Origin of the sequence: Catellatospora aurea (genome assembly GCF_042663325.1) — a bacterium.
Taxonomy (GTDB): domain Bacteria; phylum Actinomycetota; class Actinomycetes; order Mycobacteriales; family Micromonosporaceae; genus Catellatospora; species Catellatospora aurea.
Genome location: NZ_JBHTAC010000018.1, coordinates 54735 through 140856 on the forward strand (window position 1 = coordinate 54735; position 86122 = coordinate 140856).

General features: G+C 72.0%; 81 protein-coding genes (1 of these 81 running past the window's edge). 40 read left to right on the forward strand and 41 right to left on the reverse strand.

All coding sequences use genetic code 11. From position 1 onward, the window contains the following. The 3 genes from hydA to ACFQO7_RS19225 form a co-directional block, all read left to right on the forward strand. Positions 1-85 carry the final stretch of a dihydropyrimidinase gene (gene hydA, locus ACFQO7_RS19215; protein ID WP_376807634.1) on the forward strand. Its footprint begins 1322 nt before the window's first position, so only the last 85 of its 1407 coding nucleotides appear in the window; the start codon falls outside the window, past its left edge; its stop codon occupies positions 83-85. A 103-nt stretch (positions 86-188) separates the two neighbouring features. Continuing rightward, entirely contained in the window at positions 189-1193 is a 1005-nt protein-coding gene (locus ACFQO7_RS19220; protein WP_376807635.1) for a TIGR03842 family LLM class F420-dependent oxidoreductase, read from the forward strand. A 798-nt stretch (positions 1194-1991) separates the two neighbouring features. Beyond that, on the forward strand, positions 1992-2189 hold the full coding sequence (locus tag ACFQO7_RS19225) for a winged helix-turn-helix domain-containing protein (protein ID WP_376807636.1): 198 nt from the start codon (positions 1992-1994) through the stop codon (positions 2187-2189). Here ACFQO7_RS19225 and ACFQO7_RS19230 read toward each other — a convergent pair. The 3 genes from ACFQO7_RS19230 to ACFQO7_RS19240 form a co-directional block, all read right to left on the reverse strand. After that, positions 2186-2944: a tRNA(His) guanylyltransferase Thg1 family protein gene (locus ACFQO7_RS19230; protein WP_376807637.1), complete on the reverse strand. Its 759-nt coding sequence runs from the start codon at positions 2942-2944 to the stop codon at positions 2186-2188. The genes ACFQO7_RS19225 and ACFQO7_RS19230 overlap by 4 nt on opposite strands. Next, positions 2941-3408, reverse strand: a complete 468-nt coding sequence (locus ACFQO7_RS19235; RefSeq protein ID WP_376807638.1) for an AAA family ATPase — start codon at positions 3406-3408, stop codon at positions 2941-2943. Before ACFQO7_RS19235 ends, ACFQO7_RS19230 begins: the two co-directional genes overlap by 4 nt. 562 nt (positions 3409-3970) lie before the next feature. Further along, entirely contained in the window at positions 3971-5125 is a 1155-nt protein-coding gene (locus tag ACFQO7_RS19240; RefSeq protein ID WP_376807639.1) for an alkane 1-monooxygenase, read from the reverse strand. 85 nt (positions 5126-5210) lie between these two features. On the opposite strand from ACFQO7_RS19240, the gene ACFQO7_RS19245 reads away from it, so the two are divergent. The 7 genes from ACFQO7_RS19245 to ACFQO7_RS19275 all read left to right on the forward strand — a co-directional run bounded on the left by ACFQO7_RS19245 (position 5211) and on the right by ACFQO7_RS19275 (position 11832). Beyond that, entirely contained in the window at positions 5211-5819 is a 609-nt protein-coding gene (locus ACFQO7_RS19245; protein ID WP_376807640.1) for a TetR family transcriptional regulator, read from the forward strand. A 133-nt stretch (positions 5820-5952) separates the two neighbouring features. Beyond that, positions 5953-7101 (forward strand): serine hydrolase domain-containing protein, encoded by a 1149-nt coding sequence (locus tag ACFQO7_RS19250; RefSeq protein WP_376807641.1) that lies wholly within the window; start codon positions 5953-5955, stop codon positions 7099-7101. Between the two features lie 4 nt (positions 7102-7105). Beyond that, positions 7106-8218 (forward strand): NAD(P)-dependent oxidoreductase, encoded by a 1113-nt coding sequence (locus tag ACFQO7_RS19255; protein ID WP_376807642.1) that lies wholly within the window; start codon positions 7106-7108, stop codon positions 8216-8218. Between the two features lie 163 nt (positions 8219-8381). Continuing rightward, positions 8382-9662, forward strand: a complete 1281-nt coding sequence (gene aroA / locus ACFQO7_RS19260) for a 3-phosphoshikimate 1-carboxyvinyltransferase (RefSeq protein ID WP_376807643.1) — start codon at positions 8382-8384, stop codon at positions 9660-9662. Between the two features lie 13 nt (positions 9663-9675). Further along, positions 9676-10653: an aldo/keto reductase gene (locus ACFQO7_RS19265; RefSeq protein ID WP_376807644.1), complete on the forward strand. Its 978-nt coding sequence runs from the start codon at positions 9676-9678 to the stop codon at positions 10651-10653. 92 nt (positions 10654-10745) lie between these two features. Beyond that, complete coding sequence (locus ACFQO7_RS19270) at positions 10746-11420, forward strand: FKBP-type peptidyl-prolyl cis-trans isomerase (protein WP_376807645.1); 675 nt, start codon at positions 10746-10748, stop codon at positions 11418-11420. A 166-nt stretch (positions 11421-11586) separates the two neighbouring features. After that, the gene (locus ACFQO7_RS19275; RefSeq protein WP_360536741.1) at positions 11587-11832 is read left to right on the forward strand and encodes a hypothetical protein; all 246 of its coding nucleotides are present in this window, start codon (positions 11587-11589) and stop codon (positions 11830-11832) included. A gap of 1 nt (position 11833) precedes the next feature. Here ACFQO7_RS19275 and ACFQO7_RS19280 read toward each other — a convergent pair whose 3' ends face one another. The 4 genes from ACFQO7_RS19280 to ACFQO7_RS19295 form a co-directional block, all read right to left on the reverse strand. Next, entirely contained in the window at positions 11834-12625 is a 792-nt protein-coding gene (locus ACFQO7_RS19280; RefSeq protein ID WP_376807646.1) for a DUF1684 domain-containing protein, read from the reverse strand. Between the two features lie 118 nt (positions 12626-12743). Beyond that, positions 12744-13157: a rhodanese-like domain-containing protein gene (locus tag ACFQO7_RS19285; RefSeq protein ID WP_376807647.1), complete on the reverse strand. Its 414-nt coding sequence runs from the start codon at positions 13155-13157 to the stop codon at positions 12744-12746. After that, positions 13154-13627 carry a cysteine dioxygenase gene (locus ACFQO7_RS19290; protein WP_376807648.1) on the reverse strand — a complete coding sequence of 158 codons (474 nt, stop codon included), beginning with the start codon at positions 13625-13627 and terminating at the stop codon, positions 13154-13156. The genes ACFQO7_RS19285 and ACFQO7_RS19290 overlap by 4 nt, the downstream gene beginning before the upstream one ends. Before the next feature lie 129 nt (positions 13628-13756). Further along, positions 13757-14905: an acyl-CoA dehydrogenase family protein gene (locus ACFQO7_RS19295; protein WP_376807649.1), complete on the reverse strand. Its 1149-nt coding sequence runs from the start codon at positions 14903-14905 to the stop codon at positions 13757-13759. Between the two features lie 201 nt (positions 14906-15106). Here ACFQO7_RS19295 and ACFQO7_RS19300 point away from each other — a divergent pair, with 201 nt between their 5' ends. Then, the gene (locus ACFQO7_RS19300) at positions 15107-16003 is read left to right on the forward strand and encodes a universal stress protein (protein WP_376807650.1); all 897 of its coding nucleotides are present in this window, start codon (positions 15107-15109) and stop codon (positions 16001-16003) included. Between the two features lie 111 nt (positions 16004-16114). Here ACFQO7_RS19300 and ACFQO7_RS19305 read toward each other — a convergent pair whose 3' ends face one another. The 4 genes from ACFQO7_RS19305 to ACFQO7_RS19320 all read right to left on the reverse strand — a co-directional run bounded on the left by ACFQO7_RS19305 (position 16115) and on the right by ACFQO7_RS19320 (position 21393). Beyond that, the gene (locus tag ACFQO7_RS19305) at positions 16115-16606 is read right to left on the reverse strand and encodes a DUF6328 family protein (protein WP_361049936.1); all 492 of its coding nucleotides are present in this window, start codon (positions 16604-16606) and stop codon (positions 16115-16117) included. Positions 16607-16669: 63 nt separating this feature from the next. Further along, positions 16670-17587 carry a 5'-3' exonuclease gene (locus ACFQO7_RS19310; protein ID WP_376807651.1) on the reverse strand — a complete coding sequence of 306 codons (918 nt, stop codon included), beginning with the start codon at positions 17585-17587 and terminating at the stop codon, positions 16670-16672. Positions 17588-17682: 95 nt separating this feature from the next. Continuing rightward, the gene (locus tag ACFQO7_RS19315) at positions 17683-18531 is read right to left on the reverse strand and encodes an MHYT domain-containing protein (RefSeq protein ID WP_376807652.1); all 849 of its coding nucleotides are present in this window, start codon (positions 18529-18531) and stop codon (positions 17683-17685) included. An 84-nt stretch (positions 18532-18615) separates the two neighbouring features. Next, entirely contained in the window at positions 18616-21393 is a 2778-nt protein-coding gene (locus ACFQO7_RS19320; RefSeq protein WP_376807653.1) for a DEAD/DEAH box helicase, read from the reverse strand. A 54-nt stretch (positions 21394-21447) separates the two neighbouring features. On the opposite strand from ACFQO7_RS19320, the gene ACFQO7_RS19325 reads away from it, so the two are divergent. The 3 genes from ACFQO7_RS19325 to ACFQO7_RS19335 all read left to right on the forward strand — a co-directional run bounded on the left by ACFQO7_RS19325 (position 21448) and on the right by ACFQO7_RS19335 (position 25288). After that, the gene (locus ACFQO7_RS19325) at positions 21448-22200 is read left to right on the forward strand and encodes an HAD family hydrolase (RefSeq protein ID WP_376807654.1); all 753 of its coding nucleotides are present in this window, start codon (positions 21448-21450) and stop codon (positions 22198-22200) included. 176 nt (positions 22201-22376) lie between these two features. Next, a complete protein-coding gene (locus ACFQO7_RS19330) occupies positions 22377-23987 on the forward strand; it encodes an FAD-dependent oxidoreductase (RefSeq protein ID WP_376807655.1) in 1611 nt (536 codons plus the stop codon). Positions 23988-24058: 71 nt separating this feature from the next. Beyond that, positions 24059-25288, forward strand: coding sequence for a cytochrome P450 (locus tag ACFQO7_RS19335; RefSeq protein ID WP_376807656.1), 1230 nt, complete (start codon positions 24059-24061; stop codon positions 25286-25288). A gap of 86 nt (positions 25289-25374) precedes the next feature. Here the strand turns inward: ACFQO7_RS19335 and ACFQO7_RS19340 are convergent, their stop codons facing one another. From ACFQO7_RS19340 to ACFQO7_RS19365, 6 genes are all read right to left on the reverse strand, one after another. Continuing rightward, on the reverse strand, positions 25375-26286 hold the full coding sequence (locus tag ACFQO7_RS19340; protein WP_376807657.1) for a YegS/Rv2252/BmrU family lipid kinase: 912 nt from the start codon (positions 26284-26286) through the stop codon (positions 25375-25377). Between the two features lie 35 nt (positions 26287-26321). After that, on the reverse strand, positions 26322-27194 hold the full coding sequence (gene tatC, locus ACFQO7_RS19345; protein ID WP_376807658.1) for a twin-arginine translocase subunit TatC: 873 nt from the start codon (positions 27192-27194) through the stop codon (positions 26322-26324). A gap of 82 nt (positions 27195-27276) precedes the next feature. After that, the gene (gene tatA, locus ACFQO7_RS19350) at positions 27277-27546 is read right to left on the reverse strand and encodes a Sec-independent protein translocase subunit TatA (protein ID WP_203697203.1); all 270 of its coding nucleotides are present in this window, start codon (positions 27544-27546) and stop codon (positions 27277-27279) included. Between the two features lie 188 nt (positions 27547-27734). Next, the gene (locus ACFQO7_RS19355) at positions 27735-28001 is read right to left on the reverse strand and encodes a hypothetical protein (protein WP_360536712.1); all 267 of its coding nucleotides are present in this window, start codon (positions 27999-28001) and stop codon (positions 27735-27737) included. A 136-nt stretch (positions 28002-28137) separates the two neighbouring features. Beyond that, complete coding sequence (locus ACFQO7_RS19360; RefSeq protein ID WP_360536710.1) at positions 28138-29085, reverse strand: helix-turn-helix transcriptional regulator; 948 nt, start codon at positions 29083-29085, stop codon at positions 28138-28140. A 91-nt stretch (positions 29086-29176) separates the two neighbouring features. Then, on the reverse strand, positions 29177-30172 hold the full coding sequence (locus tag ACFQO7_RS19365) for a helix-turn-helix transcriptional regulator (RefSeq protein WP_376807659.1): 996 nt from the start codon (positions 30170-30172) through the stop codon (positions 29177-29179). A 182-nt stretch (positions 30173-30354) separates the two neighbouring features. Here ACFQO7_RS19365 and ACFQO7_RS19370 point away from each other — a divergent pair, with 182 nt between their 5' ends. Next, positions 30355-31431 carry a DUF3866 family protein gene (locus ACFQO7_RS19370; protein ID WP_376807660.1) on the forward strand — a complete coding sequence of 359 codons (1077 nt, stop codon included), beginning with the start codon at positions 30355-30357 and terminating at the stop codon, positions 31429-31431. A 210-nt stretch (positions 31432-31641) separates the two neighbouring features. Here ACFQO7_RS19370 and ACFQO7_RS19375 read toward each other — a convergent pair whose 3' ends face one another. Both ACFQO7_RS19375 and pafA read right to left on the reverse strand, forming a co-directional pair. Continuing rightward, positions 31642-31848, reverse strand: a complete 207-nt coding sequence (locus ACFQO7_RS19375; RefSeq protein ID WP_376807661.1) for a hypothetical protein — start codon at positions 31846-31848, stop codon at positions 31642-31644. Positions 31849-32145: 297 nt separating this feature from the next. Then, entirely contained in the window at positions 32146-33504 is a 1359-nt protein-coding gene (gene pafA, locus ACFQO7_RS19380) for a Pup--protein ligase (protein WP_360540880.1), read from the reverse strand. 144 nt (positions 33505-33648) lie between these two features. Between pafA and rfbB the strand changes: the two genes are divergently transcribed. After that, on the forward strand, positions 33649-34623 hold the full coding sequence (gene rfbB, locus ACFQO7_RS19385; RefSeq protein WP_376807662.1) for a dTDP-glucose 4,6-dehydratase: 975 nt from the start codon (positions 33649-33651) through the stop codon (positions 34621-34623). 138 nt (positions 34624-34761) lie between these two features. On the opposite strand, the gene prcA is transcribed toward rfbB, so the two are convergent. The 5 genes from prcA to dop form a co-directional block, all read right to left on the reverse strand. Further along, the gene (prcA, locus tag ACFQO7_RS19390; protein ID WP_360540884.1) at positions 34762-35544 is read right to left on the reverse strand and encodes a proteasome subunit alpha; all 783 of its coding nucleotides are present in this window, start codon (positions 35542-35544) and stop codon (positions 34762-34764) included. Between the two features lie 42 nt (positions 35545-35586). Beyond that, the gene (gene prcB, locus ACFQO7_RS19395; RefSeq protein ID WP_360540886.1) at positions 35587-36429 is read right to left on the reverse strand and encodes a proteasome subunit beta; all 843 of its coding nucleotides are present in this window, start codon (positions 36427-36429) and stop codon (positions 35587-35589) included. After that, positions 36348-36833, reverse strand: a complete 486-nt coding sequence (locus tag ACFQO7_RS19400; RefSeq protein ID WP_376807663.1) for an endonuclease VII domain-containing protein — start codon at positions 36831-36833, stop codon at positions 36348-36350. The genes prcB and ACFQO7_RS19400 overlap by 82 nt, the downstream gene beginning before the upstream one ends. 193 nt (positions 36834-37026) lie before the next feature. After that, positions 37027-37239, reverse strand: coding sequence for a ubiquitin-like protein Pup (locus ACFQO7_RS19405; protein WP_144127478.1), 213 nt, complete (start codon positions 37237-37239; stop codon positions 37027-37029). 61 nt (positions 37240-37300) lie between these two features. Next, the gene (gene dop, locus ACFQO7_RS19410; RefSeq protein WP_376807664.1) at positions 37301-38818 is read right to left on the reverse strand and encodes a depupylase/deamidase Dop; all 1518 of its coding nucleotides are present in this window, start codon (positions 38816-38818) and stop codon (positions 37301-37303) included. Positions 38819-38997: 179 nt separating this feature from the next. Here dop and ACFQO7_RS19415 point away from each other — a divergent pair, with 179 nt between their 5' ends. After that, on the forward strand, positions 38998-39960 hold the full coding sequence (locus tag ACFQO7_RS19415) for a glycosyltransferase family 2 protein (protein WP_376807665.1): 963 nt from the start codon (positions 38998-39000) through the stop codon (positions 39958-39960). A 52-nt stretch (positions 39961-40012) separates the two neighbouring features. Here the strand turns inward: ACFQO7_RS19415 and arc are convergent, their stop codons facing one another. Continuing rightward, positions 40013-41779 (reverse strand): proteasome ATPase, encoded by a 1767-nt coding sequence (arc, locus tag ACFQO7_RS19420; protein ID WP_360540894.1) that lies wholly within the window; start codon positions 41777-41779, stop codon positions 40013-40015. 194 nt (positions 41780-41973) lie between these two features. On the opposite strand from arc, the gene ACFQO7_RS19425 reads away from it, so the two are divergent. Next, complete coding sequence (locus tag ACFQO7_RS19425; protein ID WP_376807666.1) at positions 41974-42258, forward strand: ferredoxin; 285 nt, start codon at positions 41974-41976, stop codon at positions 42256-42258. A gap of 42 nt (positions 42259-42300) precedes the next feature. Here ACFQO7_RS19425 and ACFQO7_RS19430 read toward each other — a convergent pair whose 3' ends face one another. Genes ACFQO7_RS19430 through ACFQO7_RS19440 form a run of 3 tightly spaced genes read right to left on the reverse strand, consistent with a single transcriptional unit; the run spans position 42301 to position 45016 of the window. After that, a complete protein-coding gene (locus tag ACFQO7_RS19430; RefSeq protein ID WP_360540938.1) occupies positions 42301-42855 on the reverse strand; it encodes a hypothetical protein in 555 nt (184 codons plus the stop codon). A gap of 17 nt (positions 42856-42872) precedes the next feature. Then, positions 42873-43832 carry a tRNA (adenine-N1)-methyltransferase gene (locus ACFQO7_RS19435; protein ID WP_376807667.1) on the reverse strand — a complete coding sequence of 320 codons (960 nt, stop codon included), beginning with the start codon at positions 43830-43832 and terminating at the stop codon, positions 42873-42875. 23 nt (positions 43833-43855) lie between these two features. Next, positions 43856-45016: a M50 family metallopeptidase gene (locus ACFQO7_RS19440; protein WP_376807668.1), complete on the reverse strand. Its 1161-nt coding sequence runs from the start codon at positions 45014-45016 to the stop codon at positions 43856-43858. Between the two features lie 79 nt (positions 45017-45095). Between ACFQO7_RS19440 and ACFQO7_RS19445 the strand changes: the two genes are divergently transcribed. The 10 genes from ACFQO7_RS19445 to ACFQO7_RS19490 all read left to right on the forward strand — a co-directional run bounded on the left by ACFQO7_RS19445 (position 45096) and on the right by ACFQO7_RS19490 (position 58731). Beyond that, the gene (locus ACFQO7_RS19445) at positions 45096-45980 is read left to right on the forward strand and encodes a RecB family exonuclease (RefSeq protein WP_376807669.1); all 885 of its coding nucleotides are present in this window, start codon (positions 45096-45098) and stop codon (positions 45978-45980) included. Positions 45981-46002: 22 nt separating this feature from the next. Then, complete coding sequence (locus ACFQO7_RS19450) at positions 46003-47304, forward strand: sensor histidine kinase (protein WP_376807670.1); 1302 nt, start codon at positions 46003-46005, stop codon at positions 47302-47304. A gap of 13 nt (positions 47305-47317) precedes the next feature. Beyond that, positions 47318-47989 (forward strand): response regulator, encoded by a 672-nt coding sequence (locus ACFQO7_RS19455; RefSeq protein ID WP_275412091.1) that lies wholly within the window; start codon positions 47318-47320, stop codon positions 47987-47989. Positions 47990-48063: 74 nt separating this feature from the next. After that, positions 48064-48846 carry an ABC transporter ATP-binding protein gene (locus ACFQO7_RS19460; RefSeq protein ID WP_376807671.1) on the forward strand — a complete coding sequence of 261 codons (783 nt, stop codon included), beginning with the start codon at positions 48064-48066 and terminating at the stop codon, positions 48844-48846. Continuing rightward, on the forward strand, positions 48843-51395 hold the full coding sequence (locus tag ACFQO7_RS19465; protein ID WP_376807672.1) for an ABC transporter permease: 2553 nt from the start codon (positions 48843-48845) through the stop codon (positions 51393-51395). The genes ACFQO7_RS19460 and ACFQO7_RS19465 overlap by 4 nt, the downstream gene beginning before the upstream one ends. 196 nt (positions 51396-51591) lie before the next feature. After that, complete coding sequence (locus tag ACFQO7_RS19470; RefSeq protein WP_376807673.1) at positions 51592-52380, forward strand: ABC transporter ATP-binding protein; 789 nt, start codon at positions 51592-51594, stop codon at positions 52378-52380. After that, positions 52380-54923, forward strand: a complete 2544-nt coding sequence (locus tag ACFQO7_RS19475; RefSeq protein ID WP_376807674.1) for an ABC transporter permease — start codon at positions 52380-52382, stop codon at positions 54921-54923. The genes ACFQO7_RS19470 and ACFQO7_RS19475 overlap by 1 nt, the downstream gene beginning before the upstream one ends. Positions 54924-55109: 186 nt before the next feature. Beyond that, entirely contained in the window at positions 55110-55721 is a 612-nt protein-coding gene (locus ACFQO7_RS19480) for a helix-turn-helix domain-containing protein (protein WP_376807675.1), read from the forward strand. Then, on the forward strand, positions 55718-57022 hold the full coding sequence (locus ACFQO7_RS19485; protein WP_376807676.1) for an MFS transporter: 1305 nt from the start codon (positions 55718-55720) through the stop codon (positions 57020-57022). Before ACFQO7_RS19480 ends, ACFQO7_RS19485 begins: the two co-directional genes overlap by 4 nt. Before the next feature lie 116 nt (positions 57023-57138). After that, on the forward strand, positions 57139-58731 hold the full coding sequence (locus tag ACFQO7_RS19490; protein ID WP_376807677.1) for an FAD-dependent monooxygenase: 1593 nt from the start codon (positions 57139-57141) through the stop codon (positions 58729-58731). Between the two features lie 143 nt (positions 58732-58874). Here the strand turns inward: ACFQO7_RS19490 and ACFQO7_RS19495 are convergent, their stop codons facing one another. Beyond that, positions 58875-59849 carry an ABC transporter ATP-binding protein gene (locus tag ACFQO7_RS19495; protein ID WP_376807678.1) on the reverse strand — a complete coding sequence of 325 codons (975 nt, stop codon included), beginning with the start codon at positions 59847-59849 and terminating at the stop codon, positions 58875-58877. 2 nt (positions 59850-59851) lie between these two features. Here ACFQO7_RS19495 and ACFQO7_RS19500 point away from each other — a divergent pair, with 2 nt between their 5' ends. From ACFQO7_RS19500 to ACFQO7_RS19510, 3 genes are all read left to right on the forward strand, one after another. Further along, positions 59852-60565, forward strand: coding sequence for an ABC transporter permease (locus ACFQO7_RS19500; RefSeq protein WP_360540922.1), 714 nt, complete (start codon positions 59852-59854; stop codon positions 60563-60565). A 40-nt stretch (positions 60566-60605) separates the two neighbouring features. Beyond that, positions 60606-61331, forward strand: coding sequence for an ABC transporter permease (locus tag ACFQO7_RS19505; protein WP_376807679.1), 726 nt, complete (start codon positions 60606-60608; stop codon positions 61329-61331). A 202-nt stretch (positions 61332-61533) separates the two neighbouring features. Beyond that, the gene (locus ACFQO7_RS19510) at positions 61534-62538 is read left to right on the forward strand and encodes a glycine betaine ABC transporter substrate-binding protein (protein ID WP_376807680.1); all 1005 of its coding nucleotides are present in this window, start codon (positions 61534-61536) and stop codon (positions 62536-62538) included. Positions 62539-62694: 156 nt separating this feature from the next. Here the strand turns inward: ACFQO7_RS19510 and ACFQO7_RS19515 are convergent, their stop codons facing one another. Next, entirely contained in the window at positions 62695-63327 is a 633-nt protein-coding gene (locus ACFQO7_RS19515) for a class I SAM-dependent methyltransferase (RefSeq protein WP_376807681.1), read from the reverse strand. A 96-nt stretch (positions 63328-63423) separates the two neighbouring features. Between ACFQO7_RS19515 and ACFQO7_RS19520 the strand changes: the two genes are divergently transcribed. Next, the gene (locus tag ACFQO7_RS19520; protein WP_376807682.1) at positions 63424-64167 is read left to right on the forward strand and encodes a GNAT family N-acetyltransferase; all 744 of its coding nucleotides are present in this window, start codon (positions 63424-63426) and stop codon (positions 64165-64167) included. 16 nt (positions 64168-64183) lie between these two features. Here ACFQO7_RS19520 and ACFQO7_RS19525 read toward each other — a convergent pair whose 3' ends face one another. Both ACFQO7_RS19525 and ACFQO7_RS19530 read right to left on the reverse strand, forming a co-directional pair. Further along, complete coding sequence (locus tag ACFQO7_RS19525) at positions 64184-64828, reverse strand: HAD family hydrolase (RefSeq protein ID WP_376807700.1); 645 nt, start codon at positions 64826-64828, stop codon at positions 64184-64186. A gap of 114 nt (positions 64829-64942) precedes the next feature. Beyond that, on the reverse strand, positions 64943-65833 hold the full coding sequence (locus ACFQO7_RS19530) for a septum formation family protein (protein WP_376807683.1): 891 nt from the start codon (positions 65831-65833) through the stop codon (positions 64943-64945). Between the two features lie 144 nt (positions 65834-65977). Here ACFQO7_RS19530 and ACFQO7_RS19535 point away from each other — a divergent pair, with 144 nt between their 5' ends. Both ACFQO7_RS19535 and ACFQO7_RS19540 read left to right on the forward strand, forming a co-directional pair. After that, positions 65978-67402, forward strand: a complete 1425-nt coding sequence (locus ACFQO7_RS19535) for a WGR domain-containing protein (protein WP_376807684.1) — start codon at positions 65978-65980, stop codon at positions 67400-67402. Between the two features lie 188 nt (positions 67403-67590). Continuing rightward, positions 67591-67992, forward strand: a complete 402-nt coding sequence (locus tag ACFQO7_RS19540; protein ID WP_376807685.1) for a ribosomal maturation YjgA family protein — start codon at positions 67591-67593, stop codon at positions 67990-67992. Positions 67993-68139: 147 nt separating this feature from the next. Here the strand turns inward: ACFQO7_RS19540 and ACFQO7_RS19545 are convergent, their stop codons facing one another. Together ACFQO7_RS19545 and ACFQO7_RS19550 are read right to left on the reverse strand one after the other, a co-directional pair. After that, positions 68140-69321 (reverse strand): GNAT family N-acetyltransferase, encoded by a 1182-nt coding sequence (locus ACFQO7_RS19545; RefSeq protein ID WP_376807686.1) that lies wholly within the window; start codon positions 69319-69321, stop codon positions 68140-68142. A gap of 85 nt (positions 69322-69406) precedes the next feature. Next, positions 69407-70849 (reverse strand): RICIN domain-containing protein, encoded by a 1443-nt coding sequence (locus tag ACFQO7_RS19550; protein ID WP_376807687.1) that lies wholly within the window; start codon positions 70847-70849, stop codon positions 69407-69409. A 239-nt stretch (positions 70850-71088) separates the two neighbouring features. On the opposite strand from ACFQO7_RS19550, the gene ACFQO7_RS19555 reads away from it, so the two are divergent. Next, positions 71089-71367 carry a hypothetical protein gene (locus tag ACFQO7_RS19555; protein ID WP_376807688.1) on the forward strand — a complete coding sequence of 93 codons (279 nt, stop codon included), beginning with the start codon at positions 71089-71091 and terminating at the stop codon, positions 71365-71367. A gap of 13 nt (positions 71368-71380) precedes the next feature. Here ACFQO7_RS19555 and ACFQO7_RS19560 read toward each other — a convergent pair whose 3' ends face one another. Next, the gene (locus tag ACFQO7_RS19560; RefSeq protein WP_376807689.1) at positions 71381-71923 is read right to left on the reverse strand and encodes a GNAT family N-acetyltransferase; all 543 of its coding nucleotides are present in this window, start codon (positions 71921-71923) and stop codon (positions 71381-71383) included. A gap of 135 nt (positions 71924-72058) precedes the next feature. Here ACFQO7_RS19560 and ACFQO7_RS19565 point away from each other — a divergent pair, with 135 nt between their 5' ends. After that, complete coding sequence (locus tag ACFQO7_RS19565; protein WP_376807701.1) at positions 72059-73144, forward strand: S-(hydroxymethyl)mycothiol dehydrogenase; 1086 nt, start codon at positions 72059-72061, stop codon at positions 73142-73144. Next, positions 73141-73776, forward strand: coding sequence for an MBL fold metallo-hydrolase (locus ACFQO7_RS19570; RefSeq protein ID WP_376807690.1), 636 nt, complete (start codon positions 73141-73143; stop codon positions 73774-73776). Before ACFQO7_RS19565 ends, ACFQO7_RS19570 begins: the two co-directional genes overlap by 4 nt. A gap of 266 nt (positions 73777-74042) precedes the next feature. Here ACFQO7_RS19570 and ACFQO7_RS19575 read toward each other — a convergent pair whose 3' ends face one another. The 3 genes from ACFQO7_RS19575 to ACFQO7_RS19585 form a co-directional block, all read right to left on the reverse strand. Further along, complete coding sequence (locus ACFQO7_RS19575; RefSeq protein WP_376807691.1) at positions 74043-75680, reverse strand: ABC-F family ATP-binding cassette domain-containing protein; 1638 nt, start codon at positions 75678-75680, stop codon at positions 74043-74045. A gap of 123 nt (positions 75681-75803) precedes the next feature. After that, positions 75804-76055 carry a UBP-type zinc finger domain-containing protein gene (locus ACFQO7_RS19580; RefSeq protein WP_360541365.1) on the reverse strand — a complete coding sequence of 84 codons (252 nt, stop codon included), beginning with the start codon at positions 76053-76055 and terminating at the stop codon, positions 75804-75806. A 13-nt stretch (positions 76056-76068) separates the two neighbouring features. Beyond that, positions 76069-77643 carry a Na+/H+ antiporter gene (locus ACFQO7_RS19585; RefSeq protein WP_376807692.1) on the reverse strand — a complete coding sequence of 525 codons (1575 nt, stop codon included), beginning with the start codon at positions 77641-77643 and terminating at the stop codon, positions 76069-76071. 421 nt (positions 77644-78064) lie between these two features. Between ACFQO7_RS19585 and ACFQO7_RS19590 the strand changes: the two genes are divergently transcribed. The 3 genes from ACFQO7_RS19590 to ACFQO7_RS19600 all read left to right on the forward strand — a co-directional run bounded on the left by ACFQO7_RS19590 (position 78065) and on the right by ACFQO7_RS19600 (position 80610). Beyond that, the gene (locus ACFQO7_RS19590) at positions 78065-78412 is read left to right on the forward strand and encodes a hypothetical protein (RefSeq protein WP_376807693.1); all 348 of its coding nucleotides are present in this window, start codon (positions 78065-78067) and stop codon (positions 78410-78412) included. Between the two features lie 82 nt (positions 78413-78494). After that, positions 78495-79874, forward strand: coding sequence for a serine hydrolase domain-containing protein (locus tag ACFQO7_RS19595; protein ID WP_376807694.1), 1380 nt, complete (start codon positions 78495-78497; stop codon positions 79872-79874). Positions 79875-79884: 10 nt separating this feature from the next. Continuing rightward, the gene (locus tag ACFQO7_RS19600; RefSeq protein WP_376807695.1) at positions 79885-80610 is read left to right on the forward strand and encodes a PIG-L deacetylase family protein; all 726 of its coding nucleotides are present in this window, start codon (positions 79885-79887) and stop codon (positions 80608-80610) included. A 96-nt stretch (positions 80611-80706) separates the two neighbouring features. Here the strand turns inward: ACFQO7_RS19600 and ACFQO7_RS19605 are convergent, their stop codons facing one another. From ACFQO7_RS19605 to ACFQO7_RS19615, 3 genes are all read right to left on the reverse strand, one after another. Further along, positions 80707-83499, reverse strand: a complete 2793-nt coding sequence (locus ACFQO7_RS19605) for an ATP-binding protein (RefSeq protein ID WP_376807696.1) — start codon at positions 83497-83499, stop codon at positions 80707-80709. A gap of 158 nt (positions 83500-83657) precedes the next feature. Next, positions 83658-84461 carry a hypothetical protein gene (locus ACFQO7_RS19610; RefSeq protein WP_376807697.1) on the reverse strand — a complete coding sequence of 268 codons (804 nt, stop codon included), beginning with the start codon at positions 84459-84461 and terminating at the stop codon, positions 83658-83660. 181 nt (positions 84462-84642) lie between these two features. Further along, positions 84643-86040, reverse strand: a complete 1398-nt coding sequence (locus ACFQO7_RS19615) for a GH1 family beta-glucosidase (RefSeq protein WP_376807698.1) — start codon at positions 86038-86040, stop codon at positions 84643-84645. Positions 86041-86122: the final 82 nt, after the last annotated feature.

The following is an 86122-nucleotide window of genomic DNA, read 5'->3' on the forward strand; positions in this document are numbered from 1 at the left end:
CGTCCTCGTCGCGAACAACACCTTCCACGGCCACAAAGGCCACGGCCGCTACCTCCCCCGCGGCCTCTCCACCTACCTGCTCTGAGAAAGGAAGGGCACCTTCTTATCGCTCCGCGTATAAGAAGGTGCCCTTCCAAACCCACCACCCCCGGCCAGCAGCCAAGACGTCAGCTCGAAGGGAACGCACAGTGGACATCGGGGTCGTGTTCCAGCTGGACCCGCCCGCACGGCGGGTCGTGGAGCTGTCGCAGCGTGCCGAGGCCGCCGGGTTCAGCCACGTATGGTCGTTCGACTCACACCTGCTCTGGCAGGAGCCCTACGTCATCCACAGCGCGATCCTCGCCGCCACCGAGAAGGTCGTCGTCGGGCCGATGGTCACCAACCCGGGCACCCGCGACGTCACCGTCACCGCCAGCACCTTCGCCACCCTCAACGAGATGTACGGCAACCGCACCGTCTGCGGCATCGGCCGCGGCGACTCCGCCCGGCGCACCCTCGGCCTGCCCCCGGTCGACATCGCGCACCTGCGCGAAGCCGTCGGCGTGATCCGCGCCCTGGCCAACGGGCGCGAGGCGACGCACCGCGGCATCGAGATGCGGCTGCCGTGGGTCAAGGAGTCGGCGCTGGAGGTGTGGGTCGCCGCGTACGGCCCCAAGGCCATCAAGGTGACCGGCGAGGTCGGCGACGGCTTCATCCTGCAGCTGGCCGACCTCGACATCACCGAGTGGATGATCAAGCACGTGCGCCGGGCCGCCGAGCAGGCCGGGCGCGACCCGTCCACGGTCAAGATCTGCGTCGCCGCGCCCGCGTACGTCGGCGACGACCTGGTCCACCAGCGCGACCAGGTGCGCTGGTTCGGCGGCATGGTCGGCAACCACATCGCCGACATCGTCGCCCGGTACGGCGACCACGGCGCGGTCCCGCACGCGCTCGCCGAGTACATCAAGGGCCGGCAGGGCTACGACTACGCCGAGCACGGCCGCGCCGACAACGCGCACACCGCGTTCGTCACCGACGACATCGTGGACCGGTTCTGCGTGCTCGGCCCCGCGCAGGCCCACATCGACAAGCTCACCCGGCTCAAGGAGCTGGGCGTGGACCAGTTCGCCGTCTACCTCCAGCACGACGACATGGACCACACCCTGGCCGCGTACGGCGAAACCGTCATCCCGGCGATCAGGGCTCTCGGCTGAGTCGCGTCGAAAGCGTGGGGGTCAGACCTGGCCGGTAGCGTCGCCTGGTGCAACGACCGGTCCGCCAGGGATACCTCAACATGATCAAGTTGCAGCTTGGTCCGCTGCTGCGTGCGCATGGGTTCGCCCGCTCGTCGGGCACGTTCCGCAGGTTCGACGCCGAGGGCGACGCGACGCTGCTGGACATTCAGGGATCAACCATGGACTTTCCCCGAAACTGCATACGCGTCGGAGGCCGCGAAGCAGATCGCCACGAGGGGTTGTTGTCGGTGGCGAGCGCGACCTTCCGCGGTTGCGAGCCATGGGCGACGCGCTCGCCACCCCACCTGCCGCGACGGACAGGAGCTATGGGAGGTATATGGGGACCCGAGAACGACGTCCCTTACTCGTACCGACCTGCCATACGTAGTTCCGCCCGAGCCTGCCGCGCACCGAGGCAGTTCGGTTGCCGACAGATACGGCACAGCCCGGAACGATCCGCGTCGCGATGGCGGTGGAGTTCACGACGGAGAAACTCCGCACGCTCGTCGCTGATCGGTTCGATGTAGGACCACACGGAGTCCTCCTCGTTCGTCGATGGCCATTCAGCCAACCTCCTGGTCAGAAGTGTGCTCAAGGTGGGCGGGCCAGGGTGCGAGCCGACCCGCCCACGCACGTCCAAGTGCCAACCCGGACGCATGGCAAAGCCTACTCCACCTAATGGAGTAGGTCCATCATCTGGTGGTGGTGGAGTAGGTGATCGTGATCCAATCGGGGTGCCAACCCGGGAGTGTCGCCATGCCGTTGCCCATGAGCTATATGAAGATCGCGGAAGACCTCGCTGCTCGCATCAAGTCCGGCGAGTACCAGCCAGGCCAGCAACTGCCGTCCTACAACGAACTGGCGACGCTGTACTCAGTCCACTTCTCCACCATCACGCGCGCCATCGGCGTGCTCCGGCTGCAGGGGCTGGTCATCGGAGTGCCGGGCCGGGGTGTGTTCGTGCCCGAGGACTAGGAGGCGTCGGCCACCCGCAGGATCAGGGCACGGTACGCGTCCTTCATGGGCAGCTCGCGCTCCACGTGGACCCGGCGGCGGGTGGCGGTGACGTCGACGCCGCGGACGGGGTCGTGCCCGGCCAGCTCGAACGCCTCCCACCACAGCCCGATCCCCCGGCGCTGCCAGGCGGGCAGCTCGTTGAAGTTGATCCCGTGCTGGTACAGCAGCTCGTTCTTGCCCGAGGTCGTCGCGCCGTCGAGGGCGCGTGTGGCCTGCGAGCGGCTCAGCCCGGTCTTGCGCAGCGTCCAGTAGCACCAGCCGTTGAGCGCGCACCGGGCCGCGTCGGACTGCCGCCACGAGAAGTAGTCGGCCACATCGGCGACCGAGACGCCGAGCCAGACCCGCGAGTCGAAATGCGCCGGCACGCCCGCGGCGTGCGTGAACGTCGCGCTGGCGATACCCGCCGAGATCGAGACGAGCTTCTCCACGCCGCGCCCGAACAGGTCGAAGCCGGGTGGCAGCAGCAGGGAGATCTCGTCGCTCTCGGTGTACGCGTACCGCGCCCCCAGCTCGTTCAGCAGCGCCGTCGCCGTGGTCACCATGTGCTCGCCGAAGCGCTCGTCGAACGGCTTGTCGAAGTGCTGCTCGGTGAACCGCGAGAAACCCCGGCCGTCCAGCCGCAGCACCGTCCACGCGCCGGGCAGCAGGGTCAGCCCGTGGAAGTACTCCCGCGCCCGCTGCCCGGCCTCGAACTCGTCCGCGTCCACGGTCACCGCTCCTCTTCCAGCACCTCGACACGGAACCCGCCCGCCCCGTCGAAACTCACCGCATACAGCCGGTCGAACCCGTCCGCCCGGCTCGGCCGCCGCAGCTCACGGAGCACGGCCCGCAACCCGGCAGCCGGCACCCGGGTGCGGTCGTCGCGGACGGCGTTGCGCGCCGCCGACCCCGCCGGGTCCGGCGGGAACCAGTAGCCGACGACGCTCGCGCCGTGCTCCCGGGCGGCCTCGATCAGCGGTTGCCACTGCTCCGGGGACGGATTCGTGTTGTCGACGACGACGCTGCGCCCGGCGGCCAGCGCCTCGCCGACCAGCCGCAGCTGACGTCGCTGCCGGTTGCGGGCGTTGCGGAAGTCGTCCTTGCTCACCACCGCACGCCCGTCGGCGAGCACCGTCCGGCAGAACGTGCTCTTGCCCGACGCCTGCAACCCGATCAACACCGCCAGCTCGACCGGCATCTCAGCGCTCCGCATCCGGCTCGGGCCGGACACGCCGGCGCACATCCGCGTAAGCCCAGGCAGGGGTGGCGTTCACCCGCGAGAGTGTGCCCGATCGCCCACCAACCCCGCCACCTGGGTATCGACGTCCCCGCCGGCCTGTGCTCAGCGGGCGTCGGCGGCGTTGCGGTTGCGGGGTCGCCGCGCGGCGCGGGCCGTTCGCGCCCGACGCCGGGGCGTACGCCCGGCAGGACCCCGGCCCGGCACGCACGCGGCCCTGGCCGCACGGGGCGGCGGCGGCGCCGGCCGTCGCCGCCTGCGACACCTGGCCAGGACGGCCGAGGACAGCCCGGCGAGCACCCCGGCCAGCAGCGCACCGCAGGGCATATCCGTTCCTCCTCGGCCGTCCGGGATGTCAGACCCTGGCCGGCTCAGGCTCGGGTGAGGGAGCCGGCAGGTCGACGCTGGACCGCAGGGTGATCTTCGGCAGGGCGAGCGCGGCCAGCACGCCGACCACCCCGATCGCCGCCGACACCAGGAAGATGTGGCCGGTGGCGTCGCCGTACGCCTCGCGGACGAGCGGTCACCCCGCCGGCGGCGCGACCAGCGGATACCGGGCGCGCAGCCGGGCCAGCGCCGGCGGGTGCACGTTCGCGGCGCTCAGATCCTGGTCGTAGTGGGCGAGCACGCGCCGGTCCATGACGTGCCGCCACAGCGGCGGCAGCAGCGCCGCCACGATCATCGTCGCGTACCCGGCGGGCAGCTGCGGTGAGCTGTCGAAGGTGCGCAGCACCTGGTAGCGGCGCAGCGGGTTGGCGTGGTGGTCGCTGTGCCGCTGCAACTGGAACAGGAAGACGTTGGTGACGATGCGGTCGCTGTTCCAGCTGTGCCGCGGATCGACCTTGTCGTAGCGGCCGGTGGCGAGCTGCTGCCGGGCCAGCCCGTAGTGCTCCAGGTAGTTCACCACCTCCAGCAGCGCGAACCCGACCACCGCCTGCGCGGCCAGCAGCGGCAGCACGACCGGCCCGAACCAGGCGGTCAGCGCGGCGAACAGCGCCACCGTCATGACCCACGCGTTGAGCACGTCGTTGCGCCAGGTCCACGGGGAACGCCCGCGCAGCCGGAAGCGCGCGGTCTCCAGCCGCCAGGCCGAACGCAGGCTGCCCAGCACCGTACGCGGCAGGAAGGCCCAGAAGCCCTCCCCCAGCCGGGCGCTGGCCGGGTCCTGCGGGGTGGCCACCCGCACGTGGTGGCCCCGGTTGTGCTCGACGTAGAAGTGCCCGTACCCGGTCGGCGCCAGCGCGATCTTCGACAGCCACCGTTCCAGGCGCTCGCGCTTGTGGCCGAGCTCGTGCGCGGTGTTGATGGCGATGCCGTTCACGATCCCGATGCTGAGCACCACCCCGACCGCGGCGAACGGGCTCAGCCCGCCGCGCGCCCACACCGCGCAGCAGGCGACCAGCGCCGCGTACTGCAGGGGCAGGTAGAGGTAGGTGAGCACGCGGTAGTAGCGCGAGCGCTGCAGCGCGGCCGTGGCCTCCTCGGGCGGGTTCGCGCGATCGTCGCCGACGAGCAGGTCGACCAGCGGGATCAGTCCGAACACGACGGCGGGGGTGAGCCACCAGCCCCAGGCGTGGCCGCCGCTCGCGAGGGCCAGGCCCTGGAAGGGCAGTGTGGGCACGAGCAGGGCCGCCGGCCACAGCAGGCGGCGGGGGTCGCGCCAGGTCGGATCGCTCATGGTCGCCTCCGCGATGAGGGGTGTACGCCGAGAGTCCCATGCTCATCGACCGTCGACAATCACGAGTATTTTGTAAAGTCATGGGATGATGCTCCCGATCGTGCGGCCCGACCGTGCCGCCACCCGGGCCGCGATCGTCGCCGCCGCCCGCGAGCTGACCATCACCCGCGGCTGGGCCGAGGTGCGCATGGCGGGCGTCGCCGAGCGGGCCGGGGTGAGCAGGCAGACCGTCTACAACGAGTACGGCGGCCGGGCCGGGCTCGCCGACGCCATGGCCGACGCCGAGATCGAGCAGTTCATCGCCGGCGTGCGCGCGATCCTGTTCTCCCACGGGTCGCACGTGCGGGCCGGGGTCGCCGCGGCGGTGCGCTTCGCACTCGACGAGGCCGCGGCGAACCCGCTGGTCCGCGTCATCCTGACCAGCTCCCGCGGCGGCGCGGACCCGTTGCTGCCATACCTGACGACACGGTCCGACGTGGTCCTGGCGGCCGCGGCGGTGCCGCTGCTGGAGTGGGCCGCGGCGTTCGCGCCCGACGTCGAGCCCGAGGAGCTCGCGTTCGCCGCCGAGACCGTGATCCGCCTCGTGGTGAGCCACATCGTGCTGCCGCTGCGCCCGGCCGCGCACACCGCGGACGCGCTGGCCGGGCTCGTCGTGCTGCTGCTCGACGCGACGCGGCGCGGTGCCGAGCGCTGACCAGCACCCCTCGGCGGCCGAGTCGGGTACACGCCTTGGCGTTTTGTCCATGTTAGGGATACGTCGCCGGTAAACTGAGCCCGACAGCTGTGCCCCGGACGGGCTACGCCCCGAACAGGACGGGGGAACGGGTGTGAAGACCTGGCACATGGTGGCGGCGTTGGCCGTCGCGGCCGTGCTGACCCTGACCATCGGGCTGTTCCCGGCCCGCGCGGCGGCCCCGGACGGCTGCCCGCAGGCGGCCTTCGGCTTCTCCGGCGACGAACGCGAGCGGATGCACGCCGCCGTCGCCAAGACCCTCGCCGAGGCGCAGGCGCCCGGGATCACCGCCGGGGTGTTCGTGCCCGGCCGCGGCACCTGGATCTGCGTGGTCGGCGTGTCCGATCAGGAGACCGGCCGGGTGATGAACGCCGCCGACCGGTTCCGGATCGGCAGCATCACCAAGACGTTCACCGGCACCGCCGTGCTGCGCCTGGTCGACCAGGGACTGATCGGCCTGGACGAGCCGCTGAGCCGGTACGTCGACTGGCCCGACGGCAACGCGATCACGATCCGCCAGCTGCTGAACATGACCTCGGGCGTGTACGACTACACCGAGGACCCGGAGTTCGAGAAGCGCTATCAGGCTGATCCGGCCGGCTCCTTCGGCCCGCGCGACGCCCTCGACATCGCCCGCAACCACGAGCCGTACTTCCCACCGGGACAGGGCTTCCACTACTCCAACACCAACTACATCCTGCTGGAGACCGTCGTCGAGCGGGTCACCGGACGGGCGGTCGGCGACCTGATCACCGAGGAGATCATCGACAAGCTCGGGCTGGACTCGACGAGCTACCCGGCCACGTCCGCCCTGGAACCGCCGTACGCGCGCGGCTACGACGAGACGCCCGACCCGGGCGACGGCGCGGCGACGCGCGACGTCACCGAGTCCAACCCCGGCTACGCGGGGGCCGCCGGTGCGATGGTGTCCAACCTGCACGACCTGCGGATCTGGGCCGCCGAACTGGCCAACGGCGCACTGATCAGCGAACGCCTGCAGCGCGAGCGGCTGCAGACGGTGCCGCTGACCCAGGGCGCTCAGGTGTCGTACGGGCTGGGCATCGCCGACTGGGGCGGCTGGCTCGGCCACAACGGCACGATCATCGGCTACAACACCGCGATGTTCTACCTGCCCGGCACCGGAGCGGTCATCGTGGTCGAGGTGAACCGGTCGTCCCTGGACACCGACCACGCGACCCCGCTGTTCGGCGAGCTCGCGAAGATCCTCTACCCGGACCGGTGACCCGGTGTCCCCGGCGCCCACCGCGTGGCAGGCGATCGCGCTCGACGAGCGCATCGCCTGGGCCCGCCGCAACATGACGCTGACCGCGCGCGTCGCGGCGCAGCTGCCGCCGATGCACGGGGTGCGGCTGGCCTGCACCGCGCATCTGGATCTGAAGATGCTGCTGGCGATCGAGGCGTTCGCCCGCGCGGGGGCGCAGGTGGCGGTCGTGCCGGCCAACCCGCACACCACGCAGTGGGACGTCGTCGGCTGGCTGCATGCCGAAGGCGTGGAGACGGCGTTCACCCGGTTCGCGGACGAGGCGCAGGCGGCCGCGGCGTGCGTGGAGTGGGCTCCGACGCACGCGCTGGAGATGGGCGCGGTGGTGATGACCGCGGCCGCCCGGGCCGGCTATCCCGGGCTGCGGGCCGGCGTCGAGGTCACCCGCACCGGCATCGACCGGCTGTTCCGGGTCGAGGTGCGCCATCCGGTGTTCGACCTGGACGCGGTGCCGCTCAAGACGCTCCTGCACAACCGCTTCGCCGTCGGCACCAGCACCTGGGCCACCCTGACCGCCCGCACCAACCTCACCCTGCACGCCAAGTCGGTCCTGGTGGTCGGCTACGGCGAGGTCGGCGCGGGCCTGGCCCGTGCGGCCCGCGCCTACGGCGCCCAGCTCCTCGTCGCCGAACCCGACCCCTCCCGCCGCGCCGTGGCCTCCTACGAGGGCTACCGCGTCGGCACGGCCGAAGAACTGATCGCCGCCGCCGACGTCGTCGTCACCGCCACCGGCCGCCCCGACTCGATCCCCGCCCAGCTCCTCGGCCAGGCCAAGGACGGCTGCATCCTGCTCAACGCGGGCCACACCGACAACGAGATCGACGTCACCGCCCTGGGCCCCGGCCGCCCCGTCATCCCCCACCTCACCGCCCACCGCTACGGGGACCGCGAACTCTTCCTCTTCGCGGGCGGCCGCATCGCCAACCTCGTCGCCGGCGACGGCGACAGCCTCAACGTCTTCGACACCACCGCGGCCCTGATGATCGCCTCCCTCGGCTGGACCACCGACGAAGGCTCCACCTACCCACCCGGCCTGCACCCCCTCCCCACCACCGCCTGGCGCCCCGCCACCCCCTGACCACTCCCAAGCCGCGGCGATCTTGCGTGGACTGCGGGGATGACACACTCGAAAGCGGCATACGGGCAACAGTTCGCGCAAGATCGTCGCGATCTCGGCGGGGTGATCTCAGAGCGTGGTCATGGGGCGTTGTGGGGGTGATCGGCGGCGCATACTGGCGGCCGTGTCTGAGAACTCGCTGCCGTCCGTGATCGCGCTGTCGCCGGTGGAGCAGCCGCCGGACACCACCGTGCAGCTGCCGGGATCCAAGAGCATCACCAACCGGGCGCTGCTGTGCGCGGCGCTCGCCGAGGGGACGAGCACGCTGACGGGGGTGCTGTTCGCCGATGACACGCGGGCCATGCTCGGGGCGATCACCGCGCTGGGCGCGCAGGTGACGGTCGACGAGGCCGCCGCCACGGTCACGGTGCGCGGCACCGACCCGCGCGCGGCGGCCGGGCCGGTGTCGGTGTTCGCCAACCAGTCCGGCACCACCGCCCGGTTCCTGCTGCCCGCGCTGGCGCTGCGGCCGGCCCGCGGGGTGCTCGACGGCGACGCCCAGCTGCGCGCCCGCCCGTTCGGCCCGCAGGTCGAGGCGCTGCGCACGCTCGGCGCGCGGGTCGAGGAGCCCGCCGAGGCGGGCCGCCTGCCGCTGGCCGTGACCGGCCCGGTGCACGGCGGCCGGGTCTCGCTGCCGGGGCACCTGTCCAGCCAGTTCCTGTCCGGGCTGCTGATGGCCGGGCCGCTGATGCGCGACGGGCTGACCGTGGAGCTGACCTCGGCGCTGGTCTCGGTGCCGTACGTGACGATGACCGCCGCGGTGATGGCCGCGTTCGGCGTGCCGGCCGACGGGCTCGGCGTCGCCCCGGGCCGCTACCGCGCGACCGAGTACGCGATCGAGCCCGACGCGAGCGCGGCGTCGTACTTCCTGGCCGCGGCGGCGATCACCGGCGGGCGCATCACCGTGGCCGGGTTGGGCACGGGCAGCCTGCAGGGCGACGTGCGCTTCGCCGACGTGCTGGAGCGCATGGGCGCGCGGGTGTCGCGCGGCGCCGACGGCATCACCGTGACCGGCGGCGGCCCGCTGCGCGGCGTCGACGTCGACATGGCCGACATCTCCGACACGGCGCAGACCCTGGCCGCGGTCGCGGTGCACGCCGACGGCCCGACCCGGGTGCGCGGCATCGGCTTCATCCGCCGGAAGGAGACCGACCGGCTGGCCGCGGTCGTCACCGAGCTGCGCCGGGCGGGCATCGACGCCGAGGAGCACGAGGACGGCTTCACGGTCCGGCCGGGGCGGCCCGCACCGACGCGTTTCGACACGTACGGCGACCACCGCATGGCGATGAGCCTGTCGCTGCTCAGCCTGCGCTCGCCCGGCATCGAGATCGACAACCCGCGGTGCGTCGCGAAGACCTACCCGGATTTCTTCGCCGACCTGTCGCGGGCCACCGCCCGAGCGTGAAGGATCAAGCCCTATGGAGTACGTGAAACTGGGCCGCACCGGCCTCGACGTGTCGCGGCTGAGCCTGGGCTGCATGAGCTACGGCGAGCCGAGCCTGGGCAGCCACACCTGGACGCTGCCCGAGGACGAGTCCCGGCCCTTCATCAAGCGGGCGCTGGAACTCGGGGTCAACTTCTTCGACACCGCCAACGTGTACTCGCTGGGCAGCAGCGAGGAGATCGTCGGCCGGGCGCTGCGCGACTTCGCCGACCGCGACGAAGTCGTCATCGCCACGAAGGTGTGGGGCGTGATGCGCGAGGGCCCCAACGGCCGCGGCCTGTCCCGCAAGGCGATCATGACCGAGATCGACAACAGCCTGCGGCGGCTCGGCACCGACTACGTCGACCTGTACCAGATCCACCGGTTCGACCCGCACACGCCGCTGGAGGAGACCCTGGAGGCGCTGCACGACGTGGTCAAGGCCGGCAAGGCCCGCTACCTCGGCGCGTCCTCGATGTACGCGTGGCAGTTCGCCAAGGCGCTGCACACGGCCGACGCGCACGGCTGGACCCGCTTCGTCACCATGCAGAACCACTACAACCTGATCTACCGCGAGGAGGAGCGGGAGATGCTGCCGCTCTGCCTCGACGAGGGCGTCGGCGTCATCCCGTGGAGCCCGCTGGCCCGCGGCCGGCTCACCCGCGAGCCCGACGCGGTGACCGCCCGCACCAAGGACGACGCCTTCGGCGAGGGCCTGTACGCCTCGACGGAGGCCGCCGACCAGGCGGTCATCGCCGAGGTGGGCCGGATCGCCCGCGAGCGCGGGGTGCCCCGGGCGCAGGTCGCGCTGGCCTGGGTGGCGAGCCGGCCGGGCGTGGTCGCGCCGATCGTCGGGGCGACGAAACCGCAGCATCTGGAGGACGCGGTGGCCGCGCTGGAGCTCACCCTGAGCGCGGACGAGGTCGCCGCGCTGGAGAAACCGTACGAGCCGCACCGGATCGCCGGGCAGTGACCCGCGCGGACCGGCGCGGGAACCGGTAGCGTGTGCCCAGCCGTGGCAGGTGCCACACAATGTGATGACGGTCGGCGGAGATTCGAGGACTCGTGAGCGGACAGGTGAAGGACCGGGCGGAGACCCGGCGGGCGACCAAGGCGGAGCGGCGTGATGCCCGCATCGCGGCGGCGAAGGCGGCCAAGCGCAGGAAGATCCTGTACGGCACGCTCGGCACGTTCGTCGGCACCGCCTTGATGATCGTTTTTGCCTTCGTGGTCTTCAAGAACGGCGGCGGTGAGGACACCGCCGCGCAGCCCAGCGCGTCGGCCAGCGCCGACGCCGGGGCAGGCTCGGCGGCCGACCCGAACGCTCCCCAGCCCGACGCGAAGTTCCCGCCGCTGCCCGCGGGCGCCGACCCGGCGCTGGGCACCAAGCCGGTCGTCACCAAGGACAACGCGTCGCTCAAGCAGCTGAAGGTCACCCCGCTGATCGCGGGCAAGGGCCCGGCGGTCAAGGCCGGCGACACCATCACCGTCAACTACGTGGGCGTGAGCCTCACGACCGGTGAGGAGTTCGACACCTCCTGGAAGCGCGGGCAGGCGTTCACCACGCCGATCGGCGTCGGCCAGGTCATCCCGGGCTGGGACCAGGGCATGGTCGGGGTCAAGGTGGGCAGCCGGGTGCAGATCGACATCCCGTCGGAACTGGCGTACGGCGACAACGGGCAGGTGCCCGGCCCGCTGCGCTTCGTCGTCGACGTGCTCGCCGCCACCCCCGCCTCCTGACCCACTCCTTCGCGACACCCCGCCCCCGTCTGCCTGGCAGGCGGGGGCGGGGTCGTCATGGACGTCGGGCCCGTGCAGCTGAATGGGCAAAACGCCTCATATCCTCTCCCATCGGGCTATGGTCGAGCAGCGGACCACGTCCGCGGGCGGCACGAAGGAGAGGGCGATGGCAACGAGCAAGATCAGCTGGATCACCGCCGGGGTGGTGTCCGCGGCGGCCGCGGGGGTCGGCGCCGTGATGGCGTACCGGCGCCGCCGTATGCAGGCCACCGAGGACAGTTACACGGCCCTGGCCGGGTTGAGCACGCACCAGGACGGCAAGCACAAGAAGGAGCGCGTGCCGCGCAAGCTCAAGAAGAGCCGCGCGCACGCCGAGGCGCTGGCCTCCGGCCACGGCGGGCAGCACTGGTGACTCAGCGGGGAGTCCGCTCCCCCGCCTCCACCGCGACCGCCAGCAGGTTCTCCGGCGGCGGCAGCGGGCACGTGCCGTAGTCGGTGAACGCGCACGGCATGTTGACCGCGCGGTTGAAGTCGACGACCGCCGCGCCGTCCACGCCGGGTTCGGCGACCGTCAGCGAACGCGCCCCGCCGTGCGTGGTCACACCGCTGGTCGCGTCGCGGAACAGCACGGACAGGCTGCCGTCGGCCGCGTCCATGGCGGTGAGCGCCTGCGCGATCCCGTCGATCTCGAAACGCAGCACCCCGCGGGCGATCTGGTCGTGGGTCAGCCCGGGGATCACCGCGCCGACGGTGACCGACCGAGGCGTGTCGTACGGCTCGAACATCGCGTCCAGCACCCAGCGCGCGTCGAGCGCGAACGTCGGCACGCCGGTGAAACCGGTCCGGGTGGGCGCCTGGGGGTCGCGCACCCGCAGCGCGTACGCCCCTCCGCGCTGGATGAGTTCGACGAGCCGGTCGCCGTGGTCGAGCGTGATGCCGATGCCGCCCTCGGCCGGGCTGAGCATCAGCTCGCCCTCGACGGGTTCACCCGCATGGCTGAACCCGTCGCCCGCGTCGGCCAGCAGCCGCACGCCGTCGGCGTGCACGTGCCACCGCCCCGGCACGTCGGGCAGCGCGACCTCGTCGGCGGGTAGCCAGTGCAGTGCGGTGAGGCTCAGCCACCCGTGGGGGGCACGCAGCTCCTGCTCGCGGGCGGCACGCCAGGCGTCCCACTCCTCGACCAGCGTCCGGGGGTCGACGGCCATGGCGTGCCCTCCTCCTCGTCGACGGGGCTCCCGGCAGCCTGCCACGACCGCAGCGCCCGTGCAAGATCAGCAGAGGTGAACGCGTAGTGGCTGTCGGTGACCTGACCCGGCAGCGTGGTCAGGCGGTGACCGGCAGACCCGCGGTCTGCCAGGCGGCGAAGCCGCCCGCGAGGTCGGTGGCGCGGTGCAGGCCGAGGTCCTGCAGCGCGGCGGCGGCCAGCGAGGATGTGTAGCCCTCCTGGCAGAAGACCACCACCGGCAGGTCGTACCGGCCGGCCTGCGGCAGCCTGGCGTCACTGCGCGGGTCGAAGCGCCATTCCAGGACGTTGCGTTCGACGATCAGCGCGCCGGGGATGCCGCCGTGCGCGGCGCGCTGGGCGGCCGGCCGGATGTCCACCAGCAGCGCCCCGTCGCGCTGGGCGGCGGCGGCCTCGGCCGCGTCGAGGCGGGTCAGGCGGGCGCGCGCCGCGGCGAGGATCTGGTCGATCCCGCGCGAGCCGGCGGGGGCGGCGGGATCGGTGTGCACGCTCACCACTGTGCTCCCGCCCGGTCGACAGCGGCCACCAGCAGCCGTCCAGCCTGGAGCCGGTAGCGGGTCATGGTCGTCAGCTCGGGGCCGTACACGTGCACGCTCACGGCGGGTTCGGGGCCCTCGTTGGCGATCTGGTGCAGGTGGTGCTCGCCGAACTGGCGGGCCGCCCCGGCGGTCAGCACCCGGCCGGTCAGGCACGCGGAGCCGTCCGCGCCGGTCACGGTGCGCTCGGTCAACGTGCCGGAGACGACCACGAACGCCCCCGCGCTGCCGCCGTGGTCGTGCAGGTCGGTCTCCTGGCCGGGCAGCCAGGTGAGCAGCCACGCCTCCACCCCGGACTCGCCGAGCAGGCGGTGGTACCAGCGCCGCACCGGGTCGAACCGGGGCGCGACGGGCCAGGCCTCGGGGTTGTCGGCCAGGCGACGGGCGGTATTCAGATGGTCGGCCCGGACCCCGGTGGTGACGATCATTCAGATCACCTGCTTTTCCTAGCGGCTTTATAGGAATTACATCACCAGGTCCGCCAGGGCACAACAGGAAACGCCGATCCGGATCGTGGCGCGTGCCACGGGTCCGGACCGGCGTACGACGGAAAGGGGTCAGTCCTTGGCCAGCGACCGGGCGATCACCATGCGCTGGATCTGGTTGGTGCCCTCGACGATCTGCAGCACCTTGGCCTCGCGGAAGTAGCGCTCGACCGGGTGGTCGGCGACGTAGCCCGCCCCGCCGAGCACCTGCACCGCGTCCGTGGCGACCTGCATGGCCATGTCCGTGGCGAACAGCTTGGTCTTGGCCGCCTCGATCGAGTACGGCAGCCCCGCGTCGCGCAGCCGGGCCGCGTGCAGCATCAGCGCCCGCGCCGCGGTGATCTGCGTCGACGCGTCGGCCAGCAGGAAGCCCAGCCCCTGCAGGTCGATGATCGGCTTACCGAACTGCACCCGCTCCCGGGCGTAGTTCACCGCGTAGTCCAGCGCGCCCTGAGCCAGGCCGATCGCGCAGGCCGCGATGCCGAGCCGGCCCGAGTCCAGCGCGCCCATCGCGATCCGGAAGCCCTCGCCCTCGCCGCCGATCAACCGCTCGGCGGGCACCACCGCGTCGTCGAGCGCGATCTGGGCGACCGGCGAGGAGCGCAGGCCCATGGTCTTCTCCCGCGCCTGCGGGTTCAGGCCGGGCGTGTCCGCCGGGGCCAGCAGGCAGGAGATGCCCTTCGGGCCGGGGCCGCCGGTGCGGCAGAAGACGTTGTAGAAGTCGGCCACGCCCGCGTGGGTGATCCACGCCTTGGTGCCGCTGACCCGGTACGTCTCGCCGTCGCGGGTGGCCTTGGTCGCCAGGTTGGCCGCGTCGGAGCCGCCGGCGGGCTCGGACAGGCAGTACGCGCCGAGCAGCTCGCCGCCGATCATGTCGGGCAGCCAGCGCTCGCGCTGCTCCGCGGTGCCGTGGTGGGCGAGCGGGTAGCAGGCCAGGGTGTGCACGCTGACCGTCTCCGCGATGCCGACCCAGCGGCTGGCCAGGATCTCCAGCACCTGCAGGTAGACCTCGTAGGGCTGCTCCGCGCCGCCGTACTCGGCGGAGTAGGGCAGGCCGAGCAGGCCGGAGCGGCCCAGGGTGCGGATCAGCTCGCGGGGGAACTCCCCGCGCGCCTCGAAGTCGTCGGCGTGCGGCGCGAGCTCCTTGTCCGCGATCTCGCGGGTGAGTTCGAGCAGGTCGTGTGCTTCGGGGGTGGGAAGCAGTCGGGTAACGCTGGGCATGACGCCAGCTTAACGTTCATTAAGTGATTGCGCCCGGTCGGTCGGGGGTTGGCAAGATCGCCGTTTGAGGGCGAAATGTGTGGCCTGACCTCAGGTTCTGACCCGAGACGGCGATCTTGCCCACCCACCGACCGCACCGTTTCCCCTCAGACCGGGCCGGGAAAGGACATAGTGGAAGTGAGCTGAGCAGGGAGGCGGGCCATGAGCGTCGGGCTGACCGGGCCGGTGGTGGTGGGCGTGGACGGCTCACCGGCCGCCACGACGGCGCTGCGCTGGGCGGCCGACGAGGCCGCGCTGCGCGAGCTGCCCCTGCGGATCGTCCACGTGAGCGAGGACCCGGGGCCGCGGCTCGGCGACGGCGAGGCGGAGGCGGCGATCTCGTCGGCCGGGCACACGGTGACCGCGCACGCGATGGCCGAGGTCCGGGCGATGCGGCCGGACATCACGCTGACCAGCGAGGTGCTGCGTGACGACCCCGCGCACGGCCTGATCCGGGAGTCGGAGTCGGCGGCCCTGGTCGTCGTCGGCAGCCGGGGCCACGGCGGCTTCCACGACCTGATGCTCGGCTCGACGAGCCTGCAGGTGTCGATGCACGCCAAGTGCGCCGTCGCGGTGGTGCGCCCGCCGGCCGCCCCGGACCGCGCGGGCGTGGGCGCGGTGGGCCGGATCGTGGTCGGCGTGGACGGCTCGCCGCAGTCGGGCGACGCGCTGGCGTTCGCCTTCGACGAGGCCGACCGGCGAGGCTGCGGCATCACCGCCGTGCACGCCTGGCTGGGGCCGATCACCACCGGCGCGGCGGGCATGCCGTTCGTGTACGACATCGACACGCTGCGCGCCCAGGAGGAGTCGGTGCTGGAGACCGCGGTGGCGGGCTGGCACGACCGCTACCCGCACCTCGACCTGCAGCGGATCACCATGGAGTCGTCCGCGGCGGCCGCGCTGACCGAGCAGTCCATGGGCGCGCTGCTGGTGGTCGTCGGCTGCCGGGGCCTGGGCGGGTTCACCGGCCTGCTGCTCGGCTCGGTCAGCCAGGCGCTGATCCACCACGCCGGGTGCCCGGTGGTCGTCGCGCACCGGCGCGGCGAGGCCAAGAAATAATCGGGCCAAGCATTGACATGCCGGATATGCCGGCCTAACGTGAGAAGTGAAGCCCGACCGATCTCATAAATGAGATAAGCCGGGCTTCCCGTATGTCCGGGGTCGAGCCGGTCAGTCGCCCGGCTGCGACGGCTTGGTGGCCAGCGGCAGCACGTACCAGAGCAGGATGTAGACCAGGGCCATGCCGCCGCCCAGGAAACCCGCCCAGCGCACCCCTGCCACCACGTCGACGACCAGGTAGATGGACAGCACGATCGCGGCCATCTCGAAGAACAGGCCGAACTGCGCCAGCACGTGCGCGGTGCGCACGATCTGCGGCTTGCGCCCCTCCCGGAACGACAGCCGGTGGTAGCTGACCGGGGCGATGAGCAGCGCCGCCGCGACCGCGCTGCAGATGAACGTGACGACGTACAGCACCCGCTCGGTGCCGGTGATCTTGCCGAAGCCGACCGAGAACGGCAGCGTCAGCAGGAACGCGAACAAGATCTGCACGCCGGTCTGCGCCACCCGCAGCTCCTGCAGCAGCTCCGAGTAGTTGCGATTCCAGCGCTCGTCCGGGTCCTCCGCCGACTCCTGCCGCCGGTCGCCGTCGATGTCAGTCACTGTCAGCCTCCGCATCCCCAGGGTATGCCCGAGGAAGCGGAGATCATGCCGACTCGGACGGGCTCAGGCGGCGTTCTCCGCCAGGGCGTCCACCAGCCGGCGGCACGGGCTCGCCAGGTTCCACTGCTCGGCCAGGTCGAACAGCCGCTCCGGATCGCGCGGCACCCGGGGCAGGGTCAGGTCGTGCTCGGGCAGCTTCAGGTCGGTGGCCACCCGCACCACCTTCGGCGCCACGGCCAGGTAGGCCGAGGCCGCCTCCAGCTTGGCACGCAGGCCGGGCGCGAAGTCCGACGCCGGGTCGGCCACCGCCGCGACGATCGCGTCCAGGCTGCCGTAGCGCTCGATCAGCCGGGCGGCGGTCTTCTCCCCCACGCCCGCCACGCCGGGCAGGCCGTCGCTCGGGTCGCCGCGCAGCGCCGCGAAGTCGGCGTAGCCGCCCGCCGGGACGCCGTACTTGGCCAGCACCGCGGCCTCGTCGCAGTCCTCCAGCTTGGCCACGCCGCGGCCGACGTAGAGCAGCCGCACCCCGCGCTTGTCGTCGACCAGCTGGAACAGATCGCGGTCGCCGGAGACCACCTCGACCGGCGCGGCCTGGGTCGCCGCGAGCGTGCCGAGCACGTCGTCGGCCTCGTTGCCGTCCACCCCGTACGCCACGATGCCGAACGCGTCGAGCACCTCCAGCAGCAGGTCGACCTGCGGCACCAGCTCGTCGGGCACCTCCTCGCCGCCCTCGGGGGCCACCCGGTGCGTCTTGTACGTGCCGATCAGCGCCACCCGCCACGCCGGCCGCCAGTCGTAGTCCAGCGCGCACACCAGCCGGCCCGGCCGGCGGCCCTTCACCAGCGTGGTGACCATGTCCAAAAAGCCGCGCACCGCGTTGACGGGGGTGCCGTCCGGGGCCATCGCCGCCTTGGCGGGCACACCGTGGAAGGCGCGGAAGTACAGGCTCGGCGCGTCGATGGCGAGCAGGGGTGCGGTCATGCCTGACAGCCTGCCACAGGCCTGGGACACCCGCCCCGAGACGCGTCCGCCCGTGCCACCGGAGCGGCACGGGCGGGGCGATCAGGGGCGGCGGGTCACTTGCCGCGCGGGGTGAACGCGGTCGGGCGGCGCACCGTGCCGCGCTGCGCGGCGATCGCGGCCTCCTCGCGGGCGGCCTGCACCTTGTCGAGGTATGCGCGGGCCTCCAGGTCCTCCTTGGTGGGGGCCGCGCCGATCGCGAAGACCAGACCGCCGATCACCAGCAGCACCAGCACGCCGATCGGCACCAGCAGGTTCGCCGCGGACGCGCCGGCCGTCGCGCCGCCGAGCGTCGGCGTGGTCAGCTGCACCGACATCGCGGCCATGCCGGTGTAGTGCATGCCGCACACCGCGACGCCCATCAGCAGCGCCGCGCCGCCGATGGCCAGCGGCTTGGTCAGCACGACGGTGAACCACAGCGCCACGGTCGCGGCCACCACCGCGATGACGACCGAGGCGGCGACCAGACCGGTGTCGTACGACACGGTGCCGTTCAGCCGCATCGCGAACATGCCGATGTAGTGCATGCCCGCCACACCGACGCCGGTGAAGATGCCGCCGACGACGATGCGGCCCATGTTGGGCCGGCCGAAGCCGACGATCCACAGCCCCAGGCTGACGACGACGATCGCGACCAGCGCGCTCACCGCCGTACGCGGGATGTCGTAGCGGATCTGCGCCCCGGTCACGCTGAAGCCCAGCATGGCCATGAAGTGCATGGCCCAGATCGCGGTGCCGCCCAGCGCCCAGGCGGCCAGCACGATCCACCAGAAACGCTGCTTGCCGGTGGTGGCGGTCCGCATGCGTGCCGTGCAGAGCAGGCCCAGCAAGGAGCCCAGGATGGACAGCCCGTACGCCACGCCGGGCGTGACGAGGCCGTGAGTGAAATGGTGCACGTCGGCCATGCGGTCGACCCTTTCGGCTCATACAGCGAGCGATGTTCGCTTTTTTGGCATGATCCCGGAAGAGTGTTTCCGCTGGCAACTCGGTCAGACCGCCGCAGTGTACGCAAGTACCCCTCTATTGACCGCGTCCATCGCGGTCCGCGCGGTCTCACGCAGCGACGACGGTGCACCGGTGGCGTCGGCGATCTGTCCGAGAAGATCGATGACCTGTCTCGCCCATCGGACAAAGTCGCCGGCCGGCATGTCGCCCTCCAGGCTGTGCCCGCTCGCGAGCACCTTCGCCAGCGGCTCGCCCTTGGCCCAGCGGTACATCGGCCACACGAAGCCGAGGTCCGGCTCCTTGGTCTGGGCCAGGCCGAGCCGGCGCTCGTCCACGCCCAGCTGGTAGAAGGTGCGCACCGTCGCGTCGACGGCCGTCGCGACGGGGCCGCGCGGCACCGACGCCTGCTCGTCGACGTCGCGGCGGGCCTCGTACAGCACCACGGAGACCGCGGCGGCCAGCTCGTGCGGCTGCAGGCCCTCCCACACCCCGGTGCGCAGGCACTCGGCGACCAGCAGGTCGGCCTCGGTCCAGATCCGGGCCAGCATCCGGCCGGGCGCGGTGACCTCGCCGTCGGGGCCCAGGTAGCCGCGCTCGGTGAGCAGCTCGCAGATCCGGTCGAAGGTGCGCGCCAGCGAGCCGGTGCGGTTGTTCACCTTGTCGCGCAGGTGCTCGGTGTCCTTGAACAGCCGCTGCCGCCGCTCGGCCCAGCGGGCGTGGTCCTCGCGCTCCGGGCAGGCGTGGCACGGGTGCGCCCGCATCGCCTTGCGCAGCGCCAGCAGCTCACGGTCCTCGTGGCTGCCGTTGCCGCCGCGGCGGCGGCGACCGGCGCCGCGGGCCACGTCCAGGTTGCGCAGCGACGCGGCCAGGTCACGGCGCTCGGCTGGGGCGCGGTGGTTGAAGTGGCGCGGCACCCGCACCCGGCCCACCACGTCCACGGTCCCGGCGAACTCGCCGGCCGAGATGCGCCCGGCCCAGCGGTCCTCGGTCAGCACCACCGGGCGCGGCTCGCCGAAGCCGCCCACGCCCGGGTCGAGCACGATGGCCAGCCCCGAGTGCTTGCCCGACGGGATGCGGATCACGTCGCCGACCTTGAGCTGCTCCAGCGACTCGACCGCGGCCGCCCGGCGCTCCTGCTGGCTGTTGCGGGTGAGCTGCTTCTCCCGGTCGGCGATGGCCACCCGCAGCGCGAAGTACTCGGCGAAGTCGCCGTGCTCGCAGGCCAGCTCGGTGTCGTACACCGCCAGCACCTCGTTGTTGCGCTGCACCTGGCGGGCCAGGCCGACCACCGAGCGGTCCGCCTGGAACTGCGCGAACGACGACTCCAGCAGGTCGTGGGCACGCGCCGCGCCGACCGAGCCGACCAGGTTCACCGCCATGTTGTACGACGGCCGGAAGCTCGACCGCAGCGGATACGTCCGGGTGGACGCCAGACCGGCCACGTGGCGCGGGTCGACCTCCGGCCCCCAGACCACGACCGCGTGGCCCTCCACGTCGATGCCGCGCCGCCCGGCCCGGCCGGTGAGCTGCGTGTACTCCCCCGGCGTCAGGTCGACGTGGGCCTCGCCGTTGTACTTGACCAGCCGCTCCAGCACCACGCACCGGGCGGGCATGTTGATGCCCAGCGCCAGCGTCTCCGTGGCGAACACCGCCTTGACCAGGCCGCGGACGAACAGCTCCTCGACGACCTCCTTGAACGCGGGCAGCATGCCCGCGTGGTGGGCGGCCAGGCCGCGCTCCAGCCCGTCCAGCCAGTCCCAGTAGCCCAGGGCGGCCAGGTCCTCGCCGGGGATGTTGGCGATGCGCCGCTCCACCACCGTACGGATCTCGGCGCGCTCCTCCGGCGAGGTCAGCCGCAGGCCCGACTGCAGGCACTGCTGCACGGCCGCGTCGCAGCCGGCCCGGCTGAACACGAACAGGATCGCCGGCAGCAGCCCCTCACCGTCGAGCTTGTCGACGATCTCGGGCCGGTTCGGGCCCGGCCCGCGCCGCCCCCGGCCGCCGCGCCCGCGGCGCAGGTCGACCGCGTCCATCCGGCGGGCGATCTCCCGGGTGTGCCGCAGCAGCTCCGGGTGCACCTCGTGGGCGCGGGCCGCCTCCGAGTCGTGGAACAGGTCGAACAGACGCTTGCCGACGAGCATGTGCTGCCACAGCGGCACCGGCCGGTGCTCGCTGACCACGACCTCGGTCTTGCCGCGTACGGTGACCAGCCAGTCGGCGAACTCCTCGGCATTGGACACGGTCGCCGACAGCGACACCAGGGTGACCGAGGCGGGCAGGTGGATGATGACCTCCTCCCACACCGCGCCGCGGAACCGGTCGGCCAGGTAGTGCACCTCGTCCATGACCACGTACGACAGTCCGGCCAGCGCGGACGAGCCGACGTAGAGCATGTTGCGCAGCACCTCGGTGGTCATCACGACCACCGGCGCGTCGCCGTTGATGGAGTTGTCGCCGGTCAGCAGGCCGACCTTGTCCGCGCCGTAACGCTGCACCAGGTCGTGGAACTTCTGGTTGGACAGCGCCTTGATCGGCGTCGTGTAGAAGCACTTGCGGCCCTGCTGCAGCGCCAGGTGCACGGCGAACTCGCCGACCACCGTCTTGCCCGCGCCGGTGGGCGCGCACACCAGCACGCCGCTGCCGCGCTCCAGGGCCGCGCAGGCGGTCCGCTGGAAGGGGTCGAGGGCGAAGCTGAGCCCGGCGGCGAACTCGTCGACCAGTGGCGAGGCTACGGGGGTCTTACGGCCTTCGGTGGTGGTCGAGGGTCGGGCTGGTCGGGCGTCCGACCCTGTTCCGGGTCGACGCTCGGCGGGGCTCGTCATACCGCAAAGGCTAGGCGAAAGAGGCCAGTCGGCGCAGGTCGGTATCCTGCTGACGTGCCCGAGTCCCCGCCGCAGCCGTACGCTCATCCGGCACGGATCGACGGTCACCGCGCCCTCGATGCCGTGCTCTTCGATTTCCACGGCACGCTCGCCATGACCGTGGACCCCGTCGCGTGGGTCAGCGCGGCGGCCGCCGACTGCGGCGTCACGCTGGACCGGGGCAAGGCCACGGTGCTCGCCGACCGCCTGGCCACGGCCGGTGGGCTACCGGGCGTGTCGCCGCCGGTGCGGGTGCCTCCGCAGCTGGCCATGGCGTGGGCCGACCGCGACCTCTACGAGCACGCCCACCGCGAGGCGTACACCGGGCTCGCCGCGACCGTGCCCAACGACGTCCCCGGGCTGGCCGACGCCCTCTACGCCCGGATACTGACGCCCGCCGGCTGGGCGCTGTACCCCGATGTGACGAACACGCTCACCACGCTGCGGGCCGCCGGGGTGCGCACCGCGCTGGTCAGCAACATCGGCTTCGACCTGCGCCCGCTGCTGGACGCCTGGGGGCTGACCGCGCTGTTCGACGCGCTGGTGATGTCGTACGAGGTGGGCTGCATCAAACCCGACCCCAAGATCTTCCTGCGGGCCTGCGGCATGCTGTCGGTCGACCCCGAGCGCACCCTCATGATCGGCGACACCCCCGCCGACGCGGGCGCGGTCAACGCCGGCTGCGCCGCCCTGGTCGTGCCCGCCGCCTCCCCCGGCCGCCCCAACGGCCTCCACCGCGCCCTCTCCCTCGCCCTCCCCCACCACTGACCGCCACCGCCCGGCCCGCCGGCCCCACCCCCTGCCGCAACTCTTGAAGACTTGCGGCCTGCGGGGGGACCGGAGTCCGCGACTCTTCAAGAGTTGCGGCAGGGGGGTGGGGATCTCGTGGCGGGAGTTGGCGGATTTGGGCTGATTCGGGGTGGCATGGCGCGAAGAATGGGGCCATGCGTGTGGTGGTGGATCTGACCAAGTGTCAGGGGTATGCGCAGTGCGCGTTTCTGGCCCCGGAGGCGTTCCGGATGGTCGGCGACGAGGCGCTCATGTTCGATCCCGCTCCGTCGGACGACCAACGGGTGAAGGTGCTGCGGGCGGCGGCCGCGTGTCCCGTGCAGGCGCTGCAGGTGGACGTGGCCGACCTGCCGCATCCGCCGCCCGAGGAGAAGGTCGTGGCGGCCAAGGGCGACCGGCTGCGCCGCGACGGGCGCATCGTGATCGTCGGGGCGTCGCTGGCCGGGCTGAAGGCCGCCGAGCAGCTGCGGGCCGAGGGCTTCACCGGCTCGCTGACCGTGATCGGCGACGAGCCGGAGGAGCCGTACGACCGGCCGCCGCTGTCGAAGCAGGTGCAGACCGGCTTCGTCACCTCGGCCGACACCACGCTGCCCCGGCGGCGCGACATCGACGCCGAGTGGAGGCTCGGGGTCGCCGCGACCGGCCTGGACCTGGAGCGCAAGCGCGTCATGCTGGCCGACGGGCAGGAGGTCGAGTTCGACCGGATGCTCGTCGCGACCGGGGTGCGCGCCCGGCCGTGGCCGGTGCCGGAGGAGGCCGCGCTGAACGGCGTGTTCACCATCCGCACCCGAGGGGACGCGGCGGGGCTGCGCGAGCGCCTGCTGGCGAAGCCCAGGCGGGTGCTGGTCATCGGCTCCGGGTTCACCGGCTCGGAGATGGCCTCGGTCTGCGTCGAGCTGGGCATCCCGGTCACCGTCGCCGAGGCCGGCACCGCGCCGCTGGCGGGGGCGCTGGGCGGGGTGATCGGCCGGATCTCGGCGGGCATCATGCGCGAGCACGGCGTCGACCTGCGTACCCACACGAAGGTCAACTCGCTGCAGGGCGAGGACGGCAGGGTGCGCCGGGCGATCCTGTCCGACGGCACCACCCTCGAGGTGGACGTCGTCGTGGTCGCCCTGGGCGGCATCCGCAACGTCGAGTGGCTGGAGAGCGCCGGACTGGCCGTGGGTGTATGGGGGCTGGCCTGCGACGCGGGCTGCCGCGCGTTCACCGCCGCGGGGCTGGTCACCGACGACGTCTTCGTCGCCGGGGACGTGGCCCGCCAGCCGCAGCCGATGTTCGGCTACCAGTTCCTGGCGATGGAGCACTGGGGCAACGCGGTCACCCAGGCCGAGGTCGCCGCACACAACATGATCAGCGGGGAGACCGACCGCTGGCCGCACCTGGAGATGCCCGCGTTCTGGTCGCTGCAGTTCGGCCACAACATCAAGTCGGTGGGCGTGCCGCCGATCGCCGACCAGATCGCGATCACGCAGGGGTCCGTGGAGAGCCGGCAGTTCGTCGCCGCGTACGGCTACAAGGGCCGCGTCGTCGGCGCGGTGAGCTGGAACCAGGGCAAGTGGCTGGACTTCTACCAGCAGCTGATCGAGCAGGCGGCGCCGTTCCCGCTGCCGTACGACATGACCAACCCGCCGGCCGACCGCACGCCGGTGCCGGCGGAGTTCCCGGAGCGGGTGTTCCCCGCCCACGACGCGACCGTCGTGGTCACCGGCCACGACCCCAGCGAGCGACGCGCCGTGCTGGTCCGCTCGTCCCGGCGGCGCTGAGGCATGAGCGAGCGCAACGAGCGAATCATGAGCACCGTTCCCGACGGTGACGAGCCAAGCGAGGAGCCGTCATGACCGAGCCCAGCCTGTTCCAGGAGATCACCGAGTTCGACAACCGGGCCAATCCGTGGCCGCTCTACGAGAAGCTGCGCAGCCAGCCGGTCTGGCAGGAGGCAGACGGCTCGTTCGTGGTCAGCACGTTCCGCGAGATCTACTCGCTGCTGCACGACCCGCGGATCAGCTCCGACCCGGCCAACCTGCTCCCGGAGTACGCCGACAAGGCCGGACCGCTGGCCCAGGCCGGCAGCAACCTGCCGCCGAGCTTCATCCGCACCGACCCGCCCCGCCACGACACGCTGCGCCGCATCGCGATGCGCCAGTTCGGGCCGCCGCACCGGCCCGACCGCATCGAGAAGCTGACGCCGCTGCTGGAGGAGGTCGTCACGAAGCTCATCGACGGCCTCGCCGACCGGCAGCAGTGCGACCTCGTCGACGACGTCGCGTACCCGTTCCCGGTCGCGGCGATCACGGGGCTGCTCGGGGTGCCGCCCGAGGACGAGCCGCGGTTCAGCCAGTGGGTCGGGCCGATCGTCGACTCCACCGGCAAGGACTCGCCCGAACTCACCCAGCAGCGCACCGACGCGTTCCAGCAGCTCGGCATGTACATGTTCCAGCTGGCGCAGAGCAAGCGGGACAACCCGGGCGACGACATGCTGTCCGGCTTCGTCACCGACGACGGCCCGGACGGGCGGCTGGAGGGCGGCGACCTGTTCTCGGCGCTGATCCTGCTGCTGATCGCCGGTCACGAGACCACGGTGAACCTGATCGCCAACGGCTGGCTGACCCTGCAGCGCCACCCCGAGGCGCTGCAGCGGCTGCGCACCGAGCCGGATTTCGCGATCCGCATGGTCGAGGAGCTGCTGCGGTACGAGGGCTCGGTGCACTTCCTGCCCAACCGGACCGCGGTCGCCGACATCGAGATCGGCGGCACGACGATCCGCAAGGGACACCCGATCGTGCTGGTCCTCGCGTCGGGCAACCGGGACACCGACTGCATCCCGCACGCGGACCGGTTCGATCCGGACCGGCCGGACAACGTGCACCTGGGCTTCGGCAACGGGGTGCACTACTGCTTCGGCGCGCCGCTGGCCCGGCTCGAAGCCCAGCTCGCCCTGACCCAGCTCGCCAAGCGCCTGCAGAACCCGCGCCTGGTGGCCGACCCGCCGCCATACCGGCCCAGCCCCGTCCTGCGCGGCCCGATCCACCTCCCGATCGCCTACGACGGCGTCCTGCCCGCCTGACCGGCCTGAAGGAAGGAAGGGCACCTTCTTATCGCAGAGCGATCTAGAAGGTGCCCTTCCCATCGCTCTGCCGGCGTTTTGCCGGGTCAGGCCAGCAGGTGGACGGCTGCCGGGACGGCCGTGACGGTGACGGGCAGCGGGCCGATGCGCTCGCCGTCGGCGTAGCAGACGATGCCCTCGGCGGCGAGGGTGATCTCGCGGGCGCGCAGCGAGCGCACCTTCGGGTGGGTGATGTGGGTGCCCTGGTAGACGCGGGGTTTGATGCGGACCAGGGTGGCCCGGGAGACCGGCTCGGCCCAGACCATGTCGAGCAGGCCGTCGGTGGCGTCGGCGTCGGGGCAGATGCGCATGCCGCCGCCGTACGCCGCGGTGTTGCCGACGGCCAGCAGCACCGCGTCCAGCACGCTGGTCTGCCCGTCGACGGTGACGGTGTAGCGGCGGGGGCGCAGCCGGACCAGTTCCAGGAACACGGCGAGGTCGTAGCGCAGCGGGCCGCGGGGCCAGCGCATCCGGTTGCCGCGCTCGTTGACGATGGCGTCGAAGCCGGCCGCGAGCACCGCGCCGTACCAGCGCACGGAGCCGTCGAGGCAGGTGATGCGGGCCAGGTCCAGCGCCCGGGTGCGGCCCTCGCGCAGCGCGGCGGCGATGGCGTCGGCGGCCGCGTACAGGTCGGCGGGCAGCCCGGCGCTGGTGGCGAAGTCGTTGCCGGTGCCGGCGGGGATCACGCCCAGCGGCACGGCGGTCCCGGCGACGGCCTGCTGGGCCACGTGCACGGTGCCGTCGCCGCCCATCGCGACCAGCGCGGCCGCGCCCGCGGCGACGGCGTCGCGGCAGGCCTGCTCCGCCTCGGCGGCCGACGCCGCGTCCAGCACGCGCACCGGTCGCCCGGCCGCGCCGAGGCGTTCCAGCACACCAGGCAAGGAACCCCGGTGCCGGCCTCTGCCGGCGCCGGGGTTCCGCAGCACCACGATCTCGTTCATGCCGCTCGGCTCGCCCATGCCGCTACTCCTAGCCGCGGGACGAGCCGCCGCGATCAGGTCATGTCGTCGTAGCGTCGCTCGATCGGCTCCGCGGAGGCGACCGGCGCGACCGCTTCGATGCGCTCGCCGGGCGTGATGCTATCGGTGTCGTAGTCGTCGAGTGAAGACGTCTCGTCGTCGCTCAGGTTCGCGTACTGCGACTTGCCGCGGTTGCGCCGTTTGTCGTTGAGCATGGCCACGCCGACGACGATGAAGTACAGCACGGCCATGGCCAGCGCGAGCGCGCTCATGCCGAACGGGTCCGGCGTCGGCGTCACGATGGCGGCGAACAGGAACATCAGGAAGATGGCCACCCGCCACCAGCCCAGCATCCGTCTGCCGGTCACCAGACCGGCGACGTTGAGCATGAGCAGCACCAGCGGGAACTCGAACCCGAACCCGAACAGCAGCATCACACCGGTGACGAAGTCGAAGTACCCCGTCAGGTCGATGTTGATCTCGTAGTTGTCGGACAGCCCGATGAAGAAGACCAGGCTCTTGGTCACCACGAAGAAGGCGAGGAAGGCGCCCGCCGCGAACAGCGGCACCGCGATCGCGGTGAACAGGTAGCTGTAGCGCTTCTCGTGCTTGTGCAGACCCGGCGCGATGAACGCCCACAGCTGGTACAGCCAGATCGGCGAAGAGACGATCAGACCGGCGTACAGGCCGATCTTGAGCTGCAGCAGGAACGGGTCGACCGGCGACACCGAGTTGAACGAGCACTTCGCCGAGCCGATCGCCGTGCCCTTGAAGTTGCAGTAGGGCGCGTTGATGAAGTTCTGGATCTGCTCGGCGAAGTAGATGCCGACCGCCATGCCCAAGACGATGCCCAGGCAGGCCTTGAACAGCCGGCTGCGCAGCTCCCGGATGTGCTCGATGAGAGTCATCGAGCCGTCCGCAGCACGTTCCTGCTGGGACGGCCCGCGACGTGCCAGGGGGTTCTTCACGTCTTCAGCCCGGGGGGAGGGTTCAGGACTGCTGGCGCTGGACCGGGTCCACGACCGGCTTGGCGGAGGCCTGGCCGTCGAGCGGCTGCTGCGCGGTCACCTGAGCGTCGGCCTTCTCGGCGGTCGCGTCCTTGCCGTCCTTGCCGTCCTCGGACAGCGCCTTGGTCTCGGCCTTGAAGATGCGCATCGAGCGGCCGAGCGAACGGGCCGCGTCCGGCAGCTTCTTCGAGCCGAAGAGGATCACCAGCACCGCGACCACGAGGATGAGGTGCCATGGCTTAAGGGCGCCCATGATTGCTCCAGTCAGAGATGAGGGGGTTGAACCAACGTGTTCCGGACTAATGGTACGCGGCCCGGCGGGGTGCGCCCGCAGGTGAAGTGTCGACCATCACCGGAAGCAGCGTCAACGCGATGCGGGAGGTGCTGCAGATTTCTGCAGCAACCGGTGTGACCAGCAATCGACCGGCCGGTGAACGGCGGTCAGGCCTTCTTGATCTTCAGGGAGTCCTTGCTCGCCTTGATCAGCTCGATCCGCTCCTGGGCCAGCTCAGCCCGGACCTTCAACGAGTCGCCGTGGGCCTGCAGCCCTTCGGCGAGCTTCGCCAGCTCCTGCGCCCGCGCCGCCACCAGCTGCAGCTCCGCCGCAGCCTCCTTGAGCCCCGCCAGGCGCCACAGCACCACGCGCAGCACGAGCCCCAGGAACACCAGGCTCAGCAACACCACCGCGAGCACGATCCACGCCACCACGCCAGCAGCCTAACCCCTGCCCCACCCGCCGCGCCCCGCCGTGCCGCCCCCACCCCTGCCGCAACTCTTAAAAAGTCGCGGCCTCGACGGACGCCGGTAGCCGCGACTCTTTAAGAGTTGCGCAGGTGGGGTGGGGCTAGGCGTACGCCGCGAGGGCCTGGAGGGCGCTGTCGCGGATCGAGTCGGCCAGTTCGGCGGGGGCGACCACGACGACCTGCGGGCCGAGGCCGAGCACCAGGCGGCGGGCCCAGTCCATGTCGTTGACGCGCAGCGAGACCAGCCACTCCTCCGGCGTCACCTCGACCACCGACTCGCACGGGTAGTACTCGGTGATCCAGCGCCCGCCCCGGCCGACCCGCAGCGTCACCGTCGGCGCGTCCGGGTCGGGCTGGAACACGCCCTCGGCGACGTCGCCGGACTGCGCCTCGGCCGGCGGCGCGGCCGGGGAGTCCAGCTCGGTCAGCGCGTCGATGCGGTCCACCCGGAACATGCGCACCGCGCCCGCCGAGCGGCACCAGGCTTCCAGGTAAGAGCGCCCGGACACCGACAGCAGCCGCATCGGGTCCACGACGCGCTCGCTGGACACGTCCCGCGCCGCCGAGTAGTAGCTCAGCCGCAGCGCGTTGCCGCGCTCCAGGGCCGCGCGCAGGTCGGCCAGGCGGTCGTCGTTGCCGGGCAGGCGTACCGCCACCGGCGCGTCGATCTCGCCCGCGGCCTGCTCGATCTTCGTCAGGGCGCGGTGGATCGCGTCCCGGTCGGCCACGCCCGGCGTCTCGGCCAGCATGCGCAGCGCCACCACGAGTGCGGTGGCCTCGTCGGGGGTCAGCCGCAGCGGCCGGTCGATGCCCGCGTCATAGGTGATGGTGACCCGGTCGCCGTCGAACGACATGTCGATCAGGTCGCCGGGACCGTAGCCCGGCAGGCCGCACACCCACAGCAGTTCCAGGTCCTCGCGGAGCTGCCGCTCGGACACGCCCAGGTCGGCGGCGGCCTCGACCAGCTCGATACCCGGCCGCGCCAGCAGGTACGGCACCAGGTTCAGCAGCCGGGCGAGCCGGTCCGCGGACGTCTTAGCGCTGCTCATGCCTTCTCCTCCGCCGGCCGCTCACCCGCGAACGGGGCGATCCGCTCGCTCCTGCCGTCACCCGCCGACGGACCGACGCCGTGCCCGCGCATCAGGCCACCTCCGCCAGCTCGGCGGAAGCGGTCACGCCCGCGATCTCGCGCAGCCGGGCGATGGTCGCGTCGCGGACCTCGGCCGGTTCCAGCACCGTCACATCCGCGCCGTAGCCGACGAGCCAGGCGGCGAAGGCGTCCGCGTCGGCGTAGCGCAGCTCCAGCACGTCGCCCTCGGGCGTGGACGTGCAACCAGCCGCCCAGCGGCGGACGCCCGCGGCCCGGCCCGGACGCACCAGCACCCGGGTGGTGCGGTTGCGCTCCACCGGCCCGGACCAGCGGGCCACGTAGCTGATGAGGTCGAGGTCGGCCGGCGGCTCGAACGCGCGGTCCTCGCCGACCTGGCGCACCGGGCCGACGATGCGCGACAGCCGGAAGCAGCGCGGCGCGTCGCGGACCGTGTCGTGGCCGACGACATACCAGCGGCCACGCCAGCACACGACGCCCCACGGCTGCAGGTGCCGGGTGGTGGGCGCGTCGTCCTCGGGCACCCGGTACGGGAAGGTCACCTCGCGGCGGGCCCGCGCCGCGCCGGTGAGCGGCTCGAACGCGGCGTCCACGGCGACGACGGGCTCGACGCCCAGGGTCGCGTGCGGGTCCACGTCGACGCCGCCCGCGCGCAGCTTGGCCAGGCCCGAGGTGGCGGCAGCGGCCAGGCCGGCGTGACGCCACAGCCCGGCGGCCACGCCGACCGCGGCGGCCTCGTCGGGCGCGAGCGGGATCGCCGGCAGCGCGTAGTCACGCCGGGCGATGCGGTAACCGGGCTCGGTGTCGAAGACACTCGCGGTGCCGGTCTCCAGCGGCACGCCGAGCGCGCGCAGCTCGGCCTTGTCCCGCTCGAACTTGCGCTGGAACGCCTCGTGTTCACGGGCGTCATCGGCGTTGTGCTCGTATCCGGGCACGGTGGCGGCGATCTGCGCGGCGGTCAGGAAGCGCCGCGTGGACAGCAGACAGATCACAAGGTTGACCAGGCGTTCGGTTCGACTGCGCGACACGACCGCCACGCTAGCAGCGCGAGCGCCCGGAACGGTAACCGGTAAGCGCTGGTTCCCCCACTCGCGCACCCGCAGTCCGACACCTGCTCACGCCCTGTCCCCCAGCCCACCACACCCGGTCACGGGGACGGTGCTGGGGCGTCGTGGGCGGGGACCGGCAGGCGGGCCGATAGGGTCGGGGCGTGATTCGGTGGCGTACAGGCACGGTGGAGCGGCTCGGCCGCAGTTGGCACGGCGCGCAGGAACTCACCGTCGCCCTCGTCGCCCGCACCCCCGACGACCCCGCGACGGTACGCGCCCTCGCCTACCCCGACCTGGTCGGGCAGCCCGAGATCGGCGACGAGGTGCTGCTGAACACCAACGCCCTCGCCCTCGGCCTGGGCACCGGCGGCTACGCCATGGTCGTCGCGCTACCGGGACGGCTGCCCGAGGACACCCCCGTGCCCGGCCACATCGTCAAAGCCCGCTACAGCCCCCTGCAGACCATCCGCGTGGCCGCCGACGAGGAGGCCTCCCCGCACCGCGCGGCGCTGGCCGCCGCACAGGACCTCGGCGGCATGCCCGTCGTCGTGGCCGACCTGCACTCGGCGCTGCCCGCGATCCTGGCCGGCATCCACGCCGACGCTCCGGCAGCCCGGGTGGCATACCTGCTCACCGACGGCGGCGCGCTCGCCGCCGGGTTCTCCCGCACCCTCGACGCGCTGCGCGACCGCCTCGCGGGCACCGTGTCCACCGGCCAGGCCTGGGGCGGCGACCTCGAATCGGTCAACGTCCACACCGGGCTGCTCGCCGCCCGGCACGTGCTGCGGGCCGACATCACCATCCTCAGCCAGGGCCCCGGCAACCTCGGCACCGGCACGACCTGGGGCTTCTCCGGCGTCGCCGCCGGGGAGGCGGTCAACGCCGCAGCCGTGCTCGGCGGCCGCCCCGTCGGCGCGCTGCGCATCTCCGACGCCGACCCCCGCGCTCGCCACCGCGGGGTGTCCCACCACAGCCTGACCTCGTTCGGCCGCGTCGCGCTCGCCCCCGCCGACCTCGTCGTCCCCGCCGACCTGCCCGAACCCCTCGCCACCGACGTGGCCCGAGCCCTGGCGCCGCTGGCCGCCCGCCACCGGATCGTGACCGTCCCCACCACCGGCCTCGACGAGGCACTGCGCGCGTCCCCGGTCAAACTCTCGACCATGGGCCGCGACCTCGACGGCGACCACGCCTACTTCCTGGCCTGCGCCGCCGCCGGCCGCCACGCCACCACCCTCTGAGACGAAGGAAGGGCACCTTCTTATCGCTTCGCGATGTAGAAGGCGCCCTTCCCAACGGTTCGAGGCAGCTGGGCTGCACGTTCGGCGAAGCAGGCGATGCGGCGGGGAGCCGCCCGGGCCGAGCGCGTGGCCAGCGCGGCGAGCGTCACGAGCGCCGCGACCTGGAAGCCGCAGGGCCACGGCAGCCGGACCCAGTGGCGGCAGCCGAACTCACTTGAAGACGATCAGCGCGATCCAGCCGGCGACGAACATGCCGAGCAGCGCAGCCAGGACCCAGGTCGGCACGGTGTACTCGCCGCGCCGGTTGGCCGAGATCTCGTTGTAGATCTTGTCCCGGCGGCGCTGGACCCAGTTGCTCCGTACCTCATCGCCGGTGCGCTCGACCGGTTCGGCCTGCCGCTCATGGTGCTCGCTCATAGTGCAGCGAGCTTAGCCAGCCCGACCCCGCCCCGACCACCGCCCGCCGTCGCACCACCGCACCACCCGGGACCCGCGAACTGCGGGCCCGGGAGAACCGAGCCGCGAGCCCCGACGCATGATCGTTCGACTTGCCGGGCACCTGTGCGTATCTTGACCGCCCATTGGCCCACTTGCCCGGCAAGTCGAACGATCATGGTGTGCCGGCCGCCCGGGTCGGGCCGGGCCCGGCCCACGCGAGGCGCAGAAGGGGCGCTTTGCCATCGCGGAACGGTGGCAAAGCGCCCCTTCTGTCACTCACATGCTGGCGATGAGACGTTCCACGCGCTCGTCGTGCGCCCGGAACGGGTCCTTGCACAGGACCGTGCGCTGGGCCTGGTCGTTCAGCTTCAGGTGCACCCAGTCGACCGTGAAGTCGCGGCGCTTCTCCTGGGCGTGCCGGATGAACTCGCCCCGCAGCCGCGCCCTGGTCGTCTGCGGCGGTGTCTCCTTCGCCTCGAACGTACGCAGGTCGGTCACCACCCGGTCGACCTTGCCGCGCTTCTCCAGCAGCGGATACAGCCCCCGGCCACGGCGCAGGTCGTGGTACGCCAGGTCCATCTGCGCCACCCGCGGGCTCGACAGCGGCAGATCATGCTTGCGCTGGTACGCCTCGATCACCCGCAGCTTGGTCACCCAGTCGATCTCCCGGCCCACGTCGCCGAGGTTGCCCGACTCCACCGCGTCGAGCACCCGGCCCCACAGCTCGATCACCCGCTGCGCAGACGGGTCACCCGAGCGGCGCGCCACGAACTCCGTCGCCTTCTCGTGGTAGATCCGCTGGATCTCCAGCGCGCTGGCCTCCTTGCCGCTGGCCAGCCGCACCTTGCGCCGCCCGGTGATGTCGTGCGACACCTCCCGGATCGCCCGGATCGGGTTCTCCAGCGCCAGGTCCGGCATCGCCACGCCCGTCTCGATCATCCGGAGGACCAGATCCGCGCTGCCCACCTTCAGCAGCGTGGTGACCTCGTTCATGTTCGAGTCGCCGACGATCACGTGCAGCCGCCGGTAGCGTTCGGCGTCGGCGTGCGGCTCGTCGCGGGTGTTGATGATCGGCCGGGACCGGGTCGTCGCCGAGGAGACGCCCTCCCAGATGTGCTCGGCCCGCTGCGACAGGCAGTAGACCGCGCCCCGCGGCGTCTGCAGCACCTTGCCCGCGCCGCAGATCAGCTGCCGCGTCACCAGGAACGGGATCAGCACGTCCGCCAGCCGGCCGAACTCCCCGTGCCGCGACACCAGGTAGTTCTCGTGGCAGCCGTACGAGTTGCCCGCCGAGTCGGTGTTGTTCTTGAAGAGGTAGATCTCCCCCGCGATACCCTCGTCGTGCAGCCGCTTCTCGGCGTCGACGAGCAGACCCTCCAGGATCCGCTCGCCCGCCCGGTCGTGCGCCACCAGATCGACCACCGAATCACACTCGGGGGTCGCGTACTCGGGGTGGGAACCGACGTCGAGATAGAGGCGTGCGCCGTTGCGCAGGAAGACATTGCTGGACCGTCCCCATGAGACGACCCGGCGGAAGAGGTAGCGCGCCACCTCGTCGGGAGACAGCCGCCGCTGGCCCCGATAGGTGCAGGTGACGCCGTACTCGGTCTCCAGTCCGAAGATTCGTCGGTCCATACACAGACACTAGCCGCCCAAACGCCCAAGGTCACTCTCGTACGACCTGACGCCGCCGGTGTAATCGCGACGGATCCCCGACCGCCCCCGCAACCGCAGGTCGCGCACGGCGCGCCACGGAACGTGACTTAAACTTCCGTTGTCATGAAACTTCTGGTCACCGGCGGCGCGGGCTTCATCGGCTCCCACTACGTGCGCACGCGGCTCGCCGCACCGGGCAGGCCCGCCGACCGGATCACCGTGCTCGACCGGCTCACCTACGCCGGCAACCGCGACAACCTCGCCCCCGTCGCCGCCGACCCCCGGCTGACCTTCGTCGAAGGCGACATCTGCGACCCGCACCTGGTCGACGGCCTCGTCGCCGGACACGACGCGGTGGTCCACTTCGCCGCCGAATCACACGTCGACCGTTCCATCGCCGCCGCAGCCGAGTTCGTGCGCACCAACATGCTCGGCACCCAGATCCTGCTCGACGCCGCCGTACGCCACCGCACCGGCCGCTTCGTGCACGTCTCCACCGACGAGGTCTACGGCTCCACCGACACCGGCAGCTGGACCGAAGACCAGCCGCTCGCCCCGCGCTCGCCCTACGCCGCGTCGAAGGCAGGCTCCGACCTGCTCGCGCTCGCCGCGTTCGCCACCCACGGCCTCGACGTCGTGGTCACCCGTTCGAGCAACACCTACGGGCCCTACCAGTACCCCGAAAAGATCATCCCGCTGTTCACCACGAACCTGCTCGACGGGCTGCCCGTGCCGCTGTACGGCGACGGCTCGCACCGCCGCGAATGGCTGCACGTCGACGACCACTGCGCGGGCGTCGACCTGGCCCTGCGCCACGGCCGCTCCGGCGAGGTCTACCACCTCGGCGGGCGCGACGAGCTCGCCAACAGCGACCTCACCGCCCTGCTGCTGAAGCTGACCAGCCGCAGCCCGGACCTGGTCCACCACGTCGCCGACCGCCCCGGCCACGACCACCGCTACGCCCTGGACAGCACGAAGAGCGCCCAGGAACTGGGCTACCGGCCGTCGGTCCCGCTCACCGAGGGGCTGGCCGCCACCGTCGACTGGTACCGCGCCAACCGCGCATGGTGGGAACCCCTGACCACCCGCCACCACTGACCCGTCCGCGCCGCACCACCAGCCGGACGCCCGACCCCCGCGCCACGCGCTTCATGAACGTTGGCCTATCTCATCGAATCCGAGCCGCGGATCTTCGACGAGATAGGCCAACGTCTATTAAAAACGGGGCGGAGCGGACTACTCCGCTGCGGGCGTGTCGGTTTCGGGGGCCGGCTTCGGGGCGTCGGCCTTGGGCGTCGCGGCCTTGGCCGGCTCCGCCTTCGCAGGGTTCACCAGTGCGGCCAGCGCGGCGCCGATCACGCGCCGGAACTTGCGGCCCGGCCGGGCCCGCTCCAGCACGGCGACCTCCAGCTGCTCCGGGGCCAGCGTACGCGCCGCGCCGCCCTCGCCCCCGACGCTGCTCAGCGCCTTGACCGCCAGCTTCAGCGCCTCGCCCAGCGTGTGCGACTCGCTGTGCTCGGCACGCAGGATGTTGCCGATCGCCTCGGCCTGCCCGCCCATCGCCATGAAGCCCGGCTCGTCCTGCACCGAACCGTCATAGGTCAGCCGGTACAGCTCGTCGTGCTCCGGCGCGGACCCCACCTCGGCGACGCAGATCTCCACCTCGTACGGCTTGCCCTGCTCGCTGAAGATCGAACCCAGGGTCTGCGCGTACGCGCTGGCCAGCGCCCGCCCGGTGACGTCGCGGCGGTCATAGGAGTAGCCCCGCAGGTCGGCCATGCGCACACCGGCGTTGCGGAGGTTCTCGAACTCGTTGTAGCGGCCCACGGCCGCGAACCCGATCTTGTCGTAGATCTCGCTCACCTTGTGCAGCGTGGTGGAGAGGTTCTCCGCCACGAACAGCACACCACCGGCGTACGTCAGCACGACCACGCTGCGACCGCGGGCGATGCCCTTGCGGGCGTACTCCGAGCGGTCCCGCATGATCTGCTCGGGCGAGGCGTAGAACTGCATGGCCACGGCGTGTCTTCTCCTTATGGCGTTTCGGGAGAGCGGATGGGATCAGGCGCCCGGCTGCTGCGCCCGGGCCGCGATGACGAGCTCGGCCAGGGCCGCGGTCTCCTCGTCGGTCAGGCGCTGCGTGCCCTCGGCGGTCGCGGTCATCACCACAGGGAAGATCTTGCGGATGACATCCGGGCCACCGGTGGCGGTGTCGTCGTCGGCCGCGTCGTAGAGGGCCTCCACGGCCAGCTGCGCCGCCTCGGCGATGCTGAGGCCGCGCTTGTAGCGCTTCTTCAGCGACGACTTCGCGAACAGCGAACCCGAGCCGATCGCGTCGTAGCCGCCGTGCTCCTCGTACAGACCGCCCGCGATGTCGAAGCTGAAGATGCGCCCCACCTTGCCGGGCGTCTTCGCGTCGAGGTCGAACCCTGCGAACAGCGGGATCACGGCCAGGCCCTGCATGGCCGCGCCGAGGTTCTGCCGGATCATCGTGGCCAGGCGGTTGGCCTTGCCGTCGAGCGAGAGCATCGCGCCCTCGATCTTCTCGTAGTGCTGCAGCTCCACCTGGAACAGCCGCATCAGCTCGATGCCGACGCCGGCCGTGCCCGCGATGCCGATGAGCGAATACGGGTCGGCGGGGTGCACCTTCTCGATGTCGCGGCTCGCGATGAGGTTGCCCATGGTCGCGCGGCGGTCACCGGCCATCACCACACCCTCGTCGGTGCTGATCGCGACGATGGTGGTGGCGTGCGGGGCCAGGTCGGCGTTCATGCCGGCGGGCAGGGGGCGGCGGCCGGGCAGCAGCTCCGGCGCGACCTGCGTCAGGAAGTCCGTGAAAGACGACGTTCCCGGCGTGGTGAAACTAGCTGGTAGACGCCCGGGTGAACCAAGACCCGCTGACACGCTGTCTCCTTCAGATACTCGATCGCCCTGGCAAGTGACTGCTCGTTGTCTTTGAACTGTCCAAGACCGCCGTTGCAGTTGAAACACAGGATGCCACGTACGTTACCGAATTCATGGTCATGGTCAACGTGCTCGGGGTCCGGTGCGCCGCAGATGGCGCACCCGCCGCCCTGCCACGCGAGCAGCGCCTCGAAGTCCTCCTGCGTCATCCCGTAACGACGCCGCAGGTGGTACTCACGGTTTCCGCCGTAGAGCCTTTGCTTCGCCTCGGCGCTGCGCTTGTTGTGGCATGGCAAGCAGTAGGCATGAAGGCCACTCGCTTTGGCTTTGGCGCGGGCGAAGTCATCTTTGGGCTTGACTTCGTCGCATTGGGGGCACCATTTCATGCCGTCAGGGATGGCCACGGCAGCCCTCTTAGCCGGTGCCACCCCTCGCTTGCGACGGTCTGCCTCAAGCCGACTCCGCGTGCACGAACGACAGTAGAAACTGCGCCCGTCCTTGCGGCTCTTGTTGTTGTAGAAGTCAGTTAAGGGCAAGCGCCGATCGCACTGGGGGCAGCTCTTCCAGTTGTCCGGGGAAAAATCGGACATACCGGGATCACTCCCCCCCTTTCTGTACGTAACCCCTAATGAATTCCTCGGCGTTCTCCTCGAGGACGGCGTCGATCTCGTCGAGGATGTCGTCGACGTCCTCGCCGATCTGCTCGACGCGCTCGGCAACCTCGGGGTTCACCTCGGGCGCTACCGACTCGGCTTCCTGCTCGTTCCGAGAGCGGCCCGACTGTGACTGTCCACCGTCCTGCGTGGCCATCTGCGCCTCCCTGACGTCGCCTGTGGGCCTTAAACGTAGCGCGCGGGGGCGACGAAAGCGATCACCCCGCGGTGATCACTTCCAGAAGATCCTTTGCGCTGGGGCAACGGTCGAACAGCGCGCCGACGTGTTTCTTCGTGCCGCGCTCGGGCTCCATCATCGGCACCCTGACCAGGGCCTCGCGGCCCACGTCGAAGATGACCGAGTCCCAGCTCGCGGCGACCACTTCGGACGCGTACTTGCCCAGGCACCGGCCGCGGAAGTACGCCCGCGTGTCGTCCGGCGGATCGGTCATCGCGGCGCGGGTCGACTCCGGGTCGAGCAGCGTCTTCATCGCGCCGCGGGCGACCAGGCGGTGGTAGAGGCCCTTCTCCGGGCGCACGTCGCTGTACTGCAGGTCGACCAGCTGGAGCTTGGACGACGCCCAGCCCAGGTTCTCCCGCTCGCGGTAGCCCTCCAGCAGGCGCAGCTTGGCCACCCAGTCCAGCTCGTCGGCGAGCTGCATCGGGTCGTCGCCGAGCCGGGTCAGCACGCTCTCCCAGCGGTCGAGCACGTCGCGGGTCTGGGAGTCGGTGTCGGCGCCGGTGCGCGACTCGACGAAGGCGTGGGCCCGCTCGTAGAACGCCCACTGCAGGTCGAGGGCGGTAAGCCGGCGGCCGTCGCGCAGCCGCATGGTGTGCTTGAGGGTCGGGTCGTGGCTGACCGCGCGCAGCTCGGCGACGGGGTCGGCGATGCCGAGGTCGGCGGTGAGCGCCTTCTCCTCGATCATGGTGAGGATCAGCGCGGTGGTGCCGACCTTGAGGTAGGTCGAGATCTCGGACAGGTTCGCGTCACCGATGATCACGTGCAGGCGGCGGTACTTGTCCGCGTCGGCGTGCGGCTCGTCGCGGGTGTTGATGATGGGCCGCTTGAGCGTGGTCTCCAGGCCGACCTCGACCTCGAAGAAGTCGGCGCGCTGGGTGATCTGGAAGCCGGCCTGGCTGCCGTCCTGGCCGATGCCGACCCGTCCGGCGCCGCAGAAGATCTGCCGCGTCACGAAGAACGGGGTGAGGTACGTGACGATGTCCGCGAACGGGGTCTGCCGGCGCATGAGGTAGTTCTCGTGCGCGCCGTACGAGGCGCCCTTGTTGTCGGTGTTGTTCTTGTAGAGGTGGATCGGGTGGCTGCCCGGGATGGTCGCGGCGCGCCGCGCGCCCTCGGCCATGACCTGCTCGCCGGCCTTGTCCCAGCGCACCACGTCCAGCGGGTTGGTCACCTCGGGGGTGGAGTACTCCGGGTGGGCGTGGTCGACGTAGAGCCGGGCCCCGTTGGTCAGGATGACGTTGGCCAGGCCGAGGTCCTCGTCGGCGAGCGCCTCCGCCGGGTCGTACGCCGCGCCGGTGTAGCTGAAGCCCCGCGCGTCGCGCAGCGGTGACTCCTCCTCGTAGTCCCAGCGGGCACGTCCGCCGCGGGCCAGCTCCGGGCGGGCCCCGTAGGCGTTCACGACCTGGGAGGAGGTCACCATCGGGTTGGCCCCGGGCTGTCCCGGCACGGAGATCCCGTACTCGACCTCGGTACCCATGATCCGCCGCACGCTCATGGAATGAAGCCTCTCACACCGTCACCGGTGAGACGAGGAGAGCATCCGTGTTCGGGCCAGCCTGGGAGGTTCAGTGCCTTTCGTACGCCCGTCCGCCGGTGCCGTCCGGGCGCGGATCGGCGGACGGGGATACCATCCCCGTTCTGGACCTGGCACTGCTCGATGAAGGATCCCGCGAGATGACCACGCCCGCACTGTCCGTCGTGATCCCCATGTACAACGAGCAGGAGGTGCTGCCCCTGCTCATCGGGCGGCTGCGCCCGCTGCTGGACGGCGCGGGGCTCGACTACGAGGTGGTGGCGGTCGACGACGGCAGCGCGGACGCGACCGCGCCGATGCTGCTGCTGGCCTGCCGGGAGTGGGCGCAGCTGCGGGTGGTCCGGCTGCGGCGCAACAGCGGCCACCAGGCGGCGCTGACGGCCGGCCTGCACCGGGCCCGGGGTGAGTACGTGGCGAGCATCGACGCGGACCTGCAGGACCCGCCGGAGAAGATCCTGGAGATGCTGGCGCTGGCCCGGGCCGAGTCGCTGGACATCGTGTACGGCGTGCGCGACGACCGGACCACGGACACGGCTTTCAAGCGGCACACGGCGCAGGTCTACTACCGGCTGATGCGCCGGCTGGTCGGCAAGAAGGTGCCGCACAACGCGGGGGACTTCCGGCTGCTGAGCCGGGCCGCGGTGGAGGCGCTGCGGGCGATGCCGGAGCGCCAGCCGGTGTACCGGCTGCTGGTGCCGTGGCTGGGTTTCCCGAGCGGTGAGGTGGCCTACCGCCGGGAGGCCCGGGCGGCGGGCAGGACGAAGTATCCGCTGAGCAAGATGGTCCGGCTGGCGGTCGACAGCGTCACGGACTTCTCGGCCGCGCCGCTGCGCCTGGCGACGTGGTCGGGGCTGGCGAGTTTCCTGCTGTGTTTCGTGCTCGGCTGCTACAGCCTGGCGCGGTTCGTGGTCGGCGCGACCGTCAGCGGCTGGACGTCGCTGTTCACGGCGATCCTGTTCCTGGGCGGGGTGCAGCTGCTGTGCCTGGGCCTGCTGGGCGAGTACCTGGGCCGGGTGTTCGTGGAGGTCAAGGGCCGCCCGACGTACATCGTGGGTTACGACTCGGCGGAGACGGCCGAGCAGGCCGCCGTCGGCGTCCGCTGAAAGAAGGTGCCCGCCCCCTGACGGGGACGGGCACCTTCTTCGTAATTGCCGGCTACAGGTACTGGCCGGTGTTGCTGGCGGTCTCGATGGACCGGCCCGACTCGGTGCCCTTGCCTCCGGAGACCAGGGTGCGGATGTACACGATCCGCTCGCCCTTCTTGCCGGAGATCCGTGCCCAGTCGTCGGGGTTGGTGGTGTTCGGCAGGTCCTCGTTCTCGCGGAACTCGTCCAGGCAGGCGTCCAGCAGGTGCTGCAGGCGCAGGCCCTTCTTGCCGGAGGACAGGAACTCCTTGATCGCCATCTTCTTGCCGCGGTCCACGATGTTCTGGATCATGGCGCCGGAGTTGAAGTCCTTGAAGTACAGGACCTCCTTGTCACCGTTGGCGTAGGTGACCTCCAGGAAGCGGTTCTCCTCGGTCTCCGAGTACATCCGCAGCACCACCGAATTGATCATCGCGTGCACGCACGCGTCGGCGTTGCCACCGTGCTCGGCCAGGTCGTCCGGGGACAACGGCAGGCCGGTCAGGATGTACTTGCTGAAGATGTCCTTGGCCGCTTCGGCGTCCGGACGCTCGATCTTGATTTTGACGTCGAGCCGGCCCGGGCGCAGGATCGCCGGGTCGATCATGTCCTCGCGGTTCGAGGCGCCGATGATGATGACGTTCTCCAGGCCCTCGACACCGTCGATCTCGCTGAGCAGCTGGGGAACGATGGTGTTCTCCACGTCGGAGGAGACACCGGAGCCGCGGGTACGGAAGATCGAGTCCATCTCGTCGAAGAACACGATCACCGGGGTGCCTTCCGAGGCCTTCTCCCGGGCCCGCTGGAAGATCAGCCGGATGTGCCGCTCGGTCTCGCCGACGTACTTGTTGAGCAGCTCCGGACCCTTGATGTTGAGGAAGTAGCTGGTCTTCTTCTCCTCGCCGCGCCGCTCGGCGATCTTCTTGGCCAGCGAGTTCGCGACCGCCTTGGCGATCAGCGTCTTGCCGCAGCCGGGAGGACCGTAGAGCAGCACGCCCTTCGGCGGGCGCAGCTGGTGCTCGCGGAACAGGTCCGCGTGCAGGAACGGCAGCTCCACCGCGTCGCGGATCTGCTCGATCTGGGACACCAGGCCGCCGATGTCGTGGTAGTCGACGTCGGGCACCTCCTCCAGGACGAGGTCCTCGACCTCGCTCTTGGGGATGCGCTCGTAGGCGTACGCGGACCGGGGCTCGATCATGAGGGAGTCGCCGGACCGGAGCAGTCCGCCGATCAGCCCCTCCGCGAGGAACACGATCCGCTCCTCGTCGGCGTGCGAGACCACCAGTGCGCGGTCGCCGCCGTCGAGGATCTCCTTGAGGGTGACCACCTCGCCGGCCCGCTCGAAACCGAGCGCGTCGACGATGTTGAGGGCGTCGTTGAGCAGCACCTCCTGCCCCCGCTGCAGCGCGTCGACGTCAAGCGACGGCGACACTGCCACCCTCAGCTTGCGCCCGCCCGTGAAGACGTCCACCGTGCCGTCCTCGTGCCGCGCGAGGAAGACGCCGTACCCGCTGGGCGGTTGCGCCAGCCGGTCGATCTCCTCCTTGAGCGTCACGATCTGGGCGCGCGCCTCCTTGAGCGTGGCCACCAACCGCTCGTTGTTCTCCGTGAGCCGCGACAGCTGCGCCTGGGTAGCGGCGAGCCGCTCCTCCAGCTGCCTCACGTGCCGCGGGCTCTCGCTCAACTTGCGCCGCAACAGGGCGAGCTCCTCTTGCAGGAACGCGACCTGAGTGGAGAGATCGTTGGCTTCCTTCTCCCACCGCGCGGCGCGCGCATCCGCGTCGTCGCTCTTTGCCACGTCCCACCTCCCCGGGGGTGTCCTCCCGTCGGTCCTACCTCGTCCGGCCGACGTTTAGGGTGCTCCTAACACTAGCGGCTGATCGCCTCAGTTGAACCCTCCCGACACCCCCGTACCCGGAACTGGATCGAGATTCTGCCCTGTCGGCCGACCTCCCCCGGCTCCGTGTGGAGCGGGGCGCTAGGGTCGGACACGTGAGTGAGCTGAGGGTGCGAGTGGATCAGGACCTCTGCACGGGCGACGGCCTGTGCGTGCAGTACGCCCCCGAGGTGTTCGAGTTCGACGTCGACGGCCTCGCGTACGTCAAGGGCGACGACGGGGAACTGCTGATGACCCCGGGTGCGACCGTCGAGATCCCGGCCCATCTGCGCCTGGAGGTCATCGATGCCGCCCAGGAGTGCCCCGGTGAGTGCATCCACATCCAGCGCACCCATGACGGGGAACCCCTGTCCGAGGAAGAACGCGCCGCGCTGCGCTGAGCTTCCCGCTCTCCCAGCATTCGGACACCGGGTGCCCCGCCGTCAGAGCATGGGGCGCCCGGCAAGCGACGCGACGAGCTGAGCGAACTCCTCCAGCCGGGCTATCTGTCCGGATCCGCCGTCTTCGAGCGTTTTGCCGAAGCGGAGCGCGTCCTGGCGCACCACGTGCTGCGGGTCGTCGAGCGGGTGGCCGTTGCTGGACTCGTCCAGCGAGCTGAGCAGCAGGTAGACGTCGACGCTGTCGACGCGCAGGTGGTTGCCGGCGGTGCGGCTCAACCGGCGGCGGCAGCCCACCTCGGTGATCACCGACAGCGGCACCACCCGCAGCGACGAGACCATCGAACCCGCCGGGCCGTCCCCGGGGGCGGTGTCCTCGCCGTGCCACAGCAGCAGGCGGGAGCCGTCGCAGACGACGACCTCCTGCCACACGCCGTTGAACTCGTTGACGAAACGCTCCAGCGTGAACCCGAGCACCTGGGTGCCGCGCAGGACGCCCTCCAGGGCGTCCAGCGCGACCTCCGGATCACGCAGGTAGGCCCGGGCGGCGCTGTCCAGGTCCGGGTACGGCGACCAGTCGGGGAACACGGCCGGGGGCACGTTCACGGGTGTCTCTCCTACTCCCAGACCTCGTCGGCGACGGCTCCGGCGTCGGGTGTCTCGGCCGGCGCGGCGGCCTTCTTGCGTGCGTCGTACGCCTCGCGGCCCTTGCTCGGCTTGCGGCGGCGCGGCGGCGCGGTGACGCCCGGGGCCAGCTTGCGGGCGCGCACCAGGAACGCGGTGTGCGCGATCATGCGGTGGTCCGGGCGCACGGCCAGGCCGTCGGCGTGCCAGTCGCGCACCAGCGACTCCCAGGCCAGCGGCTCGGTGAAGCCGCGCTCGCGCAGCGCCTCCACCAGCTCGGACAGCTGCGGCGTGGTGGCCACGTAGCCGATGAACACGCCGCCGGGCAGCAGGGCGCGCTCGACCATGTCGAGGGCCTCCCACGGGGTCAGCATGTCCAGGATGATCCGGTCGAACCCGGTCTCGGTGTTGTCGGCGACGTCGCCGACGTGCAGGTGCCAGGACGGCTGCGACGGGTCGGCGGGCTTGCCGTCGGCGGCCCAGGTGCAGCCGAACCAGTTCTGCACGTTCTTGCGGGCCACCGCGGCGAAGTCGTCGCGCAGCTCGTACGACCACAGCTGCCCCTCGGGCCCCACGGCCCGCAGCAGTGAGCAGCTCAGCGCGCCCGAGCCGACGCCGGCTTCCAGCACCTTCGCCCCGGGGAAGATGTCGCCCATGGCCACGATCTGCGCCGCGTCCTTGGGGTAGATCACCTGCGCGCCGCGCGGCATGGACAGCACGTAGTCGGCCAGCAGCGGGCGCAGCGCGAGGTAGGCGGTGTTGCCCGAGGAGTGCACCACGCTGCCGTCGGGCAGGCCGATCAGGTCGTCGTGGGCGAGGATGCCGCGGTGGGTGTGGAACGCCTTGCCGGGCTCCAGCACGATGGTGTGCATCCGGTTCTTCGGGTCGGTGAGCTGCACCCGGTCGCCGGCGACGAAGTTGCCGCGCGGCGCACGTGGCGTCGGTTGGGTCATGATCGGTCAGGTTCCTGTCTCAGTCAGCTTGCGGCCTTGAGCGCCGCGGGGTCGAGCACCTGCACCACGTCCATGACGGTGAGCACGCCCACTACATTCTCCCCGTCCACCACGAGGTAAGGAGTGGCCGGGTCCCCCCGGAGGAGCTTGATCACGTCAGCGCCGCGGGCGGCCGACGGGATGGTCGCGACCGCGTCGATGCCGCGCGCCAGCGTCTCCACGGTCACCCAGGGCCGGCGCTGCTCCGGCACGGCCGCCGCCGCCTCGGGCACCACCAGGGCGATGAGCCGCCCGTCCGGATCGGCCACGCCCAGCACCGAGGCCGTCTGCCCGGCCTCGGCCGCGCGCCGGGTCGCCTCCGCCAGCGAGGTGCCGGTCGGCACCGTGAACAGCGGCCGGGCCAGGCGCACCGGGTCGACCAGCGGGTAGCGCGAGCGCACCCGCGCGGTCATCACCGCGCCGGCCGCGCCCTGCCAGATGCTGAACGCGACGAACAGCCCGAACACCACCCCGACGAGCTGGTACCAGCCGGTGTAGTACAGCCACAGCGAGATCAGCGCGGTGGCGACCGCGACGACCCGGCCCGACCAGCCCGCGAACAGCAGGCCCGCGTCCTTGTCGCCCTTGATGCCCCAGACGACGGCGCGCAGGGCCCGGCCGCCGTCCAGCGGCCAGCCGGGCAGCGCGTTGTAGATCGCCACGATGATGTTGCACAGGGCGAGCTGGAAGGCGATCTGGTCGACGATGGTGCCGTTGGGCAGCAGCACCGTGGCGATCACCGAGCCGATGCCGAGCAGCGCGGACACGCCGGGCCCGGCCAGCGCGGTGGCCAGTTCGACGCCGGGGCGCGGCGAGTCGTGGTCGAACTCGGTGTAGCCGCCGAGCAGGTCCAGGGTGATGCCCTTCACGCCGATGCCGTAGCGGCGGGCGGTGAGCGCGTGGCCGAGTTCGTGTAACAACACCGACAGCAGCAGGCACGCGACGAAGCCGAGCCCGGCCAGGTAGCGCGCGGCGCCGTCGAGGTGGAGGGTGTCGCCGAGGCGATCGCCGTACCACCAGGTGATCAGCAGCGACATGACCACCCACGAGGCGCTCAGACGCAGCGGAAACCCGAGGATGCGGCCGACCTGGAAGCCGGATTTCCGCTCGCCCTGCGAAGCGGACTTTGGTGTCGAATCGCTCACGACGTCGTCTCCATCGTGACCATGCTATGTCGTGGCGGCGTGCGGGGCCCCGTCGTACCGCTCGCCTAACCTGTGGGTCATGACCGAGCAGGCAAGTGTCCCCCTCCCCTCGCTGTCGCCGTCGCGGGCGGCCGACTTCAAGACCTGTCCCCTGCTCTACCGTTTCCGCAGCATCGACCGCATCCCCGAGCAGCCGACCCCGGAGCAGGTGCGCGGCACGCTGGTGCACGCGGTGCTGGAGAAGCTGTTCGACTCCCCCGCCGCGCAGCGCACCCGCGCGGTGGCCGACGAGATGGTCACGCCCCAGTGGGAGCGGCTGGTCGCCGAGCAGCCCGAGCTGGCCACGCTGTTCGACGCCGAGCAGGCGATGAGCCGCGAGGAGTTCCTGTCCTCGGCCACCGACCTGCTCGGCGGCTACTTCGCCGTGGAGGACCCGCGGCGGCTGGAGCCGGCCGAGCGCGAGCAGCTGATCGAGGCGGTGCTGGGCGCGCAGGGTGAGCAGCAGCTGCTGATCCGCGGCTACATCGACCGGCTCGACGTGTCGCCCGACGGCGCGATCCGGGTGGTGGACTACAAGACCGGCGGCGCGCCGCGGGAGGCGTTCGAGGCGCGGGCGCTGTTCCAGCTGAAGTTCTACGCGCTGGTGCTGTGGCGCACCCGGGGCGTGGTGCCGCGGGTGCTGCGGCTGCTCTACCTCAAGGACGCCGAGGTGTGCGACTACACCCCGGACGCCGAGGAGCTGACCCGGTTCGAGAAGACGCTGTTCGCGCTGTGGAAGGCGATCGAGACCGCGACGGCCGCGCAGGACTTCCGGCCCAAGCCGAGCAAGCTGTGCGCGTGGTGCAGCCACCAGCAGCGCTGCCCGGAGTTCGGGGGCACCATGCCGCCGTTCCCGCAGCAGGTGACGGTGCAGACGGTGGACAGCAGGCAGGCCCGGCTGGCCGCGGCCCAGCCCGAGGGGTGAGCCGACCGGGTAGCCTGCCCGCGTGCCCCTCACACCCCTGACGCAGCGCCTGAGCTGGTGGAAGCCCGCCTGGTGGACGCCGCTGCGCGCGGACACCGCGCTGGCCGCCGGGCTGTTCGTGGTGCAGGTCAGCCTGGCGTACGCCGAGCCCGGCTGGGGCATGCGGACCAGTGCTGCCACGCTGCTGTGGTGCGCGGTGACGCTGCTGCCCGTGGTGCTGCGGCGCACCCACCTGTGGCTGGGTGTCGCGACGACCGCCGCGTTCACCGCGATCGGCCTGCTGTGGCCGCAGTCGCTGATGGGCGGGCAGGGCGTCGCGCTGTGGGTGCTGGCGTACACGGCGGCCGCGTACGAGCGGTGGTGGCGTGCCGTGCTGGCCACGCTGGCGCTGTGGCTGGTCAACGACCTGATGTGGGTGTGGGCGTACCGCAACGACGTGATCGTCGATGCCACCGGCTCGGAGATGATCTCCATGTCCGCGGGGATGGTCGTCAACCTCGTGGTGATGGTGATCACCTTCTTGATCGGACGCACCGTGCGGGCGCGGCGGGAGGCGTCGGTGGCGCTGGCCGAGCGGGCCCTGGCCGCCGAGGGCAGCCGGCAGGCCCACGCCGAGCAGGCGGTCGCCGAGGAGCGCCGGCGGATCGCCCGGGAGTTGCACGACGTGGTCGCCCACCACGTCAGCGTCATCGGCGTGATGTCCACCGGCGCGCGGCGCATGCTGCACCGCGACCCGGCCGCCGCCGACGAGGCGCTGGCCACCATCGAGCAGACCAGCCGCACCACGCTGCGCGAGCTGCGCCGGCTGCTGTTCGTGCTGCGTTCGGAGAGCGCCCGCGACGACGACGCCGACCGCAGCCCGCAGCCGGGCCTGTCCGCGCTGCGCTCGCTGGTGGAGCAGGTGTGCGAGGCGGGGCTGTCGACGTCGCTGCGGGTGGACGGCGAGCTGGGCGAGGTCGACCCGGGCGTGGCGCTGACGGCGTACCGGATCGTGCAGGAGGCGCTGACCAACGCGCTCAAGCACGCCGGACCGGCGCGCGCCGAGGTGCGGCTGGCCGTCGACGGCAGGCTGCTGAGCATCGAGGTGTTCGACACCGGGCGGGGGCCGTACGCGCGTACCCTCTCCGCAGACGGGATCACCATCGGCGCGGTCACCGGCCACGGCCTGCTCGGCATGCGCGAGCGCGTCGCGGTGTACGGCGGCACCCTGCGCACCGGCCCCCGTCCGGGCGGCGGGTTCCGGGTGCACGCGCGGATCCCCCTCGAACAGGCGGGGACGGCGGGCGCGCCGGTCCCGGAGACGGAAGCGGAGGTCGCAGGGTGACGGTGGTTTCGCGGTGAAGCCGATCCGGGTGCTGCTCGCCGACGACCAGCCGCTGCTGCGCAGCGGGTTCCGCATGGTGCTGGGCGCCGAGCCCGATCTGGACATCGTCGGCGAGGCCGCCGACGGCGCGGAGGCGGTGGACCTGGCCCGGCGGCTGCTGCCCGACGTGGTGCTGATGGACGTGCGCATGCCGCGCCGCGACGGGGTGGCCGCGACCCGCGACATCACCGCGGCGAAGCTGCCCGTGCACGTGCTCATCCTGACCACGTTCGACCTCGACGACTACGTGGTCGGCGCGCTGCGCGCCGGGGCCAGCGGCTTCCTGGCCAAGGACGTGCCCGCCGACGAGCTGGTCGCCGCGATCCGCACGGTCGCCGCGGGCGAGGCCGTGGTCGCGCCGCGCATCCTGCGCCGCCTGCTGGACCGCTTCGCGGGGCTGCTGCCCGATCCGGACGCGACCGTGCCGCACTCGCTGAGCACGCTGACCGAACGCGAGCGCGAGGTGCTGGTGCACGTGGCCCGCGGACTGTCCAATGCCGAGATCGCGCGGGCGCTGACGGTCAGCGAGACCACGGTCAAGACGCACGTCGGGCACATGCTGACCAAGCTGGGGTTACGGGACCGGGTGCAGGCGGTGGTGCTGGCGTACGAGACCGGGCTGGTACGACCCGGCTCTACTACCTGAGGAGGAGCCCGCCGCCCGGAAGACCGTTCCCAGGTCTGAGGGAGGGCTGGGCGGGCGCTGACAGCCTGTGGGGCATGACTTCTCCGGTAACCGACAGGCCCGTCGCGGGCGCCGGCGCCGCTGCCCGCGCGACAGACCTCTGGAAGGTGTACGGCTCGGGCGAGGCGCAGGTGATCGCCCTGCGCGGCGTCGACGTGGAGCTCGAACGGGGCCGGTTCACGGCCATCATGGGCCCGTCCGGCAGTGGCAAGTCCACCCTGATGCACTGCATGGCGGGCCTGGACTCGGCCACCCGAGGGCAGCTCGCCATCGGCGACACCGCGCTGAACGGGCTGGGCGACGCGGGCCTGACCCGGCTGCGCCGGGAGAAGGTGGGCTTCATCTTCCAGCAGTTCAACCTGCTGCCGACGCTGACCGCCGAGGAGAACATCCTGCTCCCGCTGGCCATCGCCGGACGCAAGCCCGACCCGCAGTGGTTCAAGACCGTCATCGAGACCGTGGGCCTGGGCGACCGGCTCGGGCACCGGCCCAACCAGCTGTCCGGCGGCCAGCAGCAGCGGGTCGCGTGTGCTCGCGCACTCGTCGCGCAGCCCGAGGTCATCTTCGCCGACGAGCCGACCGGCAACCTGGACAGCCGCTCCGGCGCGGAGATCCTGAGCTTCCTGCGCCGCAGCGTCACCGAGCACGGGCAGACCATCGTCATGGTCACCCACGACGCGAACGCCGCCAGCTACGCCGACCGGGTCATCTTCCTGGCCGACGGGCAGATCGTCGACGAGCTGACCGAGCCGACCGCAGACGCGGTGCTCGACCGGATCAAGCGCCTCGACGTCGTGGCCACGGGGGCCACCGAATGATCAAGGCCAGCCTCCGCGGCCTGCTGCAGCGCAAACTGCGCCTGTCGCTGGCCGTCTTCGCCATCGTGCTGTCGGTGGCGTTCCTGGCCGGCAGCCTGGTGCTGTCGGACACCCTGAACGCGCGGTTCACCGCGCTGTTCAGCACCATCAACCAGAACGTGTCGGTGGTGGTGCAGCCGAAGGACCCGCAGGCGGTCGACCCGGCCCGGCTGACCGAGGCACAGCTGCAGACCCTGTCCGAGGTCGACGGCGTGAGCGCCGTCTCGCCGGACGTGAGCGCGCAGGGCGTGACCCCGTTCCGGACCACTGACGGCGAGCCGGTCAGCGCCGACGCCGCGCTCGGCTTCGGCGTGGACGGCAACGACGACCCGCTGGGCCTGATCGAGCTGCGCGAGGGCCGCTGGCCCACCGCCGAGGGCGAGATCGCGATCACCGCGCACACCGCCGAACTGGCCAAGGTCAAGCGCGGCGAGCAACTGAAGGTGTACCTGCCGGTGCTCAACGAGCCGCGCTCGTTCACCGTGGTGGGCGTGGCCGGCTACTCCGGCGGCCGCGACAGCCTCGCCGGCGAGGTCGTGGTCATGTTCCAGCAGGCGTTCGCGCAGCGCACGTTCTACGGCGAGACCGGCCGGTTCGGCGGCGCGTCGTTCGCGGCCGAGGAGGGTGTCGGCGACACCGAGCTGAAGCGGCGGATCGAGGAGAAACTGCCCGCCGGGTTCAAGGCGCTCACCGGCCAGGAGAGCAGCGAGGAGCAGTCGGCGCAGGTCGGCGTGCTGTTCGACGTGTTCAAGTACATCCTGATCGGGTTCGCGGTGGTCGCGGGCATCGTCGGCATCTTCCTGATCTTCAACACCTTCAACATCATCGTCGCGCAGCGCACCCGTGAGCTGGCGCTGCTGCGGGCGCTGGGCGCCGGGTGGGGTCAGGTCGCCGGGTCGGTGCTGCTGGAGGCGCTGGTGGTCAGCCTCGTCGGCGCGACCGTGGGCCTGGCGGCCGGCATCGGGCTGGCCGCGGCGGGCGAGGCGGCGATCACCAGCGAGGTGGAGCTGCCCAGCGCCGGGCTGGTCGTCGCGCCGCTCACGGTGATCCTGGCGTACCTGCTGGGTGTGGTGGTCACGCTGGTGGCCGCGTTCGTGCCCGCGGTACGCGCCTCGTCGGTGCCGCCGGTCGCGGCGATGCGCGACGTGGTGCGCCCGGACAAGTCGCTCAAGGCCCTGTCCATCGTCGGCGCGGCCTTCGCGCTGCCGGGAGTCGGGCTGGTGGTGCTGGGCGCGTTCGCCGATCTGGGCGGCACCGCGTTCCTGATCCTGCTGGCCGGCGCGGTGCTGGTGTTCATCGGGGCGCTGCTGCTGTCGCCGCTGCTGGCCCGCCCGATCGTGCGCGGCCTGGGCGCGCTGGTCGGCCGGGGCTCGGCCGGTGACCTCGGCGTGCGCAACGCGGCCCGCAACCCGCGCCGCACCGCCGTCACCGCCGCCGCGATCATCATCGGCGTCACCGTGATCGGCATGACCGCGACCGTCGTCCAGTCCTTCAAGACCAGCCTGGAGGACATCATGGGCGAGAACATCGGCGTGGAGGTGATGATCCAGGCGAGCGTGACCGCCGCCCCGGACGGCCGGCAGGGCTTCAACCCGAAGGCGCTGGACCAGGTGCGCGCCATCCCGGGCGTGAAGGAGGCCGCGGCCTGGCACTTCGACGCGCTCGGGGTGAGCGTGGCGGGGCAGCCGCAGGCGTTCGGCATCTTCGCCACCGACGTCGGCCAGGCCGCGCGCATGTTCCCCTTCGACGCGACCGGCGGCCAGATCCGCACCCTGGCCGCGCAGGAGCTGGTGCTCGACGACAACACCGCCGAGACGCTCAAGCTCACGGCGGGCGACCGGACCCCGGTGGTGATCGGCGGGGTGACCCGCGACTACACCGTGGTCGGCGTGTACCGGGCGACGCCGATCATCCAGGGCATCCTGGTCGGCGAGCCCGCGGTCGCGGACTTCCCCGGGCCGCTGGCGTTCCAGGGCTTCGTGTCGCTGAACGACGGCGTCGACGCGGCCCCGGTCGTCGAGAAGATCGAGACGATCATGAAGGATTACCCGGGCGTGCAGGTCGGCGACCGGCAGTCCTACGTCGACCAGGCCACCGCGAGCTACGACTTCCTGCTGATCGCGGTGCAGATCCTGCTGCTGGTGGCGCTGGTCATCGCGCTGCTGGGCATTCTGAACACGCTGGTGCTCAGCATCGTCGAGCGCACCCGCGAGCTGGGCCTGGTCCGCGCGGTCGGGCTGAGCCGGGGCGGCCTGGTCTGGATGATCACCGTCGAGTCGGTGCTGATCACCGTGTTCGGGGTGTTCCTCGGGTTGGCCCTCGGGGTCGGTCTCGGGGCCGCGTTCACCAAGGCGCTGATGACGCTGGAGTTCGCGACGGTCATCGCGATCCCGTGGCTGGAGCTGGCGCAGTACCTCCTGGCCGCGGTCGTGGCCGGGGTGCTCGCGGCGGTCATCCCGGCCCGGATGGCGGCCCGGCTCAACGTGCTGGACGCCATCTCGTACGAGTAGCCGCCCGCCCGGGTCAGGGTCGCCCCTGACCCGGGCGTGGGGCCTTCCCCGCGTGCGGAAGCGGGGGGACGCTCACCCCGCGGGCCGAGGCCCGCGGCGCTTTCCCCGCTGACGATGAGTACACCGGCCGGTCGCGTGCCCCGCCTTGGCAACGCGGCCGGTCGGTCCATTCGTCGACCGGCCGAGGGAAGAACTCATGACAACAGCAGCCCCGCCCCTGATCCGCCAGCGTGTGGAGACCTCCGCCGCCCGCGCATCCCAGGTGTGGAAGGTGTACGGCTCCGGCGAGGCCCAGGTGGTGGCCCTGCGCGGGGTGGACGTCGAGCTCGAACGCGGCCGGTTCACCGCCATCATGGGGCCGTCCGGCTCCGGCAAGTCGACCCTCATGCATTGCCTCGCAGGCTTGGACTCGGTCAGCCGTGGCCAGGTCTTCGTCGGCGACACCGAGGTCACCGGCCTGTCCGACGCCGGGCTGACCCGGCTGCGCCGCCAGAAGATCGGCTTCATCTTCCAGCAGTTCAACCTGCTGCCGACGCTGACCGCGCAGGAGAACATCCTGCTCCCGCTGGCCATCGCCGGGCGCAAACCCGACCAGGACTGGTTCAAGACGGTCATCGACACCGTGGGCCTGGGCGACCGGCTCGGCCACCGCCCCAACCAGCTCTCCGGCGGCCAGCAGCAGCGCGTCGCCTGCGCCCGCGCGCTCGTCTCCCGGCCCGACGTCGTCTTCGCCGACGAGCCGACCGGCAACCTGGACAGCCGCTCCGGCGCCGAGGTGCTGGGCTTCCTGCGCCGCAGCGTCACCGAGTACGGCCAGACCATCGTCATGGTCACCCACGACGCCGTCGCCGCCTCGTACGCCGACCGGGTGATCTTCCTGGCCGACGGCCGGATCGTCGCCGAACTCACCGGGCCCACCCCGGAGCGTGTGCTGGACACGCTGAAGAGCCTGGACCGCGCCGCGCAGCCGGAGACCGAGCTCTGATGCTGCGCGCCACCCTGAAGAGCCTGCTCGCCCGCAAGCTGCGCCTGGTCCTGTCGGGCCTGGCCGTGCTGCTGGGCGTGATGTTCGTGTCCGGCTCGTTCGTGCTGACCGACGCGCTGGGCCGCTCGTTCGACAACATGTTCTCCTCGGCGATGGCCGAGACCGACGTGCTGGTCACCGCCCGGCCGGCCATCGACGTGTCCGAACTGGAGGGCGAGCCGGTGCCCGGCATGCTCGCCGCCGCCGACCGCGACGCGGTGGCCGCCGTGCCGGGTGTCGCGCAGGTCGTCGGCGAGGTGCAGGCCGACGGCGCCCGCGTGATCGGCGCGGACGGCAAGGTCGTCGGCTCGTTCGGCCCGCCGCGCTTCGGCGCGAACTGGACCGGCGAGACCGGCGGCCTGGAGCTGCGCGAGGGGCGCGGCCCGGCGGCCGCCGACGAGATCGCGATCAACGTGACGCTGGCCGAGCTGAGCAAGCTCAAGGTCGGCGACCGGGTCGGTGTGCTCACCACCGAGCCCAAGAAGATGTTCACGCTGGTCGGCGTGTTCGGTTACGAGGGCGGGCTGCCCGGCCGCGGGCCGGTGCACGAGGTCCGGTTCACCGAGCCGGTGGCGCAGGAGCTGATGCTGGGCACGCCGGGGGCGTACACCAGCCTGAGCGTGACCGCCGCGCCCGGCACCGACCCGGCCGCCCTGCGCGACGCGATCAAGTCGCGGCTCGGCGAGCAGTACGTGGTGCAGACCGGCCAGGAGGCCGCGGCGGCCATCGCGGGCGGCTTCAAGACGGTCCTGGACCTGTTCAACAACATCCTGCTCGGTTTCGCCGGGGTGGCGCTGTTCGTCGGCACCTTCCTCATCCTGAACACGTTCTCGATCATCGTGGCGCAGCGCACGAAGGAGCTGGCGCTCAGCCGGGCGCTGGGCGCGAGCCGCCGCCAGGTCATCGGCTCGGTCATGGTCGAGGCGCTGGCCATCGGGCTGCTCGCCTCGGTGCTCGGCCTGGCCGCGGGCGTCGGCGTCGGCGCGCTGCTGGCGAAGTTCGCCGCCGACTTCAGCAGCATCGTGCTCGCCTCCATCGGCGTGCCGCTCGCCGCGGTGATCAGCGCGTTCGCCGTCGGCATCGGCGTCACGGTGATCGCCGCGCTGCTGCCCGCGGTGCGCGCGTCCCGGGTGCCCCCGGTCGCCGCCCTGCAGGAGGTCGCCACCCCGGACCGGCCGCTGACCAAGCTGACGGTCAGCGGCGCCGTGATCGGCGCGCTGGGCGCGGGCTCGATCGCGTTCGGGCTCGCCACCAGCGGCGACGCGGTGATGTGGCTGCTGCTCGGCGGGGTGCTCGCCACCTTCGTCGGGGTGTCGCTGCTGAGCCCGGTGCTGGCCCGCCCGGTGGTTTCCGTGCTCGGCCGGCTGTTCTCCTGGTCGGTGCCGGGACGGCTGGGCCGGCTCAACTCCGGGCGCAACCCGCGCCGCACCGCCATCACCGCGGCCGCGCTCATGGTCGGCGTCGCCCTGATCACGGGCGTGAACACCACGATCACCTCGGCCGACCGCAGCCTGCGCGGTGACGCCGAGACGGGCTTCCAGGCCGACCTGATCATCTCGGGTCAGGAGTCGCCCGGCATGCTGCCGACGTTCGACGAGGCGCTGCTGCCGCGGATGCGGGCGGTGCCCGGCATCGCCACGGTCGCCGCCGAGTACAACGACCAGGCACTGATCAACGAGGAGCCGAGCGGGGCGTCCGCGGTGACCGACCTGCCGGCCGTCGTCCGGGACCTGTCCCTGGTCACCGTCGCGGGTTCGCTCGCCCAGCCCGGACCGGGCGAGGTCGTCGTCGACGACCAGAACGCGGCCCAGGCCGGGTTGACCGTCGGCAGCACGGTCACCGTCAAACTGCCCAAGGGCTCGCCGACGTCGTACCGGATCACCGGTGTCTACCAGCGGGCGCCGTTCTACGGCGGCTACATCTTCGGCACCGACGTGGTGCCGGGCATGCGCTTCCCGCAGCCGTCGTTCGCGTACGTCCGGCTGGCCGACGGCGCGGACGCCGCCGCGGCCCGCCAGGGCCTGGAGGCGCTGCTCGTCGACAGCCCCGAGATGCTGGTCGAGGACGAGCAGCAGTACCTGGACCGGGAACTGGGCGAGGGCGCGCAGATGCTGCTGATGATCCAGATCCTGCTGGGCCTGGCCATCGTCATCGCGGTGCTCGGCGTCATCAACACCCTGGCCCTGTCGGTCCTGGAACGCACCCGCGAGCTGGGCCTGCTGCGCGCCATCGGCCTCAGCCGCGCGGCCACCATGCGCATGATCACCGTCGAGGCCGTGGTGATCACCGTGTTCGGTGTGCTCCTCGGTGTCGCCGTCGGCATCGGCCTCGGCGCGGCCGTCGTCCAGGGCCTGGCCGACGAGGGCCTGAGCACCCTGGCCATCCCCTGGCCCGCCATCGGCGTCTACCTCGCCGCCGGCGCGATCCTCGGCGTCCTCGCCGCCGCCCTCCCCGCCACCCGCGCCGCCCGCATCAACGTCCTCACCGCCATCGCCCACGACTGAGGAAAGGAAGGGCACCTTCACAACGCTCTGCGTTGTAGAAGGTGCCCTTCCTTTCATTTGACCAGGGTTGAGCTGGGCGTTCTCACCACGCCGACGCGGCAGGGGCGCGTCGGCCCGAGGGTCACCGGCGCAGATCCGCCGGGGGATGGATTGCCAAGGAATCTTTGCAAAGATATGTTGGCGGTTATGGCCGCTGATCGCATCACTCTTGATCCGCGCACGTTGCGCGGGCTCGCCCATCCGCTACGCGTACGCCTGCTCGGGCTGCTACGGGAACGGGGGCCGTCCACCGCCACCCTGCTCGCGGCGCAGCTCGGGCAGTCCAGCGCGGCCACGAGTTATCACCTGCGGCAGCTCGCGCTCTACGGCTTCGTGACCGACGAGCCGGCCCGGGGCAACAACCGCGAACGCTGGTGGCGGGCCGCGCACCGGGGCACCACCGTGGACCACGTCGAACCCGAGTCGTTCGGGGACTTCGAGGCCTACCTGCGCGCCGTGGCCGCCCAGTACGCCGCCCGCGTCGACCGCGCCCTCGACGAGTACGCCACCCGCCCGCCGCAATGGCAGCGCGTCGGCACGATCAGCGACTGGACCGGGCAGCTCACCCCCGAGGAGACGAAGGAGCTGCAGGCCGACCTGTTCGCGGTGTTCGAGCGCTACCGGCGCTTCGACCTCGATTCCCCCGCGCCCGAGGGCACCGCCCGGGTCCACGTGCAGTTCCAGGTGCTGCCGTTCCCTGAGGCGGCTCCGTCCGAGGCGGCTCCGTCCGAGGCGGCTCCGTCCGGGGAGGGCTCGTGAAAGGCCTGGTCGGACTACTGATCGCGGGCACCGTGTCGCGGGTCGGCAGTGTGCTGACGTTCCTGGCGATCCCGTGGCTGGTGCTGGAGACCACCGGCAGCCCGTCCCGGATGGGCCTGGCCGCCGCGGCCGAGCTGCTGCCGTACGTCCTGATCGGACCGCTCGGCGCGCCGCTGGTCGACCGGATCGGGCCGCGCCGGGTGTCCATCGTCGCCGACCTGGCCAGCGCCGCGGTGATGGCGGCGGTGGCGTTCGGGCAGCGCGGCGGGTTCGGGGTGCTGCTGGTGCTGCTCGTGCTCGCCGGGGCGCTGCGCGGGCTCGGCGACTGCGCCAAGCGGGTGCTGCTGCCCTCGACGATCACCGCGTCGGGGGTGGACACGACCCGTGCCACCACCGTCTACGACGGCGCGAACCGGCTGGCCGGGCTGCTCGGCGCGGCTCTGGGCGGGGTGCTGATCGCCGCACTGGGCGCGCCGCGCACGGTGCTGCTCGACGGCGTCTCGTTCGTGGCGTGCGCGGTGCTGGTGGCCGCGCTGGTGCCCGTCCGCGCCACGGACACCGCCGCCGCGCCGCCGGAGCCGTACCTGACCGCGCTGCGCGGCGGTGTGGCGTACCTGCGCGGCGACCGGCTGATGCTGGGCATCCTGGCCATGCTGTTCGTGACGAACCTGGCCGACCAGGCCAACGGGGCGGTGTTCGTGCCCGTCTGGATCGACGAGGTGCTCGGCTCGCCGGAGGCGCTGGGCTGGGTGAGCGGCGCGTTCGGGCTCGGCGCGGTGCTGGGCAACCTGGTCTTCACCGCGCTCGCGCCACGTGCGCCCCGCTATGCCGTGTTCACCATCGGGTTCCTGATCGGCGGCTCCCCCCGGCTGGCCGTGATGGCGCTGTCCGACGAGCTGACGCTGGTGCTGGTGGCGGCCTTCGGGTCCGGGCTCGCGATGGCCGCAGTCAACCCGATCCTGGCCGCTACCATGTTCGAGCGGGTGCCCGAGCACCTGCAGGCCCGGGTGCTCAGCCTGTCCAACGCGATCGGGTTCGCGGGCATCCCGCTGGGCGGCCTGCTCGGCGGCTGGGCGGTGGAGCACGTCGGACTCACCCCGGCCCTGCTGGTCTTCGGCGCGTGCTACCTCGGCGCGACACTGCTGCCGGCGCTCTCCCCAGGCACCTGGCGCCAACTCGACCGCCACCAGCCGCAATCACTCCCTACTCACCCGCCCGCATCACCCACCGATCCGCCCGCGCCACGGCCCGGCGACGCCTCGGCTCGCGACGGCGAACCGATCTCGAGTGGATCCAGATGATTTGTTGTCGCCAGGGCGACCAGAAACCATCTAGATCCAGAAGCGCTGTCAACCCAGGTTGACGCTCTCGCGTTGTGTCAACTACGGTTGACACAACGATCGAGGGGAGGCGGGCGATGGACGCCGATGTGGTGATCTCCGGGGGCGGGCCGACCGGGCTGCTGCTCGCGGCCGAGCTGCGGCTGGGCGGCGTTCGCGTGGTGGTGCTGGAACAGCGCGCCGAGCCCGACCCGGTGCCGCGGGCCAACGGGCTGGTCGGCCAGGTGGTGACCGTGCTCTACCGGCGGGGCCTCTACCGTGCCCTGGCCCGCCACAGCAGTGGGCCGAAGGCGCTGGTCCAGCGCTGGTTCACCGGGGCGTACGGCGACCGGCCCCGCCCCGTGCGCGCCTTCTCGCACGCCGGGTTCCGGCTCGACCTGCGCCGCCTGCGCGAGGCCAACCCGCTGCACGTGCTCGCGGTGCCGCAGCGACGGATGGAGGAGACGTTCGAACGGCACGCCCTCGCGCTGGGTGCGGAGATCCGGCGTGGACACACGTTCACCGGGCTGGTCCAGGACGGCGACGGCGTCACCGTGGAGGTCGACGGCCCGGACGGGCCCTACCGGCTGCGGGCGGCGTACCTCGTGGGCTGCGACGGGTCGCACAGCGCCGTGCGCAAGGCCGCCGGGATCGGCTTTCCCGGCGAGACCAGCCGCGAGGTCGTGATCCGCATGGCGCACGTGGTGCTGCCCCGGACCGCGCTGACGCCGGCCGGCGCGCTGCGCGCCGCCGACGGCACGGTCTACCGGCCGTACCAGCTGCACCGCACGGCGTACGGGGCGTTCTCGTTCGCCTCGTTCATGCCCGGGGTGCACGTGCTGAGCACCCACGAGTGGGACGCCGAAGCACCCGGCGAGCAGGCCGCCATGTCGGTCGGCGAGGCGCGGGCGAGCCTGTCCCGGGTGGTCGGCGCGGACGTTCCGGTCGCCGATCCGCCCGCCGACGGCCGGCCGTGGATCCTGCGCAGGCTCACCGACCGCAACAACCGGCTGGCCGACCCGTACCGCGCCGGCCGGGTGTTCGTGGCAGGCGACGCCGCGCACGTCTTCGCCGGTTTCGGCGGGTCCAACCTGAACCTCGGCCTGCAGGACGTGGTCAACCTGGCCTGGAAGCTGGCTCTGGTGGTGCGTGGCCAGGCCCCGGAGGGGCTGCTGGACAGCTATGCCGCCGAGCGCGTGCCGCAGGCCCGGCGGGCCCTGGACCGCACGCGGGAGCAGGCCGAGCTGATGGCCCCCGGCGACGAGGTGACCGCCCGGCGGGAGCGGTACGCGGCGCGCCTGCGCGAGCCCGGGTTCCTGCGCGAGGTCGCCGAGGCCGTCGCGGGTCTGGATCTGCCATACCCGATGGGTGATGGTCATCCCCTGCTCGGCCGGATGGCCCCTGACCTGCGGCTTATGCACGACGGCCGACGGGTCCGGCTCGCGTTGCTGCAACACGGCGCGCGACCGATCCTGCTCGACCTGACCGGCGGCACGGCCCTGGCCGCCACGTTGTCCCCCTGGCGCGACCGCGTCGACCTGGTGCATGCGGCACCGCGCGACCCCGGCGCTCCCCCGGCCATGCTGATCCGCCCCGACGGCTATGTCGCCTGGGCCGGCCCTGCCCCGGACGACCCCACCGGCCTCCCCGACGCCCTCACCGCCTGGTTCGGCCCGCCCACCACGCCATGATCGTTCGACTTGCCCGGCACCTGTGCGTATCTTGAGCCCGCTTTCCCGCAGGTGCCGGGCAAGTCCGATGACCTTGGTGAGGCGAACGCCCGCACCGAACCCCGGCCGGAGGCCGTCCGGGATGTGGACGGCGGCGGGGCGGGTCAGCGGCGCAGCACCGCGTAGACGTCCTCGGGGGTGAGGATGCCGAGGACGTCGAGGCCGTCGCGGACCACGACCCAGCCGGTGTCGCCCTCCAGGAGCGCGGCGAGCGCGTCGCGCAAGGTGCCGTCCACCGCTACCGACGGGGCCTCTTGGCCCTCCTGGTCGCCGTCCGGCAGCGGGCGCAGGCCCTCGCGCGGGATCGGGGTCACGGCCAGCAGCTTGATGCCACGGTCCGCGCCGACGAACTCGGCGACGAACGTGTTCGCGGGCTTGGCCAGCAGCTCTGCCGGAGGCGCGAACTGCTCCAGCCGGCCGCCCTCGGACAACACCGCGATGCGGTCACCGAGGCGTACGGCCTCGTCCACGTCGTGCGTCACGAACACGATGGTCTTGCGGACGGTCTGCTGCAGCCGCAGGAACTCGTCCTGCAGCCGCCCGCGCACGATCGGGTCGACGGCCGAGAAGGGCTCGTCCATCAGCAGCACCACCGGGTCGGCGGCCAGCGCGCGGGCCACCCCGACGCGCTGGCGCTGCCCGCCCGACAGCTCGTGCGGGTAGCGGTTCGCGTAGCGGGGCGGGTCCAGGCCGACCAGCTCCAGCAGCTCCGCCGTACGTTCGGCGACCTGCGCCTTGGGCCAGCCGAGCAGCTTCGGCACGGTGCCGACGTTGTCGCGTACGGTCTGGTGCGGGAACAGGCCCACGTTCTGGATGACGTATCCGATGCGCCGGCGCAGCGCGATCGGGTCCACCGCGGTGATCTCGTCCTCGCCCAGCCACATCCGCCCGGCCGACGGCTCGATGAGCCGGTTGACCATCCGCAGGATGGTGGACTTGCCGCAGCCCGACGGCCCGACCAGCACGGTCAGCTCACCGGCGGGCAGCTCCAGGCTCAGCTCCCGCACCGCGACCGTGCCGTCGTCGTACTGCTTGCGTACGCCGTCCAGCCTGATCGACACCGCAGCGGTACGGTTCACCTATGCCCTCCAAGGTCAACGACGCTGTGCTCGTCTGGGGCGCACCGGGCGACGATCCGCGTAACCCCTGGTTCTCGTGGAGCTACGTCAGCCAGAACGCCGACACCCTGCTCGCCGCGCTGCGCGAACACCTCTACCTGACCATAGTCGCTGTGGTGCTGGCGACGGTGATCGCGATCCCGCTGGCGGTCCTGGCATACCGCGTCGGTTCGCTGGCCGGGCCGATCCTGGGCTTCACCGGTGTGCTCTACACCATCCCCTCGCTGGCGCTGTTCGCGTTCCTCGCGCCGTTCACCGGCATCGTCGCGCCGACCACGGTGCTGATCGGACTGACGATGTACGCGCTGCTCACCATCGTGCGCAATACGCTGACCGCGCTGCGCCAGGTGCCCGCCGACGTGCTCGACAGCGCCCGCGGCATGGGCTACGGCAAGCGTGCCATGCTGTGGCGCATCGAACTGCCGCTGGCGCTGCCCGGCATCATGACCGGCCTGCGCATCGCCACGGTCTCGACGGTGGCGCTGGTCACGGTCGGCGAGATCGCCGGCTGGGGCGGCCTCGGCGAGCTGATCATCGGGGGCTTCAACAGCAACTTCTACCGCCCGCAGATCATGACCGCGACGCTGCTCTGCGTGGCGCTCGCCCTGGTGCTGGACCTGCTCCTGCTCGCTGTCGGCCGCGCCATCATGCCGTGGACCCGCCGGAGGGCCGCATGAGCGAGCGCGAGCGAGCGAATCAGTGTGGCGAGGAGACGGCATGAGCGTGATCGAGGACGCGATCCTCTGGCTGAACGACCCGCTGAACTGGACCAATCCTGACGGAATCATCGCGCGCACGGTGGAGCACCTGTGGATCTCCGCGGCGGCGGTGGCCCTGGGCTGCGCGGTGGCCTGGCCGCTGGGCGTGTGGATGGGGCACGTCGGCCGGGGCGGCCCGGCGGTGGTGACGGTGACCAACCTCAGCCGCGCCGTGCCGACGGTGGCCTTGCTCACCATCTTCCCGCTCACCGTGATCGGCTTCGGGCCGCCCGCGATCATCCTGTCGCTGTCGCTGTTCGCGATCCCGCCGCTGCTGGCCAACGCCTACCTGGGCCTGCGCGAGGTCGATCCGGAGGTGCGCGACGCGGGCCGGGGCATGGGCCTGTCCGGCTGGCAGCTGCTGCGCAAGGTCGAGCTGCCGCTGTCGGTGCCGTACCTGGCCAACGGGTTCCGGGTCGCCGCGGTGCAGGTGCTGGCGACGGCGACGCTGGCCGCGTACGTCAACGGCGGCGGCCTCGGCATGATCATCAGCCGGGGCTTCGGCCTGGGCCTGACCGCGGGCGGCGGCCAGGTGCTGGCCGGCGGCCTGCTGGTGGCGCTGCTCTGCCTGTCCGTGGAGGGCCTGCTGGCCCTGGCCGAGAAGGCGCTGCTGCCCAAGTCGCTGCGCCGCGTCAGGCACCGCCCACCGGCCTCGGCCGCCGACGCGCTGCCCGCCCGCTCGTGACCGACACAGCCTGAGCGGGCATGACGTCGGTCACCCCAGGGCGGTCACCAGGAGCGGCTGACCTGCGTTTGTGAACGGTTTGCGAACTGCCGGACCCGGGTAGGCCGAGCACGGTTCACGAATTCATCGCAAGGATGTCTCAGGTACGGAGTAAGAAAGACCTTTGCGCATCATTCGCAGTGAAGACGACGGAAGGCTGAATATGGCAACGCACACCCGGAGGGCGTCCGTCCTCCTGCTGTCCGGTGTCGCCGCGGCGGCGTTCGCGCTGACCGGCTGCGGGCAGGCGGGCTCCTCGGGCACCGAGGCCCCCGCGACCGCCTCGGGCGCCGGCTGCGCGCCGGTGGCCGGCGACCAGCTCGTGGTCCTGGCCGACGACAAGCACCTGCAGAACGCCGACAACGTCATCGCGGTCGCCAACGCCAAGCGGTCCACCCCCGCGCTGCTGGCAGCCGTCGACAAGGTCGGCGCCGCGCTGGACACCCCGAAGCTGATCGCGCTGAACAAGGCGGTCGAGGTCGAACGCAAGACCTCCGAGGTCGCGGCGCAGGAGTTCGCGGCGCAGGCGGGGCTGGCCACGGGCCTGTCCGGCGGGTCCGGCCCGGTCGTGGTCGGCGCGGCGAACTTCCCGGAGAGCAAGACCCTCGCCGAGCTGTACAAGATCGCCCTGAACGCGGCCGGCTTCCAGGCCACCGTGCAGGTCTCCGGCAACCGCGAGCTGTACGAGGCGGCCCTGGAGAAGGGCGAGCTGACGGTGTTCCCGGAGTACGCGGCGACCCTCACCGAGTTCCTCAACCAGAAGCAGAACGGCAAGGACGCCGCCCCCAAGGCCAGCGGTGACGTCACCGCGACCGTGGCGGCCCTGAAGGAGCTGGCCACCAAGGCCGGGCTGACCGTGGGCGCGCCCTCGGCCGCCGCCGACCAGAACGCGTACGCGGTGACCAAGGCGTTCGCCGACCAGCACCAGCTGAAGACCCTGTCCGACTTCGCGGCCAAGTGCTCCGGCCAGGCGTCGGTGCTCGCCGGTCCGCCGGAGTGCCCGCAGCGCGCCTTCTGCCAGCCCGGCCTGGAGAAGACCTACGGCATCACCTTCGGCTCGTTCCAGCAGGCCGACACCGGCGGCCCGCAGACCAAGACCGCGGTGACCACCGGCAAGGCCACCCTCGGCATGGTCTTCTCCTCCGACGGCAGCCTCACCACCAACTGACCCACCCCACCACCGGCGGCCCGCTCCCCCTGGGGACCGGGCCGCCGCCCGTTCTCCGCGTTGATCATGAACCTATGGCACGGTTCGACGGCGTGTCATGGCCACAACTTCATGATCACCTTGTCGGTGGGCGGGTGGGCGGTGCGAGGGCGGGAATCAGGCGAAGCGGAACAGGCGGGCGGGCGGGCCGAGGGGGCGGGGTGCCGCGGCGAGGCGGTGCACACCGACCGAGAACAGCACGTCGTCCGGGGCGTGGAACACCGTCTCGGCGAAACCGGCCTCGGCGAACCAGGCCCGGATCGACGGGGTCAGGTCGGGGGCGCGCCGGGTCCGCGTCCAGATCACGGTCGCGCCGGGGGCGCACAGCCGCGGCAGCGCGGCCACGGTGCGCCGGACGTCGGCGTCGCCGATGTTGCCGAACACCCCCGCGAACAGCACCAGATCAGCCGGGACGGCGTCGGCATAGGACTCGGTCAGCCCGGCGTCCGCGCAGGCGACCGTGACGGACAGGCCGAGACGGCCGGCCTCGGCCCGCGCCGCCGCCGCGTTGCGCGGGTCGTACTCGATCAGCGTCGCCCGCACCCGGGCCGCGTCGGGCCGCCGCGCGAGCACGCCGAACAGGTCACGCCCCTGGCCCGCGCACGCGCTGACCACGGTCAGCACGGGCTCCGGGCGCTCGTCCAGCCACCTGTCCACGTGCTCCTGCACCAGCCGCAGTCTCCGCGACAGCGGCGACCCCGGATCGGCGTACGGCCCGTGCCAGTCGTACCAGTCCTTGTCAGCGCTCACAGCCGACCAATGTGCCACGACCGCCGACCGCCCGGGACCCCGTTCCGGCGGCCGTTGCGGCATGAACGAGCTCCGCCACGCCTCCGGGAGCCGACCGTGTTCGACCGCACCACCGCGTTGTGCCGCAGGACCGGCCTGCACGTCGCGACGACGCGCCGGCTGTGGGTGATCAGCTCACGCGCCGACGACCTGGCACACCACGTGTTCTTCCAGGCCGACGAGCAGGCCCGGCACTGGCAGGGCCGGTGGCCCGAGGAGGAGCCGCCGGCACCCGCGCAGGCGCTGGCCCGGCCGCCCGCGGACCCGACCGGCGCGCTGATGCCCGTGGTCGAGATGCTCTACTTCACCGCCGTGGAACGCGCCACCCGGCTCCCCGTCGCCGGAGTGTCGATCACGACGGGCGATGGCGGCGCACACCAGATCGGCGGCAACGTCCACCCCGATCACCGCGGCAAGGGTTACGGCCGGGAGGCCATGACCGCCGCATGCCGACTCGCGCATCGCCATTTCGGCATCGCCACGCTGGTCGCCGCCTGCGAGGTCGCCAACTCGGCGAGCATGCGGTGGCTGGCCGGATGCGGCTTCGCCCACGACGGCCCGTCGCGGCCGCACGTGCTGCCGAACGGGCGCGAGATCGACGCTCAGTGGTGGACCCGCACCGACCAGCGGGCTCGCCGACGCTGCGCGTGGCTGCGCACTCTCGCGGAAGCGACCGCGGTCACCGCTGAGCGGCAGCCCGCCGGCCCGGCGGTGAACGTGCGCCCCGTGGCCATGGCTGACCAGCCGCAGCCCGCCGGCCCGGTGAACGTGCGCCCGGCCGCCCCGGACCTCATCCGGTAGCGGTGCCGCCGCGCCGTCAGCCGGCCTGGGCCGGCGACGCGGCCAGGGCGGCGAGGGTGACGCCGGCCAGGGTGGGGAGCAGGGTGAGGCCGGTCATCGGCTTGAGGGTGACCGCGTTGGGGACGCCGATCACCCGGGTGCCGGCGGCCAGGGCGCTGGCCACGCCGGTGGGCGAGTCCTCGATGACCAGGCAGTCGGCTGGCTCGACGTTCAGCAGCTTCGCCGCGCGCAGGTACGGGTCCGGGTGCGGCTTGGTGAACGCGACCTCGTCGCCGCAGACCACGGCGTCGAAGTTGTGCCGGCCGAGCGTGTCGAGGGCCACCTCCACGGCCCGCCGGTTGGTGGAGGTCACCAGGGCGGTGGGCACGCCCGCGGCGCGGACCTCGTGCAGCAGCTCCTGCGCGCCCGGCCGCCACACCAGGTCGGTGGCGAACAGCCCGGACACCCGGTCGTAGATCCAGGCGGCGCTGGCGGCGGCCTCGCGCCAGGGCTGGCCGATGCCCTCGTGGAACAGCAGCATCGACTCGTCGACGGAGCGGCCGACCATCGCCAGCCGGACCTCGACCGAGATCTCCCCGCCGTACTCGCGGGCCAGCTCCTCGATGGCCAGGTCCCACAGCGGCTCGCTGTCGAACAGGGTCCCGTCCATGTCGAAGAGCACTGCCGCCGGAGTCATGCCCACGATCATCCCTGGCCGCGGCCGGGACCGCCGCCGACCGTGGCTGACATCACGCTCCGCCGTCGCGGCGGCCCGTGCGGGCCGCCGCACGCGGCCTCAGAAGCCCGGCAGGCCCTTGCCCTTGGTGCCCTTGGCGGTCTTCTTGATCTTCTTAGTGCCGAAGTACACGGTGCAGCGGACCCGGCGGTCGCCGGCGGCCCACGCCTCCGGGTAGGCCGGCCAGGCGATGGTGGACAGCCGGTACCACTGCGACATGCTGACCCCGACGTAGCCGGTGGCCAGTTCACTGCACTGCCGGTACAGCGCGAACCACTGCCGGTCGGACTCCGGGTAGGGCAGCGTGCGGGGCGCGCGGAAGAAGCCGATGTACTCGGCGTTGTGCGCGCTGGAGCAGGCGGCCTCGGTCATCTCTTCGATGTGGTCGTTCCTCGACACGGCGTTGGCGCAGCCGACGAGCAGCGCCGCCGGCTTGTCGCCCTTGAGGCTGCCGGTGCGTTCCGTCCAGGCCTCGTCGTAGTTCGCCGCGCTCACCTCGACCAGGTCGCAGCGGAACCAGCGCGCCCCGCCGTCCCACGCGCGCGACATCGGGATGGTCAGGTGCAGTTGGAGCCGCCACCGCCACCACGGGCCGCCGAGATAGTCCGCGGTCTTGGTGTCGCACTCCGCGTACGCGGCCGCGAGCTGCTCCGTGCCGGGTTCGCTGTCGCCGGTGAACGTGCCGACGTGGCCGACCTCCGCGAGGTGCTTCTCGCTGCACGACACCGGCTTGACGAAGCTGTTCACGGAGGGCGCCGGCCGGCTGTCGTAACAGCTGCCCACCTCCGGCACCACTGCCTTGACCTGAGCCATCGGCACCCAGTCGTCGGCCAGCTTCCCGTCCGCGCCGTCCGGCAGCTCGGAGCCGCACCCGGCCAGCGCGACGTTCAGCAGCAGCGCGGCCAGTATGGTGCCGGCCGTGAGGCGTCCCCGCATCGTCTCCCCGTTCATCGATTGCGTCGCAGCGTAGACAAGCTCTCGCGGTCGCGGATCGGCCCAACGGCCGATCTTGGTTTGCCGCGCGGCCCGCTGTCGGGGGCGGCGGATACGGTGTGGCCGAAGCGTTCCCCTCCGCGAGAGAAGGCCCCTTCCCCCATGGCCGCTGAGACCACCTACCTCGAACTGTCCGAAGCCGACGGCGGCTCGCACAAGTTCTACGAGGTCGTCGTCGACGACACCGAGCTGACCATCCGCTATGGCCGGATCGGCGACGCCGGAGCCACGACGAAGAGCACGTTCGCCGACAACGCCAAGGCCCGCGCCGCCGCGGCGAAGAAGATCGGCGAGAAGGTACGCAAGGGGTACGCCCCCGCGGTGCAGGGCGCGCGTTCCAAGCGCGCGGTGTCGCGGCGCGCCATCGTCAGCACCCGCTCGACGGCGAAGACCGCGCCGGTGCTGTGGCGCTACCGCTCGGGCACGTCCGCGTTCGGCGTCTTCGTCGACAGCAAGGTCTGCATGGTCGGCAACGAGGCCGGTGTGATCACCACGCTGTCGCACAGCGCCGAGGTGGTGCAGCAGTTCAAGCTGCCCGACGGGGTCAAGTGCATCGTCGCCGACGACGCCTGGCTCTACGCCGGCTGCGACGACGGCAACGTGTACGACCTGTCCGGCAAGGTGCCGCGCCTGGCCTACCGGATCGCCCCCGACATCGACATCTACTGGCTCGACATCCACGACGGCGTGCTCGGCGTGTCGGACGCGGGCGGGGGCGTGGCCGCGATCGACCACGAGGACGAGTTCCTGTGGCGGCGCAAGAGCCAGGGCTCGTCGGGCTGGATGGTCCGCTGCGACGCCGACGCCGTGCACCACGGCCACTCCGGCGGCGTGACCAGCTACGACTGGCGCACCGGCGAGCAGCTGTGGACCCGCAGCACCGGCGCGGTGCTGTTCGGCTGGCAGGAGCAGCACACGCTGTACGCGGGCACGTCCACCCGCAAGGTCGTCGAGCTGGGCAAGGACGGCTCGCCGCGCCGGGAGTACCAGTGCGACGCCCCCGTGTTCTCGTGCGCGACCAGCCCCGACGGGGCGTACGTCTTCGCCGGTGACAGCAGCTCCTCGGTGTACTGCTTCGACAGCTCCGGCACCCGCCTGTGGAAGCTGGGCACCGGCTGCGGCTCGGCGTACTCGATGCAGTACCACGACGAGCGGCTCTACATCGTGACCACGGACGGCTCGCTGGCCTGCATCGACGCCACCGAGTCGGCGATCCGGGCGGCCGAGCAGGGCACCGTGCCGGTGGTCGTCGACGTGAAGGCCGCGCACGTCGAGGCGGTGGCCGCGTCCACCACGGTCGAGGTCGTCTCCGCCGAGGCGGGCGCCGACGGCGTCGTGCTGGAGTGCTTCGAGGAGGGCGGCCGGCTGCGGGTGCGCGTGGTGTCCGAGGGCTTCCAGCAGTCGTGGCAGGTGCAGTTCCCCAAGGGCATCCGCGAGGCCGGCGCGCGCTACGTCGTGTCCGAGGTGCGCCAGGCCAGCCGGGGCGGCTTCTACCGCGCGTTCGGCGAGATCCGCCGCCTGGCGTAGCCCCGAATCTCCCGCCGCCGCGTCCGGGTGCCACCGGGCCGCGGCGGCGGGCCGTCCTCGCGGCGGCCGGAGCAGCGGGATCTCTCGGTCGGCCCCGGACCGTCGGCGCGAGCCGGGTCACCCCGGCATCACCCGATCTTCACAGTCTCACCACCGGCGAGGCAGGGCTGCTTCCGTACCATCGGCGGATGCTGCGCACCGACTGGACCCGCCGCCTGCTCGCGCTCGCCGCGGCGATCGCCGTCCTGGCGATCGCCCTGCTCATCAGGGCCCTCGCGGACGGGCCGCTGGAGCAGCACTCCGGCACCGCGCTCTACGCCTCGATGATCTACGCCGGGGTGTTCGTCCTGCGGCCGCGCACCACTCCCCTGGTCGCGGGGGCGGCGGCCATCGCGTTCTGCTGGCTGGTCGAGCTGTCGCAGCTGACCGGCGTGCCCGCGTACCTGTCGGAGCACAGCCTGCTGGCCCGACTGGCGCGAGGCGTCGCGTACGACCCGCTGGACATGCTCTGGTATCCGGCGGGTGTGCTCCCGCTGGTCGCGGTCCATCTGCTGATGCTGGCGCGGCTGGTCGTCCGGCCGGGACCCTGATCAGCAGGACGATGATCGCCGTTTCGGGTCAGAACCTGCGGCCTGACCGGCGCACCGCTCCTCCTGCGGCAACTCTTGAAGACTTGCGGCCTCCGAGTGACTCGGAGGCCGCAAGTCTTCAAGGGTCGCGCCGCGGGGGCGGCGGGGTCAGAAGAAGTCGTGGAGGACCGGGGTGGGGCCGGCGGTGGCGGCGGAGAGCAGGGGGTCGGCGACGGTTTCGCCGGTCAGCAGGCCGGCCCGGCGCAACGCCGACGGCGTGGCCGCGCCCGCGTACCAGGCGGCCAGACCGCGCGGGGTGAACCGGACGGCGCCGGAACCGCCGGGCTCCAGCCGCCCGCTGCCGCCGTCGAGCACCAATCGCCACGGACCCGCGTTCCGCGGGCACTCGGCGTCGGCGATCTCCAGGTCCACCGCCCCGCTCAGGTAACCCGGCCAGCCGCGGGCCGCGATCGCCGCGGGCGCGTCGACCAGGCGCAGCATCCACGGCTGGCGGCTGTCCACGGTGACCAGCGTCGTCGGGATCTCCAGCAGGGCCGGGTCGCCCTGGCCGAGCCGCAGCACGGTGGTCGGGGCGACACTCGCCCAGCCGCCGAACATGGCCAGCAGCGCCGTCGACGCCTGCGGCGTGGCCGCCACCAGGTCGTGCGCCGTCACCCTGGCCACCGGATCGGTGTTCGGACCGCGCACCCAGCTCGCGTAACCCTCCAGGTCGCCCGTCGCGCCCACGGCGACGGTGACGCCGTCGTAGGCGGCCAGGAACTTCTCCGGCGTGGTGTCGTAGAGCAGGCCGGAGCGCTCCATCATGCCGGTGCCGGACCTGGCCCAGTCGCGGTAGAGCGCCTGGACGGCGGGCACGTCCTCGCTGCTCGCCGGGCGCAGCGTGACCCCGGGGCCCGGCCGGATCGCCGCCAGCGCCGACGTCGGCACGCTGAGGTAGGTCAGCGCCCCGACCTCCTCCCAGCCCAGCCTGCGGTACGGATGCGGCGTCGACGGGAACAGCGCGCTGATCGCCGCGCCCCGCTCGCGCGCCCCGGCCAGCAGCCGCGTGAGCACCTGGCGGCCCAGTCCCCCGCGGCGCACCTCGGGGGCGACCGCGACGCCCGCGACGCCGGACGTGGGCACGATCCGACCGCCGAACCACTGGCCCTGCTCGCGGTCGACGGCCTTGGCGATCAGCCGGTCGCCGTCAAAGACGCCCCAGGCGACCCGGCCCGGGACGAGGCTGAAGTCCTCTGGTGGCGGGGACGCGTGATATCCGAACGCGACGCTGCCCAGCCGCCAGGCGGCGGGTCCGTCCTGCTCCTGCAGCTGCCTTACCTCGTAGACCATCCGGCCATCCTAGGGACGCCGGCCCGGCTCCGGCACCCGTTGACCGGGCGGGCCGGTGTAGGGCCGGCCCGCCCGGATCAGGGTGTCAGACCGTGATCCGGCCCGCGCCCGCGCCTGCGCTCACACTGGCCTTCACGCCGCCGGCGCTGTCCAGGGTGTACGAGTACGGGATGCCCGACACGCTGCCCCCGCCGCTCTCCGGGGACCCGGAGCCGGTGAAGTAGTTGTTGCGCTGCACGATCGCGCCGTCGGCGGAGTCGGCGTAACCGACCAGCGTGGGCTCGTCGACGCTCTCGAAGTAGTTGCCCTCGACGAGCACGCCCGCGCCCATGGTGGACGCGACGCCGTACTCGTTGCCCCGGTAGTAGTTGTTGTACACGTGCACCGGGTTGCCGAAGCGGACCCGCGGGTGGCGGGTGCCCGAACCGTCGAACCAGTTGTGGTGGTACGTCACCCGCAGGTGGCCGCGGTCCTCACTGGCGTTGTCGTCGCTGTGGCCGAGCAGCATGGACTTGTCGTGCCCGTACACCCGGTTCCAGGAGACCGTGACGTAGTCCGAGGCGCGCTTGACGTCGACCGCGCCGTCGTACCCGTTGGTGAAGCTGTTGTGGTCGATCCAGACCCGGGTCGAGTACTGGACGTTGATCGCGTCGTCGTTCCAGTCGCGGAACGAGATGTTGCGGATGATGACGTTGCTCGCGTTGGAGACGTTCAGGCCGCAGCCCGCGATCGTCGCGCCGGAGTTGCCGAGGATGGTCTTGTTCGACCCGACAGTGATCATGCCGGAGCAGGAGATCGTGCCGGAGATGCGCACGACTCGCGCGGTGCTGCCGGAGACGGCGCTGGACAGGGCCGACGAGCTGGTGACCGTGGTCGCCGAGGCGCTGCCGCCGCCGGTGGTGCCGCCGCCCTGGGTGGCCCAGCCGACCAGCCCGGTCTGCGAGCCGCCCCCGCCACCGCCACCGCCGCCGGAGCCGACCGCGATGAGCTGCCAGTGCTGGTTCCAGCCGTTGAGGTCGGCGTACTGGCTGATGATGCCGCCGTCGGCGGTGGACCACTCCCACACGTCGAGGGCCTTGCCGCTGTGCCGGTTGAGGAACTTCACGTAGCCGCTGTCGGTGTCGCGCACCGCGAAGTGCTGGCGGGTGGTGCCGTTGTCCGGGTTCTGCACCAGGGCAGTGCCGTCGTTGGCGTTCGGCAGTTCCAGGAACTTGCCGCTCTGGCGCGAGCGCAGCTTGTAGTAGCCGCTGCCGGCGTCGACGAACTGCCACTGCTGCTGGTAGCCGTCGTTGCGGGCCCACTGGACGATCGGGGCGCCGTCGGCGGTGCTGAAGTTGTACAGGTCGACGGCCTTGCCGCTGTGCCGGGACACGATGACGTACCAGGCGCCGGTGTCGATGGTGACGGCCTGGGCCGGTGCCGCGACGACCGCGCCGACCGCCGCGAGCGCGAGGGTCAGCGCCGCGACGAGTGCGGTTCGCAGTCGCCAGGAGCGGCGGGTTGTCGTCCGTGGAGTGGATGGGGACATCGGATGGACCTCCGAGTGTTGGCGCCGCGGGCGGCCTGGGCGAGCCGGCCCGCGGTGCAGGTGAGCGGATGCGGAAAGCGCTTTCCGTTCTCGGAACGTTAGTCGTGACGTCAAACTATGTCAATCGATATGGCATGCCAGCCTGCGTGTCCGGGCTCGGAACCGGAGGCCCGCCGACGAGGGTCCGCCGGGATCACCGACATCGGCGGACGTGGCAGCCGCCGCCTAGGCTGCACGCCATGAGTGACACGGGGATCCTGCTGTTCGCGCCGTGCGTGGCGGTCGTCGCGCTCACGGTCTACGCGCTCTTTCACACCGCCGCGCGGCGGCGCACGGACCCGCGCGATCCGGCCGTCGATCAGGCGATCATGGAGGCGGCCCTGCGGCGGGACGCGGAGCAGCGGGAGGCAGCGCGGACCGCCCGCTCCCGCCGGGCCGGACGGCGGATCGCCGAGCGCGGCACGCCGAGGCAGGCAGGCGGGTCCGCCCACGACGCCACCTTCGGCGGCCCGCTGTGAGCAGCCGCGGCGCTCAGCCGCGCAGACCCACGCAGTCGTGCGCCCAGAACGGGTCCGAGTAGACGAAGGTGCCGGTCATCCACGGCTCGTGCGCCGTCAGCGGGTACACCTGGAACCCCGGATCGGGGATGCGCAGCGAGGGTGAGCGGAAGTCCAGGCCGCTTGCCCGGACGAAGCCGTGCCGCGCGTAGTACCTCGGGTCGCCCTCCAGGAACACCAGCGGCACACCCGCGGCGTCGGCGGCCGCCAGCGCCGCGGCGACGAGCCGCCCGCCGAGGCCACGACGCTGATGATCAGGGTGTATGCCGAGCGGCGACAGGGTGTACACGTCGACCAGGCGGGCCGGGGCGTCCAACCGGCAGGCGCTGAGCATCACGTGCCCGACGATCCGGTCCTCGTCCGTCGCCACCAGCGAGACCACCGGCAGCGCGGCGGGAGCGGCCCGCAGCGCGTCGACCAGTCCGGGGACCCGGTCGCCGTCACCGAAGGCGAGGCCCTGCACCGCCCGCACCGCGCCGTGGTCGGCGGTGGTCTCGGCCCTGATCGCATAGTCCATGCTCGCGAACCTAGGAGCGGGCGCGCCCGGACCGCAACAGGTTTCCGGACGCCCAGGCCGGGCACGATTCCCTGGCGAGCGGGCCCCGCACGGGTAACATCCTTGCGTCTGTCCAACGTGCGCAAGGAGGCCACGGTGGTGCACGAGGTCCGCGGAGTCGTCGCCCGCTCGAAGAACGCGCCGGTCAGCATCGAAACGGTGCTGGTGCCCGACCCCGGTCCAGGGGAGGCGCTGGTGAAGGTGCAGGCCTGCGGGGTCTGCCACACCGACCTGCACTACCGGGAGGGCGGCATCAACGACGACTTCCCGTTCCTGCTCGGACACGAGGCCGCCGGGGTCGTGGAGGCCGTCGGCGCGGGCGTGACCGAGGTGGCCCCGGGCGACTACGTCGTCCTGAACTGGCGCGCCGTGTGCGGCCAGTGCCGCGCCTGCCGCAAGGGCAAGCCGTGGTACTGCTTCGCCACTCACAACGCCAAGCAGAAGATGACGCTGGCCGACGGCACCCCGCTGTCGCCCGCGCTGGGCATCGGCGCGTTCATCGAGAAGACGCTGGTCGCCGCCGGGCAGTGCACCAAGGTCGACCCGGCCGCGCCACCGGAGGTCGCCGGCCTGCTCGGCTGCGGCGTGATGGCCGGGCTGGGCGCGGTGCTGAACACGGGCGCGGTGACCCGCGGCGACACCGTCGCGGTGATCGGCTGCGGCGGCGTCGGCAACGCGGCCATCGCCGGGGCCCGGCTGGCCGGCGCGACCACGATCATCGGCGTCGACCTCGACGACCGCAAGCTCGCCTGGGCACAGCAGCTCGGCGCGACACACACCGTCAACGGCGGGCAGGCCGACGTCGTCGAGGCGATCCGCGAGCTGACCGGCGGCTTCGGCGCGGACGTGGTCGTCGACGCGGTCGGCCGCCCGGAGACCTACCGGCAGGCCTTCTACGCCCGGGACCTGGCGGGCACGGTGGTGCTGGTGGGCGTGCCCACCCCGGAGATGCAGCTGGAACTGCCGCTGCTGGACGTGTTCGGCCGCGGCGGCGCGCTCAAGTCCTCCTGGTACGGCGACTGCCTGCCCTCCCGCGACTTCCCCACCCTGCTCGCGCTGTATCTGCAGGGGCGGCTGGACCTGGCCGCGTTCGTGTCCGAGAAGATCGGGCTCGACGACGTCGAGGAGGCGTTCGCCAAGATGGGCCGCGGCGAGGTGCTGCGCTCGGTGGTGATGCTGTGACGGGCTCGGCACGCATCGAACGGGTGGTCACCTCGGGCACGTTCAGCCTGGACGGCGGCACCTGGGAGGTCGACAACAACGTCTGGCTCATCGGCAACGACAGCGACGTGCTCGTCGTCGACGCGGCGCACGACGCGGCCGCGATCATGGCGGCGGCCGGTGCGCGGCGGGTCGTCGCGATCGTGTGCACGCACGCGCACAACGACCACATCGACGCCGCGCCGGAGCTGGCCCGGCTGAGCGGTGCGCCGATCATGCTGCACCCCGACGACAGGGTGCTGTGGGACATGACCCACCCGGGCGTGGTGCCCGACCGGGACCTGACCGACGGCGACTGCCTGACCGTGGCCGGGGTCGAGCTGTGGGTGCACCACACACCGGGGCACGCGCCGGGCGCGGTGTGCCTGTACGCGCCGCAGCTGAACGCCCTGTTCTCCGGGGACACCCTGTTCCAGGGTGGGCCGGGCGCGACCGGCCGGTCCTACAGCGACTTCGGCACGATCATCGGCTCGATCCGCGACCGGCTGCTGACCCTGCCGCCGGAGACCGTGGTGTACACCGGGCACGGCGACACCACCACCATCGGGGCGGAGGCCCCGCACCTGGACGAGTGGCTGGCCCGCGGCCACTGAACACGGTTTTGTCCGTGCGGACGCCCACGAAACGGGCGTCCGCACGGCTGCCGGGTCAGTAACCCCAGCGGTTCTTCAGGTGCCGCCAGAAGTCGCGCAGCATCCACTTGTCGAACTCGGTGACGGCGGCCTGCGCGGCGGTCGCGACGAGGGTCCAGGCGGCCACGGCGGTCGCCACGGTCGCGGCCGGCGCCGCGCTCAGGGCACGGCGATGTCTGGTTTGCCCACCACGATGCAGGCCGAAAACCTTTCGGCAACCCGTGTGCTCAGCTCGCGGTGACGCGTCCGGACTCGACGGTGAGCATGCGGTTGGTCTGCACGGCCTGCAGCATCTGCCGGTCGTGGGTCACCAACAGCAACGTGCCGGTGTACGAGTCGAGCGCCTGCTCCAACTGCTCGATCGCGGGCAGGTCGAGGTGGTTGGTCGGCTCGTCGAGCACCAGCAGGTTCACCCCCGAGGCCTGCAGCAACGCCAGCGCGGCCCGGGTGCGCTCGCCCGGCGACAGCGTCGCGGCCGGACGCAGCACGTGTGCCGCGCGCAGCCCGAACTTGGCCAGCAGGGTGCGCACGTCGCCCGGGGCCAGCGCGGGCACCGCCGACTGGAACGCGTCCACGAGCGGCTGATGGCCGAGGAAACGGCCGCGTGCCTGGTCGATCTCGCCGACCACGACGCCGGGCCCGAGCGAGGCGGTGCCCGCGGCGAGCACCGCCCGGCCGAGCATGGCACGCAGCAGGGTGGACTTGCCGGAGCCGTTGGGGCCGGTCACGGCGACCCGGTCGGCCCAGTCGATGCGCAGGTCGACGGGCCCGAGCGTGAAGTCGCCCTGGCGTACGACCGCGTTGTTGAGGGTGGCGACCACCGCTCCGGCACGCGGGGCGGCGGCGATCTGCATGCGCAGCTCCCACTCCTTGCGCGGCTCGTCCACCTCCTCCAGCCGCTCGATCAGGCGCTCGGTCTGCCGGGCCTTGGCGGCCTGCTTCTCCGTCGACTCGGTGCGGAACGCCTTGCCCATCTTGTCGTTGTCGGGCGACTTGCGGCGGGCGTTCTTGACGCCCTTCTCCATCCACGCACGCTGCATGCGGGCCCGCGCGAGCAGGTCGTCCTTCTTGTCGGCGTACTCCTCGTAGGCCTCGCGGGCGTGCCTGCGGGCGACCTCCCGCTCGGCCAGGTAGACCTGGTAGCCGCCGCCGTACTGACGCACCTGCTGCTGGGCCAGGTCGAGTTCGACGACCCGGGTGACGGTGCGGGTGAGGAACTCGCGGTCGTGGCTGACCAGCACGGTGCCCGCGCGCAGCTCGCCGAGGAAACGCTCCAGCCGGTCCAGCCCGGCCAGGTCGAGGTCATTGGTCGGCTCGTCCAGCAGGAAGATGTCATACCGGCTGAGCAGCAGCGACGCCATGCCCGCGCGGGCGGCCTGGCCGCCGGACAGCGCCGTCATCGGGTGGTCGAGGCCGACGTCGAGGCCCAGCTCCGCGGCAACCGCCTCGGCCCGCTCGGGCAGGTCGGCCCCGCCGAGTTCGAGCCAGCGCTCCAGGGCCTCGCCGTAGCGGTCGTCGGCCCCGTCCGCGCCCTCGGCCAGCGCCAGCGCCGCGTCGTCCATCTCCTGCTGGGCCCGCGCCACACCGGTGCGGCGGGCGAGGAAGTCGCGCACCGTCTCGGCGGGACGCCGCTCGGGCTCCTGCGGCAGCAGCCCGACGTTGGCGGTCGGCGGGTTGAGGGAGATGCTGCCCTGCTCGGGTGTGGCCAGGCCGGCGAGCAGGCGCAGCAGCGTGGACTTGCCGGCCCCGTTCACGCCGACCAGGCCGACCACCTCACCGGGCGCGACGACCAGATCGAGTTCGCTGAACAGGACCCGCTCGCCGTGCCCGGCGGACAGGCCACGGGCCACCAAAGTCGCGCTCATGCCTGTTCCTCGCTCCGCTCGTCACAGGCATGTCCCGAGCCCATGGTCCGCTCATTCATGCCTTGCTCCCGCACACCGCCGAAGCGTACCGCCCTGGTCACCGGCCCCGGCCGGGCACGGGAGTCAGCCCACGACCTCGTGCAGGTAGCACCAGCGCCAGTCCTCGCCCGGCTCGAACGACTGGATGACCGGGTGCCCGACCTCGTGGAAGTGCGCGGTGGCGTGCTTGTGCGGGGAGGAGTCGCAGCAGCCGATGTGCCCGCAGTTCAGGCAGCGGCGCAGGTGCACCCAGGTGGTGCCGTCGCGCAGGCACTCCTCGCAGCCGTCGGCGCGGGCCGCCGGGTCGTCGGCGTTCTTCAGGTCCTCACAGCTCATGCCTGCTCCTCGTTCACGCGGGTCGGTCCATCCGTTCCAGCATCGACTCTTCCAGGTCCATGTCGCGTTGTGCGCGCACGAGCACGTCCTCCGGGATCCGGCCGGCGTCGCGGGCGGCGCGGAACACGGCCCGCTCGGCCTCCAGCATCTCCCGGCGCAGCCGGACGTAGACGGCGGATGGCGTTTCCCGGTCGGCGCCCAGCCGCTCCCATACCGCGTTGGAGCGGCGCTCGGTGAGCAGGCGCAGCTTGTCCACCACCTCCGGGGAGGCGGTGTCGGCGAGGCTCTCCAGCCGCTCGCGGGCGGCCTTGCTGGCCTGCTGCTGCGCCTGCGCCTCGGCGAGGATGTCCCGGGTCGGGTCGTCGGCCTGGACCTTCAGCATCCGGGCCACCATCGGCAGGGTCATGCCCTGCAGCACGAGGGTGCCGACGATGACCGCGAAGGCCAGCCACACGAACAGCGCCCGCGGGTAGGGCATGCGGCCCGCGAGCACGGCGGGCAGCGCCAGCGCGGTGGCCAGGGTGACCACGCCGCGCATGCCGGCCCAGGAGATCACGGTCGCCCCGGTGAAGTCGATGCCGGTGCCGTGGCGGCGCACCATGGGCAGCAACCGCACCAGGTACGCGACCGGATACATCCAGGCGAACCGGGCGATGATCACGGTCGCCAGCACCGCCAGGGTCAGCCCCGCCACCTCGGCGAAGGGGGTGTTCAGGTCGGCCAGCACCTCGCGCAGTTGCAGGCCGACGACCAGGAACACCAGTCCTTCCAGCATGAAGGTGATCATGCGCCAGAACGCGCCCATCTGCAGGCGCGACGCGGCTGACATCAGCGTCGGCATGCGGTGGCCCAGGTAGAGACCGGCCACCACGACGGCGACCACGGCCGAGGCGTGGATGAGTTCCGCGACGACGGTCACCGCGAACGGCGTGAGCAGCGAGATCGAGTTGTCGATCAGCGGGTCGCGGGTGCGCCGGTGCAGGAACGCGGCGGTGAGCGCCCCCAGCGCGCCGACCAGCACGCCGCCGCCGGCCGCCAGCATCACCTGCTGGGCCACCGCCATCGGGCCGACCGCGGTGCCGATCGCGACCACGACGGTGACCCGGAAGATGACCAGCGCGGTGGCATCGTTGAGCAGGCTCTCGCCTTCGAGGATGGTCACCAGCCGGCGGGGCAGGCCGATGCGTTTGGCGATGGCGGTGGCCGCGACGGCGTCCGGCGGCGCGACCACCGCGCCGAGCGCCAGGCAGGCGGCGAGCGGCACCTGGGGCAGCAACGCGTGCACGAGCAGTCCGACCGCGACCGCGGTGAAGATGACCAGGCCGACGGCGAGCAGCAGGATCGAGCGGATGTTGTGCCGGAACGCCGGCACCGAGGTCTCCAGCGCGGCGACGTACAGCAGCGGCGGCAGGACGCCGATGAGCACGACCTCCGGCTCCAGCACCACGACCGGGAAGCCGGGGATCAGCGCCAGGGCCAGGCCCACCACCACCAGCACGATCGGGTTGAGCAGGTTGTACCGGCGCGACAGCGCGGAGACCGCGACGACGATCACGGTCAGCACGACGGCCACCACGAGGGCATTCACGTGTCAGAGCCTATGGCGCGGCAGCGCCCGGTACGCATATGTCCACGGTCACCGCGCCCATCCGGCGCGATCGAGCACGAATCTCCGCTGCTGACGGCGTTGCGCCGGGCACTGACCGGCCGGTAGGTAAGATTTCCCTCCCACAAAATGGGAAACATGCAGGATATCGCATGGGTTCACCCGATGTTCATCCTTCCCTGCCGACCGGTCAGGCGATCCCGCGCACCGCCCGGTTACCGCCCCCGATGGGCGTTCTACCTGCCGGTCGGTAGGCAGGCTAAATGAACTCCCGGTGAAAGCACCCCTGACCTGCCGCCCGGCAAGGCGTTTGCCCTGATCACGGCGTTGACCATGTCTCGCCGGCGGAGGTTTGATCGGCCTGTTCCGCTTGATCAGCCATTCGTTGGGAGGAGGGTGTTCGATGCAGGAGACCGCTCGTGCCATCGGCCACCGGCTGCGGATCACCACCACCATGTTCAGCCTGATGCTGTTCCTGGTCGCCGGGCTCACCGTCATGGCGCAACCGCAGCGGGCGTCGGCCGTGCAGCTCACCGAACCGGTTTCGGTGTCCACGCAGGAATCGACCACGTCCGCACTGGACGGCGGCAAGCGCTGCTGGAAGCAGACCTACCGCTGGCACCACCGCACGTACAAGAAGTGGGTCTGCAAGTACAGCCACCACTACAAGAGGCACTACAAGAAGAACTACCACCACAAGAAGTACAACAACCACGGCAACAACCACCACGGGTACAGCAACCACCGTTGAGGATCACCCGTCCCGGGCCGGCGGCCCCGACCGCCGGCCCACCCGTACCCTGCGGACCCCGCCGCGGTGGCACGATGGCCGGATGCCTGACATGGAACTGCTGCCGGCCACCAGCCGCGCCCTGCTGCACCGCCTCGCCACCGCCCAGGCCGAGGGGCGTGTCCCGTCCCTGGTCGGCGCCATCGTCCGCGATGGCGCACCCGTGTGGACCGGCGGTCGCGGCCTCGTCGGCGGGCAGCCCCCGACGACCGACACGCAGTACCGCATCGGCTCGCTCACCAAGACCTTCGTCGCCGTGCTGGTCATGCGCCTGCGCGACGAGGGCCGCCTCGACCTGGCCGACCCGCTGGGCACGCACCTGCCCGCCTCTCCCCCCGCCGCCGCCGGGCTGACCGTCGCCCAGTTGCTCGCGCACACCGCCGGCCTGCCGTCGGAGACCCCGGCCCCGTGGTGGGAGCGCACCGACGGCGGCGTACGCCCCGAGCTGGCCGACCTGATCGACGCCGACCCCGTCAAGCACCCCGCCGGACGGGTCTTCCACTACTCGAACCCCGGCTTCGCGCTGCTCGGCGCGCTCGTCGAGCTGCTGCGCGGCAAGCCGCTGGAGCAGGTGCTCACCGAGGAGATCCTCACCCCGCTCGGCATGACCCGCACCTCGCTGCTGCCGCAGGCACCGCACGCCGACGGCTGGGCCGTGCACCCGTGGGCCGACGTCCTGCTGCCCGAGCCCGCCACCGACACCGGCCTGATGGCCCCGGCCGGGCAGCTGTGGTCCACCGTCGAGGACCTGTGCCGCTTCGCCGCGTTCCTGGGCGCGGGCGACCCGGCGGTGCTGGCCGAGGCGAGCCTGGCGCAGATGCGCGTCCCGGCGTCCCCGCTCGACGGCCCCGTCTGGGACCTGAGCTACGGCCTGGGCATGCAGCTCAAGAACGACGGCGGCCGGATGCTGTCCGGGCACACCGGCTCGATGCCCGGCTTCCTGTGCACGGTGTGGGTCAGCCCCGCCGACCGGCTGGGCGGCGTCGTGCTGGCCAACGCGACCTCGGGCATCTCCATCGGGGCGCTGGCCGCCGACCTGGTGCGCATCACCGCCGAGCACGAGCCGCGCATCCCGGACACGTGGACCCCGCTGGAGACCTACGACCCTGCGCTGCTGGACCTGGCCGGCCCCTGGTACGTGGGACCCGCCCCCGCGCTGATCCGGCTGCGCGCCGACGGCGACCTGGAGTTCGGGCCGCTGACCGGGGCAGGGCGCAGTTCCCGGATGAAGGCGCGGGGCGACGGCACGTGGCTCGGGCTGGAGGGTTATTACGCGGGCGAGACGCTGCGTGTGGTGCGCGACGCCGCGGGCGCGGTGACCCATCTGGACCTGGGCAGTTTCGTGCTCACCCGGCAGCCGTACGGTTCGGACACCGTCCCCGGCGGCGTCGACCCGCTGGGCTGGCGCGGCGGCCCCGCGTAGGGTCGGGGCCATGGATCAGCTGGAACCGCTGCCGACGGACTGGACCCGCGCCCTCGCCATCGCCGCCCACCCCGACGACCTCGAATACGGGGTGTCCGGGGCGGTGGCCGGGTGGACCGCGGCGGGCAAGGACGTGCGCTACGCCCTGGTCACCCGCGGCGAGGCCGGCATCGACAACCTCCCGCCGGAGGAGTGCGGGCCGCTGCGCGAGGCCGAGCAGCGTGCGGCCTGCGCCGAGGTCGGCGTGTCCGAGCTGGAGTTCCTCGGCCACGCCGACGGCGTCGTCGAGTACGGCCTCGCCCTGCGCCGGGACCTGGCCGCGGCGATCCGCCGCCACACGCCCGACCTGGTGGTCACCGCGAACTTCCACGACACGTGGCCGGGCGGCGGCTGGAACTCCCCCGACCACCGCAACGTGGGCCGGGCGGTCATGGACGCGGTCGGCGACGCGGGCAACCGGTGGATCTTCCCGGAGCTGATCGAGCAGGGACTGGCCCCGTGGGGCGGCGTGCGCTACGTCGCCGTCGGCGGCTCGCCGCAGGCCACCCACGCCGTCGACATCACCGACACGCTGGACCGGGCCGTGGCGTCCCTCGACGCGCACCACGCCTACCTGGCCGGGCTCGGCGACAACCCGATGGCCGACACGCGGGCCTTCCTGGAGTGGATGGCCGACCTGACCGCGCCGCGCTTCGGCGGCCGGCGCGCGGCGGCCTTCGAGCTGCACCGGATGTGACGGGCCGGCCGGGTCGCGCGCCGCGGCCCGGCCGGCCTACCCGGGCGAGTTCACCGGCGACCGGACCCGGCCGCGGGCAGGGGTGGACCTAGGTCGTCACGGCTGGGCCTGGCGCTGGGTCGCGGCGACGGCCAGTTCCACGCGGGAGGTCAGGCCGAGTTTGGCCAGGATGCTCGACACGTGCGACTGCACCGTGCGCCGGGACAGGAACAGCTGCGCGGCGACGTCCGGGTTGGACATGCCGGTCGCGACCAGCTCGGCCACGGTGCGCTCGGTGTCGGTGAGCGCGTCCCAGCCGTGTTTGGGACGGCCCCGGCGGCCACGTGCCCCGTCGCGCACTCCGGCGTCGCGCAGCCGGGCGCGGGCCCGCGCCATGTCCCAGCTCGCCTCCAGCCGGCCGTAGCCGTCCAGCGCCTGCTGGAGCGCCTCCCGCGCGCCCGCCTGGTCACCGGCGGCGGCCAGGGCCAGCGCGGCCGACTCGTGCGCGTACGCCTCGTACAGCGGCCAGCCCGCCCGCCGGAACGCGTCCACCGCGGCACGCATCGGCGCGACGCCGCCCTCGGCGAGACCCCGGCAGTACGCGGCGCAGCCGGCCAGGCTCGGCGTGGGCTGCACGGAGGCGATCGTGTGCAGGTCGTCGGCGAGCGCCCGCGCGTCGCCGGGCACCCCGGCCGCGACGGTGTTGCGCGCCAGGTCGGGGCAGACCCGGTACATCATGCGCCGGGCTTCGAGCCCGTCGGCCTGCTCCCACATCGGCCGCAGCAACCCGGCGGCGCGCTTCGGGTCGCCCTGCGCCTCGGCGGCCAGCGCCTGCGCCCAGCGGACCAGGTAGCGGCCGTCGGCCTCCCCGGCGTCGGCGGGCAGTTCCGCGCCCGGGGCATCACCGCGGTGCACGGCGATCAGGTCCGCCATGGCCAGCAGCCGCGGCTCGTGCCCGAGCGGATCCGGTCCGTCGAGGCCGCTGCGCACCTCGGCCAGCGCGTCGTCCCAGCGCCCCTGCAGGAAGCGGATGTGCGCGCGCACCGCGTGCGCGGTCGTCAGGAACACCCCGCCGGTGCGCTGGTTGTGGCGCACCGCGGTCGCGACGGCCTCGTCGGCCTCGTCGAGGCGGTCCAGCTCCATCAGGCAGATGCCCTTCAGCACGTACGGGTCCACCTGCAGGTCCGGGCGGATGCCGTGGCCCAGGTGGGACAGGGCCAGCTCGGTCAGCGCCAGCGACGCGGCCATGTCGTCCTTGGCCAGGCCCACGCCCTTGGCGAGGTAGCCGATGCCGATGCCCTCGGCGTCCCCGGCCGCCTCGCCGTCCGCGACGGCCCGGTCCGCGACCGTCACCGCCTCGTCGAACCGGTCCAGCAGGAACAGGCAGATCGCGGCGATGCCGTGGAACCGCGCGGCCTGCCCGACCGAGGTGTCCGGCGAGTCCACCGCCGGCTCGGTGGCGTCGATCGCCTCCTGCAGCCGTCCCTGGCGGTAGCAGGCCTGGACCAGCAGCCACCGCAGGTCGGGCGCGCAGGCGGCGTCGCCGTCGAAGGACAGCGCGGCGCGGGCGGCCCGTTCGGCCTGCACGGGGTCCCCGTCCCAGAGCAATGCCCGGACCAGGTGCGTACGCAGCGCCGGGCTCGCCTGCGCCGGGTCGGCCGTGGCCCGGCGCAGCAGCCGCACCGCCAGGTCGGGGGCGCGTACGGTCAGCGCGTCGGCGTTCGCGGCCAGCCACTGCCGCCCGTCGGCGTCGAGGTCGCCCCCGGCCAGCAGGTGCGCGGCCACCCGCTCGGGCGCGCCGTCCCGGCCGGTCAGCATCCGCCCAGCGCGCTGGTGCAACGCGGTCCGCACCGCCTGCGGCACGCTGCGGTCGAGCAGCTCGCGGGCCAGGCCCTGGCGGAACCGGAGGCACTGCCCGTCGTCGACGAGCAGGCCGGTGGCCACCGCGTCGGCGATCACCTCGGACACCGACATCAGCGGCCGGTCGAGCACCGCGGACAGCTCGGCGACGTCGACGGTCAGCCCGAGCACCGCGGCGGCCTGCAGGGTCTCCCGGTACTCGCGCGGCATCTGGGCGGCCTGGCCGCGCGCCAGGTCGACCAGCGGCTGCGGCGCCGCGGGCGGGTCGCCGGGACCGGTGAACTCGGCTTCTCCGCCCTCGACCTGGATCGACCCGTCGGCGAGGTACGCCCCCAGCAGGGTCTTGACGTGCATCGGGTTGCCGCCGTACGCCCGCAGCACGCCCCGCAGCCGCGGACCCGGCGGCGCGCCGAGGCGTGCCGTGGCCAGCGCGACGACCGCGGGCTCGGGCAGGGCTTCCAGCCGCAGCTCCAGCGCGCCCTGGGCGAGCAGGCCCCGTTGCAGGCTGTTCAGCGCCTCGCCCTGGGCCAGCGCGCGAGCGGCGACGACGAGCAGCAGCGGCTCCTGCCCGATGTCGCGGGCGAGCCGGTGCAGCAGCACCATGCTGGACGCGTCGGCCCACTGGGCGTCGTCGAGCAGGATCGCGACCGGGCCGCGGCTGAGCCAGCGGTCGGCCAGCGCCAGCAACTCCTCGGTGACCGCGAGCTCGTGGTGCAGGGCGGTGACGCTGCGGGCCAGCGCGTCGCGGCCGCGCAGCAGGTCGATCACCCGGTCGAGGTCGTCGTCGCGGCCCACGTGCGCCCGTGCGACGGCCGACATGGCCGCGAACGGCAGACGCTGCTCGACGTCGGCGGCGGCGCCGTACAGCACCCGCATGCCCAGCGCCGCGCACTGCTCGGCGAGGCGGTCCAGCAGCATGGTCTTGCCCAGGCCGACGGCCCCTTCCAGGACCACCGCGTTGCCGTGCCCGGCGGCAGCCCGCCGCGCGGCGGCGCGCAGCTGCTCGCACTCCGCGGTCCGGTCCACCAGGTCCGGCCGATCGGCCTCCACGTGATCAAGACTAACGGCCCACCCACCGCCCCATCCTCGATCACCTCACCCGCCCAACCCCGTTTTTATCGACGTTGGCCTATCACATCGAAATCCGCCCTCGGATTCGATGAGATAGGCCAACGTCTGCTGAAGTGGGTAACAGGGCCGGGCGGGAGTCAGCGGGCGGCGGTGTCCCCGTGCCGCGCGGTGCCCGCGGCGACCGGCTGGCGGCGGGACCTGGCGGCGGCGAGCTGCACCGGCGCGCCGGGAGCGGCCAGCGCGTCCTGCTGCTGGCGCTCGTACAGGTAGGAGGACATGGCGTAGAAGAAGGTGATGACGCCGAGCATCTCGCACAGCTCCTCGACGGACGCCGCGAGCAGGTACTCCATGTACCCGGTGCCGGGCGCGACGTTGCCGCTGACGTCCCGGCCGACGAACGCTCCGACGACCTCCATGCCGACCGCGCCGAGCACGAACAGCACACCGCCGCCCGCCACCAGCAGGCGGGTGCGCATCGGCAGGTGGAACAGGAACTTCAGGTAGGACACGCAGAAGACCAGCACGAACGGCGCGGCGACCACGATCCACGACAGGTAGGACGCCTTGCCCAGGTTGACCAGGCCCATCTTGCGGCTCATCTCGTGCATCTGCGTGATCTCGTCCATGGACAGGAACGCGAAGACGACCGACAGGATCCGCCAGTGCTTGGCGTACTTCTCGCCCCGTGCGGCGACGTTGTTCGCGATCTCCCACAGCACGTACGCGGCGAGCAGCAGCAGTGCGCCGGAGAACCAGGTCGGGAGGTTCTTCTCCTTGTCCACGTTGAAGAACGTGGTCCACCAGGCGAAGGCGGGGATCACGTTGTGGTGGCCCAGCCCGTGGTAGAGGTAGTTGCCGCCGAGGCTGAGCACGTGCAGGCCGGCGACGAAGCACAGCAGGAAGCGCACGAGCGTGCGGGGAGTCGGCAGGTTGATTCTCATCGCGGGCCCTATTCGACGGTGGACCGCCCGGTGCGGACCGGGAGGCATGGCTGCCGAATATAACGGTCGAAATCGCCCAAACGATTCTTGACTTCGCGAAATTCATGCGGCTGCCCCTCGCATACACGAGGCGCGGCCCGGCTCCTGCCGTGACCGCGCCCCGATGATCCGAACCGGCCCGTCAGGTCAGGCCGTTGCGGCCGATGACCTCGGCGTACCAGTGGGCACTGTCCTTGGGCAGGCGGCGCTGGGTGGCGTAGTCGACGTGCACCAGCCCGAAGCGCTTGCCGTAGCCGTACCCCCACTCGTAGTTGTCCAGCAGCGACCAGGCGAGGTATCCGCGCAGGTCGGCCCCGCCCTCGATGGCCGCGTGCGCCGCCCGCAGGTGCCCGTCGAGGTACGCGATGCGCTCGTCGTCGGCCACCCGGTCGCCCTCCACCACGTCGGTGTAGGCCGCGCCGTTCTCGGTGACCATGAGCGGCACGCCCGGGTAGTCCGCCGCCAGCCGCAGCAGCAGGTCGGACAGGCCGGTCGGGTCCACCGGCCAGTCCATCGCCGTCACCGGCGCGCTCTGGGTCACGAACTCGACGCCCTCGCTGCCGGGGTGCGCCTGCCCGCTGTGCGCGCCGACCTGGGCCCGGACCAGCGCCGGCTGGTAGTAGTTCACGCCCAGCAGGTCGATCGGGGCGGCGATGAGCGACTCGTCACCGGCCTGGATCACCGCTGCCGCACCGAACCGCTCGAACAGCGCGAGCATGTCCTGCGGGTAGCGCCCGCGCAGCGCCGGGTCCAGGAACAGCCGGTTCTGCAGCCCGTCGATGAGCCGGGCCGCCGCCTGGTCGTGCGGGTCGGCGGGGGTGAGCGGCCGGACGTCGGTGAGGTTCAGCGTCAGCGACACCTCCCGCGCCCCGCCCGCCCGCAGCGCCCGCGCCGCGAGGCCGTGCCCGAGCATCAGGTGGTGCACCGCCTCGAACGTGGCCTGCGGATCCTGCCGGCCCGGCGCGTGCACGCCGCTGCCGTAGCCGAGGAACGCCGAGCACCACGGCTCGTTGAGCGTGGTCCAGGTGCGCACCCGGTCGCCGAGCCGCGCGATGGTCGCGGTGGCGAGGTCGGCGAGGTAGTAGGCGGTGTCGCGGTTGGTCCAGCCGCCCCGGTCTTCGAGGACCTGTGGCAGGTCCCAGTGGTAGAGGGTGACCATCGGGTCGATGCCCTTGTCGAGCAGCTCGTCGACGAGCCGGTCGTAGAAGTCCAGGCCGCGCGAGTTGACCGGGCCGGAGCCGTCGGGTTTGATGCGTGGCCAGGCGACCGAGAACCGGTAGGTCCCGAGCCCGAGCCGCTTCATCAGGGCGACGTCGTCCCGGTAGCGGAAGTAGTGCTCGCAGGCGACGTCACCGGAGTGGCCCTCGAACACCTTGCCGGGCGTACGGGCGAAGGTGTCCCAGATGGACGGGGTGCGCCCGTCGTCGGCCGCCGCTCCCTCGATCTGGTACGACGCGGTCGCCGCGCCCCAGCGGAACCCGGCCGGGAAACGCACCGCCGCGGTTCCGGTGAGCTGCTCCTCGGTAGTGGCCAGCGTCATGACTTCACCGCTCCCTGCATGATGCCGCCGATGATGTACTTGCCGAGCAGCGCGAACACGATCACCAGCGGGATCGTGGCGA

Excerpts from the sequence above, each read along its gene's own strand:
- ACFQO7_RS19330 (WP_376807655.1), top strand. The coding sequence starts at position 22,377 with ATGCGTGTGGTGGTGGATCTGACCAAGTGTCAGGGGTATGCGCAGTGC.
- ACFQO7_RS19480 (WP_376807675.1), top strand. The coding sequence starts at position 55,110 with ATGGCCGCTGATCGCATCACTCTTGATCCGCGCACGTTGCGCGGGCTC.
- ACFQO7_RS19375 (WP_376807661.1), bottom strand. The coding sequence starts at position 31,848 with ATGAGCGAGCACCATGAGCGGCAGGCCGAACCGGTCGAGCGCACCGGC.
- ACFQO7_RS19320 (WP_376807653.1), bottom strand. The coding sequence starts at position 21,393 with ATGACGAGCCCCGCCGAGCGTCGACCCGGAACAGGGTCGGACGCCCGA.
- rfbB (WP_376807662.1), top strand. The coding sequence starts at position 33,649 with ATGAAACTTCTGGTCACCGGCGGCGCGGGCTTCATCGGCTCCCACTAC.
- ACFQO7_RS19500 (WP_360540922.1), top strand. The coding sequence starts at position 59,852 with ATGCCCTCCAAGGTCAACGACGCTGTGCTCGTCTGGGGCGCACCGGGC.
- ACFQO7_RS19505 (WP_376807679.1), top strand. The coding sequence starts at position 60,606 with ATGAGCGTGATCGAGGACGCGATCCTCTGGCTGAACGACCCGCTGAAC.
- ACFQO7_RS19465 (WP_376807672.1), top strand. The coding sequence starts at position 48,843 with ATGATCAAGGCCAGCCTCCGCGGCCTGCTGCAGCGCAAACTGCGCCTG.
- ACFQO7_RS19595 (WP_376807694.1), top strand. The coding sequence starts at position 78,495 with ATGCCTGACATGGAACTGCTGCCGGCCACCAGCCGCGCCCTGCTGCAC.
- ACFQO7_RS19360 (WP_360536710.1), bottom strand. The coding sequence starts at position 29,085 with ATGAGCAGCGCTAAGACGTCCGCGGACCGGCTCGCCCGGCTGCTGAAC.
- ACFQO7_RS19295 (WP_376807649.1), bottom strand. The coding sequence starts at position 14,905 with ATGCCCAGCGTTACCCGACTGCTTCCCACCCCCGAAGCACACGACCTG.
- ACFQO7_RS19265 (WP_376807644.1), top strand. The coding sequence starts at position 9,676 with ATGGAGTACGTGAAACTGGGCCGCACCGGCCTCGACGTGTCGCGGCTG.
- ACFQO7_RS19545 (WP_376807686.1), bottom strand. The coding sequence starts at position 69,321 with ATGGTCTACGAGGTAAGGCAGCTGCAGGAGCAGGACGGACCCGCCGCC.
- ACFQO7_RS19445 (WP_376807669.1), top strand. The coding sequence starts at position 45,096 with ATGACCGAGCAGGCAAGTGTCCCCCTCCCCTCGCTGTCGCCGTCGCGG.
- ACFQO7_RS19540 (WP_376807685.1), top strand. The coding sequence starts at position 67,591 with ATGCTGCGCACCGACTGGACCCGCCGCCTGCTCGCGCTCGCCGCGGCG.
- ACFQO7_RS19405 (WP_144127478.1), bottom strand. The coding sequence starts at position 37,239 with ATGGCCACGCAGGACGGTGGACAGTCACAGTCGGGCCGCTCTCGGAAC.
- ACFQO7_RS19315 (WP_376807652.1), bottom strand. The coding sequence starts at position 18,531 with ATGGCCGACGTGCACCATTTCACTCACGGCCTCGTCACGCCCGGCGTG.
- ACFQO7_RS19575 (WP_376807691.1), bottom strand. The coding sequence starts at position 75,680 with ATGAGCGCGACTTTGGTGGCCCGTGGCCTGTCCGCCGGGCACGGCGAG.
- pafA (WP_360540880.1), bottom strand. The coding sequence starts at position 33,504 with ATGGACCGACGAATCTTCGGACTGGAGACCGAGTACGGCGTCACCTGC.
- ACFQO7_RS19555 (WP_376807688.1), top strand. The coding sequence starts at position 71,089 with ATGAGTGACACGGGGATCCTGCTGTTCGCGCCGTGCGTGGCGGTCGTC.
- ACFQO7_RS19335 (WP_376807656.1), top strand. The coding sequence starts at position 24,059 with ATGACCGAGCCCAGCCTGTTCCAGGAGATCACCGAGTTCGACAACCGG.
- ACFQO7_RS19550 (WP_376807687.1), bottom strand. The coding sequence starts at position 70,849 with ATGTCCCCATCCACTCCACGGACGACAACCCGCCGCTCCTGGCGACTG.
- ACFQO7_RS19340 (WP_376807657.1), bottom strand. The coding sequence starts at position 26,286 with ATGGGCGAGCCGAGCGGCATGAACGAGATCGTGGTGCTGCGGAACCCC.
- ACFQO7_RS19535 (WP_376807684.1), top strand. The coding sequence starts at position 65,978 with ATGGCCGCTGAGACCACCTACCTCGAACTGTCCGAAGCCGACGGCGGC.
- ACFQO7_RS19615 (WP_376807698.1), bottom strand. The coding sequence starts at position 86,040 with ATGACGCTGGCCACTACCGAGGAGCAGCTCACCGGAACCGCGGCGGTG.
- ACFQO7_RS19490 (WP_376807677.1), top strand. The coding sequence starts at position 57,139 with ATGGACGCCGATGTGGTGATCTCCGGGGGCGGGCCGACCGGGCTGCTG.
- ACFQO7_RS19225 (WP_376807636.1), top strand. The coding sequence starts at position 1,992 with ATGAAGATCGCGGAAGACCTCGCTGCTCGCATCAAGTCCGGCGAGTAC.
- ACFQO7_RS19460 (WP_376807671.1), top strand. The coding sequence starts at position 48,064 with ATGACTTCTCCGGTAACCGACAGGCCCGTCGCGGGCGCCGGCGCCGCT.
- tatA (WP_203697203.1), bottom strand. The coding sequence starts at position 27,546 with ATGGGCGCCCTTAAGCCATGGCACCTCATCCTCGTGGTCGCGGTGCTG.
- ACFQO7_RS19435 (WP_376807667.1), bottom strand. The coding sequence starts at position 43,832 with ATGACCCAACCGACGCCACGTGCGCCGCGCGGCAACTTCGTCGCCGGC.
- ACFQO7_RS19475 (WP_376807674.1), top strand. The coding sequence starts at position 52,380 with ATGCTGCGCGCCACCCTGAAGAGCCTGCTCGCCCGCAAGCTGCGCCTG.
- dop (WP_376807664.1), bottom strand. The coding sequence starts at position 38,818 with ATGAGCGTGCGGCGGATCATGGGTACCGAGGTCGAGTACGGGATCTCC.
- ACFQO7_RS19290 (WP_376807648.1), bottom strand. The coding sequence starts at position 13,627 with ATGATCGTCACCACCGGGGTCCGGGCCGACCATCTGAATACCGCCCGT.
- ACFQO7_RS19235 (WP_376807638.1), bottom strand. The coding sequence starts at position 3,408 with ATGCCGGTCGAGCTGGCGGTGTTGATCGGGTTGCAGGCGTCGGGCAAG.
- ACFQO7_RS19590 (WP_376807693.1), top strand. The coding sequence starts at position 78,065 with ATGCAGGAGACCGCTCGTGCCATCGGCCACCGGCTGCGGATCACCACC.
- ACFQO7_RS19610 (WP_376807697.1), bottom strand. The coding sequence starts at position 84,461 with ATGAGAATCAACCTGCCGACTCCCCGCACGCTCGTGCGCTTCCTGCTG.
- ACFQO7_RS19510 (WP_376807680.1), top strand. The coding sequence starts at position 61,534 with ATGGCAACGCACACCCGGAGGGCGTCCGTCCTCCTGCTGTCCGGTGTC.
- ACFQO7_RS19560 (WP_376807689.1), bottom strand. The coding sequence starts at position 71,923 with ATGGACTATGCGATCAGGGCCGAGACCACCGCCGACCACGGCGCGGTG.
- ACFQO7_RS19240 (WP_376807639.1), bottom strand. The coding sequence starts at position 5,125 with ATGAGCGATCCGACCTGGCGCGACCCCCGCCGCCTGCTGTGGCCGGCG.
- ACFQO7_RS19580 (WP_360541365.1), bottom strand. The coding sequence starts at position 76,055 with ATGAGCTGTGAGGACCTGAAGAACGCCGACGACCCGGCGGCCCGCGCC.
- ACFQO7_RS19530 (WP_376807683.1), bottom strand. The coding sequence starts at position 65,833 with ATGAACGGGGAGACGATGCGGGGACGCCTCACGGCCGGCACCATACTG.
- ACFQO7_RS19415 (WP_376807665.1), top strand. The coding sequence starts at position 38,998 with ATGACCACGCCCGCACTGTCCGTCGTGATCCCCATGTACAACGAGCAG.
- ACFQO7_RS19300 (WP_376807650.1), top strand. The coding sequence starts at position 15,107 with ATGAGCGTCGGGCTGACCGGGCCGGTGGTGGTGGGCGTGGACGGCTCA.
- ACFQO7_RS19600 (WP_376807695.1), top strand. The coding sequence starts at position 79,885 with ATGGATCAGCTGGAACCGCTGCCGACGGACTGGACCCGCGCCCTCGCC.
- tatC (WP_376807658.1), bottom strand. The coding sequence starts at position 27,194 with ATGACTCTCATCGAGCACATCCGGGAGCTGCGCAGCCGGCTGTTCAAG.
- ACFQO7_RS19245 (WP_376807640.1), top strand. The coding sequence starts at position 5,211 with ATGATGCTCCCGATCGTGCGGCCCGACCGTGCCGCCACCCGGGCCGCG.
- ACFQO7_RS19470 (WP_376807673.1), top strand. The coding sequence starts at position 51,592 with ATGACAACAGCAGCCCCGCCCCTGATCCGCCAGCGTGTGGAGACCTCC.
- ACFQO7_RS19280 (WP_376807646.1), bottom strand. The coding sequence starts at position 12,625 with ATGGCCGTCGACCCCCGGACGCTGGTCGAGGAGTGGGACGCCTGGCGT.
- ACFQO7_RS19275 (WP_360536741.1), top strand. The coding sequence starts at position 11,587 with ATGGCAACGAGCAAGATCAGCTGGATCACCGCCGGGGTGGTGTCCGCG.
- ACFQO7_RS19310 (WP_376807651.1), bottom strand. The coding sequence starts at position 17,587 with ATGACCGCACCCCTGCTCGCCATCGACGCGCCGAGCCTGTACTTCCGC.